Consider the following 114,809-nt stretch of genomic DNA (forward strand, 5'->3'; position numbering starts at 1 on the left):
TTTCTTCAGTCCCGGAGCATCACGCAGGTCGAAAAAGACTTCCAGGGCTTCGCTGACCAGCCGGGGAGCGATGTCAGGAAAGTGCACATCGACAATTGCCTGCATGGTCTCGCGGTCGGGGAATTCGATATAGTGAAAAAAGCAGCGGCGCAGGAACGCATCCGGCAGCTCTTTTTCGTTGTTGGAGGTGATAACGATGATCGGGCGATACTCGGCGCGGATGGTTTCGCCGGTCTCGTAAACGTGAAACTCCATCCGATCCAGCTCCTGGAGCAGGTCGTTGGGGAATTCGATATCGGCCTTGTCGATCTCGTCGATCAGCAACACCACCCGCTCGCCAGTGCTGAACGCTTCCCAAAGCTTGCCGGGCTTGATGTAGTTGGCGACGTTCTCGACCCCTTCCACACCCAGCTGTGAATCGCGCAGGCGGCTGACGGCATCGTACTCATAAAGCCCCTGGGCTGCCTTGGTGCTGGATTTGATGTGCCATGTGATCAACTGGGTACCGAGCGACTCTGCCAGTTCTTCGGCCAGCAGGGTTTTGCCGGTGCCCGGTTCGCCCTTGATCAACAGCGGACGCTCTAGCACCACGGCAGCATTGACTGCCTGCTTGAGCGCATCAGTGGCAATATAGGAAGAGGTGGAATCAAACGCCATGGAAGGAGCCTCGGCTTGTCGAATGCGTGTTAAAGGATTCAAACAAGTGTACGTGAGGGCTATCCCAAGGCCAACAGCCTTCTCTGGCGTGTCTTTGTTTACCCTTGCCAATTCGGCGGCACGATGCCTTGGCGCTGCATTTGCCGGTAGATCGTGGGCCGAGAAACCCCTAGCGCGCGAGCCACGGCGCTTATGTTCCAGTGCTGCTCCTTGAGAGTTGTCAGCAACGTGGGATCGGTGTCGTGATTCATTTCCGAAGCCGGGGGAGATGCCTGCCGTGTGATGCGTTGGCTAAGGCACTGATCGGGCAGATCATGAACGGTGATTTCGTCGCTTTCCGAGGTGGCCAGGGCAAACGCCAGTGCATTTTTTAGCTGGCGGATATTGCCCGGCCAGGCGTAGGCGAGCAGGGCGCTGATGGCATCGGCCCTTAGCCTGGGTGAGGCGTTGCCGCCGCGTTCGCTGACCACGTCGTTAAACACCTGGCGAATCACGTAGAGCTTATCGGCACGTTCACGCAGCGCGGGCAGGCGCAGTTGAGCCCCGTTTAGGCGGTAGTAGAGGTCTTCGCGGAACTCGCCCTGCTGAATCATTGACTCGATATTGCGGTGGGTGGCGGTAATGACCCGAATATCCACCTTCACAGGCGTATTGGCACCCAGCGGCATGACCTCCCGTTCTGCCAGTACGCGCAGCAGCCGGGTTTGTAGGGCTAGCGGCATATCGCCGATTTCATCCAGAAACAGCGTGCCGCCGTGGGCCTGGGGAATCAGCCCGCGCATTCCCTTGGCGCGCCCGCCGGTAAAGGCGCCGGGTTCGTAACCAAACAGCTCGCTTTCGATGAGCGCTTCCGGGATTGCGGCGCAGTTCACCGCAATAAACGGATAGTTGGCGCGGTTACCGCTTTCGTGGAGGGCGCGGGCGATGACCTCTTTGCCGGTGCCGGTTTCTCCGCTAATCAGTACATTGACACTGGTTTCATTACGCAAACGTTCAGCGAGCTTCTGTACCTTGCGCATGGCAGGGTCATCCGCGCCTAAGCGTGCCAGCGATTCTGGCAGTGAGGCACTGGCCGGTTTTGTCGGCTGGCTCGAGCGGGGGCGCTTGGGTTCCAACAGGCTGATAAAGTAAATGGTGTTGTTGGCGCGTGCCCGAAAAGCGCGGAGCTGGTCGTCGGTGGCGCTGTTGATGCTCAAGACATCGGTAATTTCGCACTCGAATAATTCGCCTAGCATGGGCGTAGGGTTTGTCGACCAGGGTGGCCAGCGACGCTGGTGTTCGGCGATCAACTCACGGCCTATCGCATTGGCGGCAATCACTTGCCCGTTCTCTTCAATGGCGATGAGCCCGCGTCCGTTAACGTGCACAAATTCCCGCGACGTATCCAGACGCACCATCAGACAGTCTCGATAGCGCTGTAAAAAGTAAGCGTCTTCAATCATGCGTGCGTAGAGCGTCACCAGCGAAAGGCTGAAATTCTGGCTCTCACGCTGAGTAGGCGATTGCAGTGCGGATATATCCAGCACGGCCATTACATTGCCCTGGGGGTCGGCAATGGGCGCGGCGGTGCAGGTGAGCGAAATATGCGAGGCGTCGAAGTGTTCCTGGCGGTGACAGATGATCGCCTGTCGGTCGTGCAGGCAGGTGCCTACGGCGCAGGTGCCTGCAAAGCGCTCGTCCCAGTCAGCGCCCAAGTAGAGCCCGGCCTTGCGCAATTGCTGATCCTGGCGTGGGTCGCCGCGAAACTCGACCGTGATACCGCGTTGGTCGGTTAGCAGCAGGACATAGCCAAGCTGGGAAATTTGTCCATAAAGCTGTTCAACGCCCGCCCGGGCCACGTGCAGCAATTCATCCACCGATTCACGATGTTCCAGCAATGTCTGTTGTGGCACGACGCGCGCGGGTCGTGGTTGAGTCGGGTCCAACTGGTATTCGTTCAAGCAGCGCAGCCAAGAATGGCGAATCATTTCCTGGGCGGGTGTATGGGGCGAATCCAGGCCTTCGCCGAGCTGAAACACATGCTCAATATGCTGGCGCTGAACGGATCGTAGCTGCGCAGGCAGGGGCGAGTTGGTCGGCATGGTATTCCTCACGTCGCGCTTTGTTGTTGTCCTTCCAGACTATGCGCTTTGGGTAAGGTGTCAACGCGGCTGAATTACACCGTTAGTCGCTAGTTACACTTGTAACGTCCGGGTGTAAAGGGTGTGACAGGTGTACACCTCTGCGGTGTTTTATGACTGCCTTTTATTTCTCGATTTATCAGTGTCTTAGGTAGTCTTTAAGGCACTTGGCACGGCGGGTGCTTAGGAATTGTTGAATCATGGCTGATTCAACAATAACAAACCTGACCTGGAGTACCGATATGACACAGCCAACCGCCACGGCCATTGTACAAGCATGGCTGACCAACGTTGACGCCGCTCTGCAAGCCAAGAATATTCAGCAGGTAGTCTCTCTATTTGGCGATGAGTGCTATTGGCGCGATTTCCTTACCTTTACCTGGAATTTAAAAACCTGTGAAGGTAAAGACGAGATTCAGGCCATGCTGAACGCAACGTTAGATAATGCGCGTCCGTCCAACTGGCAGCTTGAAGGCGAAGCAACCCAAAATGGCGATATCGCCGAGGCGTGGTTCACCTTTGAGACCGCGGTTGCCAGCGGCAAAGGCTACCTGCGGCTGAAAGAGGGGAAGTGCTGGACACTGCTCACCACGATGCAGTCCCTGCACGACTTCCCTGAACCCCGTAATCACAACCGCCCCAAAGGCGCTGAGCACGGCGCCAATAAGCAGCGTGAAACCTGGCTGGAAGCACGACAGCGCGAAGAAGCGGAACTTGGCTACACACAGCAGCCTTACTGCGTGATTATTGGCGGCGGCCAGGGCGGTATCGGCTTGGGCGCGCGACTAAAGCAGATGGGCGTGCCGACCATTATTATCGAGCGCAACGAACGTGCCGGGGACTCCTGGCGAAATCGCTATAAGTCGCTCTGCCTGCATGATCCCGTCTGGTACGACCACCTTCCCTATATTCCTTTCCCTGAAAACTGGCCGGTGTTTGCGCCCAAAGACAAGGTGGGCGATTGGCTGGAGATGTACACAAAGGTGATGGAGCTCAATTATTGGAGTTCCACCGAGTGTCAGAATGCACACTTCGACGAAACCGCAGGCGAGTGGGTGGTGAACGTGAAGCGCGACGGCGAAGCGATCACTTTGCGACCCAAGCAGCTCGTCATGGCCACCGGGATGTCGGGGATGCCCAATGTGCCGACATTTACCGGTGCAGAAAGCTTTGAAGGCGAGCAGCAGCACTCCAGCCAGCATCCGGGGCCAGACGCTTACACTGGTAAAAAGTGCGTCATTGTGGGGTCGAATAACTCCGCCCACGATATTGCCGCGGCACTTTGGGAGCACGACGCCGATGTCACCATGCTGCAACGCTCATCCACCCATATTGTGAAGTCGGATTCGCTGATGGAGGAAGTGCTGGGGCCGCTCTACTCCGAAGAGGCGGTGGCGAGTGGCTTAACCCATGACAAGGCTGATCTGATTTTTGCTTCGATTCCCTACAAGGTGCTGCCGGACTTTCAGCGCCCGGCGTTTGAGGCGATCAAACAGCGCGACGCCGAGTTCTATCAGAAGCTAGAAGATGCGGGCTTTATGCTCGATTTTGGTGACGACGACTCGGGTCTGTTCTTGAAGTACCTGCGCCGGGGCTCGGGTTACTACATCGATGTGGGCGCCTGTGATCTGGTCGCCAGTGGCGATATCAAACTGCGCAGCGGCGTAGGGATAGAGCGCATCAACCCGCACTCCATCACGCTTACCGATGGCAGTGAGCTAGCAGCAGATTTGATCGTTTATGCCACCGGCTATGGCTCCATGAACGGCTGGGCAGCCAGACTTATCTCCCAGGAGGTGGCGGATAAAGTCGGCAAGTGTTGGGGCTTGGGCTCCGACACCACCAAAGACCCCGGCCCCTGGGAGGGCGAGCTGCGCAACATGTGGAAACCCACCCAGCAGGAGGCGCTGTGGTTCCACGGCGGCAATCTGCACCAGTCGCGGCACTACTCACACTATCTGGCGCTGCAGTTGAAAGCCCGCATGGAGGGGCTGGCAACGCCTGTCTACGGCCTGCAGCCGGTGCATCACACGTCTTAACAGGAAGGGAAAGCCATGCGCCAGTCAAGCATGCAAGCAGCATTTCAGAGCAAGAGTGTGCACTGCATCATCATGACTCGCTTGACGGGAAAATTGATCGTTCGTGGTGCGCATAAGTTCTGGAAAAAAGGTGAGCGACAGGGGATAGTAGAGCTTTTATTTTATAACTAATTGATTGTTAATGATTTTTAAAATAGTGGCACGCTTGTCGCTATATAATTGGGTGTAAGGCAATTGAAAAGAGTCGAGCACGATTGACGTTGTGATTGAAACCGACTTTCCCTTCATTGCCTATATCGCAGCCGTTTGGCTTGCGATACACCGAGTGAGCTGGCGTGCTCCACCTGGGTCCCCTTCGGGGGACTTTTTTTTGCGTGTAATTCGGCCCTCTCTCTTCTCTGCATATTTTGTGCTTAATATTATAACAAAATTTTACGTGACGTTTAGAAACAGTGTTCGTATACTCATTTCTGTACAAGTTATCGAAGCGTCGCCGATGGTATGAACGTAGACGTTGTAGACGTGAGTGATATGTGACGCTTGATAACGGACTCCAAGCGAAAGTTGAGAGGATGACCCTGATGAGCCAATTCAAAATTGTAACAGCCGCTGTGATTACCGCTGGCTTTGCCATGGCAAGCCAAGCCGCGCTTGCGTACACCGCGGGTGATGTTTTTGTTCGCGGTGGGGTCGCTAAAACGGACATCGCTTCCGACGACACCAATGCAGGGGGAGCAGACTTCGACGTTGAAAGTGAAAACGGCTATAGCTACGGCGTTGGTTATCTGTTCCATGACAAGTTCGGCATCGAGCTTAACAGCGGTGAAGGCTTTGAGCATGACCTGACGACGGCCGCCGGTGATGCCGGTAGCGTCGAGCGTCTGCCGGTTAATGCGCTGTTCAACTACTACCCGATGGGCGGTGTCGATTCGCGTATTCAGCCTTACGTAGGTGTGGGTCTTAACTACACCAACTTCTACAGCGAAGACATTGGCCCCGGTGTCAAAGTCGACGACAGCTTTGGTGCCATTGGCCAGGCGGGTCTTGATCTGGCCGTGACCAACAACATCATGCTTAACGGCTATGTCAGCTATGCCGACGTGGACGCCGACATTACATCCAACGGTAACAACGTTGGTGCTGTTGACATTGATCCGGTGACCGTTGGTGGTGGTGTTACCTACCGCTTCTAATCGGCCATATCGAACGCACATCGTTGCGTTAGCCTAGCTAGAACAAACGCCCAGCTCAGCTGGGCGTTTTTGTATCGGGCGTATACGAATATTGGCTAAGGGGTCAGGTTATCCGGCCCCTGGTCGGTCACGGCAATATTGTCTTCAATACGAATACCACCGCAGGGCATGCAGTGATCCACCAGCGTCCAGTTGATGGGCAGCGATGTCTCTCGCAGAGGGGCTAACAGCATGGGAATGAAATAAAGCCCGGGCTCGATGGTCACGACCATGCCGCTGGAAAGCGTACGCGTGAGACGAAGCGCCGGATGTCCGTTGGGCGCCGGAGCTGCAGTGCCGTCTGGATGGCGTAAACCGGCCACGTCATGCACCTGTAATCCCAGCGAGTGGCCCAACCCATGCGGGCAGAACGCGCGCGTCACGCCTTCATCGATAGCCTGTTCGCGGCTGCCTCGGAAGAGGTCATGGGTAATGAGAATATCGCCCAGCCGCTGGTGCATTTGCTCGTGCAGCGCGATGAAATCCGTACCCGCTGTAACACCTTGAACCAGCTCGTCTTTCAGGTCGTGCACGGCGCCCACCAGCTCGCCGAATAGCGCCGGGGCATCTGGTCCGGCGTGGGTGCGGGTGATATCCGCGCAGTAACCACGAAAGCGTCTTCCGGCATCGACGAGCAGGCTATGGCGTCGCCTGGGCGGGCTTGTGTCGTAGTACTGGTAGTGGAGGACGCCCGCGTGGTCGTTCAGGCCGATAATATTCTGGTAGGGAACCGCCGACTCGCGCTGGCGGCTAGCTGCCAGGTAGGCAAGTTGAATATCCAGCTCGCCGGACGCGCCCAGGAAGGCTGCCTGGGCGGCCTCGTGTCCGGCGATCGCGAGCCGGTTGGCTTCACGTAGGCAGGCGATTTCATAGTCAGACTTGCCGATGCGAAGCTCGTCCAGGCGATTCAACAAGGTGGCAGGGTTCAGTTGCGCCTTCAGGCTGGCGCCGGGTAACTGTGCCACATCGCCGATAATTGCGGCGTGGCCATCCAGCGCGGGGCTGACGTGGTCGCTGCAGAGGTGGATATCGAATTCGTCGACCCAGGGTTCTTCGGGAAGCCGGGTCGGCAGGTGCCAAAAGTCCGCCGGGGCATAGAGGTAAAGTTGTGGCCGCTGATGAGGGCGTATCACCAGCCAGCTATGTTGCACGTCGGCCAGTGGCACCCAGTGCATGAAATGACCGTAGGTCTGGAAGGGGGGTGCCTGATCGTCGGCAAAGTAGGCGTTGGTGTGCCCGCTGTATATGGCCAGGCTGTCGAGCTGGTGCTCGTCAAGCAAGGCAGTATAGTCGCGCTGCAGGCGTGTCAGGTGCTCTTGCTGTAACCGATGTAGTTGGGATGACATGCAGGGTCTCTAGTAAGTGCGAAAGTGTGGGAGTTCACTCCAGAAGGCGTCCAGCTCTCCATGGTGCTGGCCCTGGTGGCGGTAGAGGCGAAGCTCCATGGGGACATCCCAGCGGCTGTCGCCGGCGCGGACCAGACTGCCCTGGCGAAGCTCAGCCTCGACGTTGCGTTCGGGCAGCCAACTCATTCCGTAGCCGAGCAGCACCAGTTCCTTGATACCTGCCGCATAGAGGTTTTCGCTCTGGGCATTTAAATAGCTGCTCTGGGGTAATCGTGCCAGGTGGGCGGTCACCGCTGAGCCTAGCAGGCCTCGTTGTGGGTAGGCGAGCCAGGGAAGTGGCTGCTGGCGGCTGCCTGGCAATAACGCTCTTGGCGCCGAGTGATCGTCAACACCGGTCACCGGAATCAGGCGTTCATGGCCGATCACACGGTAGGTGCAGGAACTGGTGTCGATGTCCAGGTCGCAGCGCCCAATCGGCCAGTAGCAAATCGCCAGGTCGCATTCGCCGCGCTGGAGCGCCTGGAAATAGTCGCTGGCCACCCAGCCAGTGGCGCGCAGATAGGGTTGAACACGCTCCTGCCAGCCGGTTGTGGCCAGCCACTCGGGTAGAAATTGCCCCAACAGGCTCTGTGGAGCAGCCACCATGATGCGTCGTTTCTGCCCCGCGCTGATTTCCCGAACGCGGTCTCGCGTCAGGCGAACGCGGTCAGTTACCTGCTCGCACAGCAGCAAGAACTCGTCTCCCGCCGGGGTCAAGGAAAGCGGCAGTGTTTGCCGGTTGATCAGCGTCACGCCCATTTCCTCTTCCAGCAGCTTGATACGCCGGGAAAAAGTAGGTTGGGTGACGTTCTGTTCATCAGCAGCTCGGGAGAAGTGTCGCGTTCTGGCCAGGGCGATAAAGTCTTCTAGCCAGCGAATTTCCATGCTTTACCTCTCCATGCATAGCGCCATCTAAGGTTCGACGACCGCCTCATAGGCGGCCTTCTTCAACAGCGTGGCACGCAACCCGCGTGCCGTCATCCTGTGTCTGCAGGACAGGGATTTCCTGTTTACAGCGCGCATTGGCATGGGGGCAACGGCCATGAAACACGCAGCCGGTGGGAAGGTTAACCGGTGTAGGTACTTCGCCGGAGAGCCGGATGTGCTGGGGGCGGTCGTCTTCAAGCCGTGGAATCGCCGACAGCAACGCCTGAGTATAAGGATGGCGAGGCTTGGCGAATAATGTCGAGGTGGTAGCAATTTCACATACCGTGCCCAGGTACATGACGGCAACACGGGTCCCGAAATGCTCGACGACTGCCAGGTCGTGGGTGATAAACAGATAGGTCAGGTTGCGCTCTTGCTGAGCTTCCATGAGCAGGTTGAGTACCTGCGCCTGAATGGAGACGTCCAGCGCGGAAATGGGCTCATCGGCGACGATAAACTCGGGGTCAACGGCCAGGGCGCGGGCAATGGCAATACGCTGGCGCTGGCCGCCGGAAAATTCGTGGCCGAAGCGCTTGCCCCAGTCCGGGTCAATGCCCACCGACCGCATGACGTCTTCGACCTTCTGTTCAATTTTTTCACGGTCCCAGTCGGGGTGGTGAAGACGCAGCGGTTCCTCCAGCGTTTGCTGGATGGTCATGCGGGGGTTGAGCGACGCATAGGGGTTCTGAAAAATCATCTGCATGCGCTTGCGGTAGGGCAGCAGTTGCCGCGAACTCAGGTTGTCAATGCGCTCGCCTGCGTAGCGAATCTCGCCTTCCGAAGGGGTAATCAGCCCCATTACCATGCGTGCAACGGTGGATTTGCCGCAGCCGGACTCGCCCACTACGCAAAGCGCTTCGCCGCGTTTTATGTCGAGATCGACGCCATTGATGGCGTGCACATATTCCTGGTGGCGAACCAGCTTGCCACCCTTGAAGCGTAATTGTTCAAGAAAATCGCCCGACAACGAAAAGCGCTTGTTCAAGCCTCGAATCTGCAACAGCGAGTCGTCACTTTTCTCGTTCTGGGTCGGCGTCGGGTGGGCCGCCTTGGCCTCAGCGGGCGCGGTCATGAGGTTTCCTCCTTCAAGCGGCGGTCTTCAATCATTTCAGCGACCATGTGGCACGCCACGCGGCAGTTGCCGGACTCGACAAAGCCTGGAACCTGCTCGGTGCAGGCGGGGCGGGGCTTTCCGTCTGCGCGATTGATAAAGTTACAGCGCGGGTGAAACGCGCAGCCGCTGGGCAGGTTTGAAAGCGATGGCATGCTGCCGCGGATTTGATTGAGCTTTTCGCCGGGGGTGGCCATCTGCGGCAGGGCGTTAATCAGCCCTTGGGTGTAGGGGTGCTGCGGGTCGTTGATGATTTCCCGCGTGGGCCCTTGTTCGATCACACGGCCGGCGTACATGACCAGCATGCGCTGAGTCACCTGGCTGACCACACCCAGGTCGTGGGTGATCAGAATCAAGCCGACGTTGTGCTGCTCGCAGAGTTCCAGAAGCAACGCCATGATTTCGGCCTGAATGGTCACGTCCAACGCCGTGGTGGGCTCGTCGGCAATGATGATATCCGGGTCCAGCAGTAGTGCGATGGCAATGATCACCCGCTGGCGCATGCCACCGGAAAGCTCGTGGGGGTACTGATCCAGGCGGGTTTCCGGCGATGGGATCTGTACCTGGCGCAGTTTATCCAGACAAATCGCGCGCGCCTCCTTGCCGGAAATACGCCGGTGAGCCTTCAGGCACTCGACCATCTGTTCACCGATGGAGAGCACTGGGTTCAGCGTCATCATCGGGTCCTGGAAAATCATCGAGATGCGGTTGCCACGTACCTTGCGCAGGCCACGCTCGGACATGGTGTTGAGCGTCTTGCCCTCGAAGTTGATGCTGCCCCCGGCAATAAAGCCGGGCTTGGCAATCAGGTTGAGCAGTGAAAACGCGGCCACGGATTTACCGGCGCCAGATTCGCCGACAATGCCTAAGCGCTCGCCACGTTCAAGGGTAAAATTGACGTCGCGCAGTGCGCGCACTTCGCCCTGGCGCAGGCCGAAGCGCACGTCCAGATTTGTCACTTCCAGTAGTGCCATGGTGTCCTCAGCCTTTGTAGAGTCGCGGGTTCATAACGTCACGGAGCCAGTCGCCCAGCAGGTTGATGGACAAGACCAGTACCACCAGTAACGCCCCGGGAATGAGCGTGATCCACCACGAACCCGACTGGATATAGTCGAACCCGGATTTGATCAGCGAGCCAAGCGACGGGTGGGTTTCGGGCATACCCAGGCCGAGAAACGACAGGGCGGCTTCTGAAATGATGGCGTTGGCAATCTGTACCGTCGAAATGACGAAGATCGGCGACAGGGTGTTGGGCAGCACATGGCGGAACATGATGCGTTTGCTTCTGAGCCCCATGACGCGGGCGGCGTCGACGTATTCCTTGTTCTTCTCGGCGAGCACCGAGGCGCGCACGGTACGCGCATATTGGGGCCACTCGGCAAGGCCGATAATCAGCACCAGCAGCGGCACGGCGTAGGCGCTGAACGTCTCGCCGCCAAAAATCGCCTTGACCAGCGCGCCGACGATAATCGCGACCATCAGGGTCGAGAATGACAGCTGGATATCGGCGAGACGCATCAGGAAAGCATCGATACGGCCACCCAGATAGCCGGCGAGCAGGCCAAAACAGACGCCGATCAGCGCCTGAAGAGCCACGGCGCCAAAACCGATAATCAGCGACACGCGCGCGCCGTACAGAATCGTCGAGAGCATATCCCGGCCCTGGGCGTCGGTGCCCAGCAGGTACTGGGCGTCGCTACCCTCGACCCAGAACGGCGGCAGTTCCGAGGCGAGAATATCGATTTGTGCCAGGTCATAGGGGTTCATGGGCGAAAGCCACGGCGCGAGTACGGCGACGGCGACCAGCGCGATGAATACCACCAGACTGACCTGAGCGACCATGTCGCGTTTGAAGCTGTAAAACAGATACGAGTCGCGGAAGCGTTCCCAGCGGCTGGGAAGCGCGGAAGAAGATGCATTCATGCGGGCTTTCCGGTGAGTTTGATAGTGGGGTTAACCAGGCCATAAATCAGGTCGACGATCGTATTGGTGATCACGAATATCAGGCCCACGATCATGAGATAGGTCACGATGAGCGGAATATCAGAACGCTCGATGGCATCCAGGAACATCAGCCCCATGCCGGGCCACTGGAAGACGGTTTCGGTCAGGATGGTGTATGCGACCAGCGTGCCAATCTGCACGCCGCCGACGGTGATGACCGGCAGCATGGTATTTTTCAAGGCGTGCAGAAAATAGATGCGACGCATGGAAATGCCCTTGGCCCGCGCAAACTTGACGTAGTCCGACTGCATCACCTCGAGCATTTCGGCACGGATCAGGCGAATAAACAGCGGCAGCATGATGGAGGCCAGTGAAACGGCGGGGAGCACCAGGTAGGTCAGCCCCTCCAGGCTTGCAAAGTTGGTTTCCCAGGTGCCAAACACGGGGACCGGATCACCTCGGCCGTAAGCAGGCATGCCACCCTCGGTGGATATCACGCCGTTGAGCCAACTGCCCCAGGCGGTATCGACGGGAAAAGGGGTCCAACTGACGCCGATGGCAAACAGTTGAATCAGCATGATCGCGGTAAGAAATACCGGGATCGAGATGCCGACAATCGAGACGCCCATAAAAAAGCGGGAAAGCCAGGCGCGAGGTTTGATGGCGCTATAAACGCCAATCGGCACCGACAGGGTGATGATTAAAAAGGTAGCCGCGGCCACGAGCTCCAGCGTCGCCGGTAGGTGGCGCGCAATGACCTCGGTGGTGGGCTGGTTGAAAACGTATGAATAGCCGAAATCAAACTGCGCTGCATTAACTGCAAAGCGCGCGTACTGCACCAGGAAAGGATCGTTGAGCCCAAGCTCTTCACGAAGTTCGGCACGTTCGCTCTCCGGTACCGACTGGCCGACCATCTGTTGAATCGGGTCGCCCAGGTTATCTTGTATAGCGAAGGCAATGATGCTGATGACAAACATCACCAGCAGCGCATGGAAGAGGCGCTTAACCAAAAAGGCGATCATGAAAACGTTTCCGTCAGTAAAACAGGTAGGGCTCGCCCCGAAGCGGATAACCTCGGGGCGAGCTTTTCGAATGACGCTGGGTTAATTCACTGGCGCCTTATTCGGCGTCCATGACCAGGTCACCCAGGTAGGGGAAGTTCATCACGTTGACCACCGGCTCGATGTTGACGTGATTGGCCGACGCCCAGGCCAGGTCCTGCCAATGCAGCGGTATAATCGCAGCTTCGTCGTAAAGTGTTTGCTCGACTTCCTGAAGCATGGCCGCACGCTTGGCGCGATCCACTTCCACGTTGGCCTCGGCCACCAGTGCATCAAGCTCTGGATTGCAGTAGTTACCTGCATTGTACTGTCCGGCGCCGGTGTCCGGATCCGGGCAGGCCGTCAAGTATTCGTGGAAATTGGCGCTGTCTTCGGTGTCTGCGTGCCAGCCGATCAGCATCATGTCGGCGGCGCGGTCATCGTACTCGCCCCAGTATTGTGCTTTGGGAAGCGTGCTCAGATCCACGTTGACGTTGATGCGAGCCAGCATCGCTGCCACGGCCTGGGCAATCTTGGCATCGTTCACGTAGCGGTTGTTGGGCGCCATCATCGTGATGTCAAAGCCGTCTTCATAGCCTGCTTCGGCCATCAGTTCCTTGGCACGCTCCAGGTCGTGGCGAAGCTCAAGGCTTTCGATATGACCAGCGTAACCTTCCGGAGAAAACTGCGCGGCAGGCGTGGCAAAGCCTTTCATCAACCGGTCAGCAATTGCTTCCTGATTAACGGCGTAGGCAAAGGCTTGACGTACGCGTGGATCCTGGAACGCCTCGACACGCTCCTGGTTCATGTGGAAGAAGATGATTCGCGTGCCCGACATCGTTACGAGCTGGGCGTCTTCGCTTTCGCGAACGCGTTCCAGGTCATTGGGTGGTACCGGGGCGATGAAATCAACGTCGCCGGAAAGCAGTGCCGCCACGCGGGTCGCGTTTTCACTGATGGGCGTGAGGATGATGTTATCGACATTGCCCGGTGATTCGGTGTCCCAATAGTTAGGGTTGCGCTCGAACTCGGTACGAACACCCTGCTGACGATCGGCGACGGTATAAGGGCCGGTGCCTGAAACGTTACGTGAGGCAAAGGAGTTGCCGTTTTTGACGATTTCGTCTTTCGGGTCACCGTCCTCGGCTTCTCCTGAATAGAAGGCGCTATCCATGGGGAAGACGTAAGTCGCCAGGTTCAGCAGCAGCGGGTAGGGTGTCTTGGTGGTGATTTCTACTGTGTAGTCGTCAACGGCAGTGACGCTTTCGATGGGGTCAAAAATCGCTTTGAAGTCAGGACTGCGCTGGAGACGCTCGATAGTCCAGACGACATCGTCGGCAGTGAAGGCGTTTCCGCTGTGAAATTCAACGCCTTCGCGCAGCGACATACGCATGGTGGTGTCGTCGATGCGTTCCCAGTCAGAGGCCAGGCGCGGCTCGAATTCAAGCGCATCATTCCAGCGCACGAGCGGGTCGTGGGTCATGTGCGACAGCTGCAGGATCCCGCCCGACAGCTGTTCGTGAATATCCAGCGATACCGGGTCGGCATCGTAGGGCATACGCAGCGTGTTTTCGGCCTGTGCGGCAGTGGACAGGAGGGCTGTGCTGGCAAGCGTTGCGCCAATCACGGAAGCTAGTAGCGTTTTTTTAAACGTCATCATTATTCCTAATCGTTGTTCCCAAGAAGGATTATTGTTTGTTCGCTTTGCTGCTCTGCCACGCACCCTTGATGTTTCAGGGGGCGCATAACGGCAACAAAACAGACACGGTCAGCTCGAAAGCTATGCGTCTAACATAGTGAGAGGCGAGGGTTCTCTACAATCGAAATAATGACTGACCTCATTCAGCATATGAATGAGGCAGGCGGTGGCGAGCGTTACGGAGAGGAATTGAGACGAAAGGAGTAGTTGGAAACGTCACCCAGGCAGGCTTTCAAATTATCCAAACCGTTGATGTAGCCAGCGATTGATCTCATCAGATTCATACAGCCATTCTTCGCGTCCATCATCGTGGGCAATTTTCAAGCACGGCACTTTGACGCGGCCGCCACCTTCCTGCAGTGCCTTTTTGTGGTCAGGGTCCAACTGGGCATCACGTTTTTCAATCGTCAGCCCCAGGCGGGCCATTTCCTTGCGCACCTTGATACAAAACGGGCAGGTGCGGAACTGATACAACGCCAGGCTGTTACATGCTTCGTCTACCCTGGCCTGTTCCTCAGGCGAGCGCTTTACTGCCTGGGGTGTCGAAAGTTTCTCGGATATCAGCATGATAGGTGCAAGCAATACGCGTAGACCGCGGAAAAAATAGCGTACCAGTATGCGCATAAAGTAACCCTCATCGTAATCATGCTTGCCGTCTCGATTAGAGTAGCGGGAAGCGTAGGCGTATGGACTGACCGGGCATCGTGCAATATCTGAGAGACGTTGTCACTGGAGGATGGTTCCCTTGTGGTACGGCCACCGCTCAAGACAGGTGAGCCCAAAGGCTGGGCGTGCTAGGCTTGCGGGCTGTTTAGGGGTTGTTTAGAGGCGTAGCGATGCATCTGCACATTATCGGAATTTGCGGCACTTTTATGGGCAGTTTGGCGCTGCTCGCCAGGGAGTTGGGTCATCAGGTGAGTGGTTCTGACGCCAATGTCTATCCGCCGATGAGCACCCAGCTGGAAGAAGCGGGAATCAGCCTGATGGAAGGCTACCGGGCCGCGCACCTGCAGCCAGCCCCCGACATGGTGGTGGTAGGCAATGCGCTTTCCCGGGGCAATGAGGAAGTCGAAGCCTTGCTGAACAGCGGCCTCCCGTATACGTCCGGCGCCCAGTGGCTGGCAGAGCACGTGTTGCCGGGGCGGCGGGTAATCGCCGTGGCGGGCACACATGGTAAAACCACCACCGCCAGCCTGTTAGCCTGGTTACTGGAAAGTGCAGGGCTATCGCCGGGGTTTCTGATTGGTGGCGTGCCACGAAACTTTAACGTCTCGGCCCGGCTGGGGGCACTGGATGCGCCTTTCGTGGTGGAGGCCGACGAGTACGACACGGCGTTTTTCGATAAGCGATCCAAGTTTGTTCACTATCGCCCTGATATTGCGGTACTGCATAACCTGGAATACGACCACGCGGATATTTTTCCAGACCTGGCCGCCATCGAGCGTCAATTCCATCATCTGGTGCGAACCGTGCCCAGCCAGGGGCGTCTCTTGGTTGCCGATGGGCAGCCAGCGCTTGAGCGGGTGCTGGAGCAGGGCGTTTGGACGCCCGTTGACTATGTGGGCGACCACCCGGATAGCGCTTGGCAGTTGCGCAGCGAGCGCGCCGATGCAAGCCGTTTCCAGGTCATCTACCGCGATCCTGAAAGTACGATTGAAGAAGATGGCGTGGTGGAGTGGGCCTTGACCGGCGAACACAATGCACGCAATGCCTTGGCCGCATTGGCCGCTGCCTGGCAGTGTGGCGTCGACCTGGCGCGAGGCTGCGCAGCCCTGGCGCGCTTTGAAACCCCACGCCGTCGTCAGGAGGTGCGCGGGGAGGTCAGTGGTATTCAGGTCATCGATGATTTTGCCCATCACCCCACCGCCATTGCGGCGACGCTGCAGGGCCTCAGAGCGGCAACCCCGAAGGGGCGCCTGCTGGCGGTTATCGAGCCGCGTTCCAATACCATGCGATTGGGGGCAATGCGTGAACGCCTGATGGAAAGCGTAGCGGAAGCCGATGCGATTTTCTGGTTTCAGCCGCCCAGTGTGGCCTGGTCGATGGAGGCGCTAGTAGACGCTCAGGCGCATTCGACGCTTTACGATGATATTGACGTGCTGGTGAGCGCCGTCGTCACCCAGGCATCACCTCAGGATCGTATTGTGGTGATGTCGAACGGCAGCTTTGAGGGCGTTCACGAGCGCTTGATAAGCGCATTAGCCGCCAGGAAGGAGGCGTAATGGCAAACCCGATGACAGCGACTTTCAAACCACCGGTCACCGTCGCGCTGACCGGTGCCTCGGGGGCACAGTACGGGCTTCGGCTGATTGAGGTGCTGGTGGCCGCCAACCATGAAGTCTGGGTGATGATCTCCAAGGCCGCCCATATGGTGATCGCCACCGAAACCGAGATTACCCTGCCCGCACAGCCAGAAAGGCTTGCCGCGGCGCTGAGCGAGCGCAGCGGCGCGGCTGACGGGCAAGTTCGCTGTTTTGGTCGTGAAGACTGGATGGCGCCTGTGGCGTCAGGGTCGGGCGCGCCTTCTGCCATGGTGATCTGTCCGTGCTCGACGGGCACGCTATCGGCCGTGGCCACCGGTGCCAGCAACAACCTGATCGAGCGCGCGGCTGACGTGGCGGTGAAGGAGCGACGCACGCTGGTGATGGTGCCGCGGGAGAGCCCGTTTTCCCCGATTCATCTCGAGCATATGCTGGCCCTGAGTCGGCTTGGCGTGGTCATCCTGCCTGCAGCGCCCGGTTTCTACCATCGTCCTCAATCCATTGATGATTTGATCGATTTTATTGTGGCGCGCATTCTCAATCAGTTGGGCATCGATCACCAATTGATGCCGCGCTGGGGGGAAAAACAATCGACTGCTTCAACAACCAAGGATGGATAGCCAATGATGTCGTGGGCCACGCTCTCGGTATTTGTGCCGACTTTTTTGCTGGTGTCGTTAACGCCGGGTATGTGCATGACGCTGGCGATGGTTCTGGGTATGACCCAGGGCGTCAAGCGCGCCCTCTGGATGATGGTCGGCGAATTAATCGGGGGCGGGCTGGTAGCCGCGGCGGCGGGCGCAGGTGTGGCAGCACTGATGCTGCGCCAGCCAGCGCTTTTTATGGCGTTCAAATGGGTAGGCGGTGCGTACCTGGCCTATATCGGCATCATGATGTGGCGCTCGAGAGGGCGTATGGCGATCCCCAATGAGCTTGAAGCTGGCCCACCGGCAGGGCGGTGGCAATTGGCACTCCAGGGATTTTTAACGGCCGTCGCCAACCCCAAAGGATGGGCGTTTTTCATGGTACTGCTGCCGCCTTTCCTGGATAGCAGCCGACCTCTCGGCCAGCAACTGATTACGTTGATCGCCGTCATATTGACCATCGAGTTTGCCAGTATGCTGGTCTATGCCACCGGCGGAAAAACCCTGCGTCGTGTGCTGGGTAAAAGCGGCAATGTTCGCCTGTTGAACCGTATTGCCGGGACGTTGATGATTGGTGTGGGGGTGTGGCTGGCGCTGGGATAAGGCCAATTCGATACGGTCAGGTTGTCTGTCAGGGGGTCGCCAGTGCGTTGCCCCGGTTTTCCAGGCGTTGCAGATAGTGTTCAAAATTTTCTTTGGGGCAGGGCAGGCACGCGGCGATGCGCGCCTCGCACTGTCCGGTTTCGACCAATACACGCCGTGAAAGCGCGCGCTGAAGCCGGTCCCGGACCAGTAGCGCTCCGCTTTCGCTGGTGTCGGGCAATACCAGCCAAAAGGTTGCATTGTCGGCACGCCCCAGAAGGTCGTGGTCGCGACAGCAGCTATATACCTCGGTGCACAAGGCGCCAAGCAATGCCTGGGCGGCGCGGGCGCCGAACTGCTCTTCCGCCATGTCACGTTGAGGTAAGTGGATGACCAGCACTGCCAAACGCTGGTTGAGCATATCGGCCCGCTGGTATTCACTGTGCAAACGTTCCTTCAGTGTGTCGATATGGTAGGCGTCGCACTCGCTGTCATTGGGATCGGTGGCTCGCAGCAATGCGCGGCGTCTTGCATGTTCCCAGCGTGGCAGTGCAAGCAAAAGCGCCAGCGCCACGTAACCCATCACCAGGGTAGGCGATGCTTGGGCTAGCGCAGGCATCAACCACCACAGTGGAATTAATACCATATGCAATAAGACCGCGCTCAGCAGGGGAAGCAGCAGGAAAGCGGCGGTCATCGGCAAACCGATCCAGATCAGTGGGGTTTCGGGTTGGTAATAAAGCGCGGCAATGACGCTTGTATAGGTGCAAAAAAGCAGCACCAGCCTCGGCAGGTGAGCGCGCATGTCCTGGCCCAGATGGAGCAGAAAGGCGGCCAGCAGGAGCAGGATCATGAAGCTGGGCATGACGAGGTCGCGATATTCGCCCATGGCATAAAGCCAAACAGTATAGCTGCCCATCAAGGCGATACTGGCTATATACGCCAGCGTCACCAGTTGCCGAGGGAAATGATGCTGAGTCATGGCTGGCCTCGCAATTCGCCTGCCTCTCGTCGGGTCAGCGTTTGAAGCGTTGAGGGGGTAGGGGGCACATCCATTAACTCGATTGGGTTGGCGATAGTGTTGTCGGGTAACGCGTTGATTAATGACTGGTAACGCTCATGCGCTTCGAGTGCCGAGCGAGACAGCATTAACGTTGCCAGGGTCGTGCCATCGAGACGGTACACATTCTCGAAGTCGTGGGTAAGTTCGCAGAGTTTTTTGGCTGTTGGCCACAGTTGATGGCGCTTTACATGCAGGACTATTAGTTCGCCATAAATGCCTTCCCGCGCGCAACGCGTCTGTTCCCGCTGGATGTCCCTCACCAACTGCTCGCCAGCCCACAGGTTCAAGCCTGGAACGAGTCGCAACCGTTGGCGAATCGCTCCGTTCATGTCGATCAGCTGTTGTGCACGGGCCAATGCCAGAACGCACAGGATCGCCAGTGAAATAACCATCAATAGCCAGGCGGGTGTCGATAACTGCGGGGCCACCAGCACACTGCTGAGCAGGGCAGCGCTTATGTTGAACGCGGCTACCCAGCTCATTTGCGGTAACATGAACAAGGCCGCCCAGGCCCAGATCAACAGACCGTGGCGTTCCGGAGCGGCGGCAATCAGCCCGAGTAGAAGCGCCCCGGGCAGCAGCTGCCACGGACGGCCACGCGGGTAGCGGTGGCTGAAGTCCAGTAAAAGGGCGGTAATAAATAGCCAGCCTACTGAAAGCCATAGCACCAACGCTGCCGACGGCGGTGCGGAGGGTGTCCATAGGGCAAGCGCTACGGCCGCCGCCAGCAGGTTGGCTCTTAATAGACGTATTTTGTATTTATTTTGCATGGTGGCTTACTATCAACCCTTGGACAGATGCGTGATGGTGAGCGTGATATGCGTAAAATCGTCATTAGAAAGGTGGCGAGAAGTGTTAAATAAGCCCTTAGTATAGCGCTAAAATAGCTTAGCACGCCGCTTAACTTACAGGCTAAATATGACCGAGTGGCTTATGCCCACCGAGAAATTTATGGAGATCGCATGAGCGTTTCAACATCGTTCGACGCCGATGCAAAGCTATCCCTTGAGGCTGGCGATGTCGCGGCCTACATGCAATCACTTGGCAAAGCCGCTCGTCAGGCGGCGAGTGAGCTGCGTCGCGCTGATTCGGGCCAGAAAAACCGAGCGCTGTATGCCATGGCCGCCCGCCTGGATGCGGCCCGTGAGGATGTGCTGGCGGCCAACAGCGAAGACCTGTCAAGAGGGCAGGAAAACGGCCTTGACGCGGCGTTGCTGGATCGTCTGGCCCTCAGCGATGCGCGTATCGACGCCATGATCGAGGGGTTGAACCAGGTGGCCGCACTGCCCGACCCGGTGGGTGAGATCAGTGACATGCGCTATCGCCCCAGCGGTATTCAGGTGGGAAAAATGCGCGTTCCCCTGGGCGTGATCGGCATCATCTACGAGTCGCGTCCTAACGTGACCCTTGAAGCCGCGAGTTTATGTCTTAAAGCGGGTAATGCCTGTGTGCTGCGGGGTGGCTCCGAGGCGCGTGCGTCCAATGCAGCCATTAGCCGCTGTATCCAGGAAGGGCTTGGCGATGCAGGGCTGCCAGCCGGTAGTGTTCAGGTGGTGGCCACGAGTGACCGCGCAGCGGTCGGGGCAATGATTACCATGCCTGATTATATCGACGTGATCATTCCCCGCGGTGGCAAGTCGCTTATCGAGCGTATTTCCCGCGAAGCGAAGGTGCCGGTCATCAAGCACCTTGACGGTGTCTGTCATGTCTATATCCACAGTCTGGCCGATCCGGCCAAGGCGCTGTCGATTGCGGTCAATGCCAAGACTCACCGCTATGGCACCTGCAATACCATGGAAACGCTGCTGGTGGATGCGGCGATTGCCGACCTCCTGCTGCCCGAACTCGCCCGTCAATATGCCGAGCATGAGGTCGAATTGCGTGGCTGCGAGCAAACCCAGGCGCTGCTTCCTCAGGCGCTTCCGGCAAGCGACGATGACTGGAGTGCCGAATATCTGGCGCCGATACTCGCAATCAAGGTGGTCGACGACATTGATGAGGCGATCGCCCATATTGAACGCTATGGTTCGCATCACACCGACGCCATCGTGACTGAAGACTACTCGCTGGCCCGCCGTTTTATGGCCGAAGTGGACTCAAGCTCGGTGGTCGTTAACGCCTCGACTCGTTTCGCCGATGGGTTCGAATATGGCCTGGGGGCTGAAATCGGCATCTCCACGGATAAGTTGCATGCCCGTGGGCCGGTTGGGCTTGAAGGCTTGACCACTCAGAAGTACGTGGTCATGGGTAGTGGCCAGGTTCGCGAATGACCCGGCCGGCACGTATCGCCATGCTCGGCGGCACCTTTGATCCGGTGCATAATGGTCATTTGCGCAGCGCGGTGGAGTTGCGTGATGCGCTAGGGCTGGACACAGTCCACATGATACCCGCACCGCAGCCGCCCTTGCGCGATACGCCTCAGGTATCGCCGCAACAGCGCCTTGAACTGTTACAAACGGCCATTGGTGATACGCCAGGTCTCAAGGCCGATGGGCGTGAGCTTGAGCGTGATGGTCCTTCCTATAGCGTGGATACGCTGCGTTCGCTTCGTCATGAGTACGGTGAACAGGCGAGACTGGTCATGGCCATAGGCTGGGACGCATTTTTGCGGCTTGACCAATGGCACAAGCCTGAGCAGCTGTTTGCGTTTGCCCACCTGGTGGTGATCGCCCGACCAGGCCATGCCGATGCACCGTCGAGGCCTCTTATGGAACTGCTGGACGAGCGTGAAGTCGATAGCGTGTCCCGTTTAATGGCCTCGCCTCACGGGCAGGTATTACGTGTCACCTTGCCTTCCACGATGGCCATTTCAGCAACCCACATTCGCCAGTGGCTGGGGCAGGGCAAAAGCGTACGTTTTCTGGTCCCCGAGGCGGTGGAAAGTACCATTTTACGCGAAGGGCTGTATCAGCGCTGGCAGTCCGCTTATTAGTCGTTACAATGGCCCGCTTCAAAAAGCGCATTACATGGGGTTATCGTTAGGAGATATGCACATCGATACATTGAAGAGCGTAGCGCTTGATGCGCTGGAAGAATTGAAGGCTCGAGACATCGCTCAGTTGGACGTCACTGGGCTGACCGACGTTGCCGATATCATGTTGATTGCCAGCGGTACGTCAACCCGCCATGTTGCTGCCCTGGCCCAGAACGTGGTTGAAAAAGCCAAAGCTGCCGGGCTATCCCCGCGGGGTGTCGAGGGGGGTGACAACGCCGACTGGGTGCTTGTCGACCTGAGCGACGTGATTGTTCACATCATGCTGCCTGAAGCACGCGCCCTGTATGACCTGGAACGTTTATGGGCCGACTTGCCCAGCGACACCGGGCGGCGTGAGCTTTCGCTAAGTGACGAGCCGGCCAGCATGTCATGAAAATCCGCCTGTTGGCGGTGGGCAGTAAAATGCCCGCCTGGGTGGAAGAGGGCGTAGAAACCTACCGCAAGCGCCTGCCGAAAGATTTCAGCCTGGATATCGAAGAAGTGGCGCTGGGCCAGCGTGGTAAAAATGCGGATATAGCCCGGGCTCGGGAACAAGAGGCGGAGCGCATTCGCAGCAAGCTACGTGGCAACGAGCATGTGGTCGCGCTGGAGGTTGATGGCAAGGCCTGGACCACCGAACAGCTCGCCCGGCAGGCCGATGGCTGGCGACTGCAAGGTCAGGATGTGGTGCTGCTGGTTGGCGGCCCGGACGGGCTTGACCCTGCTGTGTCGGCGATGGCTCAGCAGCGCTGGTCGTTATCGCCACTTACCTTACCTCATCCATTGGTGCGTATCATGCTCGCCGAGCAGCTTTATCGTGCCTGGACGCTGCTGGTGGGGCATCCCTACCATCGTTGAGTTATTCAGACAGCTGGATGCCCTTCATCGATTGAATGAGAGTTAGTCATCGCTATGCCACCGCGCTCCGACAAGCTTAAGAACACCGAGCAAGAACTTCGGATTTTTCGTGCCAGAGCCTTACTGGCCTTTGTGGTTGTGGTGGCCTTGACGAGCCTGCTGGTTGGACGTCTGGCTTATCTGCAGGTTGCTCAGCATGATGTTTACAGCACACGCTCTGAAAAAAATCGTGTTCGCGTTGAACCCTTGCCGCCTAACCGTGGGTTGATATACGACCGCAACGGGGTGCTACTGGCGGAAAACCGGCCCACCTACAACCTGACACTGGTGCGCGAGCGATCGGAAGACGTCGATGAAACCCTGGAACTTCTGGTCGAGCTTCTTGAACTCAAAGGTGAAGAAATCAGCACCTTCTATGAGCGCTCCCAGCAATGGCAGCGCCCCTTTCAGCCCGTTCTTCTGGCGAGCGACCTCAGTGAGGAGCAGATTGCCCGGTTAGCCGTTAATCGTCATCAGTTACCCGGAGTGGAGGTCGAGGCTCAATTACTGCGTTATTACCCCAATGCTGAGGTGATGGCGCATGCGCTGGGTTATGTCGGACGCATCAACGCCGAAGAGTTGGCTAACCTGGATGCGACCCGCTATGCCGGAACGCACTTTATCGGCAAGACGGGTATCGAGCGGTTTTACGAGGATGAACTGCACGGCCAGGCAGGCTTGCGAAGGGTTGAAACCAACGCGCGGGGGCGTGTGCTGCGTGAGCTTGGACGCACCGACCCAGTGCCCGGCAAGGATTTGACGTTGACCCTTGATTCGTCGCTGCAGATGCTCGCCTACGAGTTGATGGATGGCCGCCGGGGTTCCATCGTCGCCATCGAGCCAGGCAGTGGCGAGATACTTGCCATGGTCTCGACGCCCGGTTTTGACAGTAATCAGTTTGTCACCGGTATCGACAGGGCCTCGTATCAAGCACTCCAGGAAAATCTTAACTTGCCGTTGTTCAACCGGGCAACTCGTGGTCACTATCCGCCCGGCTCGACGATCAAGCCTTTCCTGGCGCTTGGCGGACTTGTCGATGGAGCGATCACGCCCGATACCACCATCAACGACCCCGGCTATTATCAATTGCCCAATGATTCAAGGCGTTATCGAAACTGGCTGCGTTGGGGGCACGGTCGCGTGGATCTGGAACGCTCGCTGGCGGTGTCCAACAATACCTTTTATTACTCGCTGGCACACGAAATGGGCATTGATAGTCTCCATGAGCAAATGACCAACTTCGGTTTTGGTCAGCGTGTTGCGCATGATGTCCAGAGCCAGAGCTCAGGCTTGATGCCATCGCGTGAATGGAAGCGCGAACGTTTTAACCAGCCCTGGTATCCAGGTGAGACACTATCCGTGGGCATCGGTCAGGGGTACTGGCAGGTTACGCCGCTGCAGTTGGCCACCGCCACGGCCACATTGGCCAACCGTGGTGATTGGGTGAAGCCTCGTATGGCGCGAAAAATTGGTGATAAGCCGCTGGAACGGGACCTGCCCGATACCCCGGAGGATATCAACCTGGCACAAGACGACTGGTGGGACAGTGTGTTCAGCGGCATGGAAAAGGTGGTGAGCGGCAGAGAAGGGACCGCGCGGCGTACTGGTGTGGGTCTTGAGTATCGCATGGGGGGCAAATCGGGCACGGCACAAGTGTTTTCGCTGGGCCAGGACCAGCGCTACGATGCCGACGAGCTCGAAGAGCGCCTGCGTGACCATGCGCTGTTCATTGCCTTTGCGCCTATCGAAGACCCGCAAATTGCCGTTTCGGTCATCGTTGAAAATGCTGGTGGCGGGAGTACCCACGCCGCCCATCTTGCCAGGGCGATGACCGATGAATGGTTGCTGGACGACGATGCCCCCGAAGTCGACGAGGTGCGCGAGACCCTGGAAACCGATACCAGCAACGTGGAGGGCAACTGATCATGCCATGGCAGGCCATAACCCGATCACTACGCGGCCATCCGGTGCGTCCCAGCGGTGGTATCCCCAAGCGTCGCAGTATCTGGGAGCGCATTCATCTTGACCCCTGGCTACTGGGCCTCCTTCTGATCCTGATGAGCAGTGGCCTGCTGGTGATCTATAGCGCCTCTGGCCAGAGCATGAACGTGGTCATTGCCCAAGCTATTCGCTTTGGTGTCGCGCTGGTGGCAATGGTGGTGGTGGCCCAGTTTTCACCGATCTTTTTCATGCGCTGGGCACCCGTGGCCTACGGGGTCGGCGTGCTGATGCTGGTAGCTGTAGAACTGGTCGGTGATTTTGGCATGGGCGCTCAACGCTGGCTGGAAATCCCAGGTGTCATCCGCTTTCAGCCCTCGGAAATGATGAAGCTGGCCGTTCCCATGATGGTCGCGGCCTATCTCTACCGCTGTGAACTGCCCCCCAAGCTGAAAGATATTGTGGTCTGCGCATTCATTATTGGTCTTCCGGTCGCATTGATTGCCGCCCAGCCCGATTTGGGCACGTCACTGTTGGTTGCCAGTGCGGCGATCATCGTCGTGCTGCTGGCCGGTTTGTCGTGGCGACTGATCGGATTGGTGTCTGTGCTATTGATTTCAGGCTTTCCCTTGCTGTGGATGAACCTGCATAACTATCAGCGCCAGCGCATACTGACGTTTCTGAATCCGGAGACGGATCCGCTCGGCTCAGGCTGGAATATCATCCAGTCAACGACCGCCATTGGTAGCGGCGGTGTTTTTGGTAAGGGGTGGCTTGAGGGAACGCAATCACAGTTGGAGTTTCTGCCTGAGCGTCATACTGACTTTATCGTTGCGGTGCTGGGCGAAGAAGTTGGGCTTATCGGTATGGTGGTACTGATTTTTCTGTACCTGCTCATTGTGAGTCGCGGGCTGTGGTTGGCTAGCGAGTCGCAGAATACCTTTGGCCGTCTGGTCGCCGGCAGCATCATTCTGACGTTTTTTATCTATGTATTTGTCAATATCGGTATGGTGAGTGGAATATTGCCGGTCGTTGGGGTGCCGTTGCCGCTGGTCAGCTACGGCGGCACCTCAAGCGTGACCTTGCTGGTGGGTTTCGGTATTCTCATGTCGATTCACGCGCATCGTCGGCTTCTTCCACGCTAGCGGTAGCGATAGAAAATCACAGCGCAGCCCACAGGAGCAGTGAGTGAATGAATAGAGCCAAACGGATGGCGGTTGTCGGCGTTTTGGGGGTTATGGTCGGCGGCCTGGCGTTTCCTCTAATGGCGGAGGCTGACGGTGCCCAGAATTTCGACCCTGAGCACCATGCAGGCGCGCGTGCATTGGTGAAAAGTCTTGAGGACGAAGGATTGCCGAGCGACTGGTTAAACCGACAGTTGCGTCAGGCCAGACTGCGTCAGTCGGTGCTGGATGCCATGGCGGGGGCCGCCGAGCGTCATCTTGAATGGCACGAATACCGCGATATTTTCATGACCCAGCAGCGTATTGAAGAAGGCGTCGAGTTTCAGCAGGCCCATCAGGATGCGTTTGCCAAAGCGGAAGACGTTTATGGTGTTCCCCGCGACATCATTACCGCGATTATCGGCGTCGAGACCTACTATGGTCGCTACCGGGGTAGCCATCCGGTACTGGATTCCTTGGCGACGTTGGCCTTTGAGCACCCCACGCGGGGGAGTTTTTTTAGTCGTGAGCTAGAGGCCTTTCTGCAGATTGCGTACGAGCAGCAAGTTGACCCTGCGGCCCTAAAGGGCTCCTATGCCGGGGCAATGGGCTACCCCCAGTTTATTCCGACAAGCTATCAAGCCTATGCCGTTGACTTCGATGATGACGGGCAGCGCGATCTTTGGAACAACCCGGTTGACGCGATTGGCAGCGTTGCCAATTATTTTGCGGAGCACGGCTGGCAGGAAGGGCGTGCGGTCTATTACCCGGCGGAGGGGCCTGAAACGATGCCCTCTGATCTGTCCGTCAACCAGATAACACCCCCCGATACGTCGTTGGAGGCCTTGCAACGCGCAGGTATCACGCCTGATGTGGCGCTTGATGAAAGCGCCTCGGTCACGCCGCTGGTGCTTACTCTGAGCGATGGTCAACTGACGTATCGGCTCGGTGATCACAATTTTTACGTAATTACCCGCTACAATCACAGCCATCTTTATGCCATGGCTGTTGCCGAGTTGGCAGAAGCCATCTCCGCTGAGGCGCAAGCGGTGGGCGTAAAAAGTCTCCAGGGTGAGGATGACGCATGAAGTATTATGTGAACGTCTGGCAGCAATTAGGTTGTGCTGCCTTGATTCTGGCGGTTGTCAGCGGCTGTGCGAGTCACGAGCCGATGAGTGGCTCAAGCCAGCCAGCGCAAAATCGCACAGGAGCAAGTACCGATCCGAGCAATGATCGTGATACTGCCGGCGGGCGTTACGCCATGAGCGGGGATGCCTATCCGCTCGAGCCGCCGGATGTCTCCAGCGTGCCGGATGCAGTGCCCCGCGATGAACCGCTTTCACGGGCAGGCAACCGATCAACCTACGAGGTTTGGGGTAAGACCTATCATGTCTTGCCCGATGCCGACGGGTACACCAAGCAGGGGCTGGCCTCCTGGTACGGCGAAAAGTTTCACGGCTACGCAACGTCGAACGGTGAAATCTATGACATGTACAAAATGTCGGCGGCGCATCGTTCGCTCCCGCTGCCCACCTATGCACGTGTGACCAGTGAACGTAACGGACAGTCGGTGATTGTCAGGGTCAATGACCGTGGTCCTTTCCACAGTGACCGCGAAATTGATCTTTCCTACGCGGCAGCTGCCAGGCTGGGTATTCTGGATGAAGGGACTGGCGCGGTGACGGTCGAGGCGATAAATCCCGAACAGTGGCAGGCGCAGCGTTCGCGTAACACGTCTCGGTCAACGCCTGTGCCCGACACGGCAACGGCAAGTGCACCGGTAACGCCCGAGCGCAACAGAGATAATCCGCCGAGCGAGCCAAGTGGTGGGGTCGTCTATTTACAAATAGCCGCGTTAGGCGATCCCCAAAACGCTCAGAAAATGCGTTCAGAATTGAGCAATACCATTTCTCACGATGTGCGTGTGAGCCAAGACGACGATATTTATCGCGTTCAGGTGGGCCCGGTTTCTGCTGATCAAGAGAGTGACGCTCGCAAAGCGTTACACGATGCGGGCTTTACCGATGTATTTATCGTGCGATAATTGCAAATCGCTATTTTAGACGCGCGCTAACGAGCGCGTTTTTTTTCAAGTTAATGAGAATGTCATCATGAAAGTGTTCAGTGCTTTGTTTTCTTCCGTGCGGCTTTGTTTGTTGGCGGTAACAATTGTGGCTGCCCCTGCTGCCAGTGCCCAAGAGACCCCTCAGCCACAAACCCTTATTCCTGCACCGCCGCAACTGGCCGCCAGTTCGTGGATATTGATGGATGCCGATAGTGGCAAGGTGTTGGCGCAGCATAACGCTGATGAACGCTTACCACCCGCCAGCTTGACCAAGTTGATGACCGCCTATCTGGTAGAGCGTGAGCTGGATCGCGGGAGCATTGCCCTTGATGACCAGGTAAGCATCAGCGAAAAAGCGTGGCGCACGGGCGGCTCTAAAATGTTCGTCGAAGTCGGCGACCAGGTCGCGGTTGAAGACCTGCTGCATGGCATCATCATTGTGTCGGGCAATGACGCCAGTGTGGCGATGGCCGAGCACCTGGCGGGCGGTGAAGCCCCGTTTGCCGATTTGATGAACCAACATGCCGCACGCCTGGGCATGGAAAACTCCAATTTTGAAAACCCGACGGGGCTGCCGGGAGAAAACCACTATTCGTCTGCCCGCGATATGGCGCTATTGACGCAACATATCGTCAATGACTATCCAGAGCATTACGCCATCTACTCTGAACGCGAGTTTACCTACGGCGGTATTACGCAACCGAACCGTAACCGCCTCTTGTGGCGTGACCCATCGGTCGACGGCTTGAAAACCGGCTGGACCTCCGAGGCGGGTTACTGTCTGGTGTCCTCGGCTAAACGAGACGACATGCGGTTGATTTCCGTGGTCATGGGAACCGATTCTGAAGAGGCCCGGGCTCAGGAAACCCAGAAGCTGCTCAGCTACGGCTTCCGGTTTTTTGAAACCATGAGCCTTTACGAACGTGGTGCCGTGCTGGCCACGCCGCGTATATGGGGGGGCGATGTCAATGAGGTTCGCGTCGGGGTGGATGAAGCCGTCACCATGACATTGCCGCGTAACCGCAATGACGAGCTGCGCGCCCGCCTGAACCTTGATGCTGAGCTCCAGGCGCCCCTCAGCGTTGGCGACGAAGTAGGTACGCTTGAGATTCACATGGGTGACGATGTCGTCGGTGAGCGGCAGCTAGTGGCATTGGAAGACGTTGAGGAGGGGGGCTTTTTCAAGCAGTTGCTTGATCAGGTGCGCCGCTTTTTCTCTAATCTGATCAGTGATTTTACTGACTGATGCTCGGCTGTCTTGCCGTCGAAGCAGGAATATCATTTGCAAAACCAGTGAGTTTGTCATGTCAAAAGGTGGACAAAACAGCTTTCGCGATCTGCGTCAGCCGGCGGCACAAGAAGCGCCCAAGATCAGCTTTCCGTGCCCCTATCCGTTAAAAGTAGTGGGCGATGCCACCGAGGATTTCCCGGCACGGGTTTGCCAGGTGATTGTCCGGCACGCACCCGACTTTGATGAAACGACGATGCAAGTCATTGATAGCCGAAACGGACGCTTTCAATCCGTAAGGGTCACCATCACGGCCACCGGTGAACAACAGTTGAAGCAACTGTTCGACGAGCTGAAGGCCACTGGCCTCGTACATATGGTGGTGTAATGACGACACCGCCCATCGAACTGCATGTATTGGGCCGCAAGCCCTATCTGCCGGTTTGGCAGGCCATGCGTTCGTTGACGGATCATCGAGATCCACAGACGCCTGATCAGTTCTGGCTGGTTGAGCACGACCCGGTGTTTACCCAGGGGCAGGCCGGTAAGCCCGAGCATGTGTTGATGCCGGGCGATATTCCGGTCGTGCAGACCGACCGGGGCGGGCAGGTAACCTACCATGGCCCTGGTCAGGTGGTGTTGTATCCGTTGCTCGATGTGCGGCGAGGTAAGCTGGGCGTGCGCACGCTGGTGACCGCGCTGGAAAATGCGGTGATCAGCGTGCTGGCAGATTACGGTGTGTCGGCAAGGGCGCGTCCCGATGCGCCGGGCGTCTATGTGAAGGGCGACGCAGGGGAAGAAGCCAAGATAGCGTCGCTAGGTCTGCGTATCCGCCGCGGAGCGAGTTTTCACGGTGTGGCTTTCAATGTCGACGGGGACCTGACGCCCTTTTCTTACATCAACCCCTGTGGCTATGCGGGCATGCCGATGACTCGCCTGGCCGACTGGGTAACCTTGTCAAGCGACCACCGGGTAGGCGAGCAGTTGGCTGAGGCGCTGGCTTTTCAATTAAGCCGTTCGCTGGTAACGGCCGTGCAGCCGCCACCGCTGCTTGCATAGCGGTGGCGCCGTGGGGCTGATTAGCCGACATTGAGGGCCGGTATGATATTGGGATCCGGCTCTTCCTGGCCTGGTACCGCAGCTGGCGACGCCAGCCCGAGGTTGTTCTTCTCGAACACACGGTCGGCACGGTAGCTCGAGCGGACAAGCGGACCCGATGGCACTTCCATAAAGCCTTTCTCAAGCCCGATTTCGCGGTAGCGGTCGAACTCTTCAGGCGTTACCCAGCGCTCCACTGGCAGGTGATTCTTGGTCGGACGCAGATATTGTCCCAGGGTCACGATATCGACGCCGATTTCGCGCAAGTCGTCGAATGTCTTGAGAATCTCTTCGTCTGTTTCACCCAGGCCGAGCATCAAGCTGGTTTTGGTGATCACGTCAGGGCGATAGCGTTTGGCGTGGGCCAGGACGTCAAGGGTCTTGCGGTAGCCCGCACGCGGGTCACGGACGCGGCTGGTCAAGCGTTCAACCGTTTCGACGTTTTGGGCAAAGACTTCCAGCCCTGAATCGGCAACTTGCTCGATGGCCGCTGGTACCCCGTCGAAATCCGGCGTCAGTGCTTCAACCACGACGTGAGGGGTGCGTGCCTTGATGGCGCGAATGCAATTGGCGTAGTGGCTGGCGCCACCGTCGTCCAGGTCGTCGCGGTCCACCGAGGTAAGCACGATATAGCGTAGACCCATCAGCTCGACGGATTTTGCCGTGTTGTCTGGCTCCTCATGGTCGAGCCAGCCTTTCGGATTACCGGTATCGACCGCGCAGAAACGGCAGGCGCGGGTGCATACCGACCCCATCAGCATGATCGTCGCCGTGCCGTTGCTCCAGCACTCGCCCATGTTGGGGCAGTGGGATTCAGCGCAGACAGTGCTGAGCCGGTGGGTGGCAACATTCTTCTTGACCGCCTCGAAGCGCTCGCCACCAGGGATTTGAGCGCGAAGCCATTTGGGCTTGCGATCCAGAGAAGGGGCATCGGCGTCTGCTTTGCGCTGCTTCATGCCATCTTTAATCACCGTCATGCCGTGTTCATTGCGGAATTTTTCACCGCTGGGGACACGTGGCGAGGTGTTATTGCTCATAGCGAGAGAGCCTCTCTACTGGGCGGCAGGCAAGGTCATGCGGCGATGTAAGCCATGTCCGACTGCATGCCGATTGATACGTAGGCAGTAAGCCATAATGTAACATAGGTTGGCTTTTGCATGACACCGCAGGCTGGATACCTGTTGCCGACGGTCGGCACATCGTTAATAGATTATACCAATGGGTCGGCGTTAGGCATCGACGTGATGCGGGGAAAGGCCTAAACTATATTGCGTTGCAGCATCATTGCTTTCGGGTTCGATGCTACCGCATCAACCCAATGGGAGACTCTATGAATTTCTTCGCTAACCCTCTGTTGCCGACTCATACCAACCAGGATAAAGCGACGGCATCTGTCGGTGATGCCATGGCCACGCTGTTCGATCCTTTCGGGTTTGGCCGCGCCGCTTTTGATTACTGGCGAGATAGCGTTGAGCGTAGCGTGCTTTACCTGGACGTGATGCGCGAGCGCGGGAATCAATACCTGGCACACATGGAACAGACCAAACCCAGCGTGCTGGGGTTTGACACCGAAGTGCTGGTAGATGGACGTACCTTGCCGCAGCCTACCAACTATGAACTGCTGCGCGTGATACCGCCGGAAGGCATTGAAACAGATCCTGAAAGCCGTCCTTTTGTGGTGGTCGATCCGCGTGCTGGCCATGGACCCGGTATCGGTGGTTTCAAGCCCGACAGCGAGCTTGGCGTCGCGTTGAAAGCTGGCCATCCATGCTACTTCATCGGCTTCCTGCCGTTTCCCGAGCTCGGACAAACGGTTGAAGATGTGGTCGAGTCCGAGGTGGCGTTTCTGCGTCATGTGATCGAGCGCCATCCTGAAACCAGCGAGAAGCCCATGGTGGTCGGCAATTGCCAGGCGGGCTGGCAGATCATGATGGCGGCGGCCCTGGAGCCTGAGGTGTTCGGCCCGATTCTGATCGCCGGTGCGCCGCTTTCGTATTGGGCAGGCGAGCATGGCAAGGCTCCCATGCGCTATACCGGTGGCATGACTGGTGGTAGCTGGATAACCGCCATGACCAGCGACCTGGGTAACGGCCTGTTCGACGGCGCCTGGCTGGTACAGAACTTCGAACGTCTCAACCCGGCGAATACCTATTGGAAAAAGCAGTATCACCTGTTTGCCAATATCGATACCGAGTCAAACCGCTACCTCGAGTTCGAGCGCTGGTGGGGCGGCCACGTAGTCCTCGGTGGCGAAGAGATTCAATATATCGTCGATAACCTGTTTGTCGGCAATCGGCTCTCAACTGCCCAGCTGGTCACTCGCGATGGCCGTCGCATCGATTTGCGCAATGTGCGCTCGCCGGTGGTGGTGTTCTGCTCGCGGGGCGACGATATTACGCCGCCGCCTCAGGCATTGGGTTGGATCCGCGATTTATACGAAGATGAAAAAGATATCATTGCCAATGAACAAACCATTGTTTATTGCCAGCATGATACAACCGGGCACCTGGGTATCTTCGTGTCGAGCAGCGTGTCGCGCAAGGAGCATACCGAGTTTACGGCCAACATGGATTATATCGATGTGATGCCGCCGGGGCTTTACGAAACCACGATTACGCACGCCGATGACCGCCACGACGGCGAAAGCCTCGAGCGGGACTATCTGCTCGAGTTCTCGCCGCGGGATTTTGAAGAATTAGACCGTGAAGTCATGCACAAGCCCGAAGATGACCGGCGTTTCGCCACCGTGGCGCGTATTTCCGAAATCAATCTTGGGCTGTACCGGCTTTATATGCAGCCCTGGCTGCAGGCGGTCATGACCCCTGAAGCCGCCCGTTGGATCCGTCGCATGCACCCCATTCGGTTGGGCTACAAGCTACTTTCTGACCGAAATCCGATGAGTGTGCCGCTGCCCGTCATGGCCGAGCAGGTGCGTCAGTCGCGTCATCCGGTGGACAAGGACAACCTGTTCAAGGCATTTGAAACCATGGCCTCTGACCAGATCGTGACAGGGCTCAATGCCTGGCGCGATGCCCGTGACGGCGCCACCGAGCGACTCTTCATGGATATCTACGGTCAACCCCTGCTACAGGCCGCCGTTGGGCTTTACGGTGACGCTCACGTGCACCGCCGTCGCCCCGGCGACGAGCCGGAACATCGCCGCTTCCTGGAGCAGCGCGAGAACGAGCTGCTGGCCAAGATTGCCCAGGGCGGGTCTCACAAAGCGGTCATGCGTGCTGTTATTTACGTACTGGGTGGCGCACCCGCGACGGACGAGCGCAACTTCAAGCGGCTGCGCGCTTCCCGAGCGGCATTGGAGCCCAGCGCCAACTTAAGCGACTTCAAGCGTCTGGTGCGTGAACAGTTCTTTATCCTGAAACTGGATCGGGAGCAGGCGCTCAACACGCTGCCTACGCTGCTCAAGGGCCAGACCAACGACGAGATCGATGCCCATCTTTCGCATCTGGAGGATGTGCTGTCGGCCAGTGGCGAGCTCTCTGAGCATGCCGCATCGCGCTTTGCGCAGGTCAGTGAGTTGTTTAATCAGGCTCGGCCTGTTGAAAAAGCCGTTGCGTCAAGTCCACAGACGCCCCAGCAGGCTCCCCAGGCAGCACCGGACAAGGCATCGACAGCCAATGCCAAGAAGTCCACGACGCCACGGCGCAAATCGCCGCCTAAGCAATAGCGGTTCAATCGAGTGCCACACGCCCCTGCCCAACGGTGGGGGCGTTTTTGCGTTGGGGGCCGCCTTGCGAGGCGTTGATTTTTGGGTTGCCGTTGCGCAATCGGCAGTCTAGTGTCTAGCTACAAATTAGTTGAAAAATGTGATGTTCTTCATCATCGGGTCGACGGCATCCTCGTGCTCACCACTGGCGCTTCGTTATGGGCTGGGGTAGGGTAGGCGCATTTTTTCGCCCGCACGGTTTTGATGACTGTTGCGGCAACGTATTCATCGCACCTCAGCGTGTGCACTCAGAAAGTGGAGCACTATGGGTAAGTCACTGGTCATCGTCGAGTCGCCCGCCAAGGCGAAGACGATCAATAAATACCTCGGCAACGATTTCATCGTAAAGTCGAGCGTGGGTCACATCCGTGACCTGCCGACCAGCGGCTCGGGTAAGACAGCCTCTGACCCCAAGGAGCGCGCTCGCCAAGCCGCGGCTACACGTAAGATGTCGGCGGACGATAAAGCCGAATATAAGAAGCGCAAGGCGCAGGACCAGCTGATACGGCGGATGGGCATCGACCCCAACAATGGCTGGAAAGCGCATTACGAAGTGCTTCCCGGCAAGGAAAAAGTCGTGGCCGAACTCAAGAAGCTGGCCGAGAAGGCCGATGCCGTTTATCTGGCAACGGATTTGGACCGCGAAGGGGAAGCCATTGCCTGGCACCTGCGCGAAACCATCGGCGGGGACGACAGCCGCTATAAGCGCGTGGTGTTCAACGAAATCACCAAAAACGCCATTCAGGACGCTTTTAAAGCCCCTGGGGCACTGAATATTCCGCGTGTTGAAGCCCAGCAGGCCCGGCGTTTTCTTGATCGTGTGGTGGGCTTCATGTTGTCGCCGTTGCTTTGGGCCAAGATTGCCCGGGGGCTCTCGGCTGGCCGCGTGCAGTCCGTTGCCGTGCGCTTGATCGTCGAGCGGGAGCGGGAGATACGGGCATTCATTCCCGAAGAGTTTTGGGATGTGCACGCTGACCTTGCCTCGCCGGATGGCGAACAGGTGCGCTTCGTGCTGGCCCGTCAGGACGGCAAGGCCTTCCGCCCGACGTCTGAAAAGGACACCCTGGCGCGTATCGAGCGGCTCAGGAGCGCGTCGCTTTCGATCACCTCGCGGGAAGATAAACCCACCAGTTCGAAGCCAACACCCCCCTTTATCACCTCGACATTGCAACAGGCGGCCAGCGGGCGGTTAGGCTTCTCGGTCAAAAAGACCATGACCATGGCTCAGCGTCTGTACGAGGCGGGCTATATCACCTATATGCGTACCGATTCGACCAATCTGTCCAAAGATGCGGTGGACAACGTGCGGACATTTATCGGTGAAGAATACGGGCCGCGCTATTTACCCGAGTCAGCCAACCGCTATACCAGCAAGGAAAGCGCCCAGGAGGCTCACGAGGCTATACGTCCGTCGAGCGTTGACCGTCAGGCGACCGACCTGGTGGGCATGGAGCGTGACGCCGAGCGCCTTTACGAGCTTATCTGGCGTCAGTTCGTGGCTTGTCAGATGACGCCTGCCGAGTACCTCTCAAGCACATTGAGTATCGACGTTGACGGTTATGAGCTGCGTGCCAAAGGTCGTGTGCTGAAGTTCGACGGCTACACTCGGGTAATGAAACCCAGTGGTAAGAATGAAGACCAGCGTCTGCCGGATCTGCCAACCGGTACGCCCATGTCGCTTGAAACCCTTGACCCGCAGCAGCACTTTACCAAGCCGCCCGCACGTTATACGGAGGCAAGCCTGGTCAAGGAACTTGAAAAGCAGGGTATCGGGCGTCCGTCGACCTACGCCTCGATCATCTCGACGATCCAGGATCGCGGCTACGTAAAGCTCGAGAGCCGGCGGTTCTACGCCGAAAAACTCGGCGATATCGTGACGGAGCGTCTAAAAGAGTCCTTCCCTGATTTGATGGACTTTTCGTTCACCGCCCGCATGGAAGACAGCCTGGATGAAGTCGCCGAAGGTGAGCGTAACTGGCAGGCCCTGCTGGATGCCTTCTATGAAGAATTTCGGGAAGAGCTGGTCCAGGCTGAAAGCGAAGACGGCATGCGGCCCAATCAACCGGTGCCCACCGATATCGACTGCCCCGCCTGCGGTCGTCAGATGCAGATACGTACAGCCTCGACGGGGGTTTTCCTCGGCTGCAGTGGTTATAACCTGCCGCCCAAAGAGCGCTGCAAGACCACCATCGACCTGATTCCCGGTGAAGAGGCCGTGGCCGCTGATGCGGGTGAAGAGGCTGAAACCGACGCGCTGCGTGCCAAGCGTCGTTGCCCGGTCTGCAGCACGGCGATGGATAACTATCTGATCGACGAAACCCGGAAGCTGCATATCTGTGGCAATAGCCCGGATTGCGAAGGTTATGAGGTTGAAACCGGCAAGTTCAAGATTAAAGGCTATGATGGGCCGCTTATCGAATGCGATAAGTGTGGTGCGGACATGCAGCTGAAGTCCGGGCGCTTTGGCAAGTACTTTGGTTGTACCAACAGTGAATGTAAAAATACCCGCAAGCTGTTGAAGAGCGGCGAAGTGGCACCGCCGAAGATGGACCCCATTGATATGCCGGAACTGGCCTGTCAGAAAGTCGATGACCACTACGTACTGCGCGACGGTGCCAGCGGACTGTTTCTGGCAGCGAGCAAGTTTCCCAAAAACCGTGAAACACGTCCGCCGCTTGTCAAAGAACTCAAGGCCCATGCCGATGAGTTGCCTGAAAAGTACCATTTCATCCTCAAGGCGCCCAGCGAAGACCCGGACGGGCGGCCTGCGCAGATTCGCTACTCGCGCAAGTTCAAAGAGCAGTACGTGATGACCGACGAGGAGGGCAAGGCGACAGGCTGGAAAGCGACCTTTGAAGGCGGTAAATGGCACGTGGAGGACAAGCGTAAAAAATGAGTGATCGTGCGCGCACCAATCAGTTGCTCTACCAGGCTGAACTACTGGCGACTTCAACGACCGATGATAATGAGCATGCCGTTGCGCAAGGTATGGCACAGGAAGAGGGGGCGCTTGCACTGTTTGAGCTGGCGCTGACGTCGTTGCTGCGCGAAGTGACAGAGCACGCTCGTTTGGCCCAGCACGATTGGCGCTATCTGTTGTCTGAGGAAGGGCCGGCGATGGCAGAGCTTCAGCGCCTGCGTGACTTGGCCCACCATCCGGATTCTTGGCTAAACTGGCTGGTAGTACAGCTGGATAAACTGCATAGCAGTGAAGGCGTGGCCAAGCGCCGAGCTTCCCAGCCCGGAATGATTGCGGTTGGCGATCAAGCCAGCTTGCGCGAGCAACTTCGGGACCATCTCGAGTCGGCCAAGCGAGAAGTCGCCGCGCTGCGCGAAACCAGTCAAGAGTGGTAATGAGCAGAGTGGTAATGAGCGTAGTACTGAGAGTGGTGCTGATAGTGGTAATGGGAAGTTAACTAGACCGCGTTGCTCTATGAAGCCGCGATGTAGGAAGGGAGAAACAATGCGCTACAACCAAGTAAAAGATTTGATTGTCTGGGTCGAGGCCTACCATGGGCGTTTAGCGGAACAGTACCGCGCCAAAGCTGGTGCTGCCGAGAGCGAAAGACTGCAGATGGTGCTCAATTATCTGGCGGACCATGAAACGCGCATGCAGGCAGGCTTGCGCGCTATCTTCGATGAGTCACATGAAAAGCGCGACGTGCTGGATACATGGTTTGATGATCCCAATGACTTTCCGCAGCCGCCGCAACTGGAGCAACTGGCCGATAAGCCCGTTGGCAACTCCATTGAGTCGGTAATGGAATCGGCCGTCGAAGCGCATCGCACCCTTGAGGCGCTGTACCGCCACCGGGTTGATCGGGCTGTGATTGAACCCGAAGCCGAATTTTTTAACGCCCTGGCGGAAGGCCACAATGCCGAACTCCGTCGCATCGTAGCCGGCATTGAAGAGTTGCAGGGCGTTTAGTGTTGTATCCTCGTTACCACCATCTTGATGAGAGTACTGAATGAAGCCGGTAACCCGTCGCCGTTTTCTGGCCTTAGCCCTTGGTTGGCCAGTAGCTGCCAGTGCAGCGGCCAGCGTCACCTTGTCGTCCGAAGTCTACCCCGACCTGGTTGCCAATCAGCTTGAGCGTGCCGCATCCCCCCGGGAGCCCTATGAACAATGGGTGCTGATCGATGATGAAGCATCAACGTTGACCGTGTTTCGCGGATACACGGTGGTAGAGGAGTTTAAGCCTGTCTCACTTGGCCGTGGTGGTGCCAGAACTCAGCGGCTGCGGGGTGACAACACTACGCCTCTGGGCGAGTTCCGGGTTAACCGCTTCAATCACGACAGCAAGTGGCATATTTTCATGGGGGTCGATTATCCGACCCCCGCTCACGCGCGGATGGCGCTACAGCAGGGTATTTATTCCCAAGCGGATTACGACGCCTATTTTGATTATTATCGCCGCCACCGCCAGCCGCCCCAGAATACCGTGCTCGGCGGGGCCATTGGCATTCATGGGTTAGGCGAGGCGGATCCCGATATTCATGAACGTTATAATTGGACCCAGGGCTGCGTGGCAGTGACTAATTCGCAAATTGAACGCCTGGCCGAGCTCGTCAAGGTTGGCACTCGCGTAGTGATCCGCTAAGCTGGTGTCGTAGAAGGAAGTTCGAGGTTTTAAACACGTGGCTATAGACAACCGTTGTAGATTGTAATAAAACAGCGTTTGACTTACGTGCTTCGCGGCACAAGTCACGGTCAAGAACCTGCACCGCAGGTAGACAAATTTAGGCTCATCTCGTAAGCTTATGTTTGTCATACCCTTAACGTTGTACCCAAGGAAGATTCAAGGAGAACACTATGACTTTCAAGACGACTCTGAAGATGTCTGCTGCTGCTGCTTCACTGGCCATTCTGGCCGGTTGTGCCTCTACTGGCGCGCTGGAAGAAGTACGCATGACAGCTGAATCAGCACAAGCTGACGCCGCTGAAGCACGTAGCATGGCTTCTCAAGCTCTGAACACTGCAAACCAAGCTCAGCGCGACGCGCAAGCTGCCCTGCAGATGTCTGAGCAGAACCGTGCAGAAATGGAGCGCATGTTCGAGCGCTCTATGCAGAAGTAATATGACTAACGGTTGCGAAGGTTAAGTTCTTCGCAGCCATTAGGCATAAAAAAACCCCGCCTCGGCGGGGTTTTTTTGTGACCAGTCGTTGGGCCTTGACCGTTACACCTCGTCATCAGCCCGGCCGCTGTCGCTTAGCTCAATCTGCTTGAAGATGCCTTGCTCCAGAGGGTCGGGCTTGTTTTCTTCAGCAGGCTCCTCAGGCTCTGGTGCAGGCGCTTGCGGACCATACAGGGCGACGAAACGACCGTTGGGCGATTCAACTGCGCTGCGAACCTGAGCATAGTCTACCTGGATGTTGTCTTCCGTTAGCTCCGAAATGCGTTTGAGAGCTTCAAGCAGCGGTTCAAAGTCGTCCATATTTTCTTCGAGCTGCGGGTAAGACTGAACAAACAGGGTGCCATCAGAAGCCCAGCCGGCCTTGAAAGGGGCGTCAATCAAATTAACCGGGGTGCCGCTGGGTACACGCTCGTAAAGTGACTCGATATCCTCGGGGTACATGCGGATGCAGCCGCGACTGACACGCATGCCGACCCCGTCAGGGCGGTTTGTGCCGTGGATCAGGTAGCTGGGCAGCCCCAGCAGGATTGCGTGTTCGCCTAGCGGGTTGTCAGGGCCGGGTGGCACGATTGAAGGAGCTGGCTCGCCGCGTGCGGCGGCTTCGCGTCGCATGGAGGCGGGGGGTGACCAGGCCGGGTCCTTAACCTTGATCGTGGTCTTGGTCTTGCCAACGGGTGTCGCGAATTCCTCGCGGCCTACGCTGACAGGGTAGGTCTCAACGATACCCGGCTTGTCAGCGGGGTAGTAGTAAAGCCGCAACTCGGACAGATTGATCACGATGCCTTCGCGTTCTACCGGTGGCAATATGTAGCGGGATGGAATAACGACTTCGGTGCCTTCGCCAGGCACCCATATGCTGACATCAGGATTGGCCATGCGAATTTCTTCATAGCCAATGTTGTGTCGCCGGGCCACATCGATAAGTGTGTCTTTCGGATTGTCGATCGTGATGGTATAGCGTTCGCCAATAATGTCGCCTTCATCGGGAATGCGGAATTCCCCGCGTGGCAGGTCGTTTGGCGACTTCTGCGAAACGAGTTCTGCGCTTTCAATGGCGATGTCGCTCAGTTCGGGCGTGTTCTGACTTGCCTGCTCGCCGTCGGCAGACTGAGCCATCACCGGGGCTGAAAGGCTTGCCGTTAGCAGAACCGCAAGGCTGGTAGGGCCCCAGCGAAGAAAAGTATGACGAATGTTCATGAGTAATCCTAATCAGTGAATACATCGCACGCAGGCGATGACAACAGGTTCAGTTTGCCGCAACCGTCAGGCCGCCGCCACTTTTTGATTGAGTGTGGCTAACAGTGACTCGATATGTTCAAACCGCTGGTCGATTTTTTCCATATCGAGTTCAAAACGTAACGTATCCGAACCGTCCAGACGGTAGTGTTTTGGTGAGCTTTGAATAAGCGTGACCAGTGTGTAGGGGTCCACCTGGGTATGCTGGTCAAAGATGATTCGACCGCGCTTCTCACCTGCCTCTAACCGCTTGATACCAAGCTGCTCGGCTCGCTGGCGTAGTCGCGTTTGGCGTATCAGGTGCTTCAGCGGTGCTGGCAATAAGCCAAAGCGGTCAATCAGTTCCACCTGCAGTTCTTTAAGCTCCGCGTCGCTTTGGGTGTTAGCAATGCGTTTGTACATGACGAGCCGCTGCTGGACGTCGTGAATGTAGTCGTCGGGAATCAGTGCAGGCAGGTTAAGGCTGATTTCAACGCCGCTATCGAAGGGCGCATCGATATTCGGCGTCTTGCCGGCACGAATGGCTTTCACGGCACGATCAAGCATTTCCATATAAAGGGTATAGCCGATGGTTTCCATTTGGCCACTCTGCTCATCACCGAGCAGTTCCCCCGCGCCGCGGATTTCCATGTCGTGGCTCGCCAAGGTGAAACCAGCGCCCAGGTCATCCGAGGCACTAATCGCCTCGAGACGCTTGACGGCGTCCCGGGTCATGGCCTTGGGCGTCGGGGTGAGCAGGTAAGCATACGCCTGGTGGTGGCTGCGGCCCACACGTCCGCGCAGTTGATGCAGTTGTGCCAGGCCAAACTTGTCGGCCCGCTCGATGATAATGGTATTGGCGCTGGGTACGTCGATGCCGGTTTCAATGATGGTCGAGCAGACAAGCACGTTGAAGCGGCGGTGGTAGAAATCGGACATGACCCGTTCGAGGTTTCGCTCCGGGAGCTGGCCATGGGCGACGGCGACCCGGGCCTCAGGAATCAACGAGCGAATACGCTCGGCCGTATTCTCAATGGTCTTGACTTCGTTGTGCAGAAAGTAGACCTGGCCACCACGCAGAATCTCGCGCAACAGCGCCTCTTTGATAACACCGTCCTGATGCTGCTGAACAAAGGTTTTGACCGATAGCCGACGGGGCGGCGGTGTCGCGATGATCGACAGATCGCGAATACCGCTCATCGCCATGTTAAGCGTCCGGGGAATGGGCGTGGCCGTCAATGTCAGGATATCGATCTGGGCGCGCAGGGTTTTGAGCTTTTCCTTCTGGGCGACGCCAAAGCGGTGCTCCTCGTCTATGATCAACAGGCCCATCTTGGGCAGTTCAACGCTATTGCCGAGAAGCTTGTGGGTGCCAATCACGATATCGGTCTGGCCGTTCTTGATATCGTCCAGCGTCTTTTTCATCTCCTTGCCATGGGTAAAGCGCGAGATGAGGCCGATATTGACCGCAGTGTCGGCAAACCGGTCGCGGAAGTTCTCAAAATGCTGGCGGGCCAGCAGAGTGGTGGGAACCAGTACCACAACCTGACGGCCCGACTGAACCGCCAGAAAGGCGGCGCGCATGGCGACTTCGGTCTTGCCAAAGCCCACGTCCCCGCAGACCACTCGATCCATGGGTTGGGGCGATGTCATGTCGTCGATGACGGCTTCAATGGCGGCTTGTTGGTCGGCGGTTTCTTCAAATGGAAAGCTCCCCGCGAAACGCGCGTATTCATCGCTCGGTGCTTCATATACAACGCCCTGCTGCGCTTCTCGACGGGCATAGATATCCAGCAGTTCAGCGGCGGTGTCGCGAATTTTCTCGGCGGCTTTCTTGCGAGCTTTTTCCCACTGATCCGAGCCCAGCTTGTGCAATGGGGCCAGCTCATCGTCAGCACCACTGTAGCGCGAGATCAGATGGAGGCTATCCACCGGCACATAGAGCTTGGCACCGTCGGCATACTCCAATGCCAGGAACTCATTGGCCTGACCGCCTGCCTCAAGCGCTTCCAGGCCGATGTAGCGGCCTACGCCATGGGCCTGGTGGACCACCGGCGCGCCTTTGCGCAGTTCTGAGAGGTGGCGAACGGCAAATTCATTATCGTCGGTGGCCTTTTCACGGCGCCGGCTCTGGCGAACCACATCGCCGAACAGCTCTGTCTCGCTGATGACGGCGAGCGGTGGGTCGGTCAGCCAGAGCCCGCTGTCAATCAGGCCCTCCGTAATGGCGAGGCGCTGGTCACCGGCGAGGAAGTCCTGAAACCCATCGACGTGAGGCAGTTTCAGCGACAGTGGTGCCAGTACGTCTTCAAGGGCTTCGCGTCGTCCGCGTGATTCGGCAACCAGCAGCACACGGGAATCGGTCTCGCGCTCGAGGAAATCGGCAAAGTCGTTCAGCGGCCGTTTGGCCCGGGAGTCGATCGCCACCGTGGGCAGTGACTTGGCTTCGGGCGCCAGGGCGTGGCGCTGTTCAGGATCGTCACTCAGTTCAACCCGCGGGCGCTGCTTGATGGCCGCAAATACATCGCTGACCGGAAAGAACGCGCGGTGTGGCGGCAACAGCGGTCGTGTAGGGTCTACTCCCAGATTGGCGTAGCGGCTTTCGATTGACTGCCAGTGCTGTTCGGCCGCCGCATAGACGCCCGGCAGCATGGCGACCCGGGTATCCTGGGTCAAGTGGTCAAACAGCGACGCCGTCTCCTCAAAAAACAGGGGGAGGTAGTGTTCCAGCCCCGGCGACGGAATGCCTTTGAGCGCATCGTTATACAGCGGGCATTGGCGCGGATCGACATCAAACAGGGTCTCGAAAAATTCGCGGAAGCAGGCGATCGATGAGCGGCTCAGTGAGTATTCATGGGCCGGCAGCAATTCGATCCTGTCGAGCTTGTCGGTGGAGCGTTGGTTGCCCGGGTCAAAATGACGCAGGGTATCGATCTCATCGTCGAACAGGTCAATCCGGATGGGGGCGTCCATCCCCATGGCGAACAGGTCGATCAAGGCCCCGCGCATGGCGTATTCGCCCGGTTCATAAACGGTTTCCACGGCCCGGTAACCCGCTCGTGAGAGTGCTTCGCGAAACGGCTCACGATCGAGTTTGTCGCCGACATTCAGCGTCAGGACGCGCCCGGCGATGTAATCCACCGGCGGTAAGCGCTGCATCAGCGTATTGATCGGTACCAGAACAAGTCCGCGTACCCCGTCCTGAAGCTGGCGCAGCGTGCGCAGGCGCGCGGAGACGATATCCTGATGGGGTGAAAAACTGTCATAGGGTAGCGTTTCCCAGTCAGGGAAGGGCAATACCGGGACATCACTATAAAACGACAGATCCTGCTCGAGGCGTTGGGCGCTGGCGGTATTTGGCGTGATCACCAATAGAGGAGCGTTGGCGGCCAGACGTGCCAGTGCAAGCGCCGACGCGCTCCCGGGGGGCGATGTCCAATAAAGTGTATCGCGCGCGCCCTCGGGTTGGGGCGGAGCAAGTAGAGAAAACGTGGGCATAATAAAGATGTCGTTCTGCGCTGAAACGGAACCTAGATCATACACGATCAAGGCTTTCAGGCAGAAGCAGCCCGCTTGTAGTCAAACCGCTGTTTATGTAATCCCCCTACATCGTCTGCGACTATCCAGGCATTGCGGCCCATTCAACGGCTACGGATAATACCCATGAAAATTATTCATTACTTAATGAGGCCGCACGTGAGTCAGCAAACGCTCGATAACGTTTTTCAGGAATGGCAAAGCAACGAAGCTCTGGCGGAGCAGATGATCCCTTTGGTTGGCCGTCTGTACCGTCAGCACAATGTTGTGGCGACCATGTATGGGCGTTCGTTGATCAATCAGTCGGTCATCCGCATCCTCAAGGACCATCGTTTTGTTCGCAAAATCGAAGGGACTGAGCTGTCGGTCGAAGATACCTTCCCGATTGTCAAAGCGCTGTGCGAGCTGAACCTTGGGCCTGCCCACGTGGATGTCGGCAAGCTGGCCGTGATGTTGAAGCGGCAGGGTGGTGGCGATGTCGAGACCTTCCTGCGCAAGGAGCTGCACCAGATCGTTGACGGCTACCAGCCGGGTGCCAGCAAGGGTGAGCCCAAAGATGTGGTGCTTTACGGGTTTGGTCGTATCGGACGTTTACTGGCGCGTGTCCTGATCGAAAAAGCCGGCGGCGGCAACCTGCTGCAGCTGCGGGCGATCGTCGTTCGCGGGCGTGGTGATGTCGCGAAGGATCTGGAGAAGCGTGCCAGTCTGTTACGCCGTGATTCGGTTCACGGGCCTTTTGAAGGCACCATTGCCGTTGATGCCGAGGCGCGCACCCTGACGGTCAACGGTAACGTGGTGCAAGTCATCTATGCCGATAACCCAAGCGATATCGACTATACGGATTACGGCATCAACAACGCGGTGATCGTCGACAACACAGGGATATGGCGTGACGAGGCAGGCCTGGGTCAACATGTCGCATGCCAAGGCGCTTCCAAGACGCTGCTGACGGCGCCAGGCAAAGGCGATATCAAGAATATTGTCTATGGCATCAACCATGAGTCGATTACCGAGCAGGACCGTATCGTATCGGCGGCCTCGTGTACGACCAATGCCATCGTGCCGGTGCTCAAGGCGCTCAACGACGAATATGGTGTCGTTAATGGCCACGTGGAGACCGTTCATGCCTACACCAACGATCAGAACCTGATTGATAACTATCACAAAGGGGACCGTCGCGGGCGCAGTGCCGCCCTCAATATGGTGTTGACCGAAACCGGCGCGGCCAAGGCGGCGGCAAAAGCATTGCCGGAGCTTGAAGGCAAGCTGACGGGTAATGCGATCCGCGTGCCCATCCCCAATGTGTCCATGGCGATCCTGAACCTGACGCTCGACAAGACAACGGATGTCGATGCGCTTAACGACTATCTGCGCCGTATGTCGATTGACTCGGCCTATCAGAAACAAATCGACTTCGTTGATTCTCCGGAAGTGGTCTCATCCGATTTTGTGGGCAACCGACACGCCGGGATTGTGGATGCCAAAGCCACTATTGCCAACGGTCATCATGCCGTCGTCTATGTATGGTACGACAACGAATTCGGCTATAGCTGCCAGGTGATCCGTATTCTTCAGCAGATGTCGAACGTCAGCTTTCTCAAGCTACCTCAGCAAGCCAGTTAGTCTGTCTGTTTTGATTGATAATCATTAATCGAAAAACGCCACCATCAGGTGGCGTTTTTGTAGGCGAATGGAATAAAAAATCTTGAAATGAGGGCGTCTATAGCACTTTAGGCGACCCCAGTTGATGTAGTCATTAGGCCCGGTTGTCTTTATAATACGATAGATTTTTCGGGGTGGTTCAAGTGCTACTTGAGCCTGACTGGTAACAATCTGAACAGATAACAAAAATTCACTGAGCAGAAAATAAGCATTCGAACCCCTTACCTTCGTATATCCGATCCATCAACTGGGCGAGACTATGATCGAAGTCAAAAAAGGCCTGGATCTCCCCATCACGGGAGCGCCCGAGCAGCGTATTGAAGATGCGCGTCCTGTGCGCCACGTGGCAATCCTGGGTACTGACTACGTTGGCATGAAGCCGACAATGGAAGTTCAGGAAGGGGATAAGGTCAAACTGGGCCAACTGCTCTTCACCGACAAGAAAATTGATGGCGTGCGCTTCACCGCACCCGCCTCCGGTGAAGTGGTCGCAATAAACCGTGGCGAAAAGCGTCGTCTATTATCTGTCGTGATCAAAGTCGACGAGCAGGAAGAGGCGGTGAGCTTTGCTTCTCATGAACGTGCCTCGTTAGGTCAGCTCGATCGTCAGGTCGTGGTTGACCAGCTGGTAGAGTCCGGGCTCTGGACCGCGTTACGCACGCGTCCCTTCTCGCGGACACCGGCGATCGACAGCACGCCTGCCGATATTTTTGTTACTGCAGTGGATACCCATCCACTCAGCGCTGATCCGGCGTTGATCATCAACGAGAACACACAAGCATTTGAAGACGGCCTCAAGGTGCTAACCCGCCTGACCGAGGGCAACGTTTTTCTGTGCAAGGGCGCCAACGCCTCTGTTCCCGGCGATGATGTCGAGGGTGTTACCACCGAAAGCTTTGCAGGGCCACATCCCGCCGGCCTGGTAGGGACGCATATTCATCACCTGTCACCGGTCGCCCTGCATAAAAAGGTATGGCACATTGGTTATCAGGACGTCATTGCGTTTGGCAAATTGTTTGCCGAAGGTAAACTCGATGTAAGCCGCGTGGTCGCGATTGGCGGTCCGCGTGCCGAGAATCCGCGTTTGGTGCGTACCCGTGTGGGAGCCAGCACTGAGGAACTCCTGGACGGGAATGTCATCCAACCGGAAGACACCCGCGTTATTTCAGGATCAGTCTTCTCGGGCTTTGCCGCTGAAGGAAAGCTGACCTATCTGGGACGTTTCGACAATCAAATCAGTTTGCTTGAAGAGGGCAACAAGCGCTCTTTCATGGGCTGGTTGTCGCCAGGCGCTAACCGCCATTCCGTACTGGGTATTTATCTTTCCAAGATTAAGGGTCTGAGCAACTACGCCCCCACAACATCGACTAATGGGTCCGAGCGTGCCATGGTGCCAATCGGCGTCTATGAAACCGTGATGCCGCTGGACATTATGCCGACGCAGCTGTTGCGTTCGCTGATCGTGGGCGACATTGAGGTTGCCATGCAATTGGGGTGTCTGGAGCTGGACGAAGAGGACCTTGCCCTGTGTACCTATGTTTGCCCCGGCAAATACGAGTACGGTCCCATTCTGCGTGACAATCTCACCATGATCGAGAAAGAGGCCTGATGATGGGTATTCGACAAACACTCGATAACATCGAGCCGCACTTCCATAAAGGTGGTAAGTACGAGAAGTTTTACCCGCTTTATGAAGCCGTAGATACGATTTTCTACTCACCCCCCAGCGTGGCCAAAACCACCGCCCACGTGCGCGATGGCATCGACCTCAAGCGCATCATGATCACCGTCTGGATGTGTACCTTCCCGGCGATGTTCTTTGGCATGTGGAATGCGGGCTGGCAGGCCAATACAGCCATCGAGGCAGGCTATGCATCGATGGACGGCTGGCGCGAAGCCATCATGATGACCCTGGCAGGTGGACACGATCCAAGCAGCCTATGGGCCAACTTCGTGTTGGGGGCAACCTACTTCCTGCCCATCTATCTGGTGACCTTCGCCGTCGGTGGTTTCTGGGAAGTGCTCTTTGCCATCAAGCGTGGCCACGAGGTCAATGAAGGCTTCTTCGTGACATCCGTGCTGTTCGCCCTGATCCTGCCGGCGACAATTCCGCTCTGGCAGGTGGCGTTGGGTATCACCTTTGGCGTGGTCATCGGCAAGGAGATTTTCGGGGGTACCGGGAAAAACTTCCTGAACCCCGCGCTGACCGGGCGGGCATTTCTGTATTTTGCTTATCCGGCGCAAATTTCCGGCGATTCTGTCTGGGTAGCAGCCGACGGCTACACAGGTGCTACGGCGCTGTCACTGGCTTTCCAGGAAGGCATGGGCTCGCTGACCGACACCTTCAGCTGGTGGGACGCTTTCCTCGGCTTTGTCCCGGGCTCGGTAGGTGAGGTATCCACCCTGGCGATCTTTATTGGCGCCGCCGTCTTGCTCTGGACCGGGATTGCCAGTTGGCGAATCATGCTGGGCGTCTTGCTGGGCATGGTCATCACCAGCACGCTGTTCAACCTGATGGGGTCTGACACCAATCCAATGTTTGCGATGCCGTGGTACTGGCACCTGGTGATTGGCGGCTTCGCCTTTGGCATGGTGTTCATGGCGACGGACCCGGTGTCTGCCTCCATGACCAACCAGGGCCGCCTGGTGTTCGGCGCCTTGATCGGCGTGATGACGGTGCTGATCCGCGTGGTGAACCCGGCTTTCCCGGAAGGCATCATGCTGGCGATTCTGTTTGCCAACCTGTTTGCCCCGTTGATTGACCATTTCTTTGTCCAGGCCAATATCAAGCGTCGCGTCAAGCGCACGGGCGTACCGGCCGAGGAGACTGCCTAATGGCACAAGGTAATAACTCCATCAAGAAAGTTCTGATAGTGGCGTTTGCACTGTGTATTGTGTGCTCCGTCATTGTCTCGACGGCGGCGGTGGCATTACGCCCCGCCCAGCAGTTGAACCAGGAACTGGACCGTAAGACCAACATCCTTAACGTGGCCAAGCTTTACGAGCCGGGCATGGACGTTGAAGAAACATTCAACGAGCAGATTACGGCCCGTGTCGTTGACATGGAATCCGGTGATTACACCGATGAGTTCGACCCGGAGACCTTCAATAACTTTGAAGCCGCCCGGGATCCGGCCACTGGTCGCACGTTGTCTGGTGAAAAAGACATTGCGGGTCTAAGCCGGGTAGAAAATTACTCTACGGTGTACCTGATTGGTGATGAAAACGATCCAGAGCAGATTGTGCTGCCGATTCGTGGCCAGGGCCTATGGGGCCTCATGCGTGGCTTCATCTCCGTAGAGGGTGACGGCAATACCATTGTCAGTATCACCTACTACGAGCACAGTGAAACGCCTGGCCTGGGTGCTGAGGTTAACAACCCGCGCTGGCAGGCTCAGTGGGAAGGTAAAGAGATTTACGACGAAGAGGGCGACCTCTCGCCGGAAATCCACCTGACCAAAGGCGGTGCAAGTAACGAACACGAAGTTGATGCGCTATCCGGCGCTACGCTGACCAGTAACGGCGTGACCAACATGCTGCAATTCTGGTTGAGCGAAGAAGGCTTCGGTCCGTATTTGGCGAAATTCCGTAGCGGTACTGACCCGGAAGACGCCGAAGACACCGATACCAACTTCGAAGACGTTGAGGGGGCCTAATCATGGCGGACGTAAATGCAAAAGGCGTTTTAACAGCGCCGATTTTCAAGAACAACCCCATCGCACTGCAGATATTGGGTATCTGTTCGGCGCTGGCGGTGACGACCAGCATGAGTGTTTCGCTGGTAATGGCGTTGGCGGTTATTTTTGTAACGGCATTTTCCAATCTGTTTGTATCGTTGATCAGGAATCATATTCCGTCTTCAATACGGATCATTGTCCAGATGACCATCATCGCCTCGCTGGTTATCGTGGTGGATCAGGTTCTGAAAGCCTATGCGTATGAAATGTCCAAACAGCTGTCGGTGTTCGTCGGTCTGATCATTACCAACTGCATCGTCATGGGACGTGCAGAAGGCTTTGCGATGTCCAACACGCCCGGCATGTCCTTCCTTGACGGTATCGGTAACGGTCTGGGTTACGGCTTTGTACTGATGGTCGTTGGCTTTTTCCGTGAACTGCTGGGCTCAGGCAGCGTATTTGGCTTCACCGTACTGCCGACCGTTCAGGACGGTGGCTGGTACGTGGGCAACGGCTTGCTGCTGCTTCCGCCTTCTGCATTCTTCATCATCGGCCTGCTGATCTGGGTGCTGCGTTCACTCAATCCTGAGCAGGTTGAGGAGAACGAGTTCAAGATGAAGGAAAATACTCAACCGAAGGAGGCCGTGTAACATGGAACACTATCTAAGCCTTTTTGTTGCGTCGGTCTTCGTTGAAAACATGGCGTTGGCCTTCTTCCTCGGCATGTGTACCTTTTTGGCCGTCTCGAAAAAGGTATCCTCCGCGATCGGCCTGGGTATTGCCGTTATTGTCGTACTGACCGTCACCGTGCCGGTCAACAACCTGGTATACACCTTCCTGCTTCAGGAGGGTGCACTGACCTGGACCGGCATCAATGGCGCTGAAAACATCGACCTTTCGTTCCTCGGACTGCTCAGCTATATCGGGGTTATTGCAGCACTCGTCCAGATCATGGAAATGTTCCTGGATAAGTACGTGCCTACGCTCTATAACGCGCTGGGGGTTTTCCTGCCGCTTATCACGGTGAACTGCGCCATTCTCGGTGGCGTACTGTTCATGGTCGAGCGTAGCTATAACTTTGGTGAGTCGGTGGTCTATGGCTTTGGTGCCGGTACTGGCTGGGCGCTGGCGATCGCTGCCCTGGCAGGCATCCGTGAAAAGCTCAAGTACAGCGATGTACCGGCGGGCTTGCAGGGCCTGGGTATCACCTTTATCACCGTAGGGCTGATGTCGTTGGGCTTTATGTCCTTCTCAGGTATTCAGCTTTAATCGGAGCCGGTTTTCCCGACGGTGCATACGCATCGTCGGGGCAAAGAAAACCCTTCAGCAATAGGAAACCGACATGGTTGATACAGCTGTCATCTTGCTCGGTGTTGTCATGTTTACGGTCATCGTTATCAGCTTAACGGCGATCATTCTGGCAGCGCGAAGCAAGCTTGTGAGTAGTGGGGACGTGACCATTGAGGTCAACGATGACCCTGAACATACCTTGACGACCCAGGCCGGTGGCAAACTACTGAATACCCTGGCCGCCAACGGCATTTTCCTTTCCTCTGCATGTGGCGGCGGTGGTTCCTGCGCCCAGTGCAAGTGCCGTGTAGAGACAGGCGGCGGCTCTATCCTGCCGACCGAAGAATCGCACTTCACCATGCGCGAGAAGAAGGAAGGCTGGCGTCTTTCTTGTCAGGTGCCTGTCAAGCAGGACATGAAGATTGAAGTGCCTGAGGAAGTGTTTGGCGTCAAGAAGTGGGAATGCGAGGTTATCGATAACCCCAACGTTGCCACCTTTATCAAAGAGCTGAACCTGAAGCTGCCGGAAGGCGAAGAAGTTGCCTTCCGCGCCGGTGGCTACGTGCAGTTGGTGGCGCCGCCGTACGATATCAAGTTCTCTGATTTTGATATCGAAGAGGAATACCGTGGTGACTGGGAAAAGTTCAGCTTGTTCGACGTTTCCCACAAGAACAACGAGGAAGTCATTCGTGCATATTCAATGGCGAACTACCCGGATGAGAAGGGTATCCTCAAGTTCAACATCCGTATCGCGACGCCGCCTCCCGGCACCAGCCATCCCCCGGGCTTGATGTCCACCTATGTCTTCAGCTTGAAGCCGGGTGACAAGGTTACCGTGATGGGGCCGTTTGGTGAGTTCTTCGCCAAGGATACCAACGCCGAAATGATCTTTATCGGCGGTGGTGCCGGTATGGCACCGATGCGCAGCCATATCTTCGACCAGCTCAAGCGGTTGAAAACCGATCGTAAAATTTCATTCTGGTACGGTGCGCGCTCATGGCGTGAAACCTTCTACAATGAAGAGTACGATCAACTGGCTGAAGAATTCTCGAACTTCGAATGGCACCTGGCGTTGTCAGACCCGCTGCCGGAAGATAACTGGGAAGGAGCGACGGGCTTCATTCACAACGTGTTGTATGAAAACTATCTGAAGGACCACCCCGCGCCTGAAGATTGTGAGTACTACATGTGTGGGCCGCCCATGATGAACGCCTCTTGCATCAAGCTACTGCTTGATCTGGGGGTTGAGCCGGAAAACATCATGCTGGATGATTTCGGCGGTTAATAGCATGCCCAAGGGCGATTGCGGGGCTGGCCATTGGCTGGCCCCCCTTTATTTTCGCGTTGTGGAATATCAGGCACTAACGGGACTTGTTGTTGTCTACTGGTAAGCCCCATCGTGAGAGGAGGTAATTATGGCCATCTGGCTACTGGTTTTCGGATTCATGGCCCTTGTGATGACGGTCATGGCCGTGGGGGTCATCATGGGACGCAAGCCCATTGCGGGTTCCTGTGGCGGCTTGAATCAAATCGGCATGAAAGACGGCTGCGATATCTGCGGCGGTAAAGACAAGGTGTGCGAGGAAGAGAACCGTAAACGCGGTAGCGCACGTCGTCGTAGCGACGAAAGCCGTGGCGCCGATCTAGGCTATAACGCTTCTCGTCGTTAATTCACGTCAAACAAGATTGATGATTTCTCCAAGACGCCGTGGCTTAGCCACGGCGTTTTCAGTTACCTGCCCAATTGATTTTCCAGTACTTCCTTGGCACGGGCCTGCCAGCTGCCTTCGATGGACGCCGCCTGTCTGAGAGCTTCTCGCGCCGCCTCCGGCTGGTCCCTCTGCAACTGCAGTAGCCCGATATTCAGCCACGCTGCGCCCATTTGCGGATCACGCTGAGTGGCTGCCTGGAAGGCGCTGAGCGCGTTGTCCGGCTGCTGGTTGGCGTAATACGCATTCGCCAGGCCAAACTGGCCAATCGCATTGTTGGGGTAACGCTCTGTCATTGCCTGCCAGCTACCCAGTGTGGCTTCGGGGCCATGTGCTTCCTCGTAGGCGCTGATCGCATTGATCGCGTTGCGTGCGGTAATGCCCTCCGGCAGAGTGCCGGGCTTTGCCACTACAAATCCCCAGCGATCGGTCCGTGCCCAGGTGGCATCAAAGCGGCTGAAAGACAGGGTATGCCGCTCGATTTCGCCACTGCGCAGTATCAGGGTATCGTCATCCAGGTCGTAGCCAATTGCCACCGCGTAATGCCACATGGGAAACGCCGCGAGTGACAGGTTCTGCATGACCAAGACCGGGTCACCGGCGGCCAGGTGCCCCAACAGATCGTCGAAGCTTCCGCGAATGGGATAAGCAAGACGCTCATGGCGACGCACAGTGGCCAGCATTTCCGGCTGGACGCTACCTTCGCGGTCAGGAATAAATACCTGGGGTATCAGCGTCTCGACGTCGGTATCGACCCCCTGGTGATTCAGTACCATGGCCAGCGCTGCCGGGCCGCACTGGTACTCGGTCTGGGCGTAAAAGGGAACGTCGCTGATCTCGCTTTGGCGGGGCAGGCGCTGCTCAGTCCTATCGCGTAGCTGCGGGGCGCTTGCGCAAGCCGTGAGTAACAGCATCAAGACGAAAACGCCCGCGAGGCGGGCGTTTTGAAAGCAATACATAGCGTTCATGAAGATAGGCTTCATGGGTTAGCGCGTAAACGGATAAACATCGGTCAGGCCAAGAATGTCAGTGACCAATAGAATAATAAAGACCGCGAACAGCGCGCCAACGACACCGGCGCCAGCTGGCAGCTCTTCCAGTTGGGTGGCCATTTGCTGGGCTTCAGCATCGCTCAAAGCGGCAACACGCATTTCCACCTCGTCCAGGTCAACGCCTTGTTTGACCAGTGCGTCCTGGATGTCGGCGCGGTTAAGTAGCTGATGGATCCGCTCACGGTCCGCCTGGGCACTATCGTTGGCGAGAACGGACTGTGTGCTGACAAGGTCCGTTGAGGAAGAAGCCGGTGCCGCCGCAACGGGCAGGCTGGTAATGACCAGGGCGGCAATAAGCAGCGTCGATAGATAGGCACGTATTTTTTTCATCGTCTTGATCCTTAGACATATTTATAGGGATGGGCCAAGCACAAACGGCTAGAAACATGAGTATAGGAAGAATTCATCCTTTTTTTAAGCGGGGTACACGCTTTGGTACCGAGAATTCACGGTTATTGCTTATTCGGTCAATAGTGCTTGAATGCAGGAAGCCGGAAAAGCCTAAAAGCTGGGGGCAACGCGGTACGTCCAGGCCGATTCAGCCAGTAACCCGCGCCCACCGGCCATGGTCATCGCCAGGTCGTGCAATCCGGGCCATAACGGCACCGGTGACGCCCCTTTAACGGCGAGATCCAGTCGTTGGGCCATCAACAGCAGCTTATGTAAGCGCTTCATGGGTAGCCGCTGAGTGGCTTTTTGATAGCCCGGGCGGCGCTTGTCGAAAATCATCGGCTTTTGAGCCTTACAGGCGTGCTCAAAGCTCTGTCCCTGGTCCATGTGTTGATGCAGCGACAGCAGCGTACGTAGCTCGCGGGTTAGCGCCCAGAGGACGATAGGCGCTTCCACGCCCTCACTACGCAACCCGGTGATAATCCGCGAGACGCGGCTGGGTTCGCCTTTCAAACAGGCGTCGGCCAGGGTGAAAACATCAAAGCGGGTGCTGTCTTCCACGCCCTGGGCAATGCTTTCCGCACTAAGCCGGGTACCCTGGGGGTGAATGAGGGCCAGTTTCTGCATCGCCTGATCAGCCGCCAGCAGATTGCCTTCGGTACGTTCACCCAGCAGGCGAGCGGCGTCCAGGTCGATCTGCAAGCCGTGAAGTGAGGCACGGTCGCGCAGAAAGTAACCCAGCCGCGAGACATCAACCGGCCATACCGGGACAAACAGACCATGCTTATCGAGCGCCTTGAACCAGGCACTTTTTTGCTGCTTGGCATCAAGCTTGCCCATACTGATCAACAGCAGGTCATCGTTATTGTCCAGATGCTGGGCGTATTCGGCCAACGCCTTACTACCTTCCTGCCCCAGCTTGTGCTGGCCCAAACGCAGTTCAAGCAGCTTGTTGGTGGCGAACAGCGACAGGTTGCTGGCCACTTCAAGCAGCCGCCCCCAGGCAAAGTTGGGCTCGACATCCAGGACTTCGCGCTCCTCGATACCCGCCTGGCGGGCCGCGGCTCTTACAGCATCGCAGGCATCGCGGTGCTGAAGCGGCTCATCGCCGGCCACAATCACGACCTTGGGCAGCGACTTGGCCAGGGCGGCGGGCAGTTGATCGGCAAAGACTTTCACGAGGCGTTATTCAGGGCGCTGAGACGTTCGATAATGCGCTGCGTCAATTCACGATTGAGGCTTTGCTCGGCTTCGCTGAACAGGTCCTCGCGGTTGAGCAGGTCATTATCATTGATGCGAATACGGGTACTGGTCGACAGCGTTTCACCGTTGAGCAGGTAGGCGTTGTCCTCGCGGCGTTGAACAGACAGCGTAATGTTAAGGGTCAGCTCGTGGTCCCGGCTACCGCGAACTTCGCCGCCCAGGCGCCGTTCGTCCAACGTCGGCGATCCCAGCGTCACGCGCCATTGGCCGCTATCCGTGATGGCAGTGCCTTGCTGCTCCAAACGGTCGATGAGCTGGAGAGCCAGGTCGCTATTGGTATCGCCTTCAAGGGCCAGCGGCGGCAGGCTGGGCATGGAACCCGCACCGCGCAGCCGAAAACCGCAGGCGCTGAGGAGCACGGCCGCCGAGGCGGCCATACTGGTGGCTAAAAAAGTCCGTCGATTCATCCGCTCACCACTATGTTGACCAGCTTGCCCGGCACCACGATGACTTTACGCACCGTCTTGTCTTCCAGGTGACGCTGGACGTTGTCGTTTTCCATTGCCAACTGCTCAATGGCAGCTTTGTCGGCGCTGGCCGGGGCTTCCATGCGGGCCCGCAATTTGCCGTTAACCTGGACCACAAGCTCAATAGTATCGCGGGTGAGCGCCGCTTCGTCGACGGCAGGCCAGGGCGTTTCAATCGCCGGGGTCGTATGGCCCAATTGCTGCCACAGGCGATGGCAAAGGTGCGGCGTGATCGGTGCCAGCAGCAATACGCAGGCTTCCAGTGCCTCACGGCTCACCGCAAGCCCCTGGGCTGAGTCGTCATCGAAGCGGGCCAGGGCGTTGGAAAGCTCCATCACCGCGGCAATGGCGGTGTTGAAGGTCGTCCGGCGGCCAATGTCGTCGCTGGCTTTCTTGATGGTTTCATGGGTTTTGCGGCGCAGTGCTTTCTGGTCGTCATCCAGCGCGGCCACGTCCAGTTTGCCCGGCGAACCGGCTTCAAGGTGCTCGTGAACCTGCCGCCACATGCGCTTCAGGAAGCGGTGGGCGCCTTCCACGCCGGAATCCGACCACTCCAGTGACTGTTCGGGGGGCGCGGCGAACATCATGAACAGGCGAACGGTGTCGGCGCCGAACTTGTCGATCATCGACTGCGGGTCAACGCCGTTGTTCTTCGACTTGGACATCTTCTCGATGCCGCCCATTTCCACCGGCTGGCCATCGCTCATCAGCACCGCGCTCAGTGGGCGGCCTTTCTCATCGCGCTTGACCTCGACATCGGCGGGGTTGAACCACTCCTTGCCGCCGTTCTCGGTGGTGCGGTAGTAGGTTTCCGCAATCACCATGCCCTGGGTCAGCAGCTGCTGGAAGGGCTCATCGGAATCCACCAGGCCAAAGTCACGCATCAGCTTATGGAAGAAGCGGGCGTAGAGCAGGTGCAGGATGGCGTGCTCGATCCCGCCGATGTAAAGGTCGACCGGTAGCCAGTAGTTGGCCCGCTCATCAAGCATGGCCTCATGGTTGTCAGCGCAGCAGAAGCGCGCGAAATACCACGAAGACTCCATGAAGGTGTCGAAGGTGTCGGTCTCCCGGGTCCAGCCGTCGCCCAGGTCGGAAAACTCGGGCATCTTCTTGAGCGGTGACCCCGAGGCGTCGACGGTGACTTCCATCGGCAGTTCGACCGGCAACTGGTCATCGGTAAGCGGCACGGTCTGGCCTTCAGGGCCGTATTTGACCGGAATCGGCGCACCCCAGTAGCGCTGGCGGGCCACCCCCCAGTCGCGCAGGCGGTAGTTGGTCTTGACCTCGCCGCGGCCCATCTCGGCGAGCTTGGCGGCGATTGCATCAAAGCCGTCCTCAAAGCCCAGCCCGTTGAACTCGCCAGAGTTGATCAGCATACCGTGTTCGGCATACGCGCCCTGGGAAAGGTCGGGTGTGTTGCCGTTTTCATCGGCAATCACCGGCTTGATCTCGATGCCGTACTTGGTGGCGAACTCCCAGTCGCGCTGGTCGTGGGCAGGTACGGCCATGACGGCCCCGGTGCCGAACTCCATCAGCACGAAGTTGGCCACAAAGACGGGCACTTCGTTACCGGTAAGCGGATGAATGGCCTTGAAGCCCGTGGGCAGGCCTTTTTTCTCCTTGGTGGCCATTTCGGCTTCCGAGGTGCCGCCCCGGGCGCACTCCTCGCGGAAGGCCTGCAGCTCGGCATTGCCTTCAGCGGCCTGTTTGGCGAGCGGATGATCGGCGGCAACGGCCATATAGGTAACGCCGAACAGCGTGTCCGGGCGTGTGGTGTACACCGAAAGCGGCTCACCGCTCGAGCCGTCGGGGGCCTTGATGTCAAAAGACAGCTCGACGCCCTGGGACTTGCCGATCCAGTTGCGCTGCATGGTCTTGACCTGCTCGGGCCACTCGACGTTGTCGAGATCCGCCAGCAGCTCATCGGCGTAGTCGGTGATCTTCAAAAACCACAGCGGGATTTCCTTGCGCTCGACCAGCGCGCCGGAACGCCAGCCGCGGCCTTCAATGACCTGCTCGTTGGCCAGAACGGTCTGGTCGACCGGGTCCCAGTTGACCGTGGACATCTTCTTGTACACCAGCCCCTTTTCCACCAGCTTGGTGAAGAACCACTGCTCCCAGCGGTAATAACTGGTATCGCAGGTAGCGAATTCGCGGCTCCAGTCGTAGGCAAAGCCAAGGGCTTTCAACTGGTTGCGCATGTAGTCGATGTTCTGGTACGTCCACTTGGCGGGTGGCACCTGGTTTTGAATCGCGGCGTTTTCCGCCGGCATGCCGAACGCATCCCAACCCATGGGCTGCATGACATTCTTGCCCTGCATGCGCTGGAAGCGGGACACCACGTCGCCGATAGTGTAGTTACGCACGTGGCCCATGTGCAGCTTGCCGCTGGGGTAGGGGAACATCGAAAGGCAGTAAAACTTTTCGCGGTTCGCGTCCTCTACCGCTTTAAAGCATTGATGTTGATCCCAATATTGTTGGGCGTCGCGTTCAATTTCACGAGGGCTGTATTGTGCGTCCATCGGTTTATTTAATGCCTTGGCGTATCGCCCAAGTTGGGCGCAAAGTGAATGTTAGATGACGACTGTCAGATTAGTGGCGTCGATTGTATCCTATGCAGGTGTATCCTTGAACGGCTAGGCCATGATAGGTCACACCGCGCGTCGACAAAAGGAGAGGGACCATGAGTGAACAACACAACGACCATCGCCTACGCGAAGGCTACGAGCGTTTGCTGGAACGGATGCGGGACGGCGCTGACGAGCTGACCTGGGAAAATCTGCAAAAGGACCTGGACGACGCCGTTGAGTTTGAAGCGGAGCTGGAAGAGTACACCAAGGACGAACTGGCTTTGCTGCGGGCCTGGGTAGAGCGTGACCTGAAAGACATGCGCCACTACATGTCGGATACCGGCAAGCAGGTGGCCAGCTGGTTGGGCATTGATCTTGACCACCTTACTCGCCGCGTGGCGGAATCGCTGCTTTCGATTGCCGACCGCAGCATCGTCGAGCGTGAGCGCTTTGACGACGACCTAGAAGCCGCCCGCGCCGATTACTGCGAAGGCGAGATGGCCGCTCCCGGCCTGATGGCCTGCGTGCACTGCGACGCCCAGGTGATGCTGCACAGCGTCTCGCGGCTGGAGCCTTGCCACCAGTGCGGCCATCGCTACTTTTACCGTTTTCCCGGCAAAATCGTCGAGACCTGATACATCGCTAGCCGACGATCAAACTGACGCCTGCGATCGCCCCCAGCGAGAGCAGGCTCAGGACAGCCGCGTACAGCAGGTTGTTGGTCATCATCCGGTAGCCACTCACCCCGTAGCGGCCCTGAAGGGACAGGTTGATGCCCGACAGCGGCCCCACGCTGGTGCCCACCGCCCACGAGCTCAATGCCACAAAGGCAAACAGCGTTTGCTCGCCGCCCTCCAGGTTGAGTATCGAGGCCAAAACCGACACGCCGATAATCGGGTGCAGCCCGGCCAGTGCACTCAGGGAGATAGCGGCGAAGCTGATCATCGCCTGGGGTGTGCCAAAGTCCGTAAACATGGTCCAGTCGTTACCCGCCGCGGCCGATACCAGGGTGGAAAGCCCCAGCGTCAATAACCCCGCCGCCAGGAACAGCGACACCTCGCCGCGCATGGCAGGCAAGCGGCTGAGGGTATGCTGGCGAACTCGCCGCAGGGTAAAACGCGGCCCCTCGCGCAGGTTGCTCAGCACGGCAACGGCTGGCAGCAGGAAGGTAATAATGCTGACAATGGTCAGCGACGGCGTCAGCCAGAAGTGAAACAGCATCACCAGCGCCGCCATGCCCACCGGCATCAGCAGGCTACGCGGTGCCAGCGAATAGCCATCCACCTCGCGCAGGTCAAATCGCCGTCTAAGCTCCAGCGTCGTGAACAACCCCGCCATCATCGCCAGGGGAAAGCCCGCCAGGGCAATGTGCGCGTACTCGACGTCCGGCACCAGCGAGATCACCAGGCCCATTGAGGCAAAAAACGGCGACCACAGCGCGGCGCTGGAAAGCCCACGGTTCAGTGCCAATAATTGCGGCATCTTAAGCGGCCCGCGCCTCGCCAGCTTGTCGCCAACCATCAGCACGGTGGAAAGATTCAGGATCGTGCCCAGGAAATGCACCCCCAACCAGGTGCGAAGCACGCCACCCGCGCCGGTCACGCGACTCCCCGAGGCACCTTTGCTGCCTTGCTTGCCAATCAGCGTAATAAAACTGACGCCCACCAGCATGGCCACCACGAACACATTGCCCTGCAACATGGCAGGCCAATCGACCTCAGCACCATAGACAAACCGCGCCACCAACAGCATGCCCGCGCCCAGGCCAATCAACACCCCCGCCTGGATCCGCGAACGCCTGGGAATATCCCGCCACAGCAGCAATACCGCCGCCCACAGCACATAGCTCACCGCCTGTGTGGTCGCCGCCCAGCCGCTAAAGCCCACTATTTGAACTACCAAACCAAGCAAAATCAGCACGCCCGCCAAGCGCTGCCGAGAAGTCGTCTCTTGCATCTCAATCCCTTACTGGTTGAGTTAGCAGGCTAATCGGGTTTGCAACGGAAGGCCAGCCTCGAACCGATCTGTAAGGGCCGCAACACCCTGGGTTCGTTAAAGGCACCCATCAAAAATGCACAGAAATCCCCCGCGCCACACAACCCCCTAAAAGCACCCCACCAATGTAGGAGCTCGACTTTTCGGGCGATTGATAAGGCCACAACACCTAACGCATGCATGGATTCAAGAAAGGCACCCACCAAAATGCCCAGGAACTCACTGCGGCACGCACCCCTACAAGCACCACACCAATGCAGGAGCCAGACTAGCCGCACGATGAAAAGGCCAAAACCCCGCCATGAAATTGCGGTGGTGAATGCGATAGCAAAAAATTAGTTCCTGCTTTGCAATGCCAAAGAAAACTGAGTAACGTCGAGATTATAACGTCTGTGTAATCCAAAATAGGCGACAAAAATTGGTGAGACGGTCGCAGGCGGAGCGCTTTAACGCATCCCAGTCGTACCGGGGCGGTAGCGTGCCTGCGTTTAGCGCATTAGCCTAAAGGGCTGCGCACGCCAGCAAACTCCTTCCCTATCACATGCGTATAAATTTGCGTTGTCTCAATGCTTTTGTGGCCCAGCAATTCTTGTACTGTGCGAATGTCCGTGCCTTGGCTAAGTAATTGAGTGGCGAAACTGTGCCGTAAGGTATGGCAAGAGCCTGGACGCGGTAAAGATGCAGACTTCATCGCCTGCTTCACTGCCTTTTGCACAGCCGATGAATGAATATGGTGAAGAACGACGTTTCCGGCATCATCACAGCATGGGCGACTTGCAGGAAACAGCCACTGCCACCCTAGAGAAATGCCCGCGTTTGGGTACTTACGATCCAGAGCATGAGGTAAAGTGACTGGTACCCGGCCACGTTCTAGTCGATAGGCAAGTTGCTGTTCTGCCGACTCAATGCGTGCCCGTAATGCAGGAAGACAGACTGAGGGTAGTAAAGTGGTTCGGTCTTTATCCCCTTTTCCTGCTCTGACGGTGATGATATGGCGTTGGGTATCAATATCTCTGACGCGCAAACGACATGTTTCGATGAGTCTTAGTCCCGAGCCATACATAAGGGTGGCCATCAAATTCATAGGCCCAGACAATTGATTTAACACGCGCATCACTTCTTCGTGAGAAAGTACGACAGGTAATCGACGCGGGCGTTTAGCTTGCGAAAAGGAGCCAATATCACCCAATGGCATATCAAGGACATGGCGATACAGAAATACCAACGCATTAAGTGCCTGGTTTTGTGTGGCCGCAGCCACATATCGTTCTACGGCAAGGTGTTCCAGAAAAGCCTGGACTTCAGAAGGCCCCATGTTGGCAGGGTGTCGTACCCCATGATAACGAATGAAGTAACGTATCCAGTAACAGTATGTTTTCTCAGTACGTGGGCTGTAGCGCTTTACTCGCATAACAGCTTTCACACGATCCATTAGTTTCGGGGACCTGCTTTGCATATCCATTTGGTGACGATCTCCTAGTGGTGGATATGCATACAGTATTATTGGGCTTGACAAAACGCGCAAGCGTGCGAATTCTGAAAATGCAGCCTAATTAATATTAATTTATTTGAAAATCATGTGGTTACACGCGAAAAGGTAGGCTACATTTGCTTAGCAAACATGCAGGCGCGTTTATGCAATCATAGTACGCGCCGTCTAATACCTGTTATGCCTCTTGAGTGGTTTACAGATAATTGTCGAAATATATATGAGTGAAGAATGAAAAGAATCGGACTTTTAAATAGCTTTTCTTATGAATCAGATGAGCTAAAAAATGCACTCAGACATATCTCTGATATTGAAGGGTACGAAATAGAGACTATTGAAGATTTTGAGTTTCAAGAAACTGTTTCTGGAGCTATCTGGGGGCTTATTAATTTATGTGATGTGCTGGTTGCTTTCGTAAATAAAGAAAACGAAAGCCTATATTATCAAATAGGGCTAGCACACGGAGCAAGAAAACCTGTAATTATTGTAACTGACCGAGAATATTCTCTTCCTCCCGAAATAAGGGGGCAGCGTATATTAAGCACATCTCAGCGTAGCCTTTTCGATAACAACTTTATATTTCAACTTAAAGAAGCTATCGAAGATGCAACTAGAAAAAGTTCCGGTTATCTCGGCCCCAGAAGTGAACCAAAGCAATATTCAATATCTAAGGACTTCAGACCGACTAGGAACTTTCGTGATTTGTTTACAGCAGAGGGCCCTAGAAGAGGCCGATTGTTTGAGCAATGGTTTGCAGAGATCGCGGCTGGTATTGAAGGCTGGGAAGTTATTGAATCCGATACTAGGAACAGAAGAGATAGAGGTTTTGATCTTGTAATTTGGAATTCACAAGAAGACTCAGAATTAGCAGTTTTGGGTAACCCAATAGCAGTTGAAATTAAAGCAATTGGATCAATGAATAGCTCAATGCTCCATCAGTTCCTCCACATGAGCAAAAAATCGGGAATTAAAGGGCTAATTCTAGCAACTACAGGACTGAATGATAAAAGGACTAGAAATTTACTTAATAGGTTGCGTGCTGAAGAAGGTATCAACGCTATCGCGCTGGATCGTGATGATCTAATAAATGTAAGAAATCCAAAAGACTTATTGTTTCTCGTAAAATCAAAAGTTAGAGAACTTCTGTACGGACAGGAGTTCTAGTAATGTTTGATATTAATAATTTCAGAGCTCTAATTGCAGACGTTGATGCGTCGACCACCAATCAGCAGAAAGGTCAGTCCTTCGAGCTTCTATCAATGTATATGTTTGAACACCTAGATGGTGTTGATATTACTGAGCATGATATTCGTATGCCTTCAGAAGAAATAGACATAGTACTTTGGAACGCTCAAACTGAAGAAATATTGCGCCCATGGGACTCTGTTATATTGGTTGAATGTAAAAACTGGAACGCGACAGTTGGGGCCCCTGTGTTAGATAACTTTGTAAATAAAGTTAGAAGACGAGCATTAACAACTGGTATATTTGTAGCCGCCAATGGAGTTACTGGGGGGTTTGTGAGAGGTGATGGCACAGATCCTGGGGCAGTAGGAATTTTAACTAGTGCTTTGCAAGATGGAATAAGAGTCATTGTCATCACAATGGATGACATTCGCGCTATGGCTTCTCTTGATGATATTAGAGCACTAATTAAGAAACGATATTGTGGCCTGTATGTTCATAAGGTGCTTTAGGCATAACAAGGCGCTGCTACGGAAAATTTACTCGCTGGTGCTCCTAAATTTCCGCAGAGCGCGGCGTTAGTCGCTATGAGGAATCGATGACCACATCAGCTAGAGACAAGAGCCACAGGGGAAATTCTAGCCAGTTTTTCGTAGCTGGCGAGCTGTGTCGTCGAGGATATGCTGCAGTAGTAACACTCGGAAATACCCCGAACACAGACGTACTGTGCAGCAATAGAGACGGCACAAAGTTCGCCCATATTCAGGTAAAGACGTTCGTGCCAGGAAACAAGACTTGTAGCGTCGGTAAAAAGGCCGAACGAGTATATGGTTCTCTGTTTTTCTGGGTTATTGCAGGTATTCCAACACCTGGGTCCGATTATCTATTCAGATACTACATCGTCCCATGCAATGAAATGGCGCGTAACGTAGCTGATCACCATCGGGAGTGGCTTTCAACTCCTGGTAAGAAGGGGCAACAAAGAAAGGATAGCTCTGTAAGAGCCGTGGCTGTTGAAGATGGAGCTGCCCCCTACTTCTGGAATATTGCCCAATATGAGGGCCGTTGGGACCTTATAGACGATGCACTTCGCGACTAACAATACGTTTCAGTACGTGCGGCCTGTCGGCCGCACCGGATGCAGCGAAGCTGCACCGCTGAACTTATGGCGTTAAGCAGGAATTAATATGGACATACGAGCATTCAAATCAGCTAATAGAAGCGCCGTTATAGAGCTTTGGCAGGCTTGCGGCTTGACTAGGCCCTGGAATGACCCTGATAAAGATATTTCTAGGAAGCTCAACGTTCAGCCGGAGCTGTTTTTCATTGGGGAGGTGGACGGAAAAGTAATTGCGTCCGCTATGGCCGGGTATGACGGGCATCGAGGCTCAGTTTTTTATCTGGCAGTGTCTCCGGATTACCAGCACCGCGGCTACGGAAAGTTGATGATGCACAGGATTGAGGATGCCCTCGAGGCTATGGGATGCCCTAAGCTCAATATAGTGGTACGCAGCTCAAATGAAAAAGTGCTCGAATTCTACGACCATCTTGGCTATGCAGCTGATGATGTCGTGATCCTCGGAAAAAGGTTGATTCCAGATGCTTAACAAATTGCTCAACACGAGCCCAAAAGCTACGCGGCTTTTTGTGCATTCGCTGCGCTCATTCTCGCAAAAAAGTCGCTCCACTTTTGGGCCGTGTTAGCAAGGCGTTAGGCTACCCTCGAAAACCGGGACAGATATGTTTTCCGAAGGCCAACCTCTGAGCGCTTAGGCCTCAAAAGCAAGGGATTATTAGTTCAAATCTATGGTTTCAATCTACGTCGGCGAAGAGGATAAAACCAATCAAATTACCGACTGGCGCATACGCTGGAATGAACAGCAAGAGACGCTTGATCTGACGTGTTACTTCCCTTCAAAAAAGTCCTTCACCCGTCCCCTCAGTGACTGCCGAGTCGTTCCTACCCGTGAGCCGGGTGAGTCGCTTTTAAAAAGGCGGGGTAGCTCGATAGTCCAGCCCATTGAGAGGGTCACGGTTTACGGAGACCGCTTCGCTGTTGTGTATTATCCAGGCACAGAGAAACCCTACGTCTACTACGCCGACAATGTAGAATTTGTGCCGACGGCAGGCATGAAGAAATCATCGGTGTTCCGTTATCTTAACTCTGTGGCGCGGGCCCGTCAGAGGCGTGCCGGTTCTTCGAGCCAAGGTCCGATGGCAGCTAATATAGTTCGTCAGTTGGAAAAGCTCCCTGCGTCTCCTGACACCGCCTTAAACGCATACTGCACTGGGCGGAATGGAACCCTAGAGCCGAGTGCGGGGCTGATTTTTCCGTTTGGTCTTAACGAAAGCCAGCTGGCTGCTGTGGAGCGAGCGTTTAGCGCCCAAGTCAGCATGGTTGAAGGGCCTCCAGGCACGGGCAAGACCCAGACAATCCTGAATATTCTGGCCAATATCCTGCTGCGTGGTAAAACGGTGGCCGTGCTGTCGAATAACAATTCGGCGGTCGGCAATGTTTATGAAAAGTTGGAAAAATGTGGCCTGGACTATCTCGTCGCTAAGCTGGGTAGCCAAGACAACCGGAATGCTTTTTTTAACGATCTCCCAACCTTGCAAATGAATGCGCTTGAGCACGAGCCAGTGACAACCATGGGTGACATTCAGGCGCTGCTTTCAAAGGTGAAGCAATATCTTCACGACCAGAATCTTGCAGCTCAGTTGAGAGCTGAGATTGACGAGTTGGAGATTGAGCGCCGCTACTTGCAGGAATGGCAAGAAGAAAACGATGTTCAGCCAGCCTCTTCATTGGAGAAATATGGGCTGTCGCCGCGAAAGGTAGCCGATCTAATGGCCTACCTCTCCTACTTGGGAGGTAGGCGTGTCCGGCTGAAAGACCGTATTGAATTATTTTTCAACTTCAGAATTTTTCGTGCCCGACCTTTCTCCGTGGATACTCGGCAGTCGATCTTTCATGCCCTTCAGATGCACTACTACGATCAATCGTTGCGGGAGAAAGAGGCCGAATTACAGGCCTGCCAGGAGTCACTAGTTAAGGCTCAGTTCACGAATTTGCTGGACTCTTTAACCACCGCTTCGATGCTCTACCTGAAGCATCAGCTGAATGTGAAAGCGCCAAAACAAAAGGATTTTGAAGCACGAACGTACCGGAACGATTTCGACGATTTCCTGCGCCGTTTCCCGATCCTTGGCAGTAGCACCCATTCTATTGTCAACTCAATTGCACCAGGCGCCATCCTCGATTACGTTATCATCGACGAAGCCTCCCAACAGGACATAATGCCCGGAATTCTGGCCTTGGGGTGTGCGAAGAATCTGATCGTTGTCGGTGACAGCCGTCAGCTCGCACACATTCCCACGGAACTGGGTATTCAAGCTCCGGCGGTTGAGTACGATTGCGAACGATACAGTTTGTTGGATTCATGCATTGGCGTCTTTAAAGACGCTCTGCCCAGAACCTTGCTGAAAGAGCATTACCGTTGCCACCCTCGTATTATCCAGTTCTGCAATCAGCAGTTCTATGAAAACGCCCTGGTTCCAATGACTCAGGGTGAAGGTGACATGCCCATGCGCTTGGTTGTAACAGCCAAGGGTAATCACGCTCGGAGAAATACGAACCTCAGAGAGTTGGATTCCCTTCTAAAGGTTAGTAGCGAAGAGGCGCAGGACAAAGGTGTTTGGGTGGACAAAGAAGGGCGAGGATTCATCGCACCTTTCCGCGCCCAAGTGAAGCTTTCAGACGACTACTTGCCCGAGGACTTTATTAAAGACACTGTCCACAAGTTTCAGGGGCGCGAGTGCGAGGAAATCGTTTTTTCCACAGTGTTGGACAAGAAGCCTTCCAACCAATGCCAGAAGCGGCTGGATTTCGTTGATGACCCTCGTATGGTGAATGTGGCAGTGTCCAGAGCCAAAAAACAATTCACCCTGGTCACAGGGGATGACGTCTTTATTGCTAACAACGCGCACATTGCCGCACTCGTTCGTTACATCGAATACTACGGTCAGGGCGATCAGGTGGAGAGAGCACCGGTCGTATCGGCATTCGACCTTCTTTACAAAGAGTACGACCAATCCCTGGAGCGCCTTAATGTCAGGTTGCGGTCAGAGGACTCGCGGTATAAGTCCGAGCAGATCATCTCGCATTTGCTCCGCAAAGTACTAGCGCATACTGAGTACGATGGGGTCATCTATCATGATCAAGTTCTTCTGAATCAGGTGGCATCACCAGCGAATTCCGACCTGACGACTCGAGAGTTAAATTATATGGCCAACCGCGCCAGTTGTGACTTCGTGTTGTACTTCAAAGTGGGGAAGCGTCCCTTTGGCGTGATCGAAGTCGATGGTGGCTCGCACGACAAACCTGATCAGGCTGCGCGGGATGCCCTAAAGAACAGTATTTTGGAAAAATGCGGTATCGAAATTCTGCGTTTGCGAACCATCGAGAGTGGTATCAAGGACAAGATCACCAACTTCCTAGAGGCATCGAGTAATAGAGGCGCCCAACCTGGGCCCTGAAGGCTTCTCCTTTTTCAAATTGACCTTGTTGGGTGGCAGGTTGTACTGACTCGTGGTGTTGACAACATGCGCTTTGAGATCCGCACCATGACGAACGAGCCTGGCGCGACGATGAAGTAAATCCCGTGTGGCTCGCATGCTACGGCGCACGAGTCGCGATGATCGCCGGGCAGTTTCGGTCGGGAAGATCCTAGAGTGAGCGGCATTCATGTGTACGGGCTGCGACAAGGGGGCGCCGGTGACCATGCTGGATTCAGTGATCCGGGGGCAGTATGAGGCGTCGAGCTGCGGATGAACGTGCTTTGCATCGGCCGCACTTCGGATCTACGCGGAACGGACGGTGGACGTCCCGGCGGCGTTGTCTGAGACTCGGGCCCCGAGGGCAAAATGATCCAGAGTCAGGCGGTCAGCCACGTGTATCGCAGCGCAGAAATAGGCTGCCGCCTGGTGGGACATCCCGCTATGACCCGGCCAAACCCGCCGGCGCCGGAAAACCATGCCGCCTGGCTCCCAATACCACCCCCAGCGTCGCCGCCAGCAATACCAGCAAGGCCGGTGCAAACGCGCCGACGCCCAGCCATTCGAGCAACACGCCGCCGACGAGGCCGCCACCGGCAATCGCCGTGTTCCAGGCAGTGACCAGCATCGATTGTGCAACGTCGGCCGCCTCTCCGGCCGTCTTGACGATAGCGGTCTGAAACAGTGTCGCCGAACCGCCGAACCGCCGAACCGCCGAACCGCCGAACCGCCGAAGGCCAGGCCCCAGGTAGCCACCGCCACATACACCACCGTCGGCGCGTTGCCCGCCACGCCAAGTGCCAGCGCGGCCAGGCCGAACAGCAGCGTGCTGGCGAGCGTCAGTGCGCGCAGGTGGTGGTCGATCAGCACGCCGACAACCCAGATACCCAGCAGGGACGACGCGCCAAACACCAGCAGGATCAGATCCGTCCGTTCGACCATATCCGCCGCCGTCAGGAACGGCGCAATGTAGGTATAGAGGATGTTGTGGGCCAGCACGAAGGCCAATACCGCGAACAGCACCGGACGAACGCCCGCCAGGGTGAACACATGGCGCAGGGGCACCCGTTTGCCCGCCGCCCGTCCGGCGAAGTCCGGCACCTTGAAGCGCACCCACACCATCAGCAGCAGCGCCAACCCACTCATGATACCGAAGCACATCCGCCAACCCACCAGTTGGCCCAGAAAGGTGCCCGCTGGCACGCCCAGCGACAGCGCCAACGGTGTGCCGACCATCGCAATCGCGATGGCGCGCCCCTTCTGGTGCTCGGGCACCATGCGTGCGGCATAGCCCGCCAGCAGCGCCCACACCAACCCCGCTGACACCCCCGCCAGGAAGCGCGCCACCATCGTCAGCCCATAGCTGCCGGAGAGGGCCGTGACGCTATTGGCGACGACGAAACCGGCGATGGCCGCCAGCAGCAGCGGCCGGCGGCGCATGCCCTGGGTGGCGACGGTCAGCGGAATCGCCGCCACCAGCGAACCGATGGCGTAGATGGTCACGGTCTGCCCGACCCAGCCCTCGGACACCGACAGGCCCTGCGCCATCTGAGGCAGCAATCCGGCCGGCAGCGCTTCGGTGAGGATGGTGATAAAGGCGGCCATCGCCAGGGCCAGCAACGAGGCCAGCGGCAGACGGTCATCGGTCGTAGCGCTCATTCGCGTCGTTGGGGTTGTCATCACTGCACCTCCAGCGCGCGATACACGGCATCGCGCAGGTCGGTGACGAAGCGGCCGCACATGCCCTCGTACAACGTGTTGGTGAAGGCCACGACGCTCAGACCCTGGGCCCGATCGACGAACCAGGAGTGCCCGTAGGCGCCACCCCAACGCCAGGTGCCTGCTGATTCCGGGGAGGCGGCCAGCACCGGGTCACGCAACACCGAGAACCCCAGTCCGAAACCGAAGCCCGGCGCATCGGGCAACTCCCGCCCCGCCGTTTGATCCCGCGCCATCTCTGCGACCCATTCACTGGGCAGAAGCGTACCGCCCCCCTGGCGTAAGGTTTCCAGTAGGCGCAGCAGATCTGGCGCCGTCCCCGCCATACCGGCGCCGCCTGAAGGAAAGGCCTGCGGATCGAAGAGGCGGGATGGGCTGTAAGTGATACCCACGGCACCCTCGAAGGCCGACACCGTCTCGCCCTCGGCGAGCCGATGGGGCTGGGGCGTGTCGTTCACATAGGCGGTTGCCACGCGCTGGGGATCAAGGGCGACGAAGCCGGTATCGACCATGCCTAGCGGCCCCGTCACCCGTTGGCGTACCGCCTCGTCCAGCGACGTACCGTGAACCCGTGCGATCAACGCGCCCAGCACGTCCGTCGCCAATGAGTAGCCCCAAGCCGTGCCCGGCTCAAACAGCAGCGGCACGCTGGCAAGGCGGCGCAGGTTCTCCTCTAGGCTGATGCCGGACGCATCCATACCGTCCGACACCCCGGCCCGGGCGTAGGGGCCCGTCGTGTCGGCCTCGAAAAAGCGATAGCCAAGACCAGCGGTATGGCTGAGCAGTTGCCGTACGGTGATGCGGGCTGAGTGGCCATCGGCCATCCGGGGTTGGAATTCTGGCAGCCAGCGCTCGATTCCCTCGTCCAGGTCGAGCCGGCCTTGCGCGACAAGCGCCAGGGCCGCCGTGGCGACAATGGGCTTGCTCACCGAGGCCAGCCGGAACACCGTCTCGAGGGTCATCGGCCGCGCGCTTTCGCGGTCAGCAAAACCAGCAGCCTGCTGGTGGATCAGCGCGCCGTCACGCGCTACGAGGATGACAGCACCGACCAGCCGCCGGTCGTCAAGCACCTGCTGCACAACGGCCTGGATAGGGGCTTGGAGAGGGACTGGTAAGTGCGCGGGGGGAACACCCTGGCGCGGGAAAGATTGAAGCGTCGTCATGGCAAAGACCTCCTTTCAATGGGCAATGCCACGACGATAGAAAGTTATCGATTAAAGAAAAAGTAGGCTACAGTTCCTTGCTATGCGGAACGATTTATCCGCAATGGCAAAAGGAGCCGATCATGGATAGCCTGAATGGCTTCGTGGTGTTCGTGCAGGTGGCCGAGACGCGAAGTTTCGTCGCCGCCGGCCGGCTGCTGGGTATCTCGGCCTCGGCCGTTGGCAAGAGCGTGGCACGCCTGGAAAAGAAGCTCGGGGTGCGGCTGTTTCACCGCAGCACACGTAGCATCACACTCACGGCTGAGGGCACGCTTTTCCTTGAGCGCAGCCGCCGCATCCTGGCCGAGATCGAAGCGGCGGAACTGGAACTGGCGCAAGCCACCGTAGCACCGCGCGGGCGCCTGCGGGTGAGCCTGCCGCTGGTCAGCTCGCTCATCCTGCCGGTACTCGGCGAGTTCATGCGCGAGTACCCGGAGATCGAGTTGGATCTGGATTTCACCGACCGGATGGTCGATGTGATCGAGGAAGGGTTCGACGCGGTGGTACGCACGGGGGAGCCGGCCGACTCTCGCCTCACGGCGCGACGCTTGGGCCGCTTCGGCTCGGTGCTGGTCGCCTCACCTGACTACCTGGAACAGCGCGGCACCCCCCAAGTTCCTGCCGACCTTCTGCACCACAGCTGCCTGCACTACCGCTTCCCCAACAGCGGAAAGTTGGAGACCTGGGCATTGCGACAGGAACCTGGTGCACCACCACTGCAGCTGCCCACCTCGATGATCTGCAACAACATCGAGACCCGCGTGTGCTTTGCTCTGCGAGGGCTGGGGATCGCCTACCTGCCGGACTTCGCCATTCGTGAGCCATTGGCCGATGGTCGGCTGAAACTCGTCCTGGCCGACCATGTAGAGCGCAGCGGCGAGTTCCACGTGCTGTGGCCAGCGAGCAAGCACCCTTCGCCCAAGGTACGGGCACTGGTCGATTTCCTCTGCGAGCGAGTGTTTCCCAGAAAGTCTTGTTAAGTGACAGCCAGCGTGCCGTTTCGTCGGCATGGAGAGGCCCCTTCTTGCCAGGATTCATCCGCGTGCGCCGGCGTGGATCAAATTCTCAAGCCCAAATTCGCTCTGGCAGAAGTGCTGATACATACAGGCCACTGCCAAGATTGCGTGAGTTGCCAGACTGAGTAGCGCGTTTTTCAGCGGGGTGTGCGCACCCCCGCGATATACGATCAAGGAGAACTTTGGGGAAAGTTTGTTGTTGGTCAAGAGGTCCCTCCAATTGAAGTAGCCTTAAAAGGTCTCTATGGTCAACCGGCCATTTTTCAGCGATGGCTCACTGATAATATTGACCTTTCTGAAGATGAGGCTGCCAAAATTGCGGGACGCTAACAATCGGCTGCACAGCGACCGTTTTTCCGCCGCTTCGCGGCTCCAAACAGGCGCGTGAGCCGGGCGTTAAGCTCTGTTATTGCGTGATGCGCAACATGCTAAGATCTCCACATGATTAAATCATTCCGTCACAAAGGACTGAAGCGGTTTTACTCGACTGGCAACACGTCAGGCATACAGCCTGACCACGCCAAGAAGCTGCGCATGCAGCTGGCTGCCCTGGATACAGCGACTTCGGTGGAAGACATGGACATCCCCGGTTTTCGGCTTCATCTATTGAAGGGTAAAGAAAAGGGCGGTGGTCGATTCGGGTGAACGGAAACTGGCGCATGACGTTCGAATTTCAAGACGGCAACGCCTACATTCTTGATTATGAGGATTATCACTGATGACTATGCATAATCCCCCACATCCCGGTGAGTTCATCCGAGAGGTTTACTTGGAGCCTTTCGGTATCAGCTCCCGCCAGCTTGCGTCCAACCTGGGCGTCTCGCCCTCTACGTTGTCTCGGCTTCTCAAAGGGGCTAGTGGTATTAGCCCGGAAATGTCCTTGCGGCTATCCAAGGTGCTCGGGCGCACTCCTGAGAGCTGGTTGGCAATGCAGGATATGTACGATCTTTGGGTGGCCCGCAATACGGTCAACCTGGATGGCATTCATCCCCTGGACTTCGAAGCAGCTTAACCAGTAGCTGTTTTCCGATGCGCCTAAGCTAGCGCACGGGTACGCCGCAAAGCCATGGCGCATAAAAATATAATGCACAAACAGATAGCTCTCATAGTCATCGATATGCAGGGCGGCATATAAAGAACCCGATGTAGTAACGAATAACAAGGCTTGCACCGCGATTTATGCGATTCGCGCAGCCAGTGCGGTCATAAAGGGCAATGCATGAACCAAAGCGCTTTTTCAGTCTACACTTTCAGTATTTGCCGCAGTCACCAAGGCTCAGCACCACTAGAGCCTGCATGATACGTGACAACGGACGGAGGAGCCTATGAGCGACAACCGCATCAGCGTGCAGTGCGTGGTGGGCGATATTGCCCAACAGCCCGATGTTGATGCCGTGGTCAATGCGGCCAATGCGCAACTGAGAACCGGCGGTGGTGTCGCCGGAGCGCTTCATCGCGCTGCCGGGCCAGGCTTGGCGGAAGAGGGGCGGCCGATGGCGCCTATCGCCCCGGGCCAGGCGGTACTCACCGGCGGTCATAACCTGCCTAACCGGTGGGTGATTCATTGTCTGGGCCCGGTGTATGGCGTGGACAAGCCCGAGGATCAACTGCTGGCAGACTGCTACCGTAATGCGCTGACACTGGCTGACGAGTACGGCATTGAGCGGCTGGCCTTTCCGGCGCTCTCCACTGGTGCCTTTGGCTACCCGGCGGAGCAGGCCGCACAAGTGTGCGCGACGACCCTTGAAGCCATACTGCCCACCTTGCACAAAGTGAGCCTGATCCGCTTTGTTTTATTCGATGAAGCGGCCCGGCAAACACTCCACGACGGATTGTCTCAACGCTTGACCATCGATCCAGCGGGCTAGCGGTGGGGAAACCAGATTTGATGGAAGCACAACTGAAGGAGACCAAGATGGCATCTACTACACAGCGTCAGGGGGCCTGCCTGTGCGGTATGGTCAGCGTCACTGTTACCACCAACAGCCACCATGTCGGCGTTTGTCACTGCTCAATGTGTAGAAAGTGGGGTGGCGGCCCGATGTTTGCGGTTGAGTTTGCCGGTGATGTGGACTTCCAAGGTACCGAGCATATTTCCATCTTTAGTTCTTCAGAATGGGCCGAGCGTGGTTTCTGCCAGCAATGTGGCACTCATCTCTTCTATCGCTTAAAGCAGGATGGTCATTACGCGCTTCCCGTGGGTCTTATTGATGACTCGGATGATTGGCAAATAACCGAGCAAATATTCATCGACCAAAAGCCGCGCTATTATTCGTTGGCAGAAAAAACCAAGCAGCTGACCGGCGAAGAAGTGTTCGCCCAGTATGGTGGATAAAGACCAATCGACGGGTGCGTCTCCGTTTAAGCGATGAGGCGGGTCATTTCTGAAGAGGGCAGCATCAATGCCAGAAAAAGGTCGGCACGATTATGCCGCTACCGTTGTCTGGACTGGGAATTCAGGCGAAGGTACCAAACATTATCGCGCCTTCTCGCGTGACCACGAGATAACGTGCGACAGTAAACCGACGATATTCGGCTCGGCAGATCCCGCCTTCCTGGGCGACTCGTCCCGTTATAACCCGGAAGAGCTATTGCTAAGCTCGCTCTCGGCATGCCATATGCTTTGGTATCTGCATCTGTGTGCCAACGCTGGCATTACGGTAACGGAGTACATAGACAACGCCACGGGTCGAATGATCGAGACGACCAATGGCAGTGGCTATTTCGAGAGCGTGACGCTGAAGCCACGCATCCGAATCGGGGCGGCTGACGACAGCGAGCTTGCGACATCCCTCCACGATAAAGCGCATTCGTTCTGCTTTATTGCCAATTCCGTGAATTTTGACGTCGGATGTGAGCCTGAGATTCTCACCGGTTAATCGACGTGCCTGACAAGTGCAGGCATTAACGGTTCATGACGAATAAGGATGTAGCGTGGTAGAGCATTATGAACACCAGTTCATCAGCTTCATTAACGCTGAAATGGAGCAAGACCCGGCGCATGATTTGAATCATGTAATGAGAGTCGTTAAAACCGCCAAATCGTTATGTGCAATAGAAGGGGCGAAACTTGAAGTGGTTTTGCCGGCCGCGTATTTACATGATTGCTTTTCATTCCCCAAGAATCACCCCGACAGGGCTCGGAGTTCTTTTATCGCCTCCGAAAAAGCGTTGGATTTTCTGGCGGCCATCGATTATCCGCCTGAGTATCACAGCGACATAGGGCATGCGATCATCGCGCATAGTTTCAGTGCGAATGTATATCCTCAAACGATAGAAGCACAGATTGTACAAGACGCCGATAGGCTGGATGCGCTTGGGGCTATCGGGATTGCAAGGTGCCTTCAGGTGAGCACCCGTTTAGGGGTGGGGCTGTATGACCCGGAGGACCCGTTCTGTGAAGCTCGTGCGCCCAATGACCGTGCTAATACGGTTGATCACTTCTATACAAAGCTACTTAGAATTGCTGAAACCATGAACACTCACTCAGCCAGGGAAGAGGCGGAAAAGAGAACCGCCTTTATGAAACAGTATCTGGCTCAGTTAGGCGCTGAAATATAAAGGGAAGTACGTATTCGAAAGGCAAGGCATTCACGCCTGCTTTCAGATGGTTGAGCCGTTCAAGACGGCCTCACCTAGCCATTCGAAGGAATACGTCTTCGATACATTGGAAGAACTTGAAGGCTGGCCGACGCTATTGCCCTTGCCAGGCCATCGAGGATCCGAAATACGTCAGTTTTAGGCATCAGGAGGTTAAATCACGTGCAGATCGAAGACGCTACCTGGCAGACATTGCGTGAAGAGGTACGCGCTCTGGCAGGGTCAGAGCCGATCCTGGCGAGCTACCTGCATGCGACGGTGATCAACCATTGCGAGCTGGAAGATTCGCTGTCCTACCTGCTTGCAGGCAAGCTTTCCTCCCCTGATCTCCCGGCCATGAGCCTCCGGGAGGTGATTTCTCAAGCCTTCGCTGATTCCCCCGATATCAGGAAGGCGATCCGCAATGACCTGGCGGCGGCCGCTGACCGTGACCCGGCGGCGCATGGCCTGGCGAATCCTTTTCTGAATCACAAGGGGTTTCACTCCTTGCAGGCGTATCGGGTGTCCCACTGGTTCTGGATGAAAGGGCGGCGGTCTCTGGCGCTCTATCTGCAGAGCCGGGTCTCCGAAGTGTTTGCTGTGGATATCAACCCTGCTGCCGTCTTGGGTGATGGCATCTTCATCGACCATGGCAATGGCGTCGTCATCGGTGAGACGGCGGTGGTTGGCGACAACGTGTCCATGCTTCAGGGCGTAACGCTAGGTGGCACGGGGAAAGAAGAAGGGGATCGGCACCCCAAGGTTGAGAGTGGCGTCCTGCTGTCGGCGGGGGTCAAAGTGCTTGGCAATATCCGCATAGGCGCTGGCTCCAAGGTGGGAGCAGGCAGCGTGGTGCTTCAGGATGTGCCGCCGCGTACAACGGTCGTCGGCGTCCCGGCGCGAGTCGTCGGTAAGCCAGGCAACGAGCACCCGGCTATTTGCATGGATCAGCGCTGTGAACAAGCAGGCAATAGCTGACCCTGCCGCCAGGAAGATGCCTGAGGCGCTTCCCTGTCACCCAGTCAATCGATGGGGCCTGCAAAGGCGTTTAGTCAGAATACCAACAACAAAACTCATGGAGGATCACTAATGCGGACATTAATCACGGGCATCATGCTCTTGCTACTGTTGCCCAACCTTGCCTTTGCAGGGCAGCTTTGGGGGCCGACCAACGCCGGGATGACGGTAGAGGAGGTGTTGCACGCGGTGGATGGGGCCTACCGGGTAGAGGATGGTGGTCGCCTTGCCACCACGGCGATAGAAGAAGTGCGTAAGGATGATGTGGCGCTCGCTGGTGAAATATTTACCCAGCAGTTTTACTTCATGAACGGCCAACTTACCCAGGTCACCTTCAAGCTGGACGACGCGCGAGATTTCGAGACCAATCTGGGGCTGGTGGAGGCGCTGACGAACGACCTGCGCGAGCAATATGGGGAAGAAGCGGATGCCGAAACCACCAAGGCAGGTATCATGCGAAAAGCCAGCGTGACCTGGATTGAGGGTAACCGCAAGATGAGAATTTTTTTGATGTCGATGGGGCAGGACAGTTCGTTGTTGAAAGTGAACTACCAGGCCTATTTTGGCGATTAGCGTTGAACACCACTATTGGGCTGAGGAGAATTTACTAGTATCGATTCTACTAGGAAGAAAGCAGCCTAGTTGCATGTAATGTTTTCCATTCAGGCCGTCTATTGGCCTGAATGGAGGTTTTAAGAATGCTAGTTAACTGCTTGAGCAGGCGCTCCACTTTTTTCCTGCGCTTGCAGAGTGGTTTCGCTTTCGGTCTGGCTCCTCGTTTCTTCATGCACGTCAGACGTTAGCTGTTGGTCGTGGTGCAATTGGCGTTTCAGGTGGCCAGTGTACAAATATCGGTTATATAGCGCCCAGCAGTGAAACGTCAAAAAGGTCACCGCAAAACCTGCCAACACTAATTTAAGCATGATGGAACCGTAAAGGTGCTCAAGGGTTGCATCATTCAGAATAAAAAAAACAATCAGTTTTGCGATCACAAGCGCCCATAGTGCCAAGGCGGTAAGGGCGATGAGGCCGTCACGGGATCGGTATCCCCAGCCTTTTTGGTTGGGTCTGGCGATGATGACAGGCACTAGTTTATTTTTCATTAAAATGCTCTCCTCTGTCAGGGCTGGTCCATGTGGCGTGCCTTCCCTTTTGCCGTAATAGGGCTTTGGGGAAGGCGATAACAACGGTGGTCATATTGAGAATCCAATAGGCGAAGGGGTACCAGATCATCCAGTAAATGCAGCGGAATATATCTTCGTCGTAACGGCTATCAATATGAAAACTGACGGTAAATTGGATAAAGCTAAGGGCGATCAGGATGCTGCCGAAATAGGAAAGCAGATGGGCCGTGATGGGCCATGCGATGGGGGCGACAAGCTGAGAAACCATCCATACGAGCAATAAGGTAATGACTGAGTAGCACCATATGACGCTGATGGTGTATTCCAGCATGAGCAGCCAGAACCGGCGATTATCCCAGCGAATCGTCTGAGGGAAGTAACGTAGAAAAACCTCGCCACCCCCTTGAGCCCAACGTAACCGCTGCTTGAATAACCCTCGCAATGTCTCGGGCATCAGCACCCAGCAGAGGGCTCTGGGCTCGTAGCGTACTTGCCCGCCTGCTAGCTGCAGCCGCCAGCTAACGTCAATATCTTCGGTGACCATGTCGGTATTCCAGCCACCAATCTCCTCCAGTGCCTTACGCCGAAAGGCGCAGATAACGCCGGAAATGGTGAACACCATTCCATAGATGCGCTGGGCGCGTTTGATCAGGCCGATAATGGCGGAAAACTCGCCGGTTTGAATTTTCCCAATGGCAGTAGAGCGAGTCCTCACCCGGGGATTGCCGGTCACGCCGCTAACGTTAGGGCTGCTAATGAAGTGGCCTACCATATAGCCAATGGCGTCGTAGTCGAGTATGGCGTCGCCATCGATCCCGACGATAATCTCGCCATTGGCCTTGCTCAAGCCATGGTTCATGGCGCTTGCTTTACCTTCATTGGCTTGATGTAGCACCGTTAACGCTGGGTATATTAGCGATAATCCATTTAATCGGTTGGCGGTATCATCGAGGCTGCCATCATTAATGGCGATGACCTCCATTTTCGGATAGTTCTGTTTGAAGAGGTGATGAATCGTCTCTTCTACATTTGCTTCCTCGTTATAACAGGGCAGGAGAACCGTGACGGTGGGGGCGGTTTCGTCCCACTCGAACGTCGCTGGCCAGGGCTGCTTGAGTTCCCAGTGCCAATAGAAGTAAAGGCCGCCGCAGATCCATATAGTGGCCATCAGGCTGGGATAGCCGAGGGTAAAGATGGCTAGGTAATCTAGTAGGTTCATTGGATTGCCCTGAACCGGCGTCCGATGGAAAAGACCGGCCTCATGGTATTGAGATCAGGATGGTTTTGGTGAAAGTCATCAGGGTAGTAACCAATGTGCTTGATGCCTTCTTCGCGGAGTATGCGTACCCACTGCGCTATCTCCTCGCTGGGAATGGGCGTCTGGGTACGCCAGTTCTGCGCCTGAAGCTCGAAGACCAGCTGGTCGGCGCTCACCTGCGAAAGCGATCGCTGGGCAAGGCTTCTTAACCACGCATCGGGGTTCTCGGCTTCTTCCATATAAGGCATGGCCATGACGGCCACATAGTCGTAGCCGCTGGCGAAGTCGCGGGGATCTTGAGCAAACCATTGCTGGCTACTCGGTTCCATCACCGTCTTGGCATAGAGGTTACGAGCGGTGGTAAAGACTACGTTGTCGGCTTGGCGATAGTAATTAGCGGCCTGCTCAAGCTCTAGCGTGAAATCGGTGAGATACTCTGTCTTAAAGCGAGCCCAGGCCGACATCAAGTCATCATTGTTGCGTATGGCGTTGATATCCCCCGGTAACGAAGCGCGCTCATAAGCGGCAAGGGCTTCTGGGTTGGCGTCTTCAAAGTCAGTCAAGAAGGCATCATCGTGGAAGAGCAGGCCATCGAACTTGGTCAGCCGGCCGAGATCCTGATAGATTTCACGAATCGTGCTGCGGTTCTTATCTACATAAGGCGAGAGGCGGAGGTAGTGATCGGTGGATTCGCGCCCGGTTGTTACATCGGTGACATACTGGTAGCCGCTCCCCAGGTCGAAGGACAGCACCGGCATCCAGGCGTACACTTTCACATTGGCACGTTTCTTCAACTGCCACGCAACGCGATTGAAAAGATCTGCCCTGACCGGTAAATGGCGGTTAGGAAAGTAGAGGGCATCGGCAACGCCGTCGCCATCAGGGTCTGCAAAGGCCTGAAGGTAAACGGTGCTAACGCCGTACGCAGCAATGCGCTCGATCAGCCTGTCGAGGTTTTGTGCCTGTTGGGTAGGATCCGGGTCATACACGTAGTCCAGGTCAACGTGCACAATGCGGAGCTTTTCTGGCTCCCATACTCGGTTGGAGAGAATCTCTTCGATGGTTTGCAGACTGGTTTCCTGATCGATGAGATAGCGGTTCATGGTGCGCATGGTGTCGCTAAGGCGGTTGGGGGCGCTTAGAAGGCTGAATGTGTAGTCCATGCCGTATTCAGCTGCGATACTGAGCGTTGCTTGGCTATAGGCACCGTAGGGCCAGACCATGATGCGCGGGCTTTGCCCCACCTGCTCCTGAAAACGCTGCTGGGTTCGCAACATATCGTTGCGTATCCGCTCAAGATAAGCCGTTTCACTTTCATAGCCGTTGCGTGCGTTCCAAATGCTGGTGACTGCGGCGGCTTGTTCGTTGCCCATAGGGTTGCCGACAACCCCGTAGTGAAGGTCGTAGGAATGCGAGGCTATTTCCACCAGCGGCGACTCGTCCAGGTTTTTAACCTGCTCCCATGACAAAAAACGTTCCCGGGGCAGGGTGGTGTTGCCGTAGGGCACCCGGCCGCCGTCAGGCACATCCAGCCAACTGCCGACCACGGCTTGCACGGCGGGGAAGCCATACAGTCTGAGTAGCGGGAAGACGATATCGTAGAAGCTGCGATAACCATCATCGAAGGTCAGCAGCACGGCTTTTTCCGGCAGGGGTTGCTTGCCCGCCTTGGCATCAATGATCTGTTGCAAACTCACCGGGTTATAGCCGCCTACATCGATTAAATTAAAATGCTCAATCAATCGGTTGCGGGTAATGGTCTGCGAATAGATATCAAGGTTGGGGGTGACGCTGGTATCGACAATATCGTGGTAACTGATTACCACGTAATCATTCGGCGTCCGGGCTGCCTGGGCTTGTTGAATACCCACCATTGCTATCATAACTGCGCCCATCACAATGATGCGCCAGAGTGTCATAGGAATCTCCATACAAAGCCGGCTGAAATAACGTTGTCGTACTCAGGTACACCGTCGTAGACGGCTCTTTCGCGGGTAATGCCGTACTCGAAATTTACGGTAGGGGTTAGCTCCCAACTGTGTTGGTAGCCAATCGACCAGGTGTTCTCACTGTCGTAATCCTCTTGCCAGTAACGGCCTGAACCGAGAGAAAACGACTGAATGAAGGACTGGCGATAATCGAGTGGTGTCTCGTAATCGAGAGACAGCACACCCGCGAGGCTGGCATCGCGGCGCGGATTGAAATAGCTGGCTTCAACTTCATCATTGCGTGACGCGGATATCTGCACTTCGCCGTTGAGTTGCCAGCGATCCAGACGATAAAGCGTCTGATTCCAGTAGCCATAAACAGATTGCCGAAGGTTGCTGTCGTCAAAATCGGTAGCCATTACACCGATGGCACCTGCACCGCGCTCGTTGCGACGGTAGGCCAGTTCACCACGGTAGCGGTCGGCATTAATGTCGTCGCGCAGCGCTCGTAGTGGGGTATCGGTGGTGTTGAGTTCAACGCCTACTGTTGCAGTGATATGGTCCGACGCGGCGTAGCGCAGTTCGGCAAGCGCAAGGAAATCTTCATTAAGCTGTGACCCATGACCTGCGGCCAGGGTGACCGTGGCCGGGTGCAGGTTCCATTCGTAGCCAGCTATGTTGTAAGACGCGTAGAGATTCTCGTCATCAAACTCGCCGAACTGGCCGATTCGTTGAGCGAAGGGGCGAGAGCCATTCGCGTTGCGGGGCCCTTCAAACAGCACTTCATAGGTCCACTCACGCGAAGCTTGGGTGCCGCTTCCTTGTCCCTCGCTACGCTCGAATGAGGAGCTTAACTGAGGGGCGCGCAGTTCGCGCCATTCTCGTTCCAGGTCATCCCGTGTAACGCTTGGTGGGGCTTCTTCGATTTCTCGGGCGATGTCGGTGGTGGTGCCTTTCCACTGACCGCGCTGCAATCGTGAAAGCAGTACGCCGTGACGGGCGGAGTCCTGTCGTTCTGGGGGCAGTAAAGGGAGGGCCTGCTGAAAAGATGCCTCAGCTTTTCTGGGCCAGCCTCTATCACGTTCTATATCGCCTTTCATCAACCAAAGATAAGGATCCTCAGGTGCCTGGTTCTGATAAGCGGCCAGGCGTTCGCTGGCCTCGTCTGTACGGCCACGCCAATTATCGAGCAGCACGCCAAGCAACAAGACTTTCTGGTAGTTGGGATTCTCTATTCGTGTTGTTCTGGTGAAATCCAGGCGCTTTTCGGGCTCGCTTGCGATCCACTCTTCCAACAGGCGATCAGCATCCCGGAAGCGTTGCGCATCGGCGTAACTGTAAAAAAGCCCTCCATTGAGGGGATCATCGGGGTTGGTCGCCTGCTCGGGTGACTGCCGTATCAGGTGTTCGTAAAGGCTGATAGCTTCTTTGGGACGACCCATGCCATTCAGGGCGTGAGCTCTGGCGCGATCCACATAACTTGGTAACTGGCCATGCTGGTTTTCAAGCCTTTCGGCGAGCGCTACCGCTTCGGGGAAACGCCTCAATTGGGCCAGGGCCACTACCTTGTCGTATTCCGTAATGGTGACAAGCTCCTCAGGTGCGTCTGGGCTACTGAGTACGCTATTCAACTGCTCCAGGCCGTTACGGGTTCTCGAGTGTTGATCTGTGTGGATGCCGAGGCGTATATCCGTCACGCCTTCATAATAGGTCAGCCAAAGTCGGTCACTTCCAGAGAATACATCCGGGTTTGACTGCATGATACGGCGCGCCGCTGCGCTGGCACCAAGGCCAACGGCCAGTCGGTAGAGCGCTTGTAGTTCACTTGTATTGCTTGGGTCTTGCGCAACCAGTGCCTGGCGGGCATCCAGCTCTTGCATCGCATTCGCGGTGCCCGCTGCCAAGTAACCTTTTGCCTCCAGCCCGGCTGTGGTGGTGCCAGCCACTTGGTTGTATTGTTGCAGGGAGATTTCCGCCAGGGTATAGCTACCCATGTCGGTATGTACCAAGGCTTGGCCAAGCCAGCCTTGTGCGTTTGACGGGTCACGATAGCTGAGTGTACGAAATAGCTCCAATGCCTGCTCATAATCACCTTCACTACGGGCAGCTGCGCCCAGGTTGGCAAGTTCGGAGTCAGTGTAATTTTCTGTTTCGCACCAGGAGCAAACGGCTAATGCCTCCTGATGGCGAGCGGCACGCACCAGCAGTGCCACTAAATCTTCGCGAACACGAGCATCGCGTGTTTGGTAATAGAGCGTCTTTAGACCATCGATTGAAGACGCCAGCTGCCCTTGGCGTGCCTGGATAACCAGTGCTTCGCGTTGTGCATCGGTGTCGGTTTGGCCATGCGCCAAACCGGTAGTCAGGCAGGCTAGGAGGCAAATTGGCAGTAGGGTGCTGGGACGACGGTGCATGTTGATATTCCTACCCTGGAAACTAATGGGCACATTTTTGTGCTCAATTATGCCTGCCAGTGTATCGAAGTATCGTTAAGTAACTACTAAACAAAAACGTTAACTTGAAAAGGATTCTCGTCAGTAAAAAAGGCGAGAAAATTCATCTTTATCTAATACGATCACCTCTCATATTCTTGATTGAAAATATTGATGATGAACATAATCGCTTTGTTTTTATTATTAAAAAAATATCAGCTGCAGCAAGCAGGTTATGACCCAGTTGCGATGCTTTGTATTATGTCGTTTGGTTTTCTCTAGTGGCTTCTAGCTCTTCAATCATCATGCGCGCGGCGTTGGAGAGCGTGCGGTTGTTGTGAACCAGATAACCCAGCGGGCGGTGGAGCGGGGCGGTGGCAACCTTGAGCTCCACCAGATCGTGGTCGATCATCTTTTCGGGCAGCAGGCTCCAGCCGAGCCCGACGCTGCACATCATCTTGAGCGTTTCCAGGTAGTTGGTCGCCATGCTCACCGGCAGTTCAAGCCCCGCTTGTTCAAACCGTTGGGCGATCAGCGAGCCGGTAAAGGTTCTGGCCCCTGGCATCACGCAGTTGTGTTGGCACAGGTCGGCGAGTGACAGCACGCGTTGCTGGGCGGCGAGCGGGTGGTCGGTCGCGCAAACAAAGCACAGCCGGTCACGCCAGAGCTCCACGACATGCAGTTGCTCCACGGGGTGGGGCGCCAGGGTGACCACGCCCATTTCCAGCGAGCCATCGCGCACGCCCTGATAGGCAAATTCCGAATCAAGAAAGTGCAGGTCCAGCGCCACCGCCGGGTGGCGCTGGGTATACTGCTTTAATACCGGCGGCAAACGGTGCAGACCAATATGGTGGCTGGTCGCGAGCGTCAGCGGCCCACCCACCTGGCCGGACAGGTTGGCGAGCGCCCGGCGGCTGTCTTCTACCGTGAACAGAATTTGCCTGGCCTGGGGGAGAAGCACGCTACCCGCCTCGGTTAACGCGATGCGTCGGCCAATGCGGTCAAATAGCCGTGCGTCTACCTGAGATTCCAGGGTGGCAATGCGTTTGCTCACCGCCGGTTGGGTCAGGTGAAGCTGTTCAGCCGCCCGGGAGAAACTTTGTGTGTCGGCTACGGCCAAAAAGGCTTGAAGGCTTTGGGTGTCCATCGCGTCGTGTATCCACTTGGCAAAGTGTCTTGTATTCCAGTTTGGAATCTAAACTATGAATAACATGAATTGCTTTTATCTTCGAGCCGCGTGACACTCCTACCACACGTTAAAAAAGCAGCGCCAAAAAGCTGCCGCTATGAACTAGCAGGGCCTAGCCCGGGAGAAGCACATGTCAGGTCAAACGCTTTACGACAAATTGTGGAATCAGCATCTGGTCAAGCAGCGCGATGACGGCACCGCGTTGATCTATATCGACCGCCATATGCTCCACGAAGTGACCTCGCCCCAGGCCTTTGAGGGATTGCGTTTGGCGAACCGCAAGCCATGGCGCCTGGATACCAACCTCGCGACCACTGACCATAACGTGCCGACTACGCTGATCGAGCGTTCTCAGGGTAACAGCGGTATCAAAGACCCGGTGTCGTTGATCCAGGTTCAAACCCTCGACGATAACTGCGTCGAATACGGCATCACCGAGTTCGGCATCAACGACCCGCGCCAGGGCATCGTCCATGTGGTCGGGCCGGAGCAGGGCGCAACCCTGCCAGGCATGACCGTCGTCTGCGGCGATTCTCACACCGCCACCCATGGTGCTTTTGGTGCGCTGGCCCACGGCATCGGCACCTCGGAAGTCGAGCACGTACTGGCGACCCAGTGCCTGCTGACCCAGAAGATGAAGAATATGCAGGTGCGGGTTGAAGGCGAGCTGGGCCTGGGCGTGACCGCGAAAGACGTGGTGCTGGCGATTATCGGCAAGATTGGCACGGCGGGCGGTACCGGCTATGCCATCGAGTTTGCCGGTAGCGCCATCGAGTCGCTGTCCATGGAAGGCCGCATGACCGTGTGCAACATGGCCATTGAGGCGGGTGCGCGAGTCGGCATGATTGCCGTGGACGACACCACGATTGACTACATCGGCAACCGCCCCTACTCGCCGACCGGCGAGCAGTGGGAAGCCGCCGTGGCAGACTGGCGCAACCTGGTTTCCGACCCGGATGCCGTCTTCGACAACGTGGTGACCCTGAAAGCCGAAGACATCGAACCCCAGGTGAGCTGGGGCACCAGCCCTGAAATGGTCACCGGTATTTCCGGCCAGGTGCCCGACCCCAACGCCGCGCCGGATGAAACCGTGCAGCGCAGCCACACCCGTGCGCTTGAGTACATGGGCCTGCAGGCTAACCAGAAAATTACCGATATCAAGCTGGACAAGATCTTCATCGGTTCCTGCACCAATGCGCGCATTGAAGATCTGCGCGAAGCCGCCAAGGTGGCGAAGGGCAATAAAATCGCCGACTCCATCAAGTTGGCCATGGTGGTGCCCGGCTCCGGTTTGGTGAAGCGCCAGGCGGAAGAGGAAGGCCTGGACAAGATATTCATCGAGGCGGGCTTTGAATGGCGCGAACCGGGTTGCTCCATGTGCCTGGCGATGAACGCCGACAAACTGGGGGCGGGCGAGCACTGTGCCTCGACCTCCAACCGCAACTTTGAAGGGCGCCAGGGCTACGGCGGTCGCACTCACCTGGTGAGCCCCGCCATGGCGGCAGCGGCGGCGATTGCCGGCCACTTTGTCGATGTGCGTACCTTGCCCGCGAACGACGCAACCCACGCTCAGGAGGCCTAAGCCATGAAAAAGTTTGAACGTTTTGAAGGCGTCGTCGCGCCTCTTGATCGCGCCAACGTGGACACCGATCTGATCATCCCGAAGCAGTTTCTGAAGTCGATCAAGCGGACCGGTTTCGGGGTCAATCTGTTTGACGAGCTACGCTACCTGGATGAAGGCGAGCCAGGGCAGGATTGCTCGCAGCGGCCGCTGAATCCCGATTTCGTGTTGAACAAGCCACGTTACCAGGGGGCCGAAATACTGCTGACGCGGCGTAATTTCGGTTGCGGCAGCTCCCGCGAGCATGCCCCCTGGGCGCTGGAAGACTTTGGCTTCAAGGTGGTGGTGGCGCCCAGCTTCGCCGATATTTTCTATAATAACGCCTTCAAAAACGGCATCCTGCTCATCACGCTCGACGAAGACACGATCGATCGCCTGTTCGATGAAGTGGAAGCGAAAGAAGGCTACCGCATGGACGTGGACCTGGAGAATCAGCGCGTGATTACCCATCGCGGCGAAATTCTTGAGTTCGAGGTCGATGAGTTCCGCAAGCACTGCCTGCTGGAAGGCCTGGATGATATTGGCCTGACCTTGAAAGACGAAGACGCCATTCGACGCTTTGAGGAAAGCCATCGCCAGGCACGGCCTTGGTTGTTCCGCCAGCCTGCCTGAGTTAACTACGACTAAGCTGGGACAAGGTCAGGTTGGAGCGAGGGTTTTTCGCCATGGATGGCGAAAGTAGCGCCCATGGATGGGTTCACAGCGCCCTCGCGTATACCTGACCTTGCCGAGTAAATTCCTGCGATTGCGCGTATCAAATGCTAAGGAAGCTGCATGACACACAAGGTTTTATTACTGCCCGGTGATGGTATCGGCCCCGAAATTGCTGCCCAGGCAGCGCGCCTGCTGAAAGCCTGCCAGGACGCCGGGCTGGATATCGAGGTAGATGAAGCGCTGGTTGGCGGCGCCGCCTACGATGCCCACGGCGATCCATTGCCTGAGCAGACGCTGGATAAAGCCAAAGCCGCAAGCGCCATCCTGCTTGGAGCAGTGGGTGGCCCCAAGTGGGACAAGATCGAAGATCTATCCAAGCGGCCCGAAAAAGGCCTGCTGGGTCTGCGCAAAAACCTGGGGCTGTTCGGCAATCTGCGCCCGGCCATGCTGTACCCCCAGCTTGCCAGCGCCTCGAGCCTGAAACCTGAACTGGTGGCTGGGCTTGATATCATGATTGTCCGCGAGCTGACCGGCGGCATCTACTTCGGCCAGCCCCGCGGCATCGAAGAGCGCAACGGCGAGCGGGTAGGCTTTAATACCTACGTATATTCCGAAAGCGAGATCGAGCGTATCGGTCGCGTGGCCTTTGAAATGGCCCAGAAGCGGGGCAAGAAGCTTTGCTCGGTGGATAAAGCCAACGTGCTGGAAGTGACGATTCTGTGGCGTGAGGTCATGGAGCGGCTGGCACCGGAGTACCCGGACGTTGAGCTGTCGCACATGTACGTGGATAACGCCGCCATGCAGCTGGTGCGTGCGCCCAAGCAGTTTGACGTGGTGGTGACCGGCAACATGTTCGGCGATATTCTCTCCGACGCTGCTGCCATGCTAACGGGGTCCATTGGTATGTTGCCTTCTGCTTCGCTCAATGAAAGCGGGCAGGGCATGTACGAGCCCTGCCACGGCAGTGCACCGGATATCGCCGGTAAAAACATTGCCAACCCGCTGGCGATGATGCTCTCTGTGGCCATGATGCTGCGCTACTCGCTGGGTGAAAACGCCATGGCCGAGCGTATCGAAGCCGCCGTAGGCAGCGTGCTGGATGACGGCCTGCGCACCGCGGATATTGCCTCTGAAGGCATGCAGACCATTGGCACCGACGCCATGGGCGATGCCGTGCTGGCGGCGTTTGCCAAGCAGTGAAACCCTCGGTTTTGCGCTTATAAAATCACCATGAAGAATCGTGTATAATGCAATTACTCATTCTTTGCAGGAGGACTTCAGATGTTGAAAGTCGGTTTCGTGGGATGGCGCGGCATGGTCGGCTCGGTGCTGATGCAGCGCATGCAGGAAGATGGTGATTTCAACGGCATTGAGCCGGTGTTCTTCACCACTTCCCAGGTTGGCCAGCCCGGCCCCGACATCGGTGTGGACGTCCCTCCGCTGAAAGACGCCTTTGATATCGAGGCGCTCAAGGCGCTGGATGTGGTGGTAACCTGTCAGGGCGGCGACTACACCAAGCCGGTTTACAAGGACCTGCGCAGTGCAGGCTGGAAAGGCTACTGGATCGATGCGGCCAGCACGCTGCGCATGGAAGATGAAGCGACCATCGTGCTGGACCCGGTCAACCGTGGCGTGATCGACGCACAGCTGGCCAAGGGCGCCAAGACCTTCGTCGGCGGCAACTGCACCGTGAGCCTGATGCTGATGGGGCTGGGCGGTCTGTTTGAAGCCGATATGATCGAGTGGATGACGTCCATGACCTATCAGGCAGCGTCTGGCTCAGGTGCCAAGCACATGCGTGAGCTGCTCAACCAGATGGGTACGCTGCACGATAGCGTCGGCGAAGAACTGAAAGACACCTCCAGCGCGATTCTGGATATCGATCGCAAAGTGACGGCGGCCATGCGTAGCGGCAACTTCCCCACCGAGAACTTCGGTGCGCCCTTGGCCGGTAGCCTGTTGCCGTGGATCGACAGCAAACTGGATAACGGCCAAAGCCGCGAAGAGTGGAAGGGTAGCGTTGAGACCAACAAGATTCTGGGTCTCGACAACAACCCGATCCCCATCGATGGCCTTTGCGTACGCATCGGTGCCATGCGCTCGCACAGCCAGGCGTTCACCATCAAGCTGAAGCAGGACGTGCCGCTGGACGAGATCGAAGACCGCATTGCCAAGCACAACGAGTGGGTCAAGCTGATTCCCAACGAGAAAGACGCCACCAACGAAGGCTTAACGCCTGCGGCGGCGACAGGCACGCTGCAAGTGCCGGTTGGCCGTCTGCGCAAGCTGCAAATGGGCGGTGAGTATCTCTCGGCCTTCAGCGTTGGTGACCAACTACTGTGGGGCGCGGCTGAACCGCTCAAGCGCATGTTGATGATCCTGCGCGAGCAGTAAGTTTCCGCCGAGGCCAAAGCCGCCTCCCAAGCGGACAAAAACGGGGAGCGAATCAAACGCTTCCCGTTTTTTTATGCGCGCGGATTTTGTCCCAAAAAGACGGTACTATGGTAAAAATGCCACTGTGGTAAAAAAGTATGAAACTGCCGCACAATGAAGTGGCGAGTTATATAAAAAGTTAAATTGGTAACAGGGGCATCCATGAAACAGCTAGGCGCGTTGGCCGTAGGGCTTTGGCTAAGCATGGTGGGGTCAATTAGCTGGGCGCTTGAGTTGGGGCCTGCCCAGGTTCAGTCCCGGTTAGAGGCCCCGTTGCAGGCCATGCTGCCGCTTGTGGATGGCGACGCGTATTCGACGTCAGCGATTGAGGTCAGCGTCGCCGGTCAGGATGCCTTTGCCGACGCGGGGGTTGAATGGACACCGATGGCGGGGGGCGTCCAGGCCAGCATTCAGGAGCGCCAGGGGCAGCCCGTGGTGATGTTGACCAGTAACCAGCCCATTACGTCGCCTTGGCTGGACCTGCTGCTGACCGTGGCATCCCCCGATGGCCGGCAGTCCCAGGCCATTACGTTGCTGTTTGATCCTCCTGACTACAGCGCTGTCGATCAACCGGCGGCATCAGTAGCCCCTCAACCTGCCGCCGAGAACAATGCCCCCGCCGCGCCGCAAAACCCTGAGACCGCCCAGGGCGACGCGTACGTACGCAGCGGCGATACGCTATGGAGCGTTGCGGCGCGCACCAAGCCCGCACAGGCCAGCGTCCAGCAGATGATGCTGGCGCTGCTTGAAGCCAACCCCAGCGCCTTTCCCTCGGGTAATATCCACGAAATGCGTGCCGCTCAGCGGCTGACGTTACCCGATGAGTCGCGGGTGATGGCGCGTTCGGCGGATCAGGCCGCCGAAACCATCCGGGCAATGAACGCGGCCTGGCAGCGCCGCGACGAAAATGGCCCGGCGCCGGTGGCGATGCCCGAGGTCGATGCAGATAACGCCACGACCACTGACGCCGGTCCAGCCGCAAGCGAGCCTGCGCAAGAGGCTCAGGCAGCCTCGCAGCAAGCCCCCTCCGTCGAGGCGACTGCCCTCAGTGCGGCGCGAGTGCTAGCCAATGCGGCGACGAATGCGACATCACCGTCCGCCTCGTCATCACCGGCGCCTTCCGGTGAAGCTGAGCCCAGCCCGCGGTTCCAGCAGGCGCTTGAGGATATGCGCGAGGAAATCTCAGCGCTTCGCGACGAGGTGGATCGGCTGAATCAAACCCTGGCAGCGCAGCAAGCGGTGCCCACGCCGTCGTCGCCGGGAACCGAACGGCCGTCTTTCATGGAACGCGTCAGCGACTATCAGAGGTGGCTGCTGCTGCTCGCGCTGGTTCTGCTGGTGGTATTGTGGGTGGTGATGCGTCGCCGTCGCCAGCAGTGGGAAGCGCCGCCGACCATGTCGACGGCGGGCGCAAAGGCCCCCCAACAGCCTGCACCATCGACCGCTGGCAAGCCTCGCGTGTCTCCCTCGGTAGCACCGGCAGCATCTTATGACGATGCACCAGCGGTGACGCCAGAAGCGATGGATCCACCCGCGGCAAGCGAGGCGGCGAGCCAGGCGCCACCCAACCCTACCGACGGGGAATATACCAAGGACGAGACGCCCTTTGATCGCTCGACCATGGCCCGTACCCAGGCGGCCGGGCTGGTCGAGATGGGGGGCGAGCGGCGTTTGGCGTTAAAGGTCACCTCTGGCGGGCATAAGCCGTCGCTATGGCTGGCGCCGCCCGCCGATCCTGAGGCTGTGTCGGCCATGCTTTCGTCAATGGGGGCTAGCAAGGTGAACAACGAGCCGATGTCTGAACCCAGCCAGTCGACAACGGTCCCGGGCGATGAGGGGGCGTGGATTATCGATTATGAGCCGCCTACGCTTGCCTCGGAAAGCGCGGTCCGGGAAGAAACGCCCATGCAGCCCACCGTGGATTTTGAAGGCAAGCCAGCGGCGCCATCGACGGCGCCTGCGTCTGCCGCTACTCGGGAGCAAGAGCAAGAGCAGGAGTGGGAGATTGAAGAGGTGGCATTTGCGCCCACTCCTCGCGATAATAGCGCGCCTTCCTCCCCCGGCAATGTTGATAAGAGGCGATGACGCTGTTTTACCATTTTGATGAGACACAACTGTTAACCGGCCGCCTGGCGATGGGCATCGAATACGATGGCACGCGCTTTTGCGGTTTTCAGCGACTCAAGCACGCCGCCTCGGTGCAGGCATCGGTGGAAGACGCGCTGAGCAAAGTGGCCGGTGCGCCTGTGCAGATCCATGCCAGCGGGCGAACCGACTCAGGCGTGCATGCCACCCGGCAGATCATCCACCTGGATCCACCTGCCCAGCGCTCGGAAAAGGCCTGGGTGTTTGGTGCGAATACCTACCTGCCGCGTGATGTGTCGGTTCGCTGGGTCAAGCCGGTATCCGACGATTTTCACTCGCGGCTGGGTGCGCTGGGGCGCCGTTACCGTTACCTGTTGCTGAATCAGATAAGTCGCCCGGTACTGGAACGACACAACGTCACCTGGTGCCGCGATCCCCTGGATGCCGACGCCATGCACAGAGCCGCGCAGGCGCTGGTGGGGGAGCATGATTTCTCGAGTTTCCGCGCGGCGGGCTGCCAGTCGAAAACGCCGTGGCGACAAATGCACTTTATCGACGTCAAACGGTTTGGCCCGCTGGTCATGATCGATATCCAGGGCAATGCCTTCCTGCACCACATGATTCGCAACATTGCCGGTGCCCTGGCAAGCGTGGGTCGCGGCGCCCAGGACGAGGACTATATCGAACGGCTGCTGGCGCTCAAGAACCGCAAGATGGGCGATGTCACCGCGCCGGCCTGTGGGCTGCACTTTGTCGACTCGATCTATGACGAGCGGTTTGCGTTGCCCAAAGAGCCGCTGGGGCCAAACCTGCTGGCCTTTTCCGGCGAATGGACCGGCGAGCGCGAACTCCCCGAGACCCCTCGCGTGGCGGCACGGCGAAAGCTGACCTTTGCCAAGAAGCCCCAGGAGACACCGTGATTAATACTGAGTCCATGCAACGCACACGCATCAAGTTCTGCGGCTTTACCCGCCAGGCCGACATCGATACGGCGGTGGCGCTAGGCGTGGATGCCCTGGGCTTTGTGATGTGGCCGAAGAGTTCGCGCAGCGTCGATATTGAGCAGTTGGCAGGGCTGGCAGCGAAGGTCCCGGCGTTTGTCAGCCGTGTGGGGCTATTTGTCGACCCGTCTGCCGAGTGGGTCGAGGCATGTCTGCCGCACCTGGACCTGCTGCAATTTCATGGTGATGAAACGCCCGAATTCTGTGCCGGCTTTGACCGCCCCTGGATCAAGGCGCTGCGCATGCGCGACACGATCGATCTAGCCTTTGAAGCAGAGCGTTATGCCCGGTCACAAGCCTTGTTGCTTGACGCCTACCGACCTGGTACGCCCGGCGGCACCGGTGAGTCGTTTGATTGGTCGAGAATCCCCGCAACGCTGGCAAAACCTGTTATCCTCGCAGGGGGATTGACGCCGGAAAATGTCTCGCAGGCCGTCCACCAGGTGAGGCCTTACGCGGTGGATGTTTCCGGCGGCATCGAAGCCTCGCGCGGCTGTAAAGATGCTTCCAGGATGGCGTCTTTTGTCCGTCAAGTGGCGTTGGCTGACGCCCGTTAAGTTCCTGGGTCCGCCCGGCTTTTCCCGGGCTGCGTTTTAAAGTGAATTCATTTATTGTTTGCCTGTTCTGGCGATCTTGTGAGGTATCCCTGTGACAGTCTCAGCAACTGGTGCTTCTGAAAGCGTTTCAAAGACACGTTTCAGTGAGTTGACTCAAATGCCGGATGCCCGTGGCCATTTTGGCCCCTACGGCGGCCGGTTCGTGTCGGAAACCCTGAGCTTTGCCCTGGAGGAGTTGGAGCAGACCTACTTGAGTCTGCGTGACGACCCCGACTTTCAGGCTGAGTTTGACCGTGATCTTGCCCACTTCGTGGGGCGGCCATCGCCGTTGTATCACGCTGAACGATGGTCACAGGCCCTCGGTGGGGCGCAAATCTGGCTCAAGCGCGAAGACCTTAATCACACCGGCGCTCACAAGGTGAATAACACCATTGGTCAGGCGCTGCTCGCCAAAAAGACCGGCAAACCCCGTGTCATTGCCGAAACCGGTGCGGGCCAGCACGGCGTGGCAACCGCCACGGTGGCGGCGCGTCTGGGGCTTGAGTGCGATGTTTACATGGGGGCTGCAGATGTCGAGCGCCAGAAACTGAACGTCTATCGCATGCGTTTGCTGGGGGCTCGGGTGATTCCGGTCGAGTCGGGTACCCGTACCCTGAAAGACGCCATGAACGAAGCGCTGCGCGACTGGGTCACCAACGTCGATAACACGTTTTATATTATCGGTACCGTGGCAGGGCCGCACCCGTATCCCCAACTGGTGCGTGATTTCAACGCCGTGGTGGGGCGTGAGGCACGCCGCCAGTCACTTGAGCAGATTGGCCGCCTGCCTGATGCGCTGGTTGCCTGCGTGGGCGGTGGCTCCAACGCCATTGGCCTGTTCTATCCCTTCGTGGAAGACGACGATGTGGCCATGTATGGCGTTGAAGCCGGTGGTGACGGGGTGGAAACGGGGCGTCACGCGGCGCCGCTGTCTTCCAACGCACCGCGCGGTGTGCTGCACGGTAACCGTACCTACCTGATGTCGGATGAGGCAGGGCAGGTGTCGGATACCCACTCGATCTCTGCCGGACTGGATTATCCGGGCGTTGGCCCCGAACATGCCCTCTGGAAAGACGTTGGTCGGGTAAATTACGTGGCCGCCAACGACAATGACGTGCTTGAGGCGTTTCGCGAACTCACACACATGGAAGGCATCATGCCTGCCCTCGAAACGGCCCACGCGCTGGCTTACGCCAAGGTGCTGGCGCCCACCATGCGCCCTGATCAGCATATCGTGATTAACCTGTCGGGCCGTGGTGACAAAGACATTATGACAGTGGCCAAGATTGACGGAATCGACATTTAGGGCCAGCAGCTTCCAGGGTCACAAGTTCTAAGGTCACAAGTATCTAAGGGCATAAGTTTCTAAGGGCAAGCATGAACCGTATTGATCAGCGTTTCAGTGAACTAAAACAGCAGGGCCGCAAGGCCCTGATTCCCTTCATTACCGCCGGAGACCCCGCACCCCGGTACACCGTTGGCTTTATGCATGCCCTGGTGGAAGCCGGTGCGGATATCATCGAGTTGGGCGTACCCTTCTCAGATCCCATGGCAGACGGCCCGGTCATCCAGAAGGCCTGCGAGCGCGCGCTCAAGCAGGGCACCCGGCTGGTCGACCTGCTCGACATGGTCGCCGAGTTCCGCGAGACCGATACCACTACGCCTGTGGTGTTGATGGGCTATCTCAACCCCATTGAGCGCATCGGTTACGACACCTTTGCCGATAAGGCAGCCGAGGTCGGGGTAGATGGTGTATTGACCGTGGATATGCCCCCGGAAGAAGCGGACGTGTTTGGCCCGCTTCTGAAAGCGCGCGACCTGGCGGCGATTTTTCTCGTTGCACCTACCACTTCCCACGCCCGGGCCGCTACAATATGCGCCCACGGCGAAGGGTACCTGTACTATGTGTCACTCAAGGGGGTGACCGGTGCCGCAACACTCAATGCCGACGACGTGGCAGAGCACCTGACGCCGTTACGCGGCATGACCGACCTGCCGCTGTGTGTGGGTTTCGGTATTCGTGACGGTGCAACCGCCGCGGAAGTCGCCAAGGTGGCTGACGGTGTGATTGTGGGGAGCGCCTTGGTCAACCGCATCGCCGAGAGTGTCGATGCGCCGGATACCATTGCCGCCCAGTTAAAGCAGGTGCTTGGCGAGATGCGTTCGGCCATGGATGCCTGATAAGTTATTTCATCGTCTACACTAACTGAACATTAGTTTGACCCCATTCATCAAGCTTGGTCCTGCCAAGCGTTGACGTACAACGGAAGTCTTTTTGATATGAGCTGGTTAGATAAGATTGTGCCCTCCATGGGGCGTATCCAGCGTAAGGACCGTCGCGCTAGCGTTCCCGATGGTCTCTGGCGTAAATGCCCCAAGTGCGAAGCCGTTCTCTATCTTCCTGAGTTAGAGAAGCATCAAAGTGTTTGCCCGAAGTGCAACCACCACCTGCGGTTAACGGCGCGCAAGCGGCTGGATTGGTTCCTGGACAAGACGGGACGCGAAGAGATTGCGGCCGAGATTGAGCCGGTCGACCGCCTCAAGTTCCGCGATTCCAAGAAGTACAAGGACCGCTTGACCGCAGCGCAAAAAGAAACCGCCGAAAAAGACGCGCTGGTTGCCATGCGTGGTGAGTTGAATGGCTTGCCCGTGGTGGCCGTGGCGTTCGAGTTTACCTTTATGGGCGGCTCCATGGGCGCGGTGGTTGGCGAGAAGTTCGTGCGCGCCGCTACGCTGGCACTTGAATCTCGCGTACCGTTGATTTGCTTTGCGGCTTCCGGCGGGGCGCGCATGCAGGAAGCGCTATTCTCGCTGATGCAGATGGCGAAAACCTCGGCAGCGCTTGAAAAGCTCAAGCAGGAAGGCATTCCGTATATCTCGGTACTGACCGATCCGGTCTTTGGGGGCGTCTCTGCATCCCTGGCGATGCTTGGTGATCTGAATATTGCCGAACCCAATGCGCTGATCGGTTTTGCCGGTCCGCGCGTCATTGAGCAAACCGTGCGCGAAACCCTCCCGGAAGGCTTCCAGCGCAGCGAGTTCCTGCTTGAGCACGGCACGGTAGACATGATCGTGCATCGCCACGATATGCGCGAGCGCGTTGGTGGCGTCCTTCGCAAGCTGACCCACCAGCCGCTGGCCGGTAGTGATCCTGAGCCCGAAGAAGAACCCATGGTGTTTGAGCCGGTGGTCGACGAGCCTCAGGTGGCCGAACAGGCGGAAGACCCCGAGTGGATCGAGGCGATTAACGGTAATAGCCAATCGGACACTGCCAAGCGCGACGATTCCTTACGCAATGCCTAAAACGCTGGCGCAGTGGCTTGACCATCTGGAAACCCTCCACCCGGTGGGGATCGAACTGGGGCTGGATCGGGTCAGTCAGGTGGCTGACCGAATGGGCCTGTTGCAACGCCCCATTGCCAAGCGGGTCATCAGCGTTGCGGGCACTAACGGCAAGGGCTCGACCCTGGCAATCATCGATAGCGTGGCGCGCGCTCATGGTCTGCGAGTGGGGACCTATACGTCTCCCCACCTGCTGCGCTACAACGAGCGCGTTCAGCTTGATGGCGGCATGGCGAGCGACGAACATCTGGTTGCGGGCTTTGAAGCCGTCGAGCAGGCAAGGCTAGTCGCACCGGCGGTTAGTCTGACCTACTTCGAAGCCGGGACGCTATGTGCTCTCTGGTGCCTGTGCCAGCAGCCGCTTGATCTGGCCGTACTTGAAGTAGGGCTTGGTGGGCGCCTGGATGCCGTCAATATTGTCGATGCCGATGTGGCGATCGTCACGACCATTGCCCAGGACCACGCCGGATTTCTAGGCACCGATATTGCCCAGATAGGGCGCGAGAAAGCCGGTATCTTCCGTTCGCAACGACCTGCCGTCTTAGGCAGTCGTGATCTCCCAGAGAGTGTGGCGGACATCGCCGACGACCTGTCAGCCCCCGTTTATCAACTCGGACGTCACTTCGAGCATACAACTGACCCAGCGTCGGCCTGCTGGCGCTGGCAAGGCCACACTGCCGCAGGCGATGTGCTGACGCTGGAAGCCTTGCCCGACCCAGGCCTGCCCATGGATAACGCCGCGACGGCACTGCAAGCGTTGGTGCTGTCTGGCACTGTGCTGAAGGCATATCCTACCCAGACGGCCCTGACCCATCTGGTGGTGCCCGGGCGAATGCAGTGGCGCGGTCAATGGTGCCTTGATGTGGGACATAATCCCCACGCAGCGGATTATCTGGCGCGCCACCTGCCCCCTGTTGCGCCAGGCGCAACACAATGGGGTCTCATCGGGATGTTAAGTGATAAAGATGCCGATGGCGTGATCGCCGCGCTATCATCACGTATCGATGACTGGGTGTGCGTGAGCCTTGACGGTGAGCGTGGCCGTGAAGCCACGGAACTCGCCGAGCGGATTGCAGCCCGGGGCGGACGCGTGCATCATTGCGCGGCATCCCCGATGGCGGGAGTGGAATGGCTGGCGACGCGGCTTAGCCCGGCTGATCGCGTGCTGGCGACTGGCTCTTTTTTCACGGTGGCGGCGCTATCGGCGCAGCCATTGCCACAGGCGTAGCATCGCTTGATGGAGAGGGATATGAAATACGGTAAAACGGAACGGATCAGCGGTATCGTCATCCTGCTTGCGCTGTTGGCCATCATCGTGCCGTGGCTGATGAGTGACCCAGCGCCGCGTGAAGAGCGTCCCCAACCGAATTTTGTCATCGAGCAACCGGTGGAAGTCGAGCGCCGTGATGTGGCCCCCCCACAGCGTCCCGAGTCGATTGGGGACCCCGCCGAGCAGGTAGACCCGGATGTGGCCGCTCAGGCAACGGACGAGCCGCTTGACGTGGATCCCGCCAGCCCGAATACGGATCAACTGACCAGCAATGATGATAGTGCCGAAGATAGTGCCGGAGATAGTGCCGGAGATGAAACGCAGGCAGCCAGTGGCGCTGACGAGTCACCAACGAGTGAGCAGAGCGATCCGATAGCCGACCTGATTGCGTCAAATAGCCAGTCAGTGAGTGACACGTCTGAAGAGCGGCCCGCCGACGACCAGTCAGGGTCGGCTCCGCAGTCCGATCCAGCCGGCGAATGGGCGGTACAGGTTGGCAGCTTCGGCAATCCTGATAATGCGCGACGCTTGAGTGAACAGCTGAGCGGCGAAGGTTTTGCTGTCTACCAGCGCGACCGCGACAATGACATGACAACCGTCTATGTCGGCCCCTTTACTACGTCGGAAGAGGGTGAAGCGGCAATGAGCGATGTCAAACAGCGAGCCAATGTGCAAGGCCTGCTGGTTCGAGTGCGGGATTAACCATGGCACTTACCTGGATAGACGCCGCCTTTTTAGCAGTGCTGGCGCTGTCGATGCTGGCGGGGTTCGTGCGCGGTTTTGTCCGCGAAGCGCTGGGGCTGGCGGCCTGGGTCATTGCCCTGATGGTCGCCAGGGTGCTGGCCGAGCCAGTCGCTGAATTGATGAGTGGTTTCATCGACAGCTTTGACGCGCGCTTGGTGCTGGCCTTTGCGTTAGTGATTTTTGCGGTCATCCTGCTGTGTGGCATTGTTATCCGGTTGGTGCATGCCGCGGTCGAGTGGGTCGGCATGGGGTTGCTTAACCGCTTTGCCGGGGCGGCGTTTGGTATCGCGCGGGGCGGGGTCATTCTGCTGGTAGTGACCGTGCTGATTATGCTGACGCCACTTTCAGAGCTTCAGGCGTGGCAGCAGGCATCGTTACGCCCCACGTTTATTGAATTGCGCAACTACGCGATTAACCGACTGGATCAATGGGGCGGCGAACTTCCCGAAGCGCCGTCCACGCTCAACGACATCACGCTGCCGGATTTACGCAAGGGGCGTGAACTTTGATAGTTTTATCTGACATGTACCGGCTTACGTAGGTTAAGCCAGCATCAAGCGAGGTAACGGGAATGTGCGGTATCGTCGGCCTTCTGGCCAAGCAAGCGGTAAATCAGGGTATTTACGATGCCCTGACCGTTCTTCAGCATCGCGGCCAGGACGCTGCCGGGATGATGACTTGGAGCGAGGGACGCTTTTTACTGCGCAAGAGCAACGGCCTGGTGCGCGATGTGTTTCATACGCGGCACATGGCGCGTTTGAAAGGCAACCTGGGTATCGGACACGTCCGTTATCCGACCGCCGGTTCCTCCAGCGAAGCCGAATCGCAGCCTTTTTATGTCAATTCCCCTTATGGTATCGCCCTTGCCCATAACGGCAACCTGACCAATTCCGAACAGCTCAAGCAGGAACTGTTTTCGACGGACCTTCGCCATATCAATACCAGCTCGGATTCCGAGGTGCTGCTCAATGTATTTGCCCATGAGCTGGGCAAGCAGGGCCTGCATCTGGAAGCCGAGGATATCTTTGATGCCGTGCGTCGGGTGCATCGTCGTTGCCAGGGGGGCTATGCAGCCGTCGCGATTATCAACGGGTTTGGCATGGTGGCGTTTCGTGACCCTCACGGCATTCGGCCGGTGGTGTTTGGTACACGCCAGGCAGAAAACGGCCAGGATGTCATGATCGCCTCCGAGTCGGTTGCCCTGGATGTGGGTGGCTTCGAGCTGGAGCGGGATCTGTCGCCGGGTGAAGCGGTCTTTGTCGATATGCAGGGCAACGTGCATACCCAGGTGTGTGCCGACCGTCCCCAGCTGCGCTCGTGTATTTTCGAACACGTTTACCTGGCACGGCCCGATTCGATTCTCGACGGCGCCTATGTCTATGGTACTCGCATGCAGATGGGGCGTAAGCTCGGTGACCGTGTGCTTAATGAATGGCCCGATCATGATATCGACGTGGTGATTCCGATTCCCGATACGTCGCGTACCTCGGCGCTGGAAATGGCGCAGCACCTTGGCGTTACCTACCGCGAAGGGTTCATGAAGAACCGCTATATCGGTCGAACCTTCATCATGCCGGGGCAGACCCAGCGCAAGAAATCAGTCCGCCAGAAGCTGAATGCCATCGACATCGAGTTTAAGGATAAGAATGTGCTGCTGGTGGATGACTCGATTGTGCGCGGCACCACCTGCAAGCAGATCATCCAGATGGCCCGCGACGCCGGAGCGCGGAAAGTCTACTTTGCCTCTGCGGCACCGCCGGTGCGTTATCCCAACGTTTACGGCATCGACATGCCTGCGGCTTCTGAGTTGATAGCCCATGGGCGTACGGAAGAAGAAGTCGGCGAGTTGATAGGTGCCGACCGGATTTTCTATCAGGATATCGAGGACCTGAAAGATGCCTGCCGTGAGGTGAATCCCGAACTGGAAGCCTTTGACTGTTCGGTATTCGACGGCAACTACGTCACGGGGGATATTGACGATGCCTACCTGGCGGTGCTGGAGGCCAGCCGAAACGACCTGGCCAAGGACCAGAGCGCCGGTGACCATGCCCTGGTCGACATGCATAATCAGGATGACGACGACCTGGACGATTAAATGGTGTGTTTGAACAAGAGACTAGCCCATGCAAGATGACAGCCAGCAAGACGCGTGGTCGCTGGAAACGCTAGCGATTCGGGCGGGACACGAGCGTACCTTTGAGCAGGAACACGCGGAGCCGATTTTTCCCACGTCCAGCTTCGTGTATGACAGCGCCGCTGAAGCAGCGCGCAAGTTTGGTGGTCACGAGGCCGGCAACGTTTATTCCCGCTTCACCAACCCGACCGTTCATACCTTTGAGCGCCGGTTAGCGGCGCTGGAAGGCGGCGAACGCTGCGTGGCCACCAGTTCGGGAATGTCCGCTATCCTGTCAACGGTGCTGGCGCTGCTATCGGCAGGCGATGAAATCGTCGCTTCGCGTTCATTGTTTGGCTCCACGGTGAGCCTGTTCGATAAATATTTCGGCAAGTTCGGTATTACCACCCGCTATGTGGAGCTCTCCGATTTGGCGGCGTGGGAAGCGGCGATCACCCCCAATACGCGCTTGCTGTTTGCTGAAACGCCGTCGAACCCGCTGTCTGAAGTAGCCGATATCGCCGCGCTGTCAGCGTTGGCTAAACGCCATGATGTCTGGCTCGCGATTGATAACTGCTTCTTAACGCCGGCACTTCAGCAGCCCATCGCACTGGGGGCTGACCTGGTGATTCACTCTGCAACCAAGTACCTCGATGGGCAGGGGCGTGCGGTAGGCGGTGCCGTGGTGGGTAAGCACGACGTGCTGGAAGAGGTGTTCGGGGTCGTACGCACCTGTGGCCCGTGCATGAGTCCGTTCAACGCCTGGATATTTACCAAAGGATTGGAAACGCTCTCGCTGCGTATGAAGGCTCACTGTGAACAGGCACAAGCCCTTGCCGAGTGGCTTGATGCCCATCCAGCGGTCAATAAGGTCTTCTATAGCGGCTTGGTCGACCATCCGCAGCATGAGCTCGCCAAACAGCAGCAGGACGGCTTTGGCGCGGTGCTTGGGTTCGAGGTCCTCTACGGCCAGGAGGGCGCTTGGCAGGTGATCGATGCGACCCGCATGCTGTCGATTACCGGCAACCTGGGAGATGTCAAAACGACCATCACGCATCCTGCCACGACCACGCATGGTCGCTTGAGCGATGAGCAAAGAGCGGCCGCCGGTATTTCACCGGGGCTGGTGCGCGTTGCCGTCGGGCTGGAAAACCAGCGAGATATTCAAAATGACCTCGCCAGAGGGTTAGACGCCTTGCTGGCGGGGTAGTCGTCTGCCAGAAAGTGATCTGAAACCGGCCCATGGCCGGTTTTTTTAGCCCGTCTTGATTGTGTAAAGGCGCTGTCCAACGTTTTTTACGAATGGTGTGTTCTGCTTTTTTCAGCGGTTTACAATCCATTTTGCCGCTATCATCACTTTCACATCACGCCCAAAGAGGGCGTCCAAGAAAGGATTATTCGATGTGGGGAAATACGAAGGCTGGCTGGGGCGTCATCAGTATTATGCTGCACTGGCTAAGCGCTATCACGATTGTCGGGCTCTTTGCCCTGGGCTGGTGGATGACCGGATTGGGGTATTATGATCCTTGGTATAATCTGGGCCCCTGGGTACACCGCTCGATTGGCATTTTGCTTTTCGCCGCTACCCTGGCGCGTATCGTCTGGCGGTGGTCGCAGCCTACGCCCCGCGGCCATGGAAGCCGACTTGCCATTCTGCTGGCGCACCTGGGTCACGTCATGCTGTATGTAACGCTGCTTGTGGTCATGACCACGGGGTATTTGATCTCCACCGCCGATGGGAGTGGTATTAGTGTATTTGGCTGGTTTGTCGTGCCTGCGTTGGTGCAGGGGCTGCCACAGCAGTCGCTGATCGCCGGAGATCTGCATTGGTACAGTGCCTGGGGGTTGACGTTGCTGGCCGCGGGGCATTCACTGGCGGCCTTCAAGCACCACTTTCATGACCGATACGACACCTTACGGCGTATGTTGAAACCCGCATCGCGTTGACGCATCAGGCTTTCCCTGTCGGGATAGCTTCAAGGAGCACCTTTCAAAACGGTGCTTTTCATCGAGAAAGGAGTTGCAGCATGTTGAAGAAGACCTTACTGACCACGGCAGTCGCCGCCGCAGGACTTGTCACGCTTGGCCAGGCCCAGGCTGCTGACTACACCATCGACACTGAAGGGCAGCATGCCTTTGTACAGTTCAAAATCAGCCACCTGGGCTATTCCTACATCCTGGGTAGCTTTGAAGACTTTTCGGGTGAGTTCAGCTACGACGCCGATGATCTCGATGCATCATCCGTCGACATGGAAGTCCAGGTAAGCAGCCTGAACACTAACCATGGGGAACGTGACCGTCACATTTTGAGCAGCGATTTCCTCAACGCAGACGAGTATCCCACGGCCACCTTCACCTCGACAGGCTTCGAGTCGACCGGTGACAATGAGGGTGTGGTGACCGGCGATCTGACCCTTCACGGTCAAACCCAGGAAATTGAAATGCCCGTCACGCTGATGGGTGAAGGCGAGGACCCCTGGGGTGGCTATCGTGCTGGCTTTGAAGGCAGCACCATGATCACGTTGGGCGATTTTGGTATTGATATGAGCGATTTCCCCGAAGCGATGCATGAGCTAGAGCTTTATGTGACCTTCGAAGGTATTCGCCAGTAATTCAGCGCTTCTAAAAGCGCCACCACGCCTTCGGGGGTGGTGGCGTTTTTTGCGTTTATTCAACAGGAGTATAGGTGTTGGCGGCTAGCACTCAGCAAACGGCAGGATTGGGCAAAACCCTGTGGCGGCAAACCTGGCCGATGGCGATTGGGGTACTGTCGCTACTTGGGTTCCAATTGGTTGATAGTGCCTTTATTGCCCGCTTGGGCACGGTCCCGCTGGCGGCCCAATCGTTCACCTTTCCGCTTTCGTTTCTGATCATCGGGATTCAGGTGGGCATGGGGATCGCCATCGCGGCGTTGATTTCTCGTGCGCTGGGGGCTGGCGAGAAGGACCGTGCCAAGCGGTTGAGCAGTCTGGTGTTGATGGCGGGTGGCGCCGTGATTGCTTGTCTGGGCATGTTGCTGTGGGCTTTTCAGATACCTATATTCAGTTTGTTAGGTGCCGAAAGCAACACCTTTGGGTATTTGCGCAGCTATTGGCCACCGCAGCTTCTGGCAGCCTGGTTGGGGGCGCTGCTTTATTTTGTTTACAGCGTTTTTCGTGCCCATGGCGATACCCGTTTGCCAGGAAAAATGATGGTGATCACCAGTCTGATCAACCTGGCTCTGGATCCCGTGCTGATCTTTGGCGTGGGGCCGTGGCCAGGTTGGGGGCTGCCCGGTGCCGCCTGGGCGACGGCGATTGCCTTTGGCATTGGTTTACTGGTCACCGGGGGGCGTTTGTGGAAACGCGGCTGGGCCGCGCGAGAAGGTCTATGGCAAGAAGGACGGCAGTCTTGGCGCCCTTTCATGGGTATCGCCGCACCGGCCATGGTGAGCCAGCTCATGCCCCCCCTGGCCGCCATGTTGGCCATTTCGGTGGTGGCGGGCCTGGGCGAGAGTCAAGTCGCTGCCTGGGGGTTGGCAAGTCGGCTGGAAACGCTGTCGTTAATGGTGATTTTAGCCATGACGATGTCGTTGCCGCCCTGGCTGGGGCGTTGCTATGGGGCCGGTGATTGGGACCAGATCCATCGTCTCCTGCGCCTGGCACTGGGTGTTGCGGTGGTCTGGCAGTTAACCCTGGGTATATTGCTGGCGCTGGGTGCCCCCTGGCTTGGCATGGCGCTGGCAGGCAACCCTGACGTACAGGATGAACTGGTACTGTTGATTCGTTTCCTGCTGCCCAGCTACGCGGCACTCGGTGTCTGCATGTTGGTGGTCTCGGCGGGCAATGCGCTGGGGTGGCCATTACGTGCGATGCTACTGTCTGCCGCGCGCCTTTTTGTGTGCTACTTACCCTGCCTGTGGTTGGGTGAACAGCTGGCCGGATGGTGGGGATTGGCCGCCGGAGCGGCCTTGGGTAATGTGTTCGCCGGATTAGTAGCCTGGCTGCTGCTGAGACGTATTCTGTCACGTCCTCATCGGCAGGCGGGGGTTAACGCGGGTTAGAGGTTGTTGGCTTTTCTTGAAATGCAAAGTAGCCGAACAATAGCGCCATCGCCAGATAGCCCATGCTGAAACTGGGCGCGGCATTGATGCCCAACTCTGCTGCGTGCATCAAACCAACAAACGAGAACGCTGCCGCGATCAGGGCAAAGATCGCTGCCCGCCGAAACTGATGATCGATCACGGAAACCGTCATGGCTCCCAGGAAAATGGCCATGAACATGGCGCCCTGACCGGTGGCCACAATGGCGGTGGAAATATCGCTGACGATGTCTTCAGCACCGCGGTTAAAGCGTGTCATCACGTAGTTGGCAAAGTAGGGCAGCATGGCTAGCGCGACCGCGGGATAGTAACGGCTGTCGTTGGACTGAAACGCCGTGGCGATCATGGAAATGCCCACAAAGACCAGAATAGGGGCGACCACCGAGACAGGGATGATCGCCGAAATCATGGCGATTAATCCAAACATGGTGGCGATGGCGTAAACAGCTCCGTTTAACAGGCTATAGCCACGTCCGGCCCCCATCCACTTCGCCCCAACGGTGGCAATATACACCGTGGTGGGGAAGACGCCGCCAAACAGTGCGCCCAGCATGGTGCCCACGCCATCGACCGCCTGGCATTCACGTACGTCGTACTTGTCACCGGCGGCTTCCATGGCCTCGACGTTGTTCATGGTCTCAATGGCGTTATACAGCGTAATCGGCAACACCACGGTCAGAATGGCGAGCATTCCGGTGGCCAGCAGCCCCAGGCCCTCCCACCAGGCCAGGTTGGGCAGCAGTGGGTAAAAGCCAAGGTGGGTAAAGGCGTCGCTGAAGCGTTCACCACCCGCATCGCCAATCAAGTAGGCCATCGCTGTGCCCAGGATGATCGCGAATAGCGAAGTGGGAATTTTCAGGGGCATGCTGACCCGGGCAAGCAAGCCGACAATAATGATGGCCAGCACCAGCAAGCCAATCACCGGCATTTCCAGCGTTTTGAACAACATTTCACCGGCAATAAAGGTCAGCGCCACACCGGCAACGGCACCGAGCATGGCAGCTCGTGGGAGATGATATTGCACCCAGCGGCCGACCAGGCTGATGGCGGCTTCAATGGCTCCGCTGATAAAGCACGCGGCCACAGCCACTTGCCAGGCGAGGGTGACATCTCCCGTCAGTTCCTTGGCGGGCAGTAGAACGCCGAACAGAAACACAAACATGACCGGCGTGGAGATGCCGTAGGACAAGGCGGTAACATCCGAGCGCTGCTCTTTGCGGGCTAACCGTGAGGCACTCCAGGCGTAATAGAAATTGCCGACCATCACGGCAACCGCCGCGCCGGGCAGCACTTGTCCATAGACGATGGAGGCAGGAAAACCCATGCCAAGCATGGTGATGGCAATGATGACAAAGTTCGCAATGTTGTTCTGGAACAAAGCGAAGAATGCGTCGGTGTCTTCTTTTTTGTACCACGGGTAGTGATGTTGCGTTGCCATGAATGCCTCTGGTTTATGGGATGGTAGAGCTAAACAAAAATGCCCAGGCAGGCCTGGGCATTGGAACGCGCTTTGCCAGCGTGTCTAGTCGTTAACCGCGGCGATCGCCTTCGCCAGGTAGGGCAGGTTTTCCTGGGAGAAGCCGGCCACGTTGGCGCGACCCGAGCGCACCATATAGATACCAAACTCGTCGCGCAGTCGGTCGACCTGTTCCGGTGTGAGGCCGGTGTAGGAGAACATGCCGCGCTGCTCGGCAACACATGCATACTTCTCATCCAGCCCGTAGGGTTTCAGGGCTTCGACGAAATCGCGACGCAGGGTGTTGATGCGGTCGCGCATTTCGGTCAGTTCCTCGCGCCACATGGCGGAGAGTTCAGCGTCATGAAGAATCTCGCTGACAATGGCGCCGCCGTGTGCAGGCGGGTTGGAGTAGTTTTCCCGCGCGACAATGGCGACCTGCGAGCGGATGTTTTCCATCTGCTCGGCATCTTTAGCCACCATGATCAAGCAGCCGGTCCGCTCACAGTAAATGCCGAAGTTTTTCGAGCAGGAGCTGGTGATGATGACCTCGTCCAGCTGCTCGGCAAATAGCCGAACGCCGTAGGCATCTTCGTCCAGGCCTTCCCCGAACCCTTGATAGGCAAAGTCGATGAGCGGCAGTAACTGGCGCTCTTTAACCACCTCGAGCACTTGTTGCCACTGGGACTTTGAAAGGTCGAACCCGGTTGGGTTATGGCAGCAGGCGTGAAGTACGACCACATCGCCTTCAGGGATCTTCTTCAGCGCTCCCAGCATGCCGTCAAAGTCGAGACGGTTATCAGGGTCGACATAGGGATACTTGTGCAACTCAATGCCCGCGGCGGTAAAAATACCGTGGTGGTTGGGCCAGGTGGGGTCGCTCACCCAAATGCCCCTGTCGGGCAATTGAGTGGCAATGAAGTCGGCCGCTAAACGCAGTGCCCCAGTACCCCCAGGCGACTGGGTGGCACTGGCACGATTGGCTTCCAGCACCGGCGAGCTGGCACCCAGTACCATTGGTAGCACAACACCGCCGTAAGCGGGTGCGCCGTGGGAACCAATATAGGTCTTGGTGGTTTCATTGCTGAGCAGGCGAGCCTCGGCCTCTTTAACCGCACGCATTACCGGCGTATTGCCGTGCGCATCGCGGTAAACGCCAACGCCTAAGTCGACTTTCTGAGGATTGGTGTCTTTTTTGAAAGCTTCGATTAGCCCAAGAATGGCGTCTCCAGGGACTCGCTCAATATGCTCAAACATTTATTCGGCTACCTCGTCGGTTCTAGCGGCAAGAATGAAATCATTTTGGTGCAGACCATCAATCGCGTGGCTCCACCAGGTGACCGTGGTTTTCCCGTACTCGGTGGTGATCACAGGATGGTGGCCTGCCTGTTCGGCCAGTTCGCCCACGCGCTGTGTGAACGCCAGCGCATTGACAAAATCACGAAACGTGAAGCTGCGTGACAGCTTCATAATGCCATCGTGATCGACAATTCGCCACTCGGGGAGAGTCTTTAGCTGGCTTTCGCACTCGCTGCGCGTCATGGGCCGTGCGTCGCCGCTGCAGGGTTCACAATGTTGTTGGGCCAGTGACGTCATTTGGCTACCTCCTAAATAAGGATGATGAATGGCTTGCTCTTTCAGGATAGAAGGCAGACGCAGTCACGACCAACATCTTTGGCACTATAAAGTGCCTGATCCGCGCGCTCGATCAGGCTCGCTATGGGTTCACCACAGCGATACTCAGCAACGCCGATGCTGAGCGTGACCTTCCCGACGCCCATGCCGAAATCATGTTCAGCAATTTGATGGCGTAACCGGTCAGCCAACTGATGGCATTGTTTGACCGGGGTTAGCGGCAAGAGGGCCATGAACTCTTCACCCCCCAGTCGGGCTATCATGTCTTCGCTGCGCAGCAGTGATTGAGCCAGGGTGGCCAGTCGTTTGAGGACTTCATCGCCGTGGAGATGCCCCCAACGGTCATTGATATATTTAAAGTGGTCGATGTCGAGCATCATGATGGATAGCGGGGTGCCGTGCCGCGAGCTTAGCGATGCCAGGTTAGTCAAGTGGACCATTAGTTTGCGTCGGTTAGGCAGGCTGGTCAGTGGGTCGGTGTCGCACAGCTTGCGTAGCCGCTGTTCTTCGCTGACCTGGTCACTGATGTCCATCATGATGCCATGCCAACGAACACCATTTGGCATGGGTTCAGGGGTGGCGCTGACGCCAATCCACTTAGCTTTATGTCCGGGTGGCGCAAGGCGGAACCGAGTGGCTAATGGCAGCATTCCCCGGGCTGAGCGTTCAATGGCTGACATCAGTTTCGGATAATCCGCGCCGGTCAACGTCTCGAGCGCCGTATTGGCATCCTCTGCCAGTTGGTCGCGATCAATCGGCGCTGACGTCACTCCGGCACCTTCCATGAACGGCATGGACATATGGCCGTCGTGGTGGCGGAAGAACTGGAAGACGACGCCTGGAATCTGACTGATAAGTTGCTCGGCGTTGAGCGATAAGGGGATATCATTCACGGACATGCGTGAATCTCCGAAGCTGTACCATTGGAAAGCGGTGCCATCAAAAACAATCGGCTAGGATAGCCTTAAAAACGTAATTAGAATGTAAGCCATTTCCTACAATTCGATACATTTACATATTTTTTTGCTATATCTAAAAAAATATTAAGACTAAAAAGGTATATAATACGTTGGTTTAACGTTGCTGATGGCATATGTGAGCAAAAAGCATTACGTTTGTGCATATAAAATATTCTTTTTATTCCGATGAGGTGTGTTTTGTCGCACAGCACGTCTATACAGGATGGCGCTTGCATGAAGGGGCGCGTCAGTTTGGTGGGGGCCGGGCCAGGGGATCCTGAGTTACTGACGCTCAAGGCGTTTAAGCGCTTGCAGAATGCCGATGTGGTGTTGCACGACCGCCTGGTTAGCGATGAGATCCTGGCGCTACTGCCGTCAACGGTTAGGCAGTTTTATGTGGGCAAGGCTCGCTCGTCGCACAGTGTCCCCCAGGAGGGTATCAACCAGGCGCTGGTGGACTGGGCCCGGGCAGGGAATCGCGTGGTTCGACTCAAGGGAGGTGACCCGTTTATTTTTGGCCGTGGAGGGGAAGAGCTTGAAACCTTGATAGCTGCTGGCGTCCCTGTTGAGGTGATACCGGGTATCACGGCGGCGTCGGGTTGTGCGGCCTATGCCGGTATTCCGCTGACCCACCGCGACCATGCGCAATCGGTGCGCTTTGTCACCGGCCATCTCAAAAACGGTGAGTGTGATCTGGATTGGCAGACATTGGCACGCCCGGGCCAGACACTGGTGTTTTATATGGGGCTGGGCAGTGTGGATGTCATCTGCGAAGCGCTGGTCACCCACGGCATGGCGGGAGATACGCCGCTGGCGCTGATTGAGCAAGGTACGACTCAACAGCAACAAACCCATATTGGCACCTTGCAGGCGCTGCCTGATGCTTTCTATTCAGGCTATATAAAGCCTCCGACCTTGTTGATTGTCGGTCATGTAGTGTCATTGAATGCACAGCTGGCATGGTTCGACGTGGATCAGACCGATGCCAAGGGGTTTCGTCACGGTAAGCATCCAACGCCACCCACCGGTTCAGGCGGCTAGCGTTAAACAATCAACGCTAGTGTCTTATCGTCAGAGTGGCTAGATACTCTAAGCTGTGTATGCTGGTAGCTAGCAGGCTGATAATTATCACTGTCTGCTGCCTAATGCGCAGCCAACACCGGTACGCGTAACGCGCAGCGAATACCAAAGGGAGAGGCGACATGTCAGACGAGCAGCAAACCGATCAAAAGCCGACCAATAGCAAGCCAGATATGAAGACACTGTTCCGCGATAATCGCGTGAAGGGGATTGCGGGTATCGCCGCGATCGCAGTGATCTGGGCCATCATGGCGCAGTCAAATGTCGGCACCAGCCGGGACCGCGTTGCGGCGCTGGAAGAGCAGGTGGCAAACGTTGAGGAAGAAAATACATCGCTGACTCAGCAGCTCAACGAAGTTGACGATGCCGAAGCAGATCTGTCGGCGTTGCAGGAGGAAATGAATGCGCTTGAAAACCAGCAGTCCGAAGAGCAACAGGCCCTGGAAAACCTCCAGCAGCAAGTGAGTGACACGCGTTCTGAACTTGAGTCACTGCAGGAAGAGCGCGACGCCCTGCAAACTAACGTTGACGAACTGAACCAACAGGTAAGCGACGCTGAAAGCGAGCTGACAACGCTGCGCGAAGAGCGTGATCAGGTACAGCAGGCCAGTGAGGAAGCTGACCAGGCACGTCAACAAGCCGAAGAGGCTCGTCAGAGTGCTGAAAATGCGCGCCAAGAGGCAGAAGAAGCCCGGCAGGAAGCGGCCAGTGAACGTCAGCAGGCGGTTGAAGAGCGTGACGCCGCAAGAGAAACGCTGGATGACGTCAACACCCAGATCGAGCAGGCGAATGAGCGCTTGTCCAGCCTTCAAGACGACATCGCCAACGCCGAAGCGGAGCGAGCTGAGGTTCAGCAGGCGCGTGACAGCGCTGCCAGCGAGCGCGATGCACTGCAAGAAGAGGTCGATTCGCTGAAAGCGCTGCGTGAAGAAGAAGAGAATAGCCTGAACGATGTTCGCAGTGAAATGGAAGATGTCATGGTCGCCATCGAAATGGGCCGCGAGGAACTGGCCAAGATTGAAGACCAGGTGTCCACCCGTGAAGAGCAGCTGGAACGCTTGGAAACACAGTTGAATGAGTGGCGTGATGAGCTCTCCACGCTGGATTCGCGTACCGGTAATGCGGCCAACGATGCCGGTGAAAGCACCAGTCAGGGGGGTAGCGAAGAAGGCGACAGCCAGAGCAGCGAAGAGGCACCCTCTGGCAGCGAAAGTGGTAATCAGGAAGATGAAGCTGGCTAAGCACTCTTTCGAAATGTCTTAGTCTGGATGAGCGGGTGCTGATACGTCAGCACCCGTTCTTTTGGGTGCTGGTTTATGATTTGGTCCGCGAGGAGTATGATTCCAGCACTTGTTGATTCAACGCCAGACGAGGAGTCTGTCTAAATGGAAGGCGTAAAACATATCATCGCTGTGGCCTCGGGTAAGGGTGGCGTCGGCAAATCTACGGTTACCGTTAACCTGGCGCTGGCGTTATCCGCCCAGGGCTATCGTGTGGGCGTTCTGGATGCGGATATCTATGGCCCCAGTCAGGCGCAAATGCTTGGGGTTGCCGAGGGTGTTCGGCCGCAGGCAGCGGGTGAAGATAAATTCCTGCCGCTTGAGGCCCATGGGCTGCAAGCCATGTCGATGGCGTTCATGGTCAACACACGTGAAGCCATGGTCTGGCGCGGGCCGATGGTGGTGGGGGCTTTCCAGCAGATGCTTAATCAAACCCAGTGGGATAACCTGGATTTTCTACTTATCGACATGCCGCCCGGTACTGGTGACATTCAGTTGACCCTGGCCCAGAAAGTCGCCGTTTCCGGGGCTGTGATTGTGACCACACCGCAAGATATCGCCCTGCTGGACGCGCGGAAAGGCATCGAGATGTTCCGCAAGGTGAATGTGCCTGTATTGGGCGTGGTTGAAAACATGAGTCTTTACCATTGCGAAAAGTGCGGCCATGAAGCGCCGATATTCGGTGCTGGCGGTGGTGACCGTATTGCCGAAGAGTATGAAACCGAGGTATTGGGTCGTTTGCCGTTAACCCTGTCGATTCGTGAGCTTACCGATTCAGGTCGCCCAAGCGTTGTTTCGGAGCCGGAGGGATCGGTCAGCCAAACGTTTGCCGCGATTGCCACACGAGTGGCGCAGAGCGTGGATGGCCAGAATAAAGAAAGTCCCACTATTTCCTTCAGCGAGTGACGACGTAACCAATGAGCATCAAGTCCGATAAATGGATCCGGCGCATGGCAGAAAGCGATGCCATGATTGAGCCTTTTGAAGCGGGGCAGGTCCGTTATATTAACGATCAGCGGGTTATTTCCTACGGCACATCCAGCTATGGCTATGATGTCCGGTGCTCGGATGAATTCAAGGTCTTTACCAATATTCATTCGGCGATCGTGGACCCCAAAGCGTTTGATGATAAAAGCTTTGTTGATGTAAAGGGCGATGTCTGCATTATTCCGCCCAACTCCTTTGCGCTGGCGCGGACGGTGGAGTATTTCCGTATCCCGCGCAATGTGTTGACGATATGCCTGGGTAAATCGACCTATGCCCGCTGCGGAATCATCGTCAACGTCACGCCTCTTGAGCCGGAATGGGAAGGTCACGTCACGCTGGAATTTTCGAACACAACCAATCTGCCGGCTAAAATTTACGCTCACGAAGGCGTTGCGCAGATGCTGTTCCTGGAATCTGACGAAGTGTGCGAAACCTCCTACAAGGATCGTGGCGGCAAGTACATGGGCCAGCGTGGTGTGACGTTACCGCGTACCTGAATAAATGCCTGTCTGCTAAGTAAAAAGCCGAGCGGTATTGGCCGCTCGGCTTTTTTTGTGTGCCGGCTTGGCCTAGACGGACTCGTCGAGCTCTTCGGCCGCATCGTCGTGGGACAGTCGCATGCCATGGAGGGACAGGGGGTGGCCGTCCATGGTAGCCCCTTCACCGCTGTATTGAAGGCGTCCCTGTAAAAACCATTGTACGGCGATGGGCAGGATCAGATGCTCACGGGCCTGGACTTTCTGCTTCAGCGATTCAACGTTATCGTCGGTGGCGACATTGAGTTCGGCCTGTAACACTACCGGCCCGCCATCCAGTTCCTCGGTAACGAAATGAACGCTGCAACCGTGCTGCTTCACCCCGTCCGCCAGCGCGCGAGCGTGGGTGTTGAGCCCCTGGTAAGCGGGTAACAGCGAGGGATGGATATTCAGCATCCGGCCCAGAAAGCGCTGCACAAAGCGCGGTGTCAAAATACGCATGAAACCGGCCAGCACGATGGCGTCGGGCTCATGGCGTTCAATCACCTTGATCAGTGCCCCGTCGTAGGCCTCACGACTATCGTACTCCCGGTGCGGTAGCGCAACAGCATCGATACCGGCGTCACGGGCGCGTTTTAGGCCATAGGCATCGGCCTCGTTGGATATAACGGCCACAATCTCGCCACCCAGGCGGTCGTGTGACTGCGCCTCGATAAGCGCTTGCAGGTTGCTGCCACTACCAGAAATCAACACGACCACGCGGGGTGGCGTAGTGGGCTCTGGGGTCATGTCCGTCAAGGTGTCGCTGTTATAGTCGGTGCTGCTCATGCCGGCAAATTCTCCAACACCACGGCATCCTGCTTGCGTGGTTCAATCTGTCCCAGTCGGTACACGGTTTCGCCTTGGGCTTCGAGGTGGCGCATGGTCTGGCTGGCCTCGGCTTCAGGGACGACGACGACCATACCGATACCGCAGTTCAGAACCCGGTACATTTCGGTGTCGGTGACATTCCCCTGGGTTTGAAGCCAGTCAAATACCGCTGGCCGCGTCCACGCCTGGGTATCGATGCGTGCTGCAAGCGAATCGGGGAGTACGCGGGGGATATTCTCGAGCAGCCCGCCACCGGTGATGTGTGAAAGCGCATGAACCGATAGGTCGGTCTCCCGTAGCAGGGAAAGCAGTGCCTTTACATAAATGCGCGTCGGTGCCATCAGGGCATCGCCCAGAGCAACACCGTCGATCTGGGTGTCCAGCGGCGCGTTACCGTGCTCGATAATCTTGCGAATCAGCGAGTAGCCGTTTGAGTGAGGTCCGGATGAGGCCAGGCCGAGCAAAACGTCGCCTTCCGCCACGCGGCTGCCATCGAGAATCTCGCTTTTTTCGACGACACCAACGCAGAATCCGGCCAGGTCGTAGTCATCACCTTCGTACATGCCCGGCATCTCGGCGGTTTCACCACCAACAAGGGCGCAGCCTGCCTGCTCGCAGCCAGCACCGATACCGGTGACCACGTCCGCCGCGATATCGACATTTAATTTACCCGTGGCATAGTAGTCGAGGAATAACAAGGGCTCGGCACCGGCAACGATAAGATCGTTGACGCACATGGCCACCAGGTCAATACCGATGGTGTCGTGTTTGCCGAGTGTCATGGCGAGACGCAGCTTGGTACCCACGCCGTCGGTGCCTGAGACCAGTACCGGCTGCTGATACCCTTGAGGTAACTCGCAAAGGGCGCCGAATCCGCCGAGCCCGCCCATGACTTCAGGGCGCGTCGTGCGCTTGGCAACGTGCTTGATGCGATCGACCAGCGCATTGCCAGCATCGATATCAACGCCTGCGTCTTTATAACTGAGTGACGGTCCCGATGAGGCGTGCGAAGAAGAGGTGTCGGTCATGACAGGTCCTATGGAGCAAAGTACGGTGCGATAGTGGCTGGCGTACGTCGCCAGAGCCGGGCAATAATTGAACGGGATTGTAACACCCGGTGGCAAGGCTCGCATCGGCTCGCGTATGACGTTAACAAAAGCAGGCGGTTTTTCTTTATATCCGGCATAGTAGGCTATCGTGACAGTGGCCATCAAAGGAGTTATATGCGCAATTCATGGTGGGGGATCCTGCTATTAGTCCTGGTGTTCGGGCTGTTGTATTTACTGGATGCCGTATTAATGCCGTTTATTGCCGGTATCATCCTGGCGTATCTGGCGGACCCGCTGGCTAATCACTTCCAGCGTTGGGGAATGAACCGTGCGGTGGCGGTCAGCAGTGTTTTCTGTGTGCTGCTGCTGGTGCTGGTTGTCAGCCTGCTGATCATCATCCCGCTCGTGATTCAGCAGTTGAAACAGTTAAGTGACGCCGTGCCGGGTATCTTTGCCTGGGGGGAAAACACCCTGGCGCCGAAGGTGTTCGAGTGGACCGGTTATGATCTGCGTTCTGAACTGGTCAATGTACGCGAGACGCTGGTCGAGAATTGGCGCGATGCCGGTGGCTACCTGGCCCAGGCACTCGGCCAGATAGGTCGCTCCGGGATGGCCTTCATATCCTGGGTCACTTACGTGGCGCTGATCCCTGTCGTGACGTTTTACCTGCTACTGGACTGGGATCGTCTTATCACCAATATTGCCAATCTGATTCCTCGTCAATGGGCGGATGATGTTAGCCGTCTGGTTGGCCGCTGTGATGAAGTATTGGCGTCGTTCTTGCGTGGACAGCTGCTGGTCATGCTTTGCCTGGGCATCATCTATGCGAGCGGGTTGACCCTGATCGGGCTGGACTTTGGCTTGTTGATCGGTGTGGTTTCCGGCCTGGTGAGCATCGTGCCGTTTCTTGGCTTTATCCTGGGGTTGTGTGTGGCGCTGATTGTCGCGCTATTCCAGTTTGGCACCTGGTGGGGGCTTTTGGGTGTTGTCGCCGTGTTTACGATTGGCCAGGTGGCGGAAAGCGTGGTGTTACAACCTAAGCTGTTAGGCGACAAGATAGGCCTTCACCCGGTCGCGGTTATTTTTGCAGTGCTGGCGGGAGGTAACTTATTCGGCCTGACGGGGGTGCTGCTGGCATTGCCGGCGGCGGCGGTCATCATGGTGCTGCTACGCGAGGCCAGGGACCGTTACATCAACAGTGATCTGTATAACGATGACGATCAAAACGCCCAAGAGGTGCCCGCGATCGGCGATGAGAGGGAGTCTTCATGAGCCAGGTGCCGGCGCAGCTGCCCCTCGGGGTGGGTTTGCGCGACGACGCTACGTTTCATAACTATTACGCTGGCGAGGTCAATGCGGCATTGCTTGATCGCCTTCAGCAGCAGTGGGCGCAAGCCGGCGAGGATTTTATTTATCTCTGGGGCCTGCCGGGGTCAGGGCGCAGCCATTTATTGCAGGCTGCCTGCCATGCCGCTTCCGATCGAGACAAGCGGGCCCTTTACCTGCCGTTGGCCGAGTTAGGTCATTTTCCACCATTGATGCTGGAAGATATTGAACGGCTCGACCTGGTCTGTATAGATGATCTGGAGCAGGTGATAGGCCGGAAGCGCTGGGAGGAAGCGCTTTTTCA

The 114,809-nt window shown here is 57.0% G+C and carries 104 protein-coding genes and 2 pseudogenes (2 of these 106 running past the window's edge); 70 read left to right on the plus strand and 36 right to left on the minus strand.

The features are described from left to right. Together R3F64_RS11335 and R3F64_RS11340 are read right to left on the minus strand one after the other, a co-directional pair. Positions 1-657 carry the 5' portion of an AAA family ATPase gene (locus tag R3F64_RS11335; protein WP_199285203.1) on the minus strand. It extends 198 nt beyond the left edge of the window, so the window shows 657 of its 855 coding nt (coding positions 1-657); it begins with the start codon at positions 655-657; its stop codon lies off the left edge, out of view. 98 nt (positions 658-755) lie between these two features. Beyond that, entirely contained in the window at positions 756-2,738 is a 1,983-nt protein-coding gene (locus R3F64_RS11340) for a sigma-54-dependent Fis family transcriptional regulator (RefSeq protein ID WP_199285204.1), read from the minus strand. A gap of 281 nt (positions 2,739-3,019) precedes the next feature. Here R3F64_RS11340 and R3F64_RS11345 point away from each other — a divergent pair, with 281 nt between their 5' ends. The 3 genes from R3F64_RS11345 to R3F64_RS11355 all read left to right on the plus strand — a co-directional run bounded on the left by R3F64_RS11345 (position 3,020) and on the right by R3F64_RS11355 (position 6,009). After that, entirely contained in the window at positions 3,020-4,816 is a 1,797-nt protein-coding gene (locus R3F64_RS11345) for an NAD(P)/FAD-dependent oxidoreductase (protein ID WP_199285205.1), read from the plus strand. 15 nt (positions 4,817-4,831) lie between these two features. After that, complete coding sequence (locus R3F64_RS11350) at positions 4,832-4,987, plus strand: hypothetical protein (protein ID WP_199285206.1); 156 nt, start codon at positions 4,832-4,834, stop codon at positions 4,985-4,987. Positions 4,988-5,397: 410 nt separating this feature from the next. Continuing rightward, the gene (locus R3F64_RS11355; protein WP_199285207.1) at positions 5,398-6,009 is read left to right on the plus strand and encodes an OmpW/AlkL family protein; all 612 of its coding nucleotides are present in this window, start codon (positions 5,398-5,400) and stop codon (positions 6,007-6,009) included. Positions 6,010-6,104: 95 nt separating this feature from the next. Here R3F64_RS11355 and pepQ read toward each other — a convergent pair whose 3' ends face one another. The 8 genes from pepQ to R3F64_RS11395 all read right to left on the minus strand — a co-directional run bounded on the left by pepQ (position 6,105) and on the right by R3F64_RS11395 (position 14,778). Next, on the minus strand, positions 6,105-7,394 hold the full coding sequence (gene pepQ / locus R3F64_RS11360; protein ID WP_199285208.1) for a Xaa-Pro dipeptidase: 1,290 nt from the start codon (positions 7,392-7,394) through the stop codon (positions 6,105-6,107). A gap of 9 nt (positions 7,395-7,403) precedes the next feature. Next, positions 7,404-8,318: a LysR family transcriptional regulator gene (locus tag R3F64_RS11365; protein ID WP_085919256.1), complete on the minus strand. Its 915-nt coding sequence runs from the start codon at positions 8,316-8,318 to the stop codon at positions 7,404-7,406. 46 nt (positions 8,319-8,364) lie between these two features. After that, entirely contained in the window at positions 8,365-9,432 is a 1,068-nt protein-coding gene (locus R3F64_RS11370) for an ABC transporter ATP-binding protein (protein WP_199285209.1), read from the minus strand. Further along, the gene (locus R3F64_RS11375) at positions 9,429-10,445 is read right to left on the minus strand and encodes an ABC transporter ATP-binding protein (RefSeq protein WP_085919258.1); all 1,017 of its coding nucleotides are present in this window, start codon (positions 10,443-10,445) and stop codon (positions 9,429-9,431) included. The genes R3F64_RS11370 and R3F64_RS11375 overlap by 4 nt, the downstream gene beginning before the upstream one ends. A 7-nt stretch (positions 10,446-10,452) precedes the next feature. Then, positions 10,453-11,394, minus strand: a complete 942-nt coding sequence (locus tag R3F64_RS11380) for an ABC transporter permease (RefSeq protein WP_085919259.1) — start codon at positions 11,392-11,394, stop codon at positions 10,453-10,455. Beyond that, positions 11,391-12,437, minus strand: coding sequence for an ABC transporter permease (locus R3F64_RS11385; protein WP_085919260.1), 1,047 nt, complete (start codon positions 12,435-12,437; stop codon positions 11,391-11,393). Before R3F64_RS11385 ends, R3F64_RS11380 begins: the two co-directional genes overlap by 4 nt. Before the next feature lie 97 nt (positions 12,438-12,534). Further along, the gene (locus R3F64_RS11390) at positions 12,535-14,112 is read right to left on the minus strand and encodes an ABC transporter substrate-binding protein (RefSeq protein ID WP_332611523.1); all 1,578 of its coding nucleotides are present in this window, start codon (positions 14,110-14,112) and stop codon (positions 12,535-12,537) included. 279 nt (positions 14,113-14,391) lie between these two features. Further along, entirely contained in the window at positions 14,392-14,778 is a 387-nt protein-coding gene (locus tag R3F64_RS11395; protein WP_085919262.1) for a glutaredoxin family protein, read from the minus strand. 212 nt (positions 14,779-14,990) lie between these two features. Here R3F64_RS11395 and mpl point away from each other — a divergent pair, with 212 nt between their 5' ends. Genes mpl through R3F64_RS11410 form a run of 3 tightly spaced genes read left to right on the plus strand, consistent with a single transcriptional unit; the run spans position 14,991 to position 17,662 of the window. Continuing rightward, entirely contained in the window at positions 14,991-16,376 is a 1,386-nt protein-coding gene (mpl, locus tag R3F64_RS11400; protein ID WP_199285211.1) for a UDP-N-acetylmuramate:L-alanyl-gamma-D-glutamyl-meso-diaminopimelate ligase, read from the plus strand. Continuing rightward, complete coding sequence (locus tag R3F64_RS11405) at positions 16,376-17,035, plus strand: flavin prenyltransferase UbiX (RefSeq protein WP_085919264.1); 660 nt, start codon at positions 16,376-16,378, stop codon at positions 17,033-17,035. Before mpl ends, R3F64_RS11405 begins: the two co-directional genes overlap by 1 nt. Positions 17,036-17,038: 3 nt before the next feature. Beyond that, positions 17,039-17,662 (plus strand): LysE family translocator, encoded by a 624-nt coding sequence (locus R3F64_RS11410; RefSeq protein WP_332611526.1) that lies wholly within the window; start codon positions 17,039-17,041, stop codon positions 17,660-17,662. A 28-nt stretch (positions 17,663-17,690) separates the two neighbouring features. On the opposite strand, the gene R3F64_RS11415 is transcribed toward R3F64_RS11410, so the two are convergent. Both R3F64_RS11415 and R3F64_RS11420 read right to left on the minus strand, forming a co-directional pair. Further along, a complete protein-coding gene (locus R3F64_RS11415; protein ID WP_309783243.1) occupies positions 17,691-18,623 on the minus strand; it encodes a diguanylate cyclase domain-containing protein in 933 nt (310 codons plus the stop codon). Continuing rightward, complete coding sequence (locus R3F64_RS11420; RefSeq protein ID WP_085919266.1) at positions 18,620-19,474, minus strand: hypothetical protein; 855 nt, start codon at positions 19,472-19,474, stop codon at positions 18,620-18,622. Before R3F64_RS11420 ends, R3F64_RS11415 begins: the two co-directional genes overlap by 4 nt. A gap of 192 nt (positions 19,475-19,666) precedes the next feature. On the opposite strand from R3F64_RS11420, the gene R3F64_RS11425 reads away from it, so the two are divergent. From R3F64_RS11425 to lipB, 11 genes are all read left to right on the plus strand, one after another. Continuing rightward, positions 19,667-20,974, plus strand: a complete 1,308-nt coding sequence (locus R3F64_RS11425) for a glutamate-5-semialdehyde dehydrogenase (RefSeq protein WP_264826212.1) — start codon at positions 19,667-19,669, stop codon at positions 20,972-20,974. Beyond that, positions 20,971-21,636, plus strand: a complete 666-nt coding sequence (gene nadD, locus R3F64_RS11430; protein ID WP_085919268.1) for a nicotinate-nucleotide adenylyltransferase — start codon at positions 20,971-20,973, stop codon at positions 21,634-21,636. The genes R3F64_RS11425 and nadD overlap by 4 nt, the downstream gene beginning before the upstream one ends. Before the next feature lie 55 nt (positions 21,637-21,691). Continuing rightward, complete coding sequence (gene rsfS / locus R3F64_RS11435) at positions 21,692-22,072, plus strand: ribosome silencing factor (protein ID WP_085919269.1); 381 nt, start codon at positions 21,692-21,694, stop codon at positions 22,070-22,072. Further along, positions 22,069-22,536 (plus strand): 23S rRNA (pseudouridine(1915)-N(3))-methyltransferase RlmH, encoded by a 468-nt coding sequence (rlmH, locus tag R3F64_RS11440; protein ID WP_085919270.1) that lies wholly within the window; start codon positions 22,069-22,071, stop codon positions 22,534-22,536. The genes rsfS and rlmH overlap by 4 nt, the downstream gene beginning before the upstream one ends. A gap of 54 nt (positions 22,537-22,590) precedes the next feature. Then, on the plus strand, positions 22,591-24,498 hold the full coding sequence (mrdA, locus tag R3F64_RS11445; protein ID WP_332611532.1) for a penicillin-binding protein 2: 1,908 nt from the start codon (positions 22,591-22,593) through the stop codon (positions 24,496-24,498). A gap of 2 nt (positions 24,499-24,500) precedes the next feature. Then, positions 24,501-25,658, plus strand: coding sequence for a rod shape-determining protein RodA (gene rodA, locus R3F64_RS11450; RefSeq protein WP_085919272.1), 1,158 nt, complete (start codon positions 24,501-24,503; stop codon positions 25,656-25,658). Between the two features lie 47 nt (positions 25,659-25,705). Further along, on the plus strand, positions 25,706-26,764 hold the full coding sequence (gene mltB, locus R3F64_RS11455; RefSeq protein ID WP_332611535.1) for a lytic murein transglycosylase B: 1,059 nt from the start codon (positions 25,706-25,708) through the stop codon (positions 26,762-26,764). Continuing rightward, entirely contained in the window at positions 26,761-27,720 is a 960-nt protein-coding gene (locus tag R3F64_RS11460) for a septal ring lytic transglycosylase RlpA family protein (protein WP_332611537.1), read from the plus strand. The genes mltB and R3F64_RS11460 overlap by 4 nt, the downstream gene beginning before the upstream one ends. A 67-nt stretch (positions 27,721-27,787) precedes the next feature. Beyond that, on the plus strand, positions 27,788-28,987 hold the full coding sequence (locus R3F64_RS11465; RefSeq protein WP_332611539.1) for a D-alanyl-D-alanine carboxypeptidase family protein: 1,200 nt from the start codon (positions 27,788-27,790) through the stop codon (positions 28,985-28,987). A 58-nt stretch (positions 28,988-29,045) separates the two neighbouring features. After that, entirely contained in the window at positions 29,046-29,357 is a 312-nt protein-coding gene (locus R3F64_RS11470; RefSeq protein WP_066315147.1) for an HP0495 family protein, read from the plus strand. Continuing rightward, positions 29,357-30,028 carry a lipoyl(octanoyl) transferase LipB gene (gene lipB / locus R3F64_RS11475; protein ID WP_332611542.1) on the plus strand — a complete coding sequence of 224 codons (672 nt, stop codon included), beginning with the start codon at positions 29,357-29,359 and terminating at the stop codon, positions 30,026-30,028. The genes R3F64_RS11470 and lipB overlap by 1 nt, the downstream gene beginning before the upstream one ends. Before the next feature lie 20 nt (positions 30,029-30,048). Here lipB and lipA read toward each other — a convergent pair whose 3' ends face one another. Then, the gene (lipA, locus tag R3F64_RS11480; RefSeq protein WP_066315151.1) at positions 30,049-31,104 is read right to left on the minus strand and encodes a lipoyl synthase; all 1,056 of its coding nucleotides are present in this window, start codon (positions 31,102-31,104) and stop codon (positions 30,049-30,051) included. Positions 31,105-31,397: 293 nt separating this feature from the next. Here lipA and R3F64_RS11485 point away from each other — a divergent pair, with 293 nt between their 5' ends. The 6 genes from R3F64_RS11485 (at position 31,398) to R3F64_RS11510 (ending at position 38,868) form a co-directional block, all read left to right on the plus strand. Further along, positions 31,398-33,752: a DUF3141 domain-containing protein gene (locus R3F64_RS11485; protein WP_332611545.1), complete on the plus strand. Its 2,355-nt coding sequence runs from the start codon at positions 31,398-31,400 to the stop codon at positions 33,750-33,752. A 304-nt stretch (positions 33,753-34,056) separates the two neighbouring features. Continuing rightward, positions 34,057-36,687: a type I DNA topoisomerase gene (topA, locus tag R3F64_RS11490; protein WP_332611547.1), complete on the plus strand. Its 2,631-nt coding sequence runs from the start codon at positions 34,057-34,059 to the stop codon at positions 36,685-36,687. Continuing rightward, the gene (locus R3F64_RS11495; RefSeq protein WP_085919281.1) at positions 36,684-37,145 is read left to right on the plus strand and encodes a DUF6586 family protein; all 462 of its coding nucleotides are present in this window, start codon (positions 36,684-36,686) and stop codon (positions 37,143-37,145) included. The genes topA and R3F64_RS11495 overlap by 4 nt, the downstream gene beginning before the upstream one ends. A gap of 109 nt (positions 37,146-37,254) precedes the next feature. Next, a complete protein-coding gene (locus R3F64_RS11500; protein WP_085919282.1) occupies positions 37,255-37,719 on the plus strand; it encodes a hypothetical protein in 465 nt (154 codons plus the stop codon). Between the two features lie 40 nt (positions 37,720-37,759). Continuing rightward, complete coding sequence (locus tag R3F64_RS11505; RefSeq protein ID WP_085919283.1) at positions 37,760-38,392, plus strand: L,D-transpeptidase family protein; 633 nt, start codon at positions 37,760-37,762, stop codon at positions 38,390-38,392. A gap of 212 nt (positions 38,393-38,604) precedes the next feature. After that, a complete protein-coding gene (locus R3F64_RS11510) occupies positions 38,605-38,868 on the plus strand; it encodes an Lpp/OprI family alanine-zipper lipoprotein (RefSeq protein WP_085919284.1) in 264 nt (87 codons plus the stop codon). Between the two features lie 102 nt (positions 38,869-38,970). Here the strand turns inward: R3F64_RS11510 and R3F64_RS11515 are convergent, their stop codons facing one another. Continuing rightward, the gene (locus R3F64_RS11515; protein ID WP_085919285.1) at positions 38,971-40,125 is read right to left on the minus strand and encodes a L,D-transpeptidase family protein; all 1,155 of its coding nucleotides are present in this window, start codon (positions 40,123-40,125) and stop codon (positions 38,971-38,973) included. 66 nt (positions 40,126-40,191) lie between these two features. Further along, positions 40,192-43,641 carry a transcription-repair coupling factor gene (gene mfd, locus R3F64_RS11520; RefSeq protein WP_268902180.1) on the minus strand — a complete coding sequence of 1,150 codons (3,450 nt, stop codon included), beginning with the start codon at positions 43,639-43,641 and terminating at the stop codon, positions 40,192-40,194. A gap of 198 nt (positions 43,642-43,839) precedes the next feature. Between mfd and R3F64_RS11525 the strand changes: the two genes are divergently transcribed. The 8 genes from R3F64_RS11525 to nqrM all read left to right on the plus strand — a co-directional run bounded on the left by R3F64_RS11525 (position 43,840) and on the right by nqrM (position 51,979). Then, positions 43,840-45,303 carry a glyceraldehyde-3-phosphate dehydrogenase gene (locus R3F64_RS11525; RefSeq protein WP_085919287.1) on the plus strand — a complete coding sequence of 488 codons (1,464 nt, stop codon included), beginning with the start codon at positions 43,840-43,842 and terminating at the stop codon, positions 45,301-45,303. A 298-nt stretch (positions 45,304-45,601) separates the two neighbouring features. After that, a complete protein-coding gene (locus R3F64_RS11530) occupies positions 45,602-46,951 on the plus strand; it encodes a Na(+)-translocating NADH-quinone reductase subunit A (RefSeq protein ID WP_264826223.1) in 1,350 nt (449 codons plus the stop codon). Further along, positions 46,951-48,177 (plus strand): NADH:ubiquinone reductase (Na(+)-transporting) subunit B, encoded by a 1,227-nt coding sequence (locus R3F64_RS11535; protein ID WP_085919289.1) that lies wholly within the window; start codon positions 46,951-46,953, stop codon positions 48,175-48,177. The genes R3F64_RS11530 and R3F64_RS11535 overlap by 1 nt, the downstream gene beginning before the upstream one ends. Continuing rightward, entirely contained in the window at positions 48,177-48,998 is an 822-nt protein-coding gene (locus R3F64_RS11540) for a Na(+)-translocating NADH-quinone reductase subunit C (protein ID WP_085919290.1), read from the plus strand. The genes R3F64_RS11535 and R3F64_RS11540 overlap by 1 nt, the downstream gene beginning before the upstream one ends. A gap of 2 nt (positions 48,999-49,000) precedes the next feature. Further along, entirely contained in the window at positions 49,001-49,669 is a 669-nt protein-coding gene (locus R3F64_RS11545; protein WP_085919291.1) for an NADH:ubiquinone reductase (Na(+)-transporting) subunit D, read from the plus strand. 1 nt (position 49,670) lies between these two features. Beyond that, positions 49,671-50,288 (plus strand): NADH:ubiquinone reductase (Na(+)-transporting) subunit E, encoded by a 618-nt coding sequence (gene nqrE, locus R3F64_RS11550; protein ID WP_085919292.1) that lies wholly within the window; start codon positions 49,671-49,673, stop codon positions 50,286-50,288. 73 nt (positions 50,289-50,361) lie between these two features. After that, the gene (gene nqrF, locus R3F64_RS11555; protein WP_085919293.1) at positions 50,362-51,594 is read left to right on the plus strand and encodes an NADH:ubiquinone reductase (Na(+)-transporting) subunit F; all 1,233 of its coding nucleotides are present in this window, start codon (positions 50,362-50,364) and stop codon (positions 51,592-51,594) included. A gap of 130 nt (positions 51,595-51,724) precedes the next feature. Beyond that, positions 51,725-51,979 (plus strand): (Na+)-NQR maturation NqrM, encoded by a 255-nt coding sequence (gene nqrM / locus R3F64_RS11560; protein ID WP_066315197.1) that lies wholly within the window; start codon positions 51,725-51,727, stop codon positions 51,977-51,979. A 62-nt stretch (positions 51,980-52,041) separates the two neighbouring features. Here nqrM and R3F64_RS11565 read toward each other — a convergent pair whose 3' ends face one another. The 5 genes from R3F64_RS11565 to leuS all read right to left on the minus strand — a co-directional run bounded on the left by R3F64_RS11565 (position 52,042) and on the right by leuS (position 57,712). Further along, the gene (locus R3F64_RS11565; RefSeq protein ID WP_332611558.1) at positions 52,042-52,986 is read right to left on the minus strand and encodes a PA2778 family cysteine peptidase; all 945 of its coding nucleotides are present in this window, start codon (positions 52,984-52,986) and stop codon (positions 52,042-52,044) included. Positions 52,987-53,004: 18 nt separating this feature from the next. Beyond that, positions 53,005-53,400 (minus strand): PA2779 family protein, encoded by a 396-nt coding sequence (locus tag R3F64_RS11570; RefSeq protein WP_085919295.1) that lies wholly within the window; start codon positions 53,398-53,400, stop codon positions 53,005-53,007. 171 nt (positions 53,401-53,571) lie between these two features. Beyond that, positions 53,572-54,639, minus strand: coding sequence for a DNA polymerase III subunit delta (holA, locus tag R3F64_RS11575; RefSeq protein WP_085919296.1), 1,068 nt, complete (start codon positions 54,637-54,639; stop codon positions 53,572-53,574). Then, positions 54,636-55,130, minus strand: coding sequence for a twin-arginine translocation signal domain-containing protein (locus tag R3F64_RS11580; protein WP_199285220.1), 495 nt, complete (start codon positions 55,128-55,130; stop codon positions 54,636-54,638). Before R3F64_RS11580 ends, holA begins: the two co-directional genes overlap by 4 nt. Further along, entirely contained in the window at positions 55,127-57,712 is a 2,586-nt protein-coding gene (leuS, locus tag R3F64_RS11585; RefSeq protein ID WP_332611562.1) for a leucine--tRNA ligase, read from the minus strand. Before leuS ends, R3F64_RS11580 begins: the two co-directional genes overlap by 4 nt. Before the next feature lie 161 nt (positions 57,713-57,873). On the opposite strand from leuS, the gene R3F64_RS11590 reads away from it, so the two are divergent. Continuing rightward, positions 57,874-58,395, plus strand: a complete 522-nt coding sequence (locus R3F64_RS11590; protein ID WP_085919299.1) for a zinc ribbon-containing protein — start codon at positions 57,874-57,876, stop codon at positions 58,393-58,395. A gap of 7 nt (positions 58,396-58,402) precedes the next feature. Here R3F64_RS11590 and R3F64_RS11595 read toward each other — a convergent pair whose 3' ends face one another. Continuing rightward, positions 58,403-59,716: a hypothetical protein gene (locus tag R3F64_RS11595; protein ID WP_264826231.1), complete on the minus strand. Its 1,314-nt coding sequence runs from the start codon at positions 59,714-59,716 to the stop codon at positions 58,403-58,405. Positions 59,717-60,251: 535 nt separating this feature from the next. Further along, a complete protein-coding gene (locus R3F64_RS11600) occupies positions 60,252-61,217 on the minus strand; it encodes an integron integrase (RefSeq protein WP_332611565.1) in 966 nt (321 codons plus the stop codon). 258 nt (positions 61,218-61,475) lie between these two features. Here R3F64_RS11600 and R3F64_RS11605 point away from each other — a divergent pair, with 258 nt between their 5' ends. The 5 genes from R3F64_RS11605 to R3F64_RS11625 all read left to right on the plus strand — a co-directional run bounded on the left by R3F64_RS11605 (position 61,476) and on the right by R3F64_RS11625 (position 66,965). Further along, on the plus strand, positions 61,476-62,408 hold the full coding sequence (locus R3F64_RS11605; protein ID WP_332611567.1) for a hypothetical protein: 933 nt from the start codon (positions 61,476-61,478) through the stop codon (positions 62,406-62,408). A gap of 2 nt (positions 62,409-62,410) precedes the next feature. Beyond that, positions 62,411-62,941, plus strand: coding sequence for a restriction endonuclease (locus R3F64_RS11610; RefSeq protein WP_332611569.1), 531 nt, complete (start codon positions 62,411-62,413; stop codon positions 62,939-62,941). 86 nt (positions 62,942-63,027) lie between these two features. Then, positions 63,028-63,528: a hypothetical protein gene (locus R3F64_RS11615; protein ID WP_332611571.1), complete on the plus strand. Its 501-nt coding sequence runs from the start codon at positions 63,028-63,030 to the stop codon at positions 63,526-63,528. 88 nt (positions 63,529-63,616) lie between these two features. Further along, positions 63,617-64,036, plus strand: a complete 420-nt coding sequence (locus tag R3F64_RS11620; RefSeq protein WP_332611574.1) for a GNAT family acetyltransferase — start codon at positions 63,617-63,619, stop codon at positions 64,034-64,036. Between the two features lie 199 nt (positions 64,037-64,235). Further along, a complete protein-coding gene (locus R3F64_RS11625) occupies positions 64,236-66,965 on the plus strand; it encodes an AAA domain-containing protein (protein ID WP_332611576.1) in 2,730 nt (909 codons plus the stop codon). A 12-nt stretch (positions 66,966-66,977) separates the two neighbouring features. Here R3F64_RS11625 and R3F64_RS11630 read toward each other — a convergent pair. The 3 genes and pseudogenes from R3F64_RS11630 to R3F64_RS11640 form a co-directional block, all read right to left on the minus strand. Beyond that, positions 66,978-67,103 (minus strand): annotated as a pseudogene (locus tag R3F64_RS11630) (IS110 family transposase); the annotation flags it as partial. A gap of 186 nt (positions 67,104-67,289) precedes the next feature. Further along, positions 67,290-68,663 (minus strand): MFS transporter, encoded by a 1,374-nt coding sequence (locus R3F64_RS11635; protein WP_332611578.1) that lies wholly within the window; start codon positions 68,661-68,663, stop codon positions 67,290-67,292. After that, on the minus strand, positions 68,663-69,865 hold the full coding sequence (locus R3F64_RS11640) for a serine hydrolase domain-containing protein (protein ID WP_332611580.1): 1,203 nt from the start codon (positions 69,863-69,865) through the stop codon (positions 68,663-68,665). Before R3F64_RS11640 ends, R3F64_RS11635 begins: the two co-directional genes overlap by 1 nt. Positions 69,866-69,987: 122 nt before the next feature. Between R3F64_RS11640 and R3F64_RS11645 the strand changes: the two genes are divergently transcribed. The 9 genes and pseudogenes from R3F64_RS11645 to R3F64_RS11685 all read left to right on the plus strand — a co-directional run bounded on the left by R3F64_RS11645 (position 69,988) and on the right by R3F64_RS11685 (position 76,089). After that, complete coding sequence (locus R3F64_RS11645; protein WP_332611582.1) at positions 69,988-70,884, plus strand: LysR family transcriptional regulator; 897 nt, start codon at positions 69,988-69,990, stop codon at positions 70,882-70,884. A 477-nt stretch (positions 70,885-71,361) separates the two neighbouring features. Continuing rightward, positions 71,362-71,639 (plus strand): annotated as a pseudogene (locus R3F64_RS11650) (type II toxin-antitoxin system RelE/ParE family toxin). Further along, positions 71,639-71,932, plus strand: a complete 294-nt coding sequence (locus R3F64_RS11655; RefSeq protein ID WP_089706819.1) for a HigA family addiction module antitoxin — start codon at positions 71,639-71,641, stop codon at positions 71,930-71,932. Before R3F64_RS11650 ends, R3F64_RS11655 begins: the two are co-directional and overlap by 1 nt. Positions 71,933-72,245: 313 nt before the next feature. Continuing rightward, positions 72,246-72,788: a macro domain-containing protein gene (locus R3F64_RS11660; RefSeq protein WP_332611586.1), complete on the plus strand. Its 543-nt coding sequence runs from the start codon at positions 72,246-72,248 to the stop codon at positions 72,786-72,788. Between the two features lie 47 nt (positions 72,789-72,835). Beyond that, complete coding sequence (locus R3F64_RS11665; protein WP_332611588.1) at positions 72,836-73,255, plus strand: GFA family protein; 420 nt, start codon at positions 72,836-72,838, stop codon at positions 73,253-73,255. A gap of 67 nt (positions 73,256-73,322) precedes the next feature. Further along, on the plus strand, positions 73,323-73,799 hold the full coding sequence (locus R3F64_RS11670; protein ID WP_332611590.1) for an OsmC family protein: 477 nt from the start codon (positions 73,323-73,325) through the stop codon (positions 73,797-73,799). Between the two features lie 55 nt (positions 73,800-73,854). Next, positions 73,855-74,481, plus strand: coding sequence for an HD domain-containing protein (locus tag R3F64_RS11675; protein WP_332611592.1), 627 nt, complete (start codon positions 73,855-73,857; stop codon positions 74,479-74,481). Between the two features lie 201 nt (positions 74,482-74,682). Beyond that, positions 74,683-75,477 carry a serine O-acetyltransferase gene (gene cysE, locus R3F64_RS11680; protein ID WP_085919308.1) on the plus strand — a complete coding sequence of 265 codons (795 nt, stop codon included), beginning with the start codon at positions 74,683-74,685 and terminating at the stop codon, positions 75,475-75,477. A gap of 111 nt (positions 75,478-75,588) precedes the next feature. Further along, positions 75,589-76,089 carry a hypothetical protein gene (locus R3F64_RS11685; RefSeq protein ID WP_332611594.1) on the plus strand — a complete coding sequence of 167 codons (501 nt, stop codon included), beginning with the start codon at positions 75,589-75,591 and terminating at the stop codon, positions 76,087-76,089. A gap of 128 nt (positions 76,090-76,217) precedes the next feature. Here R3F64_RS11685 and R3F64_RS11690 read toward each other — a convergent pair whose 3' ends face one another. From R3F64_RS11690 to R3F64_RS11710, 5 genes are all read right to left on the minus strand, one after another. Then, positions 76,218-76,619 (minus strand): hypothetical protein, encoded by a 402-nt coding sequence (locus tag R3F64_RS11690; RefSeq protein WP_332611596.1) that lies wholly within the window; start codon positions 76,617-76,619, stop codon positions 76,218-76,220. Beyond that, positions 76,609-77,859, minus strand: a complete 1,251-nt coding sequence (gene pgaC / locus R3F64_RS11695; RefSeq protein ID WP_332611598.1) for a poly-beta-1,6-N-acetyl-D-glucosamine synthase — start codon at positions 77,857-77,859, stop codon at positions 76,609-76,611. The genes R3F64_RS11690 and pgaC overlap by 11 nt, the downstream gene beginning before the upstream one ends. Then, the gene (gene pgaB / locus R3F64_RS11700) at positions 77,856-79,817 is read right to left on the minus strand and encodes a poly-beta-1,6-N-acetyl-D-glucosamine N-deacetylase PgaB (protein WP_332611600.1); all 1,962 of its coding nucleotides are present in this window, start codon (positions 79,815-79,817) and stop codon (positions 77,856-77,858) included. The genes pgaC and pgaB overlap by 4 nt, the downstream gene beginning before the upstream one ends. Beyond that, a complete protein-coding gene (gene pgaA / locus R3F64_RS11705; protein WP_332611602.1) occupies positions 79,814-82,240 on the minus strand; it encodes a poly-beta-1,6 N-acetyl-D-glucosamine export porin PgaA in 2,427 nt (808 codons plus the stop codon). The genes pgaB and pgaA overlap by 4 nt, the downstream gene beginning before the upstream one ends. A 277-nt stretch (positions 82,241-82,517) precedes the next feature. Further along, entirely contained in the window at positions 82,518-83,405 is an 888-nt protein-coding gene (locus R3F64_RS11710; RefSeq protein WP_332611605.1) for a LysR family transcriptional regulator, read from the minus strand. Between the two features lie 172 nt (positions 83,406-83,577). On the opposite strand from R3F64_RS11710, the gene leuC reads away from it, so the two are divergent. The 18 genes from leuC (at position 83,578) to R3F64_RS11800 (ending at position 103,348) form a co-directional block, all read left to right on the plus strand. Next, positions 83,578-85,029, plus strand: coding sequence for a 3-isopropylmalate dehydratase large subunit (gene leuC / locus R3F64_RS11715; RefSeq protein ID WP_085919311.1), 1,452 nt, complete (start codon positions 83,578-83,580; stop codon positions 85,027-85,029). Positions 85,030-85,032: 3 nt separating this feature from the next. Then, the gene (gene leuD, locus R3F64_RS11720; RefSeq protein ID WP_066315245.1) at positions 85,033-85,680 is read left to right on the plus strand and encodes a 3-isopropylmalate dehydratase small subunit; all 648 of its coding nucleotides are present in this window, start codon (positions 85,033-85,035) and stop codon (positions 85,678-85,680) included. 162 nt (positions 85,681-85,842) lie between these two features. Beyond that, positions 85,843-86,922 (plus strand): 3-isopropylmalate dehydrogenase, encoded by a 1,080-nt coding sequence (gene leuB, locus R3F64_RS11725; RefSeq protein WP_332611607.1) that lies wholly within the window; start codon positions 85,843-85,845, stop codon positions 86,920-86,922. A gap of 81 nt (positions 86,923-87,003) precedes the next feature. Beyond that, positions 87,004-88,116 carry an aspartate-semialdehyde dehydrogenase gene (asd, locus tag R3F64_RS11730; protein ID WP_085919314.1) on the plus strand — a complete coding sequence of 371 codons (1,113 nt, stop codon included), beginning with the start codon at positions 87,004-87,006 and terminating at the stop codon, positions 88,114-88,116. A gap of 201 nt (positions 88,117-88,317) precedes the next feature. Continuing rightward, positions 88,318-90,240, plus strand: coding sequence for a type IV pilus assembly protein FimV (locus R3F64_RS11735; RefSeq protein ID WP_332611609.1), 1,923 nt, complete (start codon positions 88,318-88,320; stop codon positions 90,238-90,240). Next, the gene (truA, locus tag R3F64_RS11740; RefSeq protein ID WP_332611611.1) at positions 90,237-91,160 is read left to right on the plus strand and encodes a tRNA pseudouridine(38-40) synthase TruA; all 924 of its coding nucleotides are present in this window, start codon (positions 90,237-90,239) and stop codon (positions 91,158-91,160) included. The genes R3F64_RS11735 and truA overlap by 4 nt, the downstream gene beginning before the upstream one ends. A 14-nt stretch (positions 91,161-91,174) precedes the next feature. Further along, positions 91,175-91,798 (plus strand): phosphoribosylanthranilate isomerase, encoded by a 624-nt coding sequence (locus R3F64_RS11745; protein WP_199285439.1) that lies wholly within the window; start codon positions 91,175-91,177, stop codon positions 91,796-91,798. A gap of 157 nt (positions 91,799-91,955) precedes the next feature. Then, positions 91,956-93,143 carry a tryptophan synthase subunit beta gene (gene trpB, locus R3F64_RS11750; protein ID WP_199285239.1) on the plus strand — a complete coding sequence of 396 codons (1,188 nt, stop codon included), beginning with the start codon at positions 91,956-91,958 and terminating at the stop codon, positions 93,141-93,143. A gap of 71 nt (positions 93,144-93,214) precedes the next feature. Continuing rightward, positions 93,215-94,018, plus strand: coding sequence for a tryptophan synthase subunit alpha (gene trpA / locus R3F64_RS11755; RefSeq protein ID WP_199285240.1), 804 nt, complete (start codon positions 93,215-93,217; stop codon positions 94,016-94,018). 99 nt (positions 94,019-94,117) lie between these two features. Further along, the gene (accD, locus tag R3F64_RS11760; RefSeq protein WP_332611615.1) at positions 94,118-95,140 is read left to right on the plus strand and encodes an acetyl-CoA carboxylase, carboxyltransferase subunit beta; all 1,023 of its coding nucleotides are present in this window, start codon (positions 94,118-94,120) and stop codon (positions 95,138-95,140) included. Further along, complete coding sequence (gene folC, locus R3F64_RS11765; protein WP_332611617.1) at positions 95,133-96,407, plus strand: bifunctional tetrahydrofolate synthase/dihydrofolate synthase; 1,275 nt, start codon at positions 95,133-95,135, stop codon at positions 96,405-96,407. Before accD ends, folC begins: the two co-directional genes overlap by 8 nt. A 21-nt stretch (positions 96,408-96,428) precedes the next feature. Further along, entirely contained in the window at positions 96,429-97,151 is a 723-nt protein-coding gene (locus R3F64_RS11770; RefSeq protein ID WP_199285242.1) for an SPOR domain-containing protein, read from the plus strand. A 2-nt stretch (positions 97,152-97,153) separates the two neighbouring features. Beyond that, positions 97,154-97,702 carry a CvpA family protein gene (locus R3F64_RS11775; protein ID WP_085919320.1) on the plus strand — a complete coding sequence of 183 codons (549 nt, stop codon included), beginning with the start codon at positions 97,154-97,156 and terminating at the stop codon, positions 97,700-97,702. A 62-nt stretch (positions 97,703-97,764) separates the two neighbouring features. Continuing rightward, positions 97,765-99,288, plus strand: a complete 1,524-nt coding sequence (purF, locus tag R3F64_RS11780; RefSeq protein ID WP_066315288.1) for an amidophosphoribosyltransferase — start codon at positions 97,765-97,767, stop codon at positions 99,286-99,288. A gap of 28 nt (positions 99,289-99,316) precedes the next feature. Continuing rightward, positions 99,317-100,516 carry an O-succinylhomoserine sulfhydrylase gene (locus tag R3F64_RS11785; RefSeq protein WP_199285243.1) on the plus strand — a complete coding sequence of 400 codons (1,200 nt, stop codon included), beginning with the start codon at positions 99,317-99,319 and terminating at the stop codon, positions 100,514-100,516. A 191-nt stretch (positions 100,517-100,707) separates the two neighbouring features. Further along, the gene (locus tag R3F64_RS11790) at positions 100,708-101,253 is read left to right on the plus strand and encodes a cytochrome b (protein ID WP_199285244.1); all 546 of its coding nucleotides are present in this window, start codon (positions 100,708-100,710) and stop codon (positions 101,251-101,253) included. 80 nt (positions 101,254-101,333) lie between these two features. Further along, positions 101,334-101,918 carry a YceI family protein gene (locus tag R3F64_RS11795; RefSeq protein ID WP_085919322.1) on the plus strand — a complete coding sequence of 195 codons (585 nt, stop codon included), beginning with the start codon at positions 101,334-101,336 and terminating at the stop codon, positions 101,916-101,918. A 140-nt stretch (positions 101,919-102,058) separates the two neighbouring features. Further along, positions 102,059-103,348, plus strand: coding sequence for an MATE family efflux transporter (locus tag R3F64_RS11800; protein ID WP_085919386.1), 1,290 nt, complete (start codon positions 102,059-102,061; stop codon positions 103,346-103,348). On the opposite strand, the gene R3F64_RS11805 is transcribed toward R3F64_RS11800, so the two are convergent. The 4 genes from R3F64_RS11805 to R3F64_RS11820 all read right to left on the minus strand — a co-directional run bounded on the left by R3F64_RS11805 (position 103,335) and on the right by R3F64_RS11820 (position 107,377). Next, positions 103,335-104,825 (minus strand): NCS2 family permease, encoded by a 1,491-nt coding sequence (locus R3F64_RS11805; RefSeq protein ID WP_199285245.1) that lies wholly within the window; start codon positions 104,823-104,825, stop codon positions 103,335-103,337. The two genes, R3F64_RS11800 and R3F64_RS11805, sit on opposite strands and share 14 nt — an antisense overlap. An 84-nt stretch (positions 104,826-104,909) precedes the next feature. After that, a complete protein-coding gene (locus R3F64_RS11810; protein ID WP_085919324.1) occupies positions 104,910-106,100 on the minus strand; it encodes an amino acid aminotransferase in 1,191 nt (396 codons plus the stop codon). Beyond that, positions 106,101-106,439, minus strand: coding sequence for a 4a-hydroxytetrahydrobiopterin dehydratase (locus R3F64_RS11815; RefSeq protein WP_085919325.1), 339 nt, complete (start codon positions 106,437-106,439; stop codon positions 106,101-106,103). A 41-nt stretch (positions 106,440-106,480) separates the two neighbouring features. Then, positions 106,481-107,377 carry a GGDEF domain-containing protein gene (locus R3F64_RS11820; protein ID WP_085919326.1) on the minus strand — a complete coding sequence of 299 codons (897 nt, stop codon included), beginning with the start codon at positions 107,375-107,377 and terminating at the stop codon, positions 106,481-106,483. 294 nt (positions 107,378-107,671) lie between these two features. Here R3F64_RS11820 and cobA point away from each other — a divergent pair, with 294 nt between their 5' ends. The 4 genes from cobA (at position 107,672) to dcd (ending at position 111,281) form a co-directional block, all read left to right on the plus strand. Further along, a complete protein-coding gene (gene cobA, locus R3F64_RS11825) occupies positions 107,672-108,478 on the plus strand; it encodes a uroporphyrinogen-III C-methyltransferase (protein WP_199285246.1) in 807 nt (268 codons plus the stop codon). Between the two features lie 161 nt (positions 108,479-108,639). After that, positions 108,640-109,758, plus strand: coding sequence for a kinesin (locus tag R3F64_RS11830; RefSeq protein WP_199285247.1), 1,119 nt, complete (start codon positions 108,640-108,642; stop codon positions 109,756-109,758). A 144-nt stretch (positions 109,759-109,902) separates the two neighbouring features. Beyond that, positions 109,903-110,703, plus strand: coding sequence for an iron-sulfur cluster carrier protein ApbC (gene apbC, locus R3F64_RS11835; protein WP_085919329.1), 801 nt, complete (start codon positions 109,903-109,905; stop codon positions 110,701-110,703). 11 nt (positions 110,704-110,714) lie between these two features. Then, positions 110,715-111,281, plus strand: a complete 567-nt coding sequence (gene dcd, locus R3F64_RS11840) for a dCTP deaminase (RefSeq protein WP_066315332.1) — start codon at positions 110,715-110,717, stop codon at positions 111,279-111,281. Positions 111,282-111,353: 72 nt separating this feature from the next. Here the strand turns inward: dcd and purN are convergent, their stop codons facing one another. Further along, positions 111,354-112,088: a phosphoribosylglycinamide formyltransferase gene (gene purN, locus R3F64_RS11845; protein WP_199285248.1), complete on the minus strand. Its 735-nt coding sequence runs from the start codon at positions 112,086-112,088 to the stop codon at positions 111,354-111,356. Then, entirely contained in the window at positions 112,085-113,158 is a 1,074-nt protein-coding gene (gene purM, locus R3F64_RS11850; RefSeq protein ID WP_085919331.1) for a phosphoribosylformylglycinamidine cyclo-ligase, read from the minus strand. Before purM ends, purN begins: the two co-directional genes overlap by 4 nt. Positions 113,159-113,353: 195 nt before the next feature. Here purM and R3F64_RS11855 point away from each other — a divergent pair, with 195 nt between their 5' ends. Then, the gene (locus R3F64_RS11855; RefSeq protein ID WP_199285249.1) at positions 113,354-114,451 is read left to right on the plus strand and encodes an AI-2E family transporter; all 1,098 of its coding nucleotides are present in this window, start codon (positions 113,354-113,356) and stop codon (positions 114,449-114,451) included. Next, a protein-coding gene (hda, locus tag R3F64_RS11860; RefSeq protein WP_085919333.1) for a DnaA regulatory inactivator Hda crosses the window boundary here: on the plus strand, positions 114,448-114,809 show its 5' portion. It continues 343 nt past the right edge of the window; only the first 362 of its 705 coding nucleotides appear in the window; it begins with the start codon at positions 114,448-114,450; its stop codon lies off the right edge, out of view. Before R3F64_RS11855 ends, hda begins: the two co-directional genes overlap by 4 nt.

Source organism: Halomonas sp. 5021 (assembly GCF_036663435.1).
In the GTDB taxonomy this organism is placed as follows: domain Bacteria; phylum Pseudomonadota; class Gammaproteobacteria; order Pseudomonadales; family Halomonadaceae; genus Vreelandella; species Vreelandella janggokensis.

What these genes read in the sequence shown, in the direction of transcription:
- accD (WP_332611615.1), top strand. Translation starts at nt 94,118, where the DNA reads ATGAGCTGGTTAGATAAGATTGTGCCCTCCATGGGGCGTATCCAGCGT.
- R3F64_RS11810 (WP_085919324.1), bottom strand. Translation starts at nt 106,100, where the DNA reads ATGTTTGAGCATATTGAGCGAGTCCCTGGAGACGCCATTCTTGGGCTA.
- R3F64_RS11540 (WP_085919290.1), top strand. Translation starts at nt 48,177, where the DNA reads ATGGCACAAGGTAATAACTCCATCAAGAAAGTTCTGATAGTGGCGTTT.
- R3F64_RS11340 (WP_199285204.1), bottom strand. Translation starts at nt 2,738, where the DNA reads ATGCCGACCAACTCGCCCCTGCCTGCGCAGCTACGATCCGTTCAGCGC.
- lipB (WP_332611542.1), top strand. Translation starts at nt 29,357, where the DNA reads ATGACGACACCGCCCATCGAACTGCATGTATTGGGCCGCAAGCCCTAT.
- R3F64_RS11610 (WP_332611569.1), top strand. Translation starts at nt 62,411, where the DNA reads ATGTTTGATATTAATAATTTCAGAGCTCTAATTGCAGACGTTGATGCG.
- R3F64_RS11580 (WP_199285220.1), bottom strand. Translation starts at nt 55,130, where the DNA reads ATGAATCGACGGACTTTTTTAGCCACCAGTATGGCCGCCTCGGCGGCC.
- R3F64_RS11795 (WP_085919322.1), top strand. Translation starts at nt 101,334, where the DNA reads ATGTTGAAGAAGACCTTACTGACCACGGCAGTCGCCGCCGCAGGACTT.
- R3F64_RS11670 (WP_332611590.1), top strand. Translation starts at nt 73,323, where the DNA reads ATGCCAGAAAAAGGTCGGCACGATTATGCCGCTACCGTTGTCTGGACT.
- R3F64_RS11785 (WP_199285243.1), top strand. Translation starts at nt 99,317, where the DNA reads ATGCAAGATGACAGCCAGCAAGACGCGTGGTCGCTGGAAACGCTAGCG.
- R3F64_RS11415 (WP_309783243.1), bottom strand. Translation starts at nt 18,623, where the DNA reads ATGACTCAGCATCATTTCCCTCGGCAACTGGTGACGCTGGCGTATATA.
- R3F64_RS11830 (WP_199285247.1), top strand. Translation starts at nt 108,640, where the DNA reads ATGTCAGACGAGCAGCAAACCGATCAAAAGCCGACCAATAGCAAGCCA.
- leuB (WP_332611607.1), top strand. Translation starts at nt 85,843, where the DNA reads ATGACACACAAGGTTTTATTACTGCCCGGTGATGGTATCGGCCCCGAA.
- folC (WP_332611617.1), top strand. Translation starts at nt 95,133, where the DNA reads ATGCCTAAAACGCTGGCGCAGTGGCTTGACCATCTGGAAACCCTCCAC.
- leuS (WP_332611562.1), bottom strand. Translation starts at nt 57,712, where the DNA reads ATGGACGCACAATACAGCCCTCGTGAAATTGAACGCGACGCCCAACAA.
- R3F64_RS11470 (WP_066315147.1), top strand. Translation starts at nt 29,046, where the DNA reads ATGTCAAAAGGTGGACAAAACAGCTTTCGCGATCTGCGTCAGCCGGCG.
- R3F64_RS11530 (WP_264826223.1), top strand. Translation starts at nt 45,602, where the DNA reads ATGATCGAAGTCAAAAAAGGCCTGGATCTCCCCATCACGGGAGCGCCC.
- R3F64_RS11800 (WP_085919386.1), top strand. Translation starts at nt 102,059, where the DNA reads ATGGCGATTGGGGTACTGTCGCTACTTGGGTTCCAATTGGTTGATAGT.
- R3F64_RS11595 (WP_264826231.1), bottom strand. Translation starts at nt 59,716, where the DNA reads ATGCAAGAGACGACTTCTCGGCAGCGCTTGGCGGGCGTGCTGATTTTG.
- lipA (WP_066315151.1), bottom strand. Translation starts at nt 31,104, where the DNA reads ATGAGCAATAACACCTCGCCACGTGTCCCCAGCGGTGAAAAATTCCGC.
- R3F64_RS11355 (WP_199285207.1), top strand. Translation starts at nt 5,398, where the DNA reads ATGAGCCAATTCAAAATTGTAACAGCCGCTGTGATTACCGCTGGCTTT.
- R3F64_RS11365 (WP_085919256.1), bottom strand. Translation starts at nt 8,318, where the DNA reads ATGGAAATTCGCTGGCTAGAAGACTTTATCGCCCTGGCCAGAACGCGA.
- R3F64_RS11685 (WP_332611594.1), top strand. Translation starts at nt 75,589, where the DNA reads ATGCGGACATTAATCACGGGCATCATGCTCTTGCTACTGTTGCCCAAC.
- apbC (WP_085919329.1), top strand. Translation starts at nt 109,903, where the DNA reads ATGGAAGGCGTAAAACATATCATCGCTGTGGCCTCGGGTAAGGGTGGC.
- pgaC (WP_332611598.1), bottom strand. Translation starts at nt 77,859, where the DNA reads ATGAACCTACTAGATTACCTAGCCATCTTTACCCTCGGCTATCCCAGC.
- rlmH (WP_085919270.1), top strand. Translation starts at nt 22,069, where the DNA reads ATGAAAATCCGCCTGTTGGCGGTGGGCAGTAAAATGCCCGCCTGGGTG.
- R3F64_RS11605 (WP_332611567.1), top strand. Translation starts at nt 61,476, where the DNA reads ATGAAAAGAATCGGACTTTTAAATAGCTTTTCTTATGAATCAGATGAG.
- R3F64_RS11545 (WP_085919291.1), top strand. Translation starts at nt 49,001, where the DNA reads ATGGCGGACGTAAATGCAAAAGGCGTTTTAACAGCGCCGATTTTCAAG.
- pgaA (WP_332611602.1), bottom strand. Translation starts at nt 82,240, where the DNA reads ATGCACCGTCGTCCCAGCACCCTACTGCCAATTTGCCTCCTAGCCTGC.
- R3F64_RS11485 (WP_332611545.1), top strand. Translation starts at nt 31,398, where the DNA reads ATGAATTTCTTCGCTAACCCTCTGTTGCCGACTCATACCAACCAGGAT.
- R3F64_RS11390 (WP_332611523.1), bottom strand. Translation starts at nt 14,112, where the DNA reads ATGACGTTTAAAAAAACGCTACTAGCTTCCGTGATTGGCGCAACGCTT.
- R3F64_RS11820 (WP_085919326.1), bottom strand. Translation starts at nt 107,377, where the DNA reads ATGTCCGTGAATGATATCCCCTTATCGCTCAACGCCGAGCAACTTATC.
- trpA (WP_199285240.1), top strand. Translation starts at nt 93,215, where the DNA reads ATGAACCGTATTGATCAGCGTTTCAGTGAACTAAAACAGCAGGGCCGC.
- R3F64_RS11665 (WP_332611588.1), top strand. Translation starts at nt 72,836, where the DNA reads ATGGCATCTACTACACAGCGTCAGGGGGCCTGCCTGTGCGGTATGGTC.
- trpB (WP_199285239.1), top strand. Translation starts at nt 91,956, where the DNA reads ATGCCGGATGCCCGTGGCCATTTTGGCCCCTACGGCGGCCGGTTCGTG.
- R3F64_RS11625 (WP_332611576.1), top strand. Translation starts at nt 64,236, where the DNA reads ATGGTTTCAATCTACGTCGGCGAAGAGGATAAAACCAATCAAATTACC.
- R3F64_RS11655 (WP_089706819.1), top strand. Translation starts at nt 71,639, where the DNA reads ATGACTATGCATAATCCCCCACATCCCGGTGAGTTCATCCGAGAGGTT.
- R3F64_RS11405 (WP_085919264.1), top strand. Translation starts at nt 16,376, where the DNA reads ATGGCAAACCCGATGACAGCGACTTTCAAACCACCGGTCACCGTCGCG.
- R3F64_RS11460 (WP_332611537.1), top strand. Translation starts at nt 26,761, where the DNA reads ATGAAGTATTATGTGAACGTCTGGCAGCAATTAGGTTGTGCTGCCTTG.
- R3F64_RS11370 (WP_199285209.1), bottom strand. Translation starts at nt 9,432, where the DNA reads ATGACCGCGCCCGCTGAGGCCAAGGCGGCCCACCCGACGCCGACCCAG.
- R3F64_RS11635 (WP_332611578.1), bottom strand. Translation starts at nt 68,663, where the DNA reads ATGACAACCCCAACGACGCGAATGAGCGCTACGACCGATGACCGTCTG.
- R3F64_RS11590 (WP_085919299.1), top strand. Translation starts at nt 57,874, where the DNA reads ATGAGTGAACAACACAACGACCATCGCCTACGCGAAGGCTACGAGCGT.
- asd (WP_085919314.1), top strand. Translation starts at nt 87,004, where the DNA reads ATGTTGAAAGTCGGTTTCGTGGGATGGCGCGGCATGGTCGGCTCGGTG.
- R3F64_RS11495 (WP_085919281.1), top strand. Translation starts at nt 36,684, where the DNA reads ATGAGTGATCGTGCGCGCACCAATCAGTTGCTCTACCAGGCTGAACTA.
- R3F64_RS11465 (WP_332611539.1), top strand. Translation starts at nt 27,788, where the DNA reads ATGAAAGTGTTCAGTGCTTTGTTTTCTTCCGTGCGGCTTTGTTTGTTG.
- R3F64_RS11745 (WP_199285439.1), top strand. Translation starts at nt 91,175, where the DNA reads ATGCAACGCACACGCATCAAGTTCTGCGGCTTTACCCGCCAGGCCGAC.
- R3F64_RS11735 (WP_332611609.1), top strand. Translation starts at nt 88,318, where the DNA reads ATGAAACAGCTAGGCGCGTTGGCCGTAGGGCTTTGGCTAAGCATGGTG.
- R3F64_RS11770 (WP_199285242.1), top strand. Translation starts at nt 96,429, where the DNA reads ATGAAATACGGTAAAACGGAACGGATCAGCGGTATCGTCATCCTGCTT.
- R3F64_RS11660 (WP_332611586.1), top strand. Translation starts at nt 72,246, where the DNA reads ATGAGCGACAACCGCATCAGCGTGCAGTGCGTGGTGGGCGATATTGCC.
- rsfS (WP_085919269.1), top strand. Translation starts at nt 21,692, where the DNA reads ATGCACATCGATACATTGAAGAGCGTAGCGCTTGATGCGCTGGAAGAA.
- R3F64_RS11855 (WP_199285249.1), top strand. Translation starts at nt 113,354, where the DNA reads ATGCGCAATTCATGGTGGGGGATCCTGCTATTAGTCCTGGTGTTCGGG.
- R3F64_RS11510 (WP_085919284.1), top strand. Translation starts at nt 38,605, where the DNA reads ATGACTTTCAAGACGACTCTGAAGATGTCTGCTGCTGCTGCTTCACTG.
- mfd (WP_268902180.1), bottom strand. Translation starts at nt 43,641, where the DNA reads ATGCCCACGTTTTCTCTACTTGCTCCGCCCCAACCCGAGGGCGCGCGC.
- R3F64_RS11710 (WP_332611605.1), bottom strand. Translation starts at nt 83,405, where the DNA reads ATGGACACCCAAAGCCTTCAAGCCTTTTTGGCCGTAGCCGACACACAA.
- nqrF (WP_085919293.1), top strand. Translation starts at nt 50,362, where the DNA reads ATGGTTGATACAGCTGTCATCTTGCTCGGTGTTGTCATGTTTACGGTC.
- R3F64_RS11500 (WP_085919282.1), top strand. Translation starts at nt 37,255, where the DNA reads ATGCGCTACAACCAAGTAAAAGATTTGATTGTCTGGGTCGAGGCCTAC.
- purF (WP_066315288.1), top strand. Translation starts at nt 97,765, where the DNA reads ATGTGCGGTATCGTCGGCCTTCTGGCCAAGCAAGCGGTAAATCAGGGT.
- R3F64_RS11420 (WP_085919266.1), bottom strand. Translation starts at nt 19,474, where the DNA reads ATGCAAAATAAATACAAAATACGTCTATTAAGAGCCAACCTGCTGGCG.
- topA (WP_332611547.1), top strand. Translation starts at nt 34,057, where the DNA reads ATGGGTAAGTCACTGGTCATCGTCGAGTCGCCCGCCAAGGCGAAGACG.
- R3F64_RS11645 (WP_332611582.1), top strand. Translation starts at nt 69,988, where the DNA reads ATGGATAGCCTGAATGGCTTCGTGGTGTTCGTGCAGGTGGCCGAGACG.
- cobA (WP_199285246.1), top strand. Translation starts at nt 107,672, where the DNA reads ATGAAGGGGCGCGTCAGTTTGGTGGGGGCCGGGCCAGGGGATCCTGAG.
- leuC (WP_085919311.1), top strand. Translation starts at nt 83,578, where the DNA reads ATGTCAGGTCAAACGCTTTACGACAAATTGTGGAATCAGCATCTGGTC.
- R3F64_RS11505 (WP_085919283.1), top strand. Translation starts at nt 37,760, where the DNA reads ATGAAGCCGGTAACCCGTCGCCGTTTTCTGGCCTTAGCCCTTGGTTGG.
- R3F64_RS11350 (WP_199285206.1), top strand. Translation starts at nt 4,832, where the DNA reads ATGCGCCAGTCAAGCATGCAAGCAGCATTTCAGAGCAAGAGTGTGCAC.
- R3F64_RS11375 (WP_085919258.1), bottom strand. Translation starts at nt 10,445, where the DNA reads ATGGCACTACTGGAAGTGACAAATCTGGACGTGCGCTTCGGCCTGCGC.
- R3F64_RS11345 (WP_199285205.1), top strand. Translation starts at nt 3,020, where the DNA reads ATGACACAGCCAACCGCCACGGCCATTGTACAAGCATGGCTGACCAAC.
- mltB (WP_332611535.1), top strand. Translation starts at nt 25,706, where the DNA reads ATGAATAGAGCCAAACGGATGGCGGTTGTCGGCGTTTTGGGGGTTATG.
- R3F64_RS11620 (WP_332611574.1), top strand. Translation starts at nt 63,617, where the DNA reads ATGGACATACGAGCATTCAAATCAGCTAATAGAAGCGCCGTTATAGAG.
- R3F64_RS11385 (WP_085919260.1), bottom strand. Translation starts at nt 12,437, where the DNA reads ATGATCGCCTTTTTGGTTAAGCGCCTCTTCCATGCGCTGCTGGTGATG.
- R3F64_RS11640 (WP_332611580.1), bottom strand. Translation starts at nt 69,865, where the DNA reads ATGACGACGCTTCAATCTTTCCCGCGCCAGGGTGTTCCCCCCGCGCAC.
- truA (WP_332611611.1), top strand. Translation starts at nt 90,237, where the DNA reads ATGACGCTGTTTTACCATTTTGATGAGACACAACTGTTAACCGGCCGC.
- R3F64_RS11410 (WP_332611526.1), top strand. Translation starts at nt 17,039, where the DNA reads ATGATGTCGTGGGCCACGCTCTCGGTATTTGTGCCGACTTTTTTGCTG.
- nqrM (WP_066315197.1), top strand. Translation starts at nt 51,725, where the DNA reads ATGGCCATCTGGCTACTGGTTTTCGGATTCATGGCCCTTGTGATGACG.
- R3F64_RS11535 (WP_085919289.1), top strand. Translation starts at nt 46,951, where the DNA reads ATGATGGGTATTCGACAAACACTCGATAACATCGAGCCGCACTTCCAT.
- R3F64_RS11615 (WP_332611571.1), top strand. Translation starts at nt 63,028, where the DNA reads ATGACCACATCAGCTAGAGACAAGAGCCACAGGGGAAATTCTAGCCAG.
- mrdA (WP_332611532.1), top strand. Translation starts at nt 22,591, where the DNA reads ATGCCACCGCGCTCCGACAAGCTTAAGAACACCGAGCAAGAACTTCGG.
- R3F64_RS11425 (WP_264826212.1), top strand. Translation starts at nt 19,667, where the DNA reads ATGAGCGTTTCAACATCGTTCGACGCCGATGCAAAGCTATCCCTTGAG.
- R3F64_RS11570 (WP_085919295.1), bottom strand. Translation starts at nt 53,400, where the DNA reads ATGAAAAAAATACGTGCCTATCTATCGACGCTGCTTATTGCCGCCCTG.
- R3F64_RS11815 (WP_085919325.1), bottom strand. Translation starts at nt 106,439, where the DNA reads ATGACGTCACTGGCCCAACAACATTGTGAACCCTGCAGCGGCGACGCA.
- R3F64_RS11805 (WP_199285245.1), bottom strand. Translation starts at nt 104,825, where the DNA reads ATGGCAACGCAACATCACTACCCGTGGTACAAAAAAGAAGACACCGAC.
- R3F64_RS11565 (WP_332611558.1), bottom strand. Translation starts at nt 52,986, where the DNA reads ATGAACGCTATGTATTGCTTTCAAAACGCCCGCCTCGCGGGCGTTTTC.
- mpl (WP_199285211.1), top strand. Translation starts at nt 14,991, where the DNA reads ATGCATCTGCACATTATCGGAATTTGCGGCACTTTTATGGGCAGTTTG.
- pepQ (WP_199285208.1), bottom strand. Translation starts at nt 7,394, where the DNA reads ATGTCATCCCAACTACATCGGTTACAGCAAGAGCACCTGACACGCCTG.
- leuD (WP_066315245.1), top strand. Translation starts at nt 85,033, where the DNA reads ATGAAAAAGTTTGAACGTTTTGAAGGCGTCGTCGCGCCTCTTGATCGC.
- nadD (WP_085919268.1), top strand. Translation starts at nt 20,971, where the DNA reads ATGACCCGGCCGGCACGTATCGCCATGCTCGGCGGCACCTTTGATCCG.
- purN (WP_199285248.1), bottom strand. Translation starts at nt 112,088, where the DNA reads ATGAGCAGCACCGACTATAACAGCGACACCTTGACGGACATGACCCCA.
- R3F64_RS11690 (WP_332611596.1), bottom strand. Translation starts at nt 76,619, where the DNA reads ATGAAAAATAAACTAGTGCCTGTCATCATCGCCAGACCCAACCAAAAA.
- purM (WP_085919331.1), bottom strand. Translation starts at nt 113,158, where the DNA reads ATGACCGACACCTCTTCTTCGCACGCCTCATCGGGACCGTCACTCAGT.
- R3F64_RS11775 (WP_085919320.1), top strand. Translation starts at nt 97,154, where the DNA reads ATGGCACTTACCTGGATAGACGCCGCCTTTTTAGCAGTGCTGGCGCTG.
- R3F64_RS11790 (WP_199285244.1), top strand. Translation starts at nt 100,708, where the DNA reads ATGTGGGGAAATACGAAGGCTGGCTGGGGCGTCATCAGTATTATGCTG.
- R3F64_RS11380 (WP_085919259.1), bottom strand. Translation starts at nt 11,394, where the DNA reads ATGAATGCATCTTCTTCCGCGCTTCCCAGCCGCTGGGAACGCTTCCGC.
- nqrE (WP_085919292.1), top strand. Translation starts at nt 49,671, where the DNA reads ATGGAACACTATCTAAGCCTTTTTGTTGCGTCGGTCTTCGTTGAAAAC.
- rodA (WP_085919272.1), top strand. Translation starts at nt 24,501, where the DNA reads ATGCCATGGCAGGCCATAACCCGATCACTACGCGGCCATCCGGTGCGT.
- R3F64_RS11395 (WP_085919262.1), bottom strand. Translation starts at nt 14,778, where the DNA reads ATGCGCATACTGGTACGCTATTTTTTCCGCGGTCTACGCGTATTGCTT.
- R3F64_RS11515 (WP_085919285.1), bottom strand. Translation starts at nt 40,125, where the DNA reads ATGAACATTCGTCATACTTTTCTTCGCTGGGGCCCTACCAGCCTTGCG.
- R3F64_RS11600 (WP_332611565.1), bottom strand. Translation starts at nt 61,217, where the DNA reads ATGGATATGCAAAGCAGGTCCCCGAAACTAATGGATCGTGTGAAAGCT.
- dcd (WP_066315332.1), top strand. Translation starts at nt 110,715, where the DNA reads ATGAGCATCAAGTCCGATAAATGGATCCGGCGCATGGCAGAAAGCGAT.
- pgaB (WP_332611600.1), bottom strand. Translation starts at nt 79,817, where the DNA reads ATGACACTCTGGCGCATCATTGTGATGGGCGCAGTTATGATAGCAATG.